Annotated in this window: 94 protein-coding genes, 1 tRNA gene and 1 pseudogene (1 of these 96 running past the window's edge); 32 read left to right on the plus strand and 64 right to left on the minus strand. The window is 49.4% G+C overall.

What is annotated here, in order from left to right; translation table 11 throughout:
* The first annotated feature begins 439 nt into the window (after positions 1–439).
* Positions 440–700, plus strand: a complete 261-nt coding sequence (locus PSI9734_RS09560; protein ID WP_173920924.1) for a DDE-type integrase/transposase/recombinase — start codon at positions 440–442, stop codon at positions 698–700.
* On the opposite strand, the pseudogene PSI9734_RS12150 reads toward PSI9734_RS09560, so the two are convergent.
* From PSI9734_RS12150 to PSI9734_RS09605, 9 genes and pseudogenes are all read right to left on the minus strand, one after another.
* Positions 677–847 (minus strand): annotated as a pseudogene (locus PSI9734_RS12150) (transposase domain-containing protein); the annotation flags it as partial. The gene PSI9734_RS09560 and the pseudogene PSI9734_RS12150 sit on opposite strands and share 24 nt — an antisense overlap.
* Before the next feature lie 132 nt (positions 848–979).
* The gene (phoU, locus tag PSI9734_RS09570) at positions 980–1,708 is read right to left on the minus strand and encodes a phosphate signaling complex protein PhoU (RefSeq protein WP_173920926.1); all 729 of its coding nucleotides are present in this window, start codon (positions 1,706–1,708) and stop codon (positions 980–982) included.
* Between the two features lie 12 nt (positions 1,709–1,720).
* Positions 1,721–2,539, minus strand: coding sequence for a phosphate ABC transporter ATP-binding protein PstB (gene pstB / locus PSI9734_RS09575; protein WP_173920927.1), 819 nt, complete (start codon positions 2,537–2,539; stop codon positions 1,721–1,723).
* A gap of 29 nt (positions 2,540–2,568) precedes the next feature.
* On the minus strand, positions 2,569–4,224 hold the full coding sequence (gene pstA, locus PSI9734_RS09580; protein WP_173920928.1) for a phosphate ABC transporter permease PstA: 1,656 nt from the start codon (positions 4,222–4,224) through the stop codon (positions 2,569–2,571).
* A gap of 14 nt (positions 4,225–4,238) precedes the next feature.
* Positions 4,239–6,482, minus strand: coding sequence for an ABC transporter permease subunit (locus tag PSI9734_RS09585; protein WP_173920929.1), 2,244 nt, complete (start codon positions 6,480–6,482; stop codon positions 4,239–4,241).
* Between the two features lie 190 nt (positions 6,483–6,672).
* Positions 6,673–7,644, minus strand: a complete 972-nt coding sequence (locus PSI9734_RS09590; protein WP_173920930.1) for a PstS family phosphate ABC transporter substrate-binding protein — start codon at positions 7,642–7,644, stop codon at positions 6,673–6,675.
* A gap of 125 nt (positions 7,645–7,769) precedes the next feature.
* A complete protein-coding gene (phoR, locus tag PSI9734_RS09595) occupies positions 7,770–9,077 on the minus strand; it encodes a phosphate regulon sensor histidine kinase PhoR (RefSeq protein ID WP_173920931.1) in 1,308 nt (435 codons plus the stop codon).
* A gap of 19 nt (positions 9,078–9,096) precedes the next feature.
* The gene (phoB, locus tag PSI9734_RS09600; protein ID WP_173920932.1) at positions 9,097–9,783 is read right to left on the minus strand and encodes a phosphate regulon transcriptional regulator PhoB; all 687 of its coding nucleotides are present in this window, start codon (positions 9,781–9,783) and stop codon (positions 9,097–9,099) included.
* An 87-nt stretch (positions 9,784–9,870) separates the two neighbouring features.
* Positions 9,871–11,004, minus strand: a complete 1,134-nt coding sequence (locus PSI9734_RS09605; protein ID WP_246194885.1) for an endonuclease/exonuclease/phosphatase family protein — start codon at positions 11,002–11,004, stop codon at positions 9,871–9,873.
* A 273-nt stretch (positions 11,005–11,277) separates the two neighbouring features.
* Here PSI9734_RS09605 and PSI9734_RS09610 point away from each other — a divergent pair, with 273 nt between their 5' ends.
* The 3 genes from PSI9734_RS09610 to PSI9734_RS09620 all read left to right on the plus strand — a co-directional run bounded on the left by PSI9734_RS09610 (position 11,278) and on the right by PSI9734_RS09620 (position 18,409).
* The gene (locus PSI9734_RS09610; RefSeq protein ID WP_173920934.1) at positions 11,278–14,529 is read left to right on the plus strand and encodes a TonB-dependent receptor; all 3,252 of its coding nucleotides are present in this window, start codon (positions 11,278–11,280) and stop codon (positions 14,527–14,529) included.
* 106 nt (positions 14,530–14,635) lie between these two features.
* Positions 14,636–15,124, plus strand: a complete 489-nt coding sequence (gene tadA, locus PSI9734_RS09615) for a tRNA adenosine(34) deaminase TadA (RefSeq protein ID WP_173920935.1) — start codon at positions 14,636–14,638, stop codon at positions 15,122–15,124.
* A gap of 102 nt (positions 15,125–15,226) precedes the next feature.
* Positions 15,227–18,409, plus strand: coding sequence for a TonB-dependent receptor (locus PSI9734_RS09620; RefSeq protein ID WP_173920936.1), 3,183 nt, complete (start codon positions 15,227–15,229; stop codon positions 18,407–18,409).
* 89 nt (positions 18,410–18,498) lie between these two features.
* Here the strand turns inward: PSI9734_RS09620 and purL are convergent, their stop codons facing one another.
* The 4 genes from purL to guaB all read right to left on the minus strand — a co-directional run bounded on the left by purL (position 18,499) and on the right by guaB (position 27,070).
* Positions 18,499–22,395, minus strand: a complete 3,897-nt coding sequence (purL, locus tag PSI9734_RS09625) for a phosphoribosylformylglycinamidine synthase (protein ID WP_173920937.1) — start codon at positions 22,393–22,395, stop codon at positions 18,499–18,501.
* Between the two features lie 218 nt (positions 22,396–22,613).
* Positions 22,614–24,014, minus strand: a complete 1,401-nt coding sequence (gene mltF, locus PSI9734_RS09630; RefSeq protein WP_173920938.1) for a membrane-bound lytic murein transglycosylase MltF — start codon at positions 24,012–24,014, stop codon at positions 22,614–22,616.
* A 5-nt stretch (positions 24,015–24,019) separates the two neighbouring features.
* The gene (guaA, locus tag PSI9734_RS09635; protein ID WP_173920939.1) at positions 24,020–25,594 is read right to left on the minus strand and encodes a glutamine-hydrolyzing GMP synthase; all 1,575 of its coding nucleotides are present in this window, start codon (positions 25,592–25,594) and stop codon (positions 24,020–24,022) included.
* A gap of 6 nt (positions 25,595–25,600) precedes the next feature.
* The gene (gene guaB / locus PSI9734_RS09640) at positions 25,601–27,070 is read right to left on the minus strand and encodes an IMP dehydrogenase (protein ID WP_173920940.1); all 1,470 of its coding nucleotides are present in this window, start codon (positions 27,068–27,070) and stop codon (positions 25,601–25,603) included.
* A gap of 98 nt (positions 27,071–27,168) precedes the next feature.
* Here guaB and xseA point away from each other — a divergent pair, with 98 nt between their 5' ends.
* Positions 27,169–28,509, plus strand: coding sequence for an exodeoxyribonuclease VII large subunit (gene xseA / locus PSI9734_RS09645; protein WP_173920941.1), 1,341 nt, complete (start codon positions 27,169–27,171; stop codon positions 28,507–28,509).
* Here the strand turns inward: xseA and PSI9734_RS09650 are convergent.
* The 3 genes from PSI9734_RS09650 to PSI9734_RS09660 form a co-directional block, all read right to left on the minus strand.
* The gene (locus PSI9734_RS09650; RefSeq protein ID WP_173920942.1) at positions 28,478–29,410 is read right to left on the minus strand and encodes an AEC family transporter; all 933 of its coding nucleotides are present in this window, start codon (positions 29,408–29,410) and stop codon (positions 28,478–28,480) included. The genes xseA and PSI9734_RS09650 overlap by 32 nt on opposite strands.
* Positions 29,410–30,357 (minus strand): porin, encoded by a 948-nt coding sequence (locus PSI9734_RS09655; RefSeq protein WP_173920943.1) that lies wholly within the window; start codon positions 30,355–30,357, stop codon positions 29,410–29,412. Before PSI9734_RS09655 ends, PSI9734_RS09650 begins: the two co-directional genes overlap by 1 nt.
* Positions 30,358–30,464: 107 nt before the next feature.
* Positions 30,465–31,799 (minus strand): mechanosensitive ion channel family protein, encoded by a 1,335-nt coding sequence (locus PSI9734_RS09660; RefSeq protein ID WP_246194888.1) that lies wholly within the window; start codon positions 31,797–31,799, stop codon positions 30,465–30,467.
* Between the two features lie 84 nt (positions 31,800–31,883).
* Here PSI9734_RS09660 and PSI9734_RS09665 point away from each other — a divergent pair, with 84 nt between their 5' ends.
* The 4 genes from PSI9734_RS09665 (at position 31,884) to srmB (ending at position 37,760) form a co-directional block, all read left to right on the plus strand.
* Entirely contained in the window at positions 31,884–33,710 is a 1,827-nt protein-coding gene (locus PSI9734_RS09665) for a sensor histidine kinase (RefSeq protein WP_246194890.1), read from the plus strand.
* Between the two features lie 34 nt (positions 33,711–33,744).
* On the plus strand, positions 33,745–34,653 hold the full coding sequence (gene rdgC, locus PSI9734_RS09670; RefSeq protein ID WP_173920944.1) for a recombination-associated protein RdgC: 909 nt from the start codon (positions 33,745–33,747) through the stop codon (positions 34,651–34,653).
* A gap of 39 nt (positions 34,654–34,692) precedes the next feature.
* Entirely contained in the window at positions 34,693–36,369 is a 1,677-nt protein-coding gene (locus PSI9734_RS09675; RefSeq protein WP_173920945.1) for a dipeptidyl-peptidase 3 family protein, read from the plus strand.
* 167 nt (positions 36,370–36,536) lie between these two features.
* A complete protein-coding gene (gene srmB / locus PSI9734_RS09680; RefSeq protein WP_173920946.1) occupies positions 36,537–37,760 on the plus strand; it encodes an ATP-dependent RNA helicase SrmB in 1,224 nt (407 codons plus the stop codon).
* Here the strand turns inward: srmB and PSI9734_RS09685 are convergent.
* Both PSI9734_RS09685 and thiI read right to left on the minus strand, forming a co-directional pair.
* Positions 37,735–38,112: a VanZ family protein gene (locus tag PSI9734_RS09685; protein ID WP_246194892.1), complete on the minus strand. Its 378-nt coding sequence runs from the start codon at positions 38,110–38,112 to the stop codon at positions 37,735–37,737. The two genes, srmB and PSI9734_RS09685, sit on opposite strands and share 26 nt — an antisense overlap.
* A 30-nt stretch (positions 38,113–38,142) precedes the next feature.
* Positions 38,143–39,636, minus strand: a complete 1,494-nt coding sequence (thiI, locus tag PSI9734_RS09690; protein WP_173920947.1) for a tRNA uracil 4-sulfurtransferase ThiI — start codon at positions 39,634–39,636, stop codon at positions 38,143–38,145.
* Positions 39,637–39,750: 114 nt separating this feature from the next.
* On the opposite strand from thiI, the gene PSI9734_RS09695 reads away from it, so the two are divergent.
* The 3 genes from PSI9734_RS09695 to dxs are packed head-to-tail and all read left to right on the plus strand — an operon-like array spanning position 39,751 to position 42,774.
* Positions 39,751–39,996 (plus strand): exodeoxyribonuclease VII small subunit, encoded by a 246-nt coding sequence (locus tag PSI9734_RS09695; RefSeq protein WP_173920948.1) that lies wholly within the window; start codon positions 39,751–39,753, stop codon positions 39,994–39,996.
* Entirely contained in the window at positions 39,993–40,880 is an 888-nt protein-coding gene (locus tag PSI9734_RS09700) for a farnesyl diphosphate synthase (RefSeq protein ID WP_246194894.1), read from the plus strand. The genes PSI9734_RS09695 and PSI9734_RS09700 overlap by 4 nt, the downstream gene beginning before the upstream one ends.
* 4 nt (positions 40,881–40,884) lie before the next feature.
* The gene (gene dxs / locus PSI9734_RS09705) at positions 40,885–42,774 is read left to right on the plus strand and encodes a 1-deoxy-D-xylulose-5-phosphate synthase (protein ID WP_173920949.1); all 1,890 of its coding nucleotides are present in this window, start codon (positions 40,885–40,887) and stop codon (positions 42,772–42,774) included.
* On the opposite strand, the gene PSI9734_RS09710 is transcribed toward dxs, so the two are convergent.
* From PSI9734_RS09710 to yajC, 10 genes are read right to left on the minus strand one after another with little or no spacing between them, the layout of a single operon-like run.
* Positions 42,736–43,251, minus strand: coding sequence for a phosphatidylglycerophosphatase A family protein (locus tag PSI9734_RS09710; protein ID WP_173920950.1), 516 nt, complete (start codon positions 43,249–43,251; stop codon positions 42,736–42,738). The genes dxs and PSI9734_RS09710 overlap by 39 nt on opposite strands.
* Positions 43,235–44,209 (minus strand): thiamine-phosphate kinase, encoded by a 975-nt coding sequence (gene thiL / locus PSI9734_RS09715; RefSeq protein WP_173920951.1) that lies wholly within the window; start codon positions 44,207–44,209, stop codon positions 43,235–43,237. Before thiL ends, PSI9734_RS09710 begins: the two co-directional genes overlap by 17 nt.
* 11 nt (positions 44,210–44,220) lie before the next feature.
* On the minus strand, positions 44,221–44,640 hold the full coding sequence (gene nusB, locus PSI9734_RS09720; RefSeq protein ID WP_173920952.1) for a transcription antitermination factor NusB: 420 nt from the start codon (positions 44,638–44,640) through the stop codon (positions 44,221–44,223).
* A 12-nt stretch (positions 44,641–44,652) separates the two neighbouring features.
* On the minus strand, positions 44,653–45,117 hold the full coding sequence (gene ribH, locus PSI9734_RS09725; protein ID WP_173920953.1) for a 6,7-dimethyl-8-ribityllumazine synthase: 465 nt from the start codon (positions 45,115–45,117) through the stop codon (positions 44,653–44,655).
* Between the two features lie 50 nt (positions 45,118–45,167).
* Positions 45,168–45,773 (minus strand): lysophospholipid acyltransferase family protein, encoded by a 606-nt coding sequence (locus PSI9734_RS09730; protein WP_173920954.1) that lies wholly within the window; start codon positions 45,771–45,773, stop codon positions 45,168–45,170.
* Positions 45,766–46,641: a DUF3014 domain-containing protein gene (locus PSI9734_RS09735; RefSeq protein ID WP_173920955.1), complete on the minus strand. Its 876-nt coding sequence runs from the start codon at positions 46,639–46,641 to the stop codon at positions 45,766–45,768. Before PSI9734_RS09735 ends, PSI9734_RS09730 begins: the two co-directional genes overlap by 8 nt.
* An 18-nt stretch (positions 46,642–46,659) precedes the next feature.
* Positions 46,660–47,439 carry a peroxide stress protein YaaA gene (gene yaaA / locus PSI9734_RS09740; RefSeq protein ID WP_173920956.1) on the minus strand — a complete coding sequence of 260 codons (780 nt, stop codon included), beginning with the start codon at positions 47,437–47,439 and terminating at the stop codon, positions 46,660–46,662.
* A gap of 38 nt (positions 47,440–47,477) precedes the next feature.
* On the minus strand, positions 47,478–48,425 hold the full coding sequence (secF, locus tag PSI9734_RS09745) for a protein translocase subunit SecF (RefSeq protein ID WP_173920957.1): 948 nt from the start codon (positions 48,423–48,425) through the stop codon (positions 47,478–47,480).
* Positions 48,426–48,433: 8 nt separating this feature from the next.
* Positions 48,434–50,281, minus strand: coding sequence for a protein translocase subunit SecD (secD, locus tag PSI9734_RS09750; protein WP_173920958.1), 1,848 nt, complete (start codon positions 50,279–50,281; stop codon positions 48,434–48,436).
* A gap of 18 nt (positions 50,282–50,299) precedes the next feature.
* Entirely contained in the window at positions 50,300–50,635 is a 336-nt protein-coding gene (gene yajC, locus PSI9734_RS09755; RefSeq protein ID WP_173920959.1) for a preprotein translocase subunit YajC, read from the minus strand.
* 212 nt (positions 50,636–50,847) lie between these two features.
* Between yajC and PSI9734_RS09760 the strand changes: the two genes are divergently transcribed.
* Both PSI9734_RS09760 and PSI9734_RS09765 read left to right on the plus strand, forming a co-directional pair.
* Entirely contained in the window at positions 50,848–51,474 is a 627-nt protein-coding gene (locus PSI9734_RS09760) for a trimeric intracellular cation channel family protein (RefSeq protein WP_173920960.1), read from the plus strand.
* Positions 51,475–51,476: 2 nt separating this feature from the next.
* Positions 51,477–54,854: a hybrid sensor histidine kinase/response regulator gene (locus PSI9734_RS09765; protein ID WP_173920961.1), complete on the plus strand. Its 3,378-nt coding sequence runs from the start codon at positions 51,477–51,479 to the stop codon at positions 54,852–54,854.
* Here the strand turns inward: PSI9734_RS09765 and PSI9734_RS09770 are convergent.
* Both PSI9734_RS09770 and PSI9734_RS09775 read right to left on the minus strand, forming a co-directional pair.
* On the minus strand, positions 54,832–55,530 hold the full coding sequence (locus PSI9734_RS09770; protein WP_246194896.1) for a response regulator: 699 nt from the start codon (positions 55,528–55,530) through the stop codon (positions 54,832–54,834). The two genes, PSI9734_RS09765 and PSI9734_RS09770, sit on opposite strands and share 23 nt — an antisense overlap.
* Before the next feature lie 69 nt (positions 55,531–55,599).
* Positions 55,600–57,867 (minus strand): TonB-dependent receptor, encoded by a 2,268-nt coding sequence (locus PSI9734_RS09775; RefSeq protein ID WP_173920962.1) that lies wholly within the window; start codon positions 57,865–57,867, stop codon positions 55,600–55,602.
* A gap of 214 nt (positions 57,868–58,081) precedes the next feature.
* Between PSI9734_RS09775 and PSI9734_RS09780 the strand changes: the two genes are divergently transcribed.
* Genes PSI9734_RS09780 through PSI9734_RS09790 form a run of 3 tightly spaced genes read left to right on the plus strand, consistent with a single transcriptional unit; the run spans position 58,082 to position 62,269 of the window.
* Complete coding sequence (locus tag PSI9734_RS09780) at positions 58,082–59,377, plus strand: GntP family permease (protein ID WP_173920963.1); 1,296 nt, start codon at positions 58,082–58,084, stop codon at positions 59,375–59,377.
* A 15-nt stretch (positions 59,378–59,392) separates the two neighbouring features.
* Complete coding sequence (locus PSI9734_RS09785) at positions 59,393–61,066, plus strand: long-chain fatty acid--CoA ligase (RefSeq protein WP_246194898.1); 1,674 nt, start codon at positions 59,393–59,395, stop codon at positions 61,064–61,066.
* Positions 61,067–61,078: 12 nt separating this feature from the next.
* The gene (locus tag PSI9734_RS09790; RefSeq protein WP_173920964.1) at positions 61,079–62,269 is read left to right on the plus strand and encodes an E22 family MetX-like putative esterase; all 1,191 of its coding nucleotides are present in this window, start codon (positions 61,079–61,081) and stop codon (positions 62,267–62,269) included.
* Positions 62,270–62,290: 21 nt separating this feature from the next.
* Here the strand turns inward: PSI9734_RS09790 and PSI9734_RS09795 are convergent, their stop codons facing one another.
* Positions 62,291–64,066, minus strand: a complete 1,776-nt coding sequence (locus tag PSI9734_RS09795) for a TIGR03545 family protein (protein WP_173920965.1) — start codon at positions 64,064–64,066, stop codon at positions 62,291–62,293.
* A gap of 4 nt (positions 64,067–64,070) precedes the next feature.
* The gene (locus PSI9734_RS09800) at positions 64,071–64,577 is read right to left on the minus strand and encodes a TIGR03546 family protein (protein WP_173920966.1); all 507 of its coding nucleotides are present in this window, start codon (positions 64,575–64,577) and stop codon (positions 64,071–64,073) included.
* A gap of 161 nt (positions 64,578–64,738) precedes the next feature.
* On the opposite strand from PSI9734_RS09800, the gene PSI9734_RS09805 reads away from it, so the two are divergent.
* Both PSI9734_RS09805 and PSI9734_RS09810 read left to right on the plus strand, forming a co-directional pair.
* Positions 64,739–66,205 (plus strand): RimK family protein, encoded by a 1,467-nt coding sequence (locus PSI9734_RS09805; RefSeq protein ID WP_173920967.1) that lies wholly within the window; start codon positions 64,739–64,741, stop codon positions 66,203–66,205.
* Positions 66,205–66,663, plus strand: a complete 459-nt coding sequence (locus PSI9734_RS09810) for a GNAT family N-acetyltransferase (RefSeq protein WP_173920968.1) — start codon at positions 66,205–66,207, stop codon at positions 66,661–66,663. Before PSI9734_RS09805 ends, PSI9734_RS09810 begins: the two co-directional genes overlap by 1 nt.
* Here PSI9734_RS09810 and PSI9734_RS09815 read toward each other — a convergent pair.
* Together PSI9734_RS09815 and rcsF are read right to left on the minus strand one after the other, a co-directional pair.
* The gene (locus tag PSI9734_RS09815; RefSeq protein ID WP_173920969.1) at positions 66,656–67,699 is read right to left on the minus strand and encodes a cysteine synthase A; all 1,044 of its coding nucleotides are present in this window, start codon (positions 67,697–67,699) and stop codon (positions 66,656–66,658) included. The genes PSI9734_RS09810 and PSI9734_RS09815 overlap by 8 nt on opposite strands.
* Positions 67,700–67,718: 19 nt before the next feature.
* Positions 67,719–68,099: an Rcs stress response system protein RcsF gene (gene rcsF, locus PSI9734_RS09820; RefSeq protein ID WP_173920970.1), complete on the minus strand. Its 381-nt coding sequence runs from the start codon at positions 68,097–68,099 to the stop codon at positions 67,719–67,721.
* A gap of 150 nt (positions 68,100–68,249) precedes the next feature.
* Here rcsF and cfa point away from each other — a divergent pair, with 150 nt between their 5' ends.
* Complete coding sequence (cfa, locus tag PSI9734_RS09825) at positions 68,250–69,365, plus strand: cyclopropane fatty acyl phospholipid synthase (RefSeq protein ID WP_173920971.1); 1,116 nt, start codon at positions 68,250–68,252, stop codon at positions 69,363–69,365.
* Between the two features lie 12 nt (positions 69,366–69,377).
* Here the strand turns inward: cfa and PSI9734_RS09830 are convergent, their stop codons facing one another.
* Positions 69,378–70,427: an AI-2E family transporter gene (locus PSI9734_RS09830; RefSeq protein WP_173920972.1), complete on the minus strand. Its 1,050-nt coding sequence runs from the start codon at positions 70,425–70,427 to the stop codon at positions 69,378–69,380.
* A gap of 82 nt (positions 70,428–70,509) precedes the next feature.
* On the opposite strand from PSI9734_RS09830, the gene PSI9734_RS09835 reads away from it, so the two are divergent.
* Genes PSI9734_RS09835 through kynU form a run of 3 tightly spaced genes read left to right on the plus strand, consistent with a single transcriptional unit; the run spans position 70,510 to position 73,150 of the window.
* Positions 70,510–71,001, plus strand: coding sequence for an Mpo1 family 2-hydroxy fatty acid dioxygenase (locus PSI9734_RS09835; protein ID WP_173920973.1), 492 nt, complete (start codon positions 70,510–70,512; stop codon positions 70,999–71,001).
* 21 nt (positions 71,002–71,022) lie between these two features.
* Positions 71,023–71,886: an alpha/beta hydrolase family protein gene (locus PSI9734_RS09840; protein WP_173920974.1), complete on the plus strand. Its 864-nt coding sequence runs from the start codon at positions 71,023–71,025 to the stop codon at positions 71,884–71,886.
* On the plus strand, positions 71,882–73,150 hold the full coding sequence (gene kynU, locus PSI9734_RS09845; RefSeq protein ID WP_173921052.1) for a kynureninase: 1,269 nt from the start codon (positions 71,882–71,884) through the stop codon (positions 73,148–73,150). Before PSI9734_RS09840 ends, kynU begins: the two co-directional genes overlap by 5 nt.
* A gap of 4 nt (positions 73,151–73,154) precedes the next feature.
* On the opposite strand, the gene PSI9734_RS09850 is transcribed toward kynU, so the two are convergent.
* From PSI9734_RS09850 to PSI9734_RS09865, 4 genes are all read right to left on the minus strand, one after another.
* On the minus strand, positions 73,155–74,006 hold the full coding sequence (locus tag PSI9734_RS09850) for a universal stress protein (protein WP_173920975.1): 852 nt from the start codon (positions 74,004–74,006) through the stop codon (positions 73,155–73,157).
* 15 nt (positions 74,007–74,021) lie between these two features.
* Positions 74,022–75,512: a SulP family inorganic anion transporter gene (locus tag PSI9734_RS09855; RefSeq protein ID WP_173920976.1), complete on the minus strand. Its 1,491-nt coding sequence runs from the start codon at positions 75,510–75,512 to the stop codon at positions 74,022–74,024.
* A 187-nt stretch (positions 75,513–75,699) separates the two neighbouring features.
* Positions 75,700–76,599 (minus strand): tetratricopeptide repeat protein, encoded by a 900-nt coding sequence (locus PSI9734_RS09860; protein ID WP_173920977.1) that lies wholly within the window; start codon positions 76,597–76,599, stop codon positions 75,700–75,702.
* Between the two features lie 169 nt (positions 76,600–76,768).
* Entirely contained in the window at positions 76,769–78,220 is a 1,452-nt protein-coding gene (locus PSI9734_RS09865) for a YdgA family protein (protein ID WP_173920978.1), read from the minus strand.
* 288 nt (positions 78,221–78,508) lie between these two features.
* Between PSI9734_RS09865 and PSI9734_RS09870 the strand changes: the two genes are divergently transcribed.
* Both PSI9734_RS09870 and PSI9734_RS09875 read left to right on the plus strand, forming a co-directional pair.
* The gene (locus tag PSI9734_RS09870) at positions 78,509–79,162 is read left to right on the plus strand and encodes a LiaF domain-containing protein (protein ID WP_173920979.1); all 654 of its coding nucleotides are present in this window, start codon (positions 78,509–78,511) and stop codon (positions 79,160–79,162) included.
* 54 nt (positions 79,163–79,216) lie between these two features.
* Positions 79,217–81,403: an OsmC domain/YcaO domain-containing protein gene (locus tag PSI9734_RS09875; protein ID WP_173920980.1), complete on the plus strand. Its 2,187-nt coding sequence runs from the start codon at positions 79,217–79,219 to the stop codon at positions 81,401–81,403.
* On the opposite strand, the gene PSI9734_RS09880 is transcribed toward PSI9734_RS09875, so the two are convergent.
* The 9 genes from PSI9734_RS09880 to rpsU all read right to left on the minus strand — a co-directional run bounded on the left by PSI9734_RS09880 (position 81,389) and on the right by rpsU (position 91,080).
* The gene (locus PSI9734_RS09880) at positions 81,389–82,633 is read right to left on the minus strand and encodes a sensor domain-containing phosphodiesterase (protein WP_173920981.1); all 1,245 of its coding nucleotides are present in this window, start codon (positions 82,631–82,633) and stop codon (positions 81,389–81,391) included. The genes PSI9734_RS09875 and PSI9734_RS09880 overlap by 15 nt on opposite strands.
* 96 nt (positions 82,634–82,729) lie before the next feature.
* Positions 82,730–83,578, minus strand: coding sequence for a patatin-like phospholipase family protein (locus tag PSI9734_RS09885; RefSeq protein WP_173920982.1), 849 nt, complete (start codon positions 83,576–83,578; stop codon positions 82,730–82,732).
* A gap of 61 nt (positions 83,579–83,639) precedes the next feature.
* Entirely contained in the window at positions 83,640–85,172 is a 1,533-nt protein-coding gene (locus PSI9734_RS09890) for a S10 family peptidase (RefSeq protein WP_173920983.1), read from the minus strand.
* 73 nt (positions 85,173–85,245) lie between these two features.
* A tRNA-Ile gene (locus PSI9734_RS09895) sits at positions 85,246–85,322 on the minus strand.
* A 77-nt stretch (positions 85,323–85,399) separates the two neighbouring features.
* Positions 85,400–86,194, minus strand: a complete 795-nt coding sequence (locus PSI9734_RS09900) for an amidohydrolase family protein (RefSeq protein ID WP_173920984.1) — start codon at positions 86,192–86,194, stop codon at positions 85,400–85,402.
* Between the two features lie 148 nt (positions 86,195–86,342).
* Positions 86,343–88,181: an RNA polymerase sigma factor RpoD gene (gene rpoD, locus PSI9734_RS09905; protein WP_173920985.1), complete on the minus strand. Its 1,839-nt coding sequence runs from the start codon at positions 88,179–88,181 to the stop codon at positions 86,343–86,345.
* Positions 88,182–88,295: 114 nt separating this feature from the next.
* On the minus strand, positions 88,296–88,685 hold the full coding sequence (locus PSI9734_RS09910; protein ID WP_173920986.1) for a DUF3192 domain-containing protein: 390 nt from the start codon (positions 88,683–88,685) through the stop codon (positions 88,296–88,298).
* A gap of 202 nt (positions 88,686–88,887) precedes the next feature.
* Positions 88,888–90,654, minus strand: coding sequence for a DNA primase (dnaG, locus tag PSI9734_RS09915; RefSeq protein ID WP_173920987.1), 1,767 nt, complete (start codon positions 90,652–90,654; stop codon positions 88,888–88,890).
* Positions 90,655–90,864: 210 nt separating this feature from the next.
* A complete protein-coding gene (gene rpsU, locus PSI9734_RS09920) occupies positions 90,865–91,080 on the minus strand; it encodes a 30S ribosomal protein S21 (protein WP_034733010.1) in 216 nt (71 codons plus the stop codon).
* 426 nt (positions 91,081–91,506) lie between these two features.
* Between rpsU and PSI9734_RS09925 the strand changes: the two genes are divergently transcribed.
* Positions 91,507–92,154: a MarC family protein gene (locus PSI9734_RS09925; protein ID WP_173920988.1), complete on the plus strand. Its 648-nt coding sequence runs from the start codon at positions 91,507–91,509 to the stop codon at positions 92,152–92,154.
* Between the two features lie 23 nt (positions 92,155–92,177).
* On the opposite strand, the gene tgt is transcribed toward PSI9734_RS09925, so the two are convergent.
* The 7 genes from tgt to PSI9734_RS09960 form a co-directional block, all read right to left on the minus strand.
* Positions 92,178–93,293, minus strand: a complete 1,116-nt coding sequence (gene tgt / locus PSI9734_RS09930; RefSeq protein WP_173920989.1) for a tRNA guanosine(34) transglycosylase Tgt — start codon at positions 93,291–93,293, stop codon at positions 92,178–92,180.
* Between the two features lie 54 nt (positions 93,294–93,347).
* A complete protein-coding gene (gene queA / locus PSI9734_RS09935) occupies positions 93,348–94,394 on the minus strand; it encodes a tRNA preQ1(34) S-adenosylmethionine ribosyltransferase-isomerase QueA (protein ID WP_173920990.1) in 1,047 nt (348 codons plus the stop codon).
* 108 nt (positions 94,395–94,502) lie between these two features.
* Positions 94,503–95,417, minus strand: coding sequence for a hypothetical protein (locus tag PSI9734_RS09940; RefSeq protein WP_173920991.1), 915 nt, complete (start codon positions 95,415–95,417; stop codon positions 94,503–94,505).
* Positions 95,418–95,421: 4 nt separating this feature from the next.
* Positions 95,422–95,997 carry a hypothetical protein gene (locus tag PSI9734_RS09945; protein WP_173920992.1) on the minus strand — a complete coding sequence of 192 codons (576 nt, stop codon included), beginning with the start codon at positions 95,995–95,997 and terminating at the stop codon, positions 95,422–95,424.
* Entirely contained in the window at positions 95,994–96,536 is a 543-nt protein-coding gene (locus PSI9734_RS09950) for an RNA polymerase sigma factor (RefSeq protein WP_173920993.1), read from the minus strand. Before PSI9734_RS09950 ends, PSI9734_RS09945 begins: the two co-directional genes overlap by 4 nt.
* A gap of 133 nt (positions 96,537–96,669) precedes the next feature.
* Positions 96,670–97,938, minus strand: a complete 1,269-nt coding sequence (locus PSI9734_RS09955) for an inorganic phosphate transporter (protein WP_173920994.1) — start codon at positions 97,936–97,938, stop codon at positions 96,670–96,672.
* Between the two features lie 14 nt (positions 97,939–97,952).
* On the minus strand, positions 97,953–98,633 hold the full coding sequence (locus PSI9734_RS09960) for a TIGR00153 family protein (RefSeq protein ID WP_173920995.1): 681 nt from the start codon (positions 98,631–98,633) through the stop codon (positions 97,953–97,955).
* Positions 98,634–98,801: 168 nt separating this feature from the next.
* Here PSI9734_RS09960 and PSI9734_RS09965 point away from each other — a divergent pair, with 168 nt between their 5' ends.
* Positions 98,802–99,566, plus strand: coding sequence for a TerC family protein (locus tag PSI9734_RS09965; RefSeq protein WP_173920996.1), 765 nt, complete (start codon positions 98,802–98,804; stop codon positions 99,564–99,566).
* 47 nt (positions 99,567–99,613) lie between these two features.
* Here the strand turns inward: PSI9734_RS09965 and PSI9734_RS09970 are convergent, their stop codons facing one another.
* From PSI9734_RS09970 to PSI9734_RS10005, 8 genes are all read right to left on the minus strand, one after another.
* Complete coding sequence (locus tag PSI9734_RS09970; protein ID WP_246194900.1) at positions 99,614–100,414, minus strand: DUF481 domain-containing protein; 801 nt, start codon at positions 100,412–100,414, stop codon at positions 99,614–99,616.
* Positions 100,415–100,494: 80 nt separating this feature from the next.
* The gene (gene fba, locus PSI9734_RS09975) at positions 100,495–101,559 is read right to left on the minus strand and encodes a class II fructose-bisphosphate aldolase (RefSeq protein WP_173920997.1); all 1,065 of its coding nucleotides are present in this window, start codon (positions 101,557–101,559) and stop codon (positions 100,495–100,497) included.
* Between the two features lie 37 nt (positions 101,560–101,596).
* On the minus strand, positions 101,597–102,781 hold the full coding sequence (locus PSI9734_RS09980) for a phosphoglycerate kinase (protein ID WP_173920998.1): 1,185 nt from the start codon (positions 102,779–102,781) through the stop codon (positions 101,597–101,599).
* Between the two features lie 24 nt (positions 102,782–102,805).
* Complete coding sequence (epd, locus tag PSI9734_RS09985; protein ID WP_173920999.1) at positions 102,806–103,843, minus strand: erythrose-4-phosphate dehydrogenase; 1,038 nt, start codon at positions 103,841–103,843, stop codon at positions 102,806–102,808.
* Complete coding sequence (gene tkt / locus PSI9734_RS09990; RefSeq protein ID WP_173921000.1) at positions 103,843–105,852, minus strand: transketolase; 2,010 nt, start codon at positions 105,850–105,852, stop codon at positions 103,843–103,845. Before tkt ends, epd begins: the two co-directional genes overlap by 1 nt.
* 81 nt (positions 105,853–105,933) lie before the next feature.
* Positions 105,934–107,082: a methionine adenosyltransferase gene (gene metK, locus PSI9734_RS09995; RefSeq protein ID WP_173921001.1), complete on the minus strand. Its 1,149-nt coding sequence runs from the start codon at positions 107,080–107,082 to the stop codon at positions 105,934–105,936.
* A 96-nt stretch (positions 107,083–107,178) separates the two neighbouring features.
* Positions 107,179–108,234 (minus strand): NAD(P)-dependent alcohol dehydrogenase, encoded by a 1,056-nt coding sequence (locus PSI9734_RS10000; RefSeq protein WP_173921002.1) that lies wholly within the window; start codon positions 108,232–108,234, stop codon positions 107,179–107,181.
* Positions 108,235–108,249: 15 nt separating this feature from the next.
* Entirely contained in the window at positions 108,250–110,100 is a 1,851-nt protein-coding gene (locus PSI9734_RS10005) for a M1 family metallopeptidase (RefSeq protein WP_173921003.1), read from the minus strand.
* 52 nt (positions 110,101–110,152) lie between these two features.
* Between PSI9734_RS10005 and PSI9734_RS10010 the strand changes: the two genes are divergently transcribed.
* Genes PSI9734_RS10010 through ruvX form a run of 4 tightly spaced genes read left to right on the plus strand, consistent with a single transcriptional unit; the run spans position 110,153 to position 112,867 of the window.
* Positions 110,153–110,935 carry a 16S rRNA (uracil(1498)-N(3))-methyltransferase gene (locus PSI9734_RS10010; RefSeq protein WP_173921004.1) on the plus strand — a complete coding sequence of 261 codons (783 nt, stop codon included), beginning with the start codon at positions 110,153–110,155 and terminating at the stop codon, positions 110,933–110,935.
* 4 nt (positions 110,936–110,939) lie between these two features.
* On the plus strand, positions 110,940–111,884 hold the full coding sequence (gene gshB / locus PSI9734_RS10015) for a glutathione synthase (RefSeq protein WP_173921005.1): 945 nt from the start codon (positions 110,940–110,942) through the stop codon (positions 111,882–111,884).
* A gap of 6 nt (positions 111,885–111,890) precedes the next feature.
* The gene (locus PSI9734_RS10020) at positions 111,891–112,457 is read left to right on the plus strand and encodes a YqgE/AlgH family protein (RefSeq protein WP_173921006.1); all 567 of its coding nucleotides are present in this window, start codon (positions 111,891–111,893) and stop codon (positions 112,455–112,457) included.
* The gene (gene ruvX, locus PSI9734_RS10025) at positions 112,454–112,867 is read left to right on the plus strand and encodes a Holliday junction resolvase RuvX (protein ID WP_173921007.1); all 414 of its coding nucleotides are present in this window, start codon (positions 112,454–112,456) and stop codon (positions 112,865–112,867) included. Before PSI9734_RS10020 ends, ruvX begins: the two co-directional genes overlap by 4 nt.
* 31 nt (positions 112,868–112,898) lie before the next feature.
* Here the strand turns inward: ruvX and PSI9734_RS10030 are convergent, their stop codons facing one another.
* Entirely contained in the window at positions 112,899–114,284 is a 1,386-nt protein-coding gene (locus tag PSI9734_RS10030) for a PhoH family protein (protein WP_173921008.1), read from the minus strand.
* Between the two features lie 169 nt (positions 114,285–114,453).
* On the opposite strand from PSI9734_RS10030, the gene PSI9734_RS10035 reads away from it, so the two are divergent.
* A protein-coding gene (locus tag PSI9734_RS10035) for an SNF2-related protein (RefSeq protein WP_173921009.1) crosses the window boundary here: on the plus strand, positions 114,454–115,343 show its 5' end (the start). Its footprint extends 1,783 nt past the window's final position; 890 of the gene's 2,673 nt are visible here — the first part of the coding sequence; it begins with the start codon at positions 114,454–114,456; its stop codon lies beyond the right edge, outside the window.

Genomic DNA, 115,343 nt, shown 5'->3' on the forward strand with positions numbered 1-115,343 from the left:
ACTAAATGACGATTGTGCATGCCTAACACTCCAATGTGATCTGTCAGGCACTCACAAAATGCAACCAACTAACAGCTCGATAATTATCCCAGACGAGCTGCTACCCGGCCAAAATCCCTTGACACAATTCAATAACATTTGAACCTGATAGTCAACAAGATCTATAACTATCAAACATCTTTCTTTTGGATTCGTTCGATTATTAAATCTATAGTCAAGTTGAATGGACTTGCCCTTTCCCCTGAAATAGCATCATATTTCCTGATGGTCCCGAATAAAAAGATCCATCTGGACGATGAATCTGAGAATGATAACGACCTGACGAGCGCCATGTAATGTTGACACGCGAGGGCATTCATGTGAATAAGACGCGCGTTCATCGCTTGTACTGTCTATAGGGGGCTTCAGCTAAGACCAAAACGCCCGCGACGTAACGTCAGTGGCGCATCAAAAACGTGATTATATCTCAAGCAAACATCCCAATGAGGCCTGGGCGTTGGACTTTATTGTCGACCAGCTTGCTACGGGCAACAAGTTTCGTATGTTAACCGTTGTTGATACGTACACGCGAGGATGTTTAGCCGCCGATGGCGGTGCTCGGTTACGCTCGGAAAATGTGGTCGCGACATTAACGCGACTCTGCCGTGAACGAGGAGTACCGAAACACATTCACTGTGATGCTCCAGAGCACCATATCTAAAGGTAAACGTCTTTTTCTGATCGTGCCCACGACGCATTGAAATGCTTCGTCGATCAAGTCTGGAGCGAGAATATCTGATAGCTTTCCAATATCCTGAGAGTTTGGTGCGTATCCGTTAGCTAGAGCTAATGCCGTAGTAAGTTGCATAAAAAAACCGTAGCTAGAATTAACTAACTACGGATTCTGATCCATTAGGAGGATCGGTCAACCGTTCGCTAAAATATTTCTTAACTGATCGGCATTAACCCAAAGGTCGGCTTATTCCGTCAGTAGTCAGGCTTATTCTGTGTCGGGGGCGGAGCGACCGACGGTACGCGCCATTGACTCTGGCGACACGTGACGTACGTCTTTTCCTTTCACGAAAAAGATAATGTACTCAGCGATGTTTTGACAGCGGTCGCCGATACGCTCAAGTGAACGTGCGGACCAAAGTACGTTCATCACCTTCGGAATTCCGCGCGGGTCTTCCATCATGTAGGTCATCAACTGACGCGTGAGACCTTCGTATTGACGGTCAGCCTGGGCATCCATCTGGTGGACTTCATAGGCGCTATCCAGGTCCATGCGTGCAAACGCGTCGAGCACATCATGCAACATCGCCAACACTTGTTGACCAAGGTTTTCAAGGCTGACTAAGAATTCTTGCTGATCGTTGTTAAAGCTTTCCAGCGCAACGCGCGCAATCCGCTCAACCTCATCGCCGATCCGTTCCAAATCAGCAATGGTTTTCAGAATTGCGATGACTAAGCGCAGATCGCTCGCCGCCGGTTGGCGCTTGGCAATAATCTGTACGCAGGCTTCATCGATTTGAACTTCCAACGCATTCACTTTGTAATCACGCTGCAAAACTTGTTCTGCTAGCTCGTGATCAGATTTTTCGATGGCAACCAGCGCATCCCGTAACTGCTGCTCGACCAAGCCGCCCATATTCATTACTTGGGTGCGCACTGCATCAAGTTCATCATTAAACTTACCGGAGATATGCCGGCTCATATTCAACTTGTCCATGCCTGACTCCTGTTAGCCGTAACGGCCGGTAATGTAATCTTCGGTTTGCTTCTGACTCGGGGTCGTAAATAAGGTATTGGTATCGGCATACTCAATAAGTTTGCCCATATACATAAATGCGGTTTGGTCAGAAACCCGCGCTGCTTGTTGCATGTTATGCGTAACAATCACCACGGTGTACTTTTCTTTCAGCTCAGTAATCAGCTCTTCAATGGTGAGCGTAGAAATTGGATCAAGTGCCGAGGTCGGCTCATCCAGCAGTAGCACTTCCGGCTCAATCGCAATAGCTCGGGCAATGACTAGCCGCTGTTGCTGACCACCAGAGAGACTAAATGCACTCGCATTCAGCCGATCTTTCACCTCTTCCCAAAGGGCGGCGCCTTTTAGTGAACGCTCCACCACTTCATCCAGCGTGCGACGGTCGTTGACCCCTTGCAGGCGCATGCCATAAACCACGTTCTCATAAATCGACTTCGGGAACGGATTCGGACGCTGAAATACCATGCCCACGTTGCGGCGCAACGCCGCAGCATCCACGTCTTTGTCATAGATGTTCTTCTCGTGCAGAAGAATTTCGCCATTTACTTTGCAGATCTCAACCAAGTCGTTCATGCGGTTGATGCACCGAAGTAATGTCGATTTACCACACCCGGACGGACCGATGAATGCGGTGACACGATTTTTGGGGATCGCCATGGAAATATCGTAAAGCGCCTGAGCATCGCCATAGTGCAGATTCAGATTGCGAATTTCCAAAGCGGTTTGTTCCGCTGATAAATTTTCCAAATCGAGGCGTTCTGCCTGATTGTCTGTCGGAGTTACCGAAATCATAGTAAGACCTTTCGCTTCTGCGTCGTTAATTAATGCTCAAGTGAGCGATATTTTTCACGTAAATGGTTACGCACACCAATCGCGGTCAAGTTCAGACCGATAATGACCGTAACCAATAAAAATGATGTTGCATAAACCAGTGGCCGTGCAGCTTCAACGTTTGGACTCTGGAAACCAACATCATAGATATGGAAACCCAGGTGCATAAATTTACGGTCCAAATGGAAGTACGGGAAGTTACCATCCACCGGTAACATCGGCGCAGACTTCACCACGCCCACCAACATCAATGGCGCAACTTCACCGGCCGCGCGGGCGACGGCCAAAATAAGACCTGTCATGATCGCTGGCGACGCCATCGGAATAATAATCCGCCACAAGGTTTCCGCTTTGGTTGCCCCTAGGGCCAAACTACCTTCTCGCAAGGTGCTTGGGATACGTGACAGGCCCTCTTCAGTGGATACGATCACCACCGGCAACGTCAGGATAGCAAGGGTAATCGCCGCCCACATCACGCCTGGCGTACCAAAGGTTGGGCTTGGCAAGGCTTCTGGATAGAAGATTTGGTCCAACGAGCCGCCCACCATGTAAACGAAGAACCCTAAGCCAAACACCCCGTAAACAATGGAAGGTACCCCTGCCAGGTTAATCACGGCGATACGAATCAAGCGGGTAATCGCATTTTTGCCAGCGTACTCATGTAAGTAGATGGCCGCGATAACGCCAAACGGGGTGACGATAATGGACATTAGGAGCACCATGAAGACCGTACCAAATATAGCCGGAAATACCCCGCCTTCGGTATTGGCTTCACGTGGATCTTCGCTAACAAATTTACCGATTTGCACAAAGAAGTGGCCAAGCTTAGCAAAGAAGCCCATGTCATTTGGAAAATGCACCGCTAACATGCGGTACATCGGCAAGGTTACGGTCTCGCCTCGCATATCGCGCACCAGCACCTGGTCTCGGCTGGATTGCTCACGTAAGGCAAACAGTTGCTCTTCGAGTACCTGGTAATCGGCGCGCAGCTGCTCTTCCGCGGCGGCAATCCGCTGCTCTTCTGCTGGCGTTAAATTACCTGCCAGTTCAAGTGCCCGGCGCTCTAAGCGCAGCTCGTTCAGCTGATAGTTAATGGCACCTATCTCGCCGTCCTGAAGATCACTCGCCTGATCGTTTAATTTTACCGTCCGCTCAATACGCTGTTGCAGTACCTCGCGAATATCATCCTGGTTGGCTACGGAAACGCCGTCTTCTAAAACACCAACCACGTAACCATAAAAGTTGCCATCTTTAGTGCGCTCAAATACCGCTAGATCCGGAGGCGTTTCATCACGCACAATCTGCGGTTGCAGTACCCAGGAAAAGTCCAAAGGTACATACTCGCGATTACCAACCTTAATCAACCAACGCTCGAGCGTGGGCTCGTTGAAGTCATCAAGAGCGACACCTGACTCGCGTAAGCGTTCGATAGGAATCGTTTCAGTCTCGTAGATTTCACCAATAATGGTCGAAATCGAACCATCATTGGCACGGATGTCCATCTCGTGGATTTGTGCCGGCCAGAAGAAAGATAAACCACGCCAGCCGATCAAGATCAACAGCCCGAGCACAGCAATCAAACTGATACTTACGGAACCTGCTGTTAGCCAAATCCAGGGTTTTCCTGACTTAAACCATTGCTTCATGGAAATTGTCTCGCTTACATCGAGCTGTATTTATCACGTAAACGTTGGCGCACAAGTTCGGCCACCGTATTAAACGCGAAAGTGAAAACAAAGAGTACAAATGCGGCCAGGAATAGAATTCGATAGTGTGAACTACCCACTTCTGACTCAGGCATCTCTACCGCGATATTCGCAGACAAGGTGCGCATTCCCTCAAATATATTCCAGTCCATAATCGGCGTATTACCCGTTGCCATCAGTACGATCATGGTTTCACCCACGGCCCGACCTAAGCCCATCATGACCGCCGAGAAAATACCCGGGCTTGCCGTTAACAGCACCACTTTGGTCAGGGTTTGCCAGGTGGTCGCACCAAGCGCCAGCGAGCCATTAGAAAGATGTTTCGGCACACTGAACACAGCGTCTTCGGCAATCGAGAATATGGTCGGAATCACGGCAAAGCCCATCGCGATACCCACCACTAGCGAGTTGCGCTGATCAAAGGTGATACCAAGTTCATTGGTCAAAAAGCGGCGCACATTACCATCAAACAGCCAGGCTTCGATAACCGGTGACATCTGGAACGAGAACCAACCAACCAAGGCAACGAGCGGCAGCAGGATGAGCGCAGCTCGACCATCGGTAAAGCTGTTCTTAAGGCGTTGCGGCAGTTGCGTTGTGAGAAACGCAAACATCACGATGGCCAGGGGTACCAGCAATATCACTGCGATAATCCCGGGTAGATAATGCTCAACAATAGGCGCCAGCCACAACCCGGCCAGGAAACCGAGAATCACCGTTGGTAGGGCTTCCATGATTTCAACCGTTGGCTTGACCACTTTACGTACGCTTGGTGACATAAAATAAGCGGTATAAACAGCTGCGGCCAGACCAATAGGCACCGCGAATAACATCGCGTATGCAGCCGCTTTGATGGTGCCAAATGAAATAGGAACTAAGCTGAACTTAGGCTCAAAATCATCTGAACCTGAGGTCGACTGCCAAACATAATCGGGTTCTGGATAGCCTTCGTACCAAACTTCTTGCCATATACCACTCCACGTCACCTCTGGGTGTTCGTTGATGAGGTCAAAGACATGCAACTGGTTATCATTCATGAGCAACAAGGTATTTGCGCGCGGGTCAATAACAACGCGGTCAGCCGCAACCTCATTGGCCTTGCCACGATAGAGTTCAGCTTCAGAAGTGGTATGAAAGACGCCCAATTCACCAGCAGCAGAAATGGTATAGAACGTACGTCGATAGTATTCGACAACAATATCGGTTATCGCGGTTTCAGCAGCTTGAAAATCCCGAATAAACTGATAACGACGCCCGTCATCACCGGAAACCTCAAACCACTGACTGACTTTGCCGTTGGCATGGCCAAATAGCACAGAGCTTGCACCGGCAAGAAGTTGCATACTGGTCACTTCGCCGAAACGAGGCGCATCCATAGTGATCAGCTGACGTTCTTTCACTGTTCCCGTGCGAGAAACATCATAGACCCAGAAACGATTGTTCTGGCGCACCAATACCTGGCGTAAATCAGGCGTAACGACCAGTTGGCTGATACTCCCGGTAATAGGTAATTCGGTAAACTTCGATTGCAACTCAACGGCGCCAGAAAGAAAGTTTCGTGACGCCTGAATGGAGTTCACGATAACCCGGTTGTCAGATGTTTGCGCGGCAAACAACATCGACTCGCCGTCATACTCGTAAGCCAGCTGAGTCAGGTTTTCACCCTGCGGGTCAACCTGAATCAACTCCCCCCCATTCACCTTGCCAACTTGCGGCGTGATAAACAGCTCACCGTCACGAAACTTGCTTGTGAACTTTGGCTCGACCAACCGCACCGTACCACCCTCGACAGCATAAGCGTAGCGGTTGTTCTGCGGTTGCGTCTGCGCGAACGCGGTCGGCTGAGACTCGGTAACCTGTTCACGTAGCAAGGTTTTGCCTGGCTCCCAGTCCGTTCCCTGCTTTGCTTGCAAAGCAAAAAAGACGAGTTCGCCACTGGCATTAAACTGGTAGCCAATTTCCGATTGTTCTTCGACACCCATCGCCACCACTTCACCACCCGCCGGGCTGGCAAAGCTGCGCTCGTGATTGACTTCGACACCACGGAAAATGGGCTCGATAACATACAGCAAATAAAAGAAAATCAACAATAACGCGACCAACACCATCACGCCGCCTAGGCTTACGCCCCAGCGTGCTGCGCGGTCTTTAAAGAGTCGATAATTGCTGGCTCCCAATGCGGGTTGTGTTGCCGCCATTATTACCTCGAGTCTGTGTGCAGGTTAAAATTTGATTGGCAGGAGTATAGCTAAGAAGTATGACAGTATTGTTACAGCGTTTTTCGTTGCTCGTTATTCGTACGTTCGCTGCGCTCACTGTTCGTCTAGTTTTAAACGAACAGCGCAGCGCACCAACAGCGAAGCGTACGAAAAACGAATCACGGTTGTATTAGTTCAGCCCTAGTTTTTCTAGTTCTTGCTCAACCACTGCTTTCGGTAATGGAATGTAGCCGTCTTTGTCGACGATTTCCTGACCGGTTTTCGACAGCACCATTTTCAGGAATTCTGCTGTGGCTGGATCGAGTGGCTTATTCGGGTGCTTGTTCACATACACTACCAGGAAGCGCGCAAGTGGGTACTTACCAGCTAAAGCACTCTCGGTCGTCGCGTCTACGTATTCTTCACCTTCAGCTAGCGCTAAAGGAACCGTTTTAACACCTGACGTCATGTAACCAATACCAGAATAACCGATGCCATTGAGCGAGGTTGATACCGACTGCACTACTGACGCAGAACCAGGCTGCTCATTGACATTAGCGCGGAAGTCACCGTCGCATAATGCGATGTCTTTAAAGTAACCGTAGGTACCAGAAACTGAATTACGTCCATACAGCTGCAAATCTCGACCGCTCCAGCTGCCTGCTAAACCAAGGTCACCCCAGCGCTGTACCTGACTGTTAGCTCCACACAAACGGGTTGAGCTGAACACCGCATCAACTTCTGCAATGGTCATACCCTTGATCGGGTTGTCTTTGTGTACAAATACCGCCAACGCATCAATAGCAACACGTACTGGGGTTGGTTTGTAGCCATGACGTTGTTCGAATGACTCGATTTCTTTGGACTTCATCGTGCGGCTCATCGGCCCAAAGTTCGAAGTGCCTTCTGTTAGTGCTGGCGGAGCAGTCGATGAACCCGCCGCTTGAATTTGCATGTTTACGTTCGGGTAAAGACGCTTAAACTCCTCGGCCCAAAACGTCATCATATTCGCCAAAGTATCTGAGCCTACCGACGACAAATTGCCTGATAAACCACTTTCTTTTTCATACTCTGGAAGGTTGTCGGTTGTTTTTTGAGCATGGGCAGAAGTAACAACGACACCAGCCAAACCTAACGCGAGAAGAACTGATTTAACTTTCATAGTGACTCCAGTTAGCAATAATGCTGCTTTGCAGCTTTTGTTCAAATGACAGTGATGATACTAGAGAGTCAATGTGACAACTTCATGACAAGTTCAATGAAAAGTAGATGTTTTTCGATGCGAGTTTAGTGTTGATCTTGAACAATAAGGTTATCTGGAACTCGCACGCTAAAGGTAGAGCCGCTATCGACTTCAGAACGAATCGATAGTTTGCAGTGATGACGCTCTAGCGCATGCTTTACAATGGCTAAGCCCAATCCAGATCCACCTTTGCGGCTGTTGCGATCTCGATCCACGCGGTAGAACCTTTCGGTCAGTCGCGGCAAATGATCGGCGGCAATACCTGGTCCATTATCGCTCACACTAAACTCCATCTGCTGCCCGACTGCGCGCCAGCTTACCTTTATGCGGCCACCGGCTGGTGTGTAATGAATCGCGTTGGAGAGTAAATTAGAAAAAGCACTACGTAACTCATTTTCATGGCCGTACATTTTCTGCGGGGCAATCTCAAAGGTGATGTTATGCCTTTTTTCACTATTCAATTGTTCGGCATCGTTTTGCAATCGATGTAACAACTCGGGTACATCCACCACTTTTTCAAAGATATCGATTCGTTGCGATTCAATGCGCGAGAGCGACAGAAGCTGCTCAACCAGGTTTCGCATACGGTCACTTTGACTGGACATTTCTTTGACCGCTTTTTCCTGTAACCCGCCGGCAATATTTTCGGGATCGCTCGCAAGTATTTCTAGATATCCCTGAATAACGGTTAGAGGCGTTCGGAGCTCATGGGAAACATTTGCGACAAAGTCTTTACGCATCTTTTCCAGCTTTCGAATTTGGGTGATATCACGAGCGATCAGTAAATATTGGTCGGCACTGTAGGGCATGATACGAACCTCTAACTCAATTTCTTCACGCGCCGGTGACGGTAAATAAAATTCGTGGCTAAAGTCGCCTTTTTTTAGATAGCGATTAAACTCTGGGTGACGGATCAAGTTAGCTAATCGAATTCCTGAATCTGCCGGCCATTTAAGACCAAACAGGAGTTGCCCTAGCTTATTACACCACACCAGCTCACCACCACGACGGAAGACAATAGCGGCATCGGGGATCGCCTCAGCTGCATCACGAAACCGTCGTAGAAGTTGCGCTAAATTACGCCGCCGTTGTTGAGCTTTTCGTTGAGTTCGGTAGATTCCATCATAAATGAAGCTCCAGCTTCCCCGAGCTCGCGGAGGTAGTAAGGTTCGACGATGCCAGAGCCAATCCAGTAGCTTAAACTGAAAATAATAGTGCCAAGCAAGCAATAGCGACAAACCAACGGTCACAGTTGGCCAAAATAAGTCCAACAGCCATCCCAACAATGCCCATGCACCGAGGTACCAAAGTACAACGTTTAAAACGGACTTAATTGAATAGCCAGGACTCATTTGCTGCTAACCTTCGAGTTTAGCGTGAAGAAAAACGATAGCCGACACCACGCACGGTTTGTATTAATTCATCATGGCCAAAGCCATGAATCACTTTACGTAAGCGCCGAATATGTACATCCACTGTGCGATCTTCAACATAGACATTGGTGCCCCATACTTGGTCTAACAATTGTTGGCGACTGTAGACGCGCTCTGGGTGACTCATAAAGAAATGCAGTAGCTTAAATTCGGTCGGGCCAATACTTAACGATTGGTTATTTACCGTTACGCGACGAGCGACCGGGTCAAGTCGTAAGCCTTTCACTTCAATTACGTCGTCCAGTGCTGTAGGGGCGACTCGACGCAATACCGCGCGCACTCGCGCCATCAATTCTTTCGGTGAAAAAGGCTTTGTTATATAGTCGTCAGCGCCCACTTCCAGGCCTCGAACTTTATCTTCCTCTTCGCTCCGAGCGGTTAGTAATATGATAGGAATACCACGTGTAAATTCGTCACTTTTAAGCTTTTTGGCGAGTTGAATTCCTGAACCGCCTGGCAACATCCAGTCTAAAAGAATAAGTTCGGGAAAAGGTTCAACAATTGCCGAGACCGCCTGAGGGTAATCTTCCGCTTCTATTACCTGATAGCCGTGTTGCTCCACAATCAGTCGTAACATGTCTCGAATCGGTGCTTCATCTTCAACAATAAGTATCTTTTTAGCCATTTCGCTTTCACCTAGTCGTTTTCAAGCAGTACCGATTATTACGCTTTTATATGACACTTTTATGACTTTAAGGCAGTTTTATGAAAATTAGTATAACTGCAAGTCAAGCCATACGAGGCGATGATCCGATGAACTTCCGCGGCTTTGCACCAAAGCTGACTTTTCTTCGCCCTGCACGGGCCAGAATACCCCTCCGTCGATGATCTTGATGCCAAATACCGATGGCAGTACATAGTCAGCACGTTTGCGCCAGCTTGCGGTATGCTCCGCAGCTAAAGGGTTATTTGGTGTATGTTCGGCGCCGCCGACGCTGGTGGGAATAAAGTCGCCTTGGATTAACGGGTCGTCTAGCAATTGCTCGATAGCGCCCGGCATATTGTCCGTACTCTCAATTGAGGCATTTAAGTCGCCCGCAATGACAAAACGTTGCGCTTCCCCCAGCCCTCCACGGCGGCCTTTATCGTCATAAATAAAATCGGTTGACGCTTTGCCTATATAGTCTTTCCAGAACCGAATTTCATCAAAGTTTCGGCGCCCATTGCGGTTCTCTTCACCGTCAAAAACTGGCGGCGTCGGATGGCTTACCAACAAGTGCAGATCAAATCCGTTCACTTGTGCAACAATATCCCAGTGTGACTTGGAACTTAACGGCATTTCGGCCCAAGCGGCAGGGCTGTACCAGGGCTCGTGTGAATTTGGCACCAGCGGTTGCAAAGCGCCGGGAAGGTCGCGCCAACGGAACAGCTGAAAACTGCGCGCTTGGTCTTGTTTCAGCGGATAACGTGACAGTATCGCCATACCATACTGGCCGGGGTAATTACCGTAGCCCCACGCGTCGCCTGCGGTGCCTGTTGCCTTGCCATCACGGTCTAAATCGAAAGGGCTTGGCCGGCCAGTGTTGACTGGCCCCCAGTAACGGTAGGAGTACTCAATTGGCGCTTCGCCGTTTTGGCTCACACCAAGAAAGTCTTTTTGAAACTGCGCCAACGCATCTGCGTCGGGCAAATAATCGAATTCATTTAGAATGAGAATATCAGGACGAGTGTGCTGAATGATTTCGGCAATTGCTTTAATTTGCGAGTGACCGTTTTTCAACGCCCTCGGCAGTGCCCATGCCCCTTCACTCGCCCACTTATCGGCGGGCAAGTAATTCGAAGCATCCATACTCACATTAAAAGTCGCAACACGCAGTGTTGTTGGATTTTGTTGTTTTTTCGGCATATCACATCCACTTAATAAACTTGCGAATAGAGCTACAACTCCGAGCATGACTGGCTTCATCAAATTGTTCATCCTTTTAACAAGTGCGCTGTGACAATTTCTTACCTTATTGGTTCCAGAAAATCGGTGCAATTCTAATCTATTTTGCGTAAAATGCTGACACAATTTTGACACAGTTAAGTGTTACAAACACCTGTTTCAATTATCGAGCGCAACATTAAGCGGTATTGCCTACAAGTTTTTTTTAAACCACAACCCAGGAAATTTAGAAAGATGACAACATCTCTGCGATTTTCCCGCACCGCAAGTGCTATCGCAATTGCTCTAGGCTTAGCCTCGACAACTGCAATAGCACAAGATACCTCGGCATCTTTGCGAGGCGAAATTTTAGGTCCACAAGGTAATGGCGCTGCCAATACCACAGTTGTGATTAAGCACATGCCTTCAGGTTCAACCACTGAAGTCACAACTGACAGTTCTGGTACCTTTATTGCAAGCGGTCTTCGAGTTGGCGGTCCATACCGCATTACGTTTGACTCTGATGTTTACCAAGATGCCCAGTATTCAGAAGTATTCCTGAAACTTGGTGAAACCTTCCGGTTAAATGCCCAATTGGAAGCGAATGATGTTGAACGTATTACCGTAACCGGCCAAGCGATCAACTATGCTCAACTGAACAACGGCTCAAGCAGCTCGTTCGGTGAAGAGCAAATTCAGTCGTTACCTACTTACAGCCGCGACTTGAAAGAAATTGTTCGCCTAAACCCGTTAGCGACCCAACTCGGCGACGGTGACCAACTTGTTGTTGCAGGTAACAACCCTCGTTACAACTCAATCACCGTTGACGGTATTGCGCAGAACGATGATTTTGGCTTGAACAGCAACGGTTACCCAACCCAAGGCTCGCCAATTTCTATCGACGCGATTGAGCAAATCACCGTTGATGTTGCGCCTTTTAACGCAAAAGATACCAACTTTACCGGCGCTAAAGTTAACGCTGTAACTAAGTCTGGTACCAACGAATTAAGCGGCTCAGTATTCTATCAATACACCAGTGACTCGCTTGCTGGCGATGCAGAAGCATCAAAGTATGATGAAGACGCTTTACCACCTAACGTCGATTACGAAGAGAAAACCTTAGGCTTGAGCCTTGGTGGTCCAATCATCAAAGACAAGTTGTTCTTCTACGTAAACTACGAAACCCAAGACGAAACCAATGCACCGTATCGCGGTCCTATTGGTTCTGATGCGGCCAACATTGCTAACATCACCAGCGAAGAACTCAACCAAGTTCTTACCATCGCACGTGACGTTTATGGCTTAACTGATCAGCAATTGGGTGGCTGGAATATTCCTGCCGAAGAAGAAGACAACAAACTATTGGTGAAGCTTGACTGGAACGTCAGCAATGAACATCGTGCTGCCTTTACCTATCAACGCACCGACGGTAACTCTATTCGTAACCAGTACGGCGGCGACGGTACGCTTACCTTGTCATCAAGCTGGTACAACAATGAACAGATCTTAGACGCATATGCCGTTCAAGTTTACTCTAACTGGAGCTCGAACTTCTCGAGTGACATTAAGCTTTCTTACAAAGATGTTGAGTCTATCCAAGATCCACTAGCGGGCCGCACCTTAGGTATGGTTACCGTTGAAGTGGGTGGCCGAAACGCTATTGAGTTTGGCCCAGATTACTCTCGTCACGCGAACGAAGGTGAGAACTCAACTTTAGAACTGCAATTAAACGGTGAATACCTGTTAGGCGACCACGCAATTGGCTTCGGCTATGCGTTCTCAGAAACTGACATCTATAACCTGTTTGTGCAAAACGCATTAGGTTCGTGGGAATTCGATAGCATCGAAGACTTTGAGAACCGTGAAGCTGGTAGCTTCTACTATGCAGGTAGCTTAACTGGCGACATCAACGATGCCGCGGCTAACTTTACGCAAGGTACGCAAGCGCTATACATTCAAGACACTTGGCAGCCAACGTGGGACCTAGAGCTTATGTTTGGTCTGCGTTACGAGCGTATGCATGCTGAAGACAAGCCAGCCTACAACGAAAAGTTTGCGGCTCGCTACGGCTTCGCAAATACTGAAAACCTCAACGGTAAAGATTTGTTCTTACCACGCGTAGGTTTCAAGTATCAATTAACGGACGATGTTCGTGTTCGCGGTGGATTTGGTCGTTATGCAGGTGGCCGACCTAATGTTTGGGTTTCTAATTCATACACCAACAACGGTACCACTTTCTCACAGTTCGACCGTTACTTGTCTGATGTTCCATGGTCAGTATTCATGGACAACGTTGACCCAACTGAAGTACCACAAGCGGTACAAGATGGCCTAATTGCCGACGGTTATGTCAACGCTATCGACCCTGATTTCGACTTACCATCAGACTGGCGTGGCAGCTTAGGTGTTGATTTCAACAGCTTTAGCATTCCTGCCTTAGGCGATGACTGGTTTGCAAGCGTCGAATACATCTACACCCGTCGTAAAGACGATGTGCAGTGGAAAGACCTTTCACGCGTACCATTGTTAGACCAAAACGGTGAACCACGTACCACTGTCGATGGTGGCCGTATTATCTACGTTGTTGATGACCCGCTTGACGATCACGAGCCACAAGGTGTGGGTGATCACGGTAACGTACAACGTTATGACCTATTGTTAACCAACGGTGACGGCGGTAAGAGTCAAATCTTCACCACTACCTTAGGTAAAGCATGGGACAACGGCTTTAGCATGCGTGCTAGCTACACCAACCAAGACATCGAAGAAGCGGTTGCCGGTAGCTCAAGCACTGCTATCTCGAACTACCGCTTCCCTGTTGCAATTGACCGTCAAAATGTCACCCCTGGCACAGCATCGTACCAGGTTGAGCATCGCTTCATGGCTGACCTAACCTACAAGACCGAAATCTTTAACGGTTACACGTCAACCTTTGGCCTGTTCTGGGAACGTTACTCTGGTCGTCCTTGGGGTTACGTCTATGACAGCTATGGCGACGTAAGCTTTGGTAACCAGCCGTTTGGTACTTTGGGTCAATCGTCAGTTTACCTGCCGTATATCCCAACCGGACCAAACGACGCGGCCGTTGCCTATGAAGATAACTTCAGCTATGAACAGTTCATGGAGTATATCGAACGTGCTGGTCTTGGTGGCTACGAAGGTGGTTACTTACCACGTAACACCGAGCGTGGTCCTTGGACAACGAACCTAGACTTCAAATATACCCAAGAATTACCTGGGTTTGCTGAAGGCCATAAAGGTGAGCTTTATATCAACGTTCGTAACCTGATCGCTATCTTCGATAAAGAAGCAGGCCAGAAGCACGTGTTGCCATATGGTGATAACGTACGCGAATTGGTTAGTGCATACATCAACGACGACGGCCAGTACGTCTATGGCGTGCCTTATAACAACCGTGCCTTTGATGTTGTTACCCAAGCACCAACGCGCTACTTACCTGAGCGTTCAACATGGCAAGCGAAGATCGGTATCCGTTATCGTTTCTAAGCAAACCCTGTTTGCATAATTAATGTGCAAAAATGTACAAAAAGCCCTCGCATTTGCGGGGGCTTTTTTTTACAATGCGCGCCATTGCTTTCCAACGAGATAGCGAATGGATCACCAACGCTTTATGCAGCGCACACTTGAACTTGCACGACAAGCTGAACAATTCGGCGAAGTGCCTGTCGGTGCGGTCGTGGTCCATGATAATCAAATTATTGGCGAGGGTTTTAATCAGGTCATTCACCTAAACGACCCCTCTGCTCATGCCGAAGCTCAGGCCATTCGTGCCGCCGGAAACCACCTCAACAATTACCGCCTAGTAAATACCACGCTTTATGTTTCTCTTGAGCCCTGTGCCATGTGTGCTGGGTTAATTACTCATGCTCGCATTCAGACATTGGTTTTTGCTGCTAGTGATCCGCGCACTGGCGCCACGGGATCCGCGATAAATGTTCTGAACCATAGCTCTATGAACCACAAAGTGCAGGTGATCGGTGGGGTGTTAGAAAACGAATCTGCCGCCCTGCTGCAAGGTTTTTTCCGGCAGCGCCGTAAACAAGCTGCGCTGGCTAAAAAGGTAAAGAATGATGCCAAATAGTTATTTCTTGACTACTATTTCATCAAGTTGTAATGCAAAACAATTAAGCTTTTCGCTGTCTATAAATCAATTTGTTCAAACCACAACCCAGGAAACAACATCATGTTGAATAATAAACCCAGTCGAATTGCCGCGGCAGTCGCCCTAGCGATAGGTCTGTCTGCCACAGCAACAGCGCAAGAAACCTCTTCGAGCGTTCGCGGTGTCATTATTAGTGAGCAAACCGGTGAAGCGCTCAGCAACGCCTCTATTGTACTTACCGATGAGCGTACGGGCGCGTCTCGCACCCTAACAGCGAATGAAAATGGCTTATTCTCAGCACGAGGGCTCGCGGTAGGTGGTCCTTACACCTTAACCGTGACCGACAACATGGGTAACGTTGAGCGCCGCGAAAACGTCTTCCTTACGTTGGGCGAAACGGAAAGCGTGAATATTGCTGTTGAACAACAGTCAGTCGAGCGTATTCAGGTAAGCGGCCGGGTATTGAACATGACCTCAGGTTCGAACAGCCCAAGTGCAACCTTTGGCTTGCGTGACCTAGAAGATGCGCCATCGGTCAACCGTGATATTAAAGACGTAGTGCGCATCGATCCGCGCATGTACATTGATGAAAGCTTCTCGCGCGGCATTCAATGTGCCGGTGCCAACCCACGCTTCAATAGCTTAACCGTTGATGGTGTTCGTACCAACGATAACTTTGGTCTGAACTCGAGTGGTTATCCTACCGAGCGTATGCCTTTCTCTTACGACGCGATCGAACAGGTTGCTGTAGAACTGGCGCCGTTTGATGTGCAGTATGGTGGTTTTACCGCATGTAATATCAACGCAGTCACGAAGTCAGGTGAAAACGAAGTCTTCGGTAGTGTGTTCTTTGATTACACCAATGACTCAATGCAAGGCGACACGCTCGAAGGCGATAACATCAACATCGGCGATTTCAGCGAGAAGCGCTACGGTTTCAACGCCGGTGGCGCTATTGTCGAAGACAAACTGTTCTGGTTTGCGGCCTATGAAAAACTTGAAGGCGCAAATACCTTTGACCGTGGCCCTGAAGGTACCAATGCTGCCACCATCATTGAAGGTGTCAGCCAGGCGGATGTTGAGCGAATCGCTGCCATTGCGCGCGACGTTTACGGTTTTGAGCCAGGTGGCTTCCCAGCGAGTCTCCCCGTTGAAGATGAAAAGTTCCTCGCCAAACTTGATTGGTACATCAATGATTCACATCGTGCATCGTTTACCTACAACTACAACGATGGCTACTCAATTGCACAGTCTGACGGTGATGCCACTGAGCTTGAATTCTCTAATCACTACTATGAGCGTGGTTCAGAGTTCACCTCTTATGTCGCACAACTTTACTCAGACTGGACCTACAACTTCTCGACCGAGTTACGGGTCGGCTACTCAGAGCTTGACGCTCGCGTACTGCCCTTAGGCGGCACTGAAGTCGGCGAAATTCAACTTGAATTAGGTCCGTCAGGGAATGCCGATGTTCCTACGGTTTACTTGGGTGCAGACGACTCTCGCCACTCGAATAAACTCAAATACGACACCACGTTCTTTAAACTAGCTGGTACCTACTTGCTGGACGACCATACCTTGTCGTTTGGTATCGAAAGTGAAACTTACGATGTCTACAACCTATTCGTGCAAGAAACTCAAGGCGAGTTTATTTTCCGCTCGATTGATGACTTCGAAAACGCGGTACCCTATGCCATTACGTATGAAAATGCCGCCGGCACAAACAACCCAATCGACGGCGCAGGTGAGTTTGCTTACACCATCAATACCGCGTATGCGCAAGACGAATACTACTTCATTAACTATGACCTGACCCTGACGTTCGGCTTACGTTATGACTGGTACACCACAGATGATGCGCCAGCCTATAACGCTGATTTCGCCAGCACCTATGGTTTTGGTAATGATGCCACCGTTGATGGTGAAGGCTTATTACAGCCACGCTTAGGTATGAACTGGGTGGTTGATGACAACCTCGAAGTTCGCGGTGGTATTGGCTTGTACTCAGGTGGTAACCCGAACGTATGGCTGTCGAACAACTACTCGAACAACGGTACCAAGTTGTACGAAGTGTACTGGCGTAACAGCAATGGCGAGTCGTTATTCGACATTCCACATGATGGCTCAGGTCGTCCACTATACGATATCCCGCAGGATATGGTTGACGAGGTTGCAGCAGCCAACGGTGGCGGTCCGATTAACGTGTTAGACCCAGACTTCGAACTACCAAACGAATGGAAATACGCCTTAGGTGCGACTTACACCTTTGATAACGGCTACGTAGTAATGGCTGATGTTCTGCATTCGAAGAAAAATGATGCGGCAATTATTAGTGATTTACGTCGCACCCCAGCAGGCGGCTACGGCCCAGAAGCAGTAGGTCCTGACGGTCGTCCAATCTATCCTAGCCTTCCACCTAGCTACCTTGGTGGCCCAGTTGATGCCTTTATGCTGACCAACGTTGACGGTGATTCAGGTAAGAGCACGAGTGTGTCACTGGCCTTAACCAAGCAACACGAATGGGGCTTGAACTGGACCTTAGGTTACGCCTACACCAAGTCTGAAGATGTTAACCCGATGACTAGCTCGGTGGCCTACTCAAACTACACTAGCGTGGCGGTCTCTGACTTCCAAAATCCAGGCGTAGCAACCTCAAACTATGAGATACCGCACCGTTTCACATTCAATGCCCAGTATCGCACTGAGTTCTTTGATGGTTACGAAACAACCTTTAGTTTGTTCGGTCAAGCTAACAAAGGTCGGCCTTATAGTTTCGTCATGTCAGGCCCATCGGGCGACATCACTGGCGGCCGCCAGTTGTTCTATATCCCAACGGGTGCCGACGATGAAAACTTTGTGGCTGGCCCAGGCTTTGATACCGCAGGGTTCTTCGATTACCTAGAAGAAACAGGTTTAGCAGAACACGCTGGTGGTATCTCGCCGCGCAACGAGTTCAACAGCGACTGGTGGCAAAAAGTCGACTTCCGTGTTGAGCAAGAGTTTGCCGGTTTCGTCGATGGCCATAAAGCCAGTGCGTTCTTTGTTATTGATAACCTAAGCAACCTCATTAACGATGACTGGGGCGTGCTCTATGAGCGCAGCTTCCCACGCATGGTTAATATCGGCAACGTTGAGTACATCGACGATGGCTCTGCCGATGGCGCTTACCAGTACAACTCGTTCCGTGCACCTGAAAATGTACAGTCGCGAGTAGGTAGCCCATCTCTATGGAGCATCCGCGTTGGTATCAGCTACGACTTCTAAGTCGTAGCTCTTTACCCGCTTAGTGAAATAAAAAACCCTCGCCTTAGCGAGGGTTTTCTTTTTGCTGTTGGCCTATCTGCTGTTACCGGTTAGCCGAGGTAAACTCGCGCATTTCGGAACATCCGCATCCATGGGCTATCTTCACCCCACTCGTCTGGGTGCCAACTATTTGCGACGGTTCTAAACACTCGCTCTGGGTGAGGCATCATAATAGATACGCGGCCATCAGCCGTAGTCAAACCGGTGATACCTTCAGGTGAACCGTTAGGGTTCGCTGGGTAGTCGGTGGCAATACCGCCCTTGTTATTAACGTAGCGAAGTGCGACCAGTCCTTGCTCTTTAACCGTGGCCAAGTTGTTACCTTTAAATTCGGCACGACCTTCACCATGCGACACAGCGATAGGCATTTTCGAGCCTTGCATACCGGCAAAGAACAACGATGGACTTTCCTGTACTTCGACCATGCTTACGCGAGCCTCAAAACGTTCTGAACGGTTGGTTACGAAGTGCGGCCAAGCTTCTGCGCCTGGAATAAGCTCACGTAAATTAGAAAGCATTTGGCAGCCATTACAGACCCCAAGCGCAAAGGTTTTTTCACGCTCAAAGAACGCTGCAAATTGGTCGCGCGCACGGTTGTTAAACAGCACTGACTTCGCCCACCCTTCGCCGGCGCCAAGTACGTCGCCGTACGAGAAGCCGCCGCAAGCCACTAAACCGTGGAAGTCGTCTAAGCTGACTCGACCCGCGAGAATATCACTCATATGCACATCAATGGCGGCAAAACCGGCACGATCGAACGCCGCGGCCATTTCAACGTGTGAGTTAACCCCTTGTTCTCGTAGTACCGCAACCACCGGATCACGGCCCGTATTAATATAAGGGGCAGCAATATCTTCACTGGTATCGAAGCTAAGGTCCGCAAACAGTCCAGTATCATCACTACGTTGCTTCGCCGCAAACTCTTCATCGGCACACGCAGGGTTATCTCGCAAACGCTGCATTTGGTGGGTTGTTTCCGCCCATACCTTGCGATAATGGCTACGCGCACCTGTTAAGACATCCGTTCCTGCGCGTGTAAAGATCAGCTCATCTGCAGCAGTAACGTCGCCAAGAACTTTAACCGCCTCAGCTAAACCGGCATCACTGTAGGCCGCCACTACCTCATCAACTTTGTCGTTGTGTACTTGCAGTACCGCACCCAGCTCTTCACTAAAGAGCGCAACCAAGTCGTCCGCGTGAACCTTATCAAGCGCCACTCGTGCGCCACAATGACCAGCAAAAGCCATTTCTGCGACAGTCACAAACAAACCACCGTCCGAGCGGTCATGGTACGCCAGTAATTTTTTGTCGCGGACCAGTCGTTGCGTCACCTCAAAAAACGCCTTTAAGGCCTTCGCATCGTCAACATCCGGGGTCGCATCACCTAGCTGGCGATAAACCTGCGCCAAGGCGGAACCACCAAGGCGTGTCTGACCATGCCCCAGGTCCACTAATAGCAACTGGCTTGGGCCTTTATCGGTACGTAATTGCGGCGTCACCGTACGGCGGACATCTTGTACTCGACCAAATGCTGTAATAACCAAGCTCAACGGCGCTGTAACCGCTTTGTCTTCACCATTTTGCTGCCATTGGGTTTTCATCGACATTGAGTCTTTACCGACCGGTATGGTGATTCCCAGTGCAGGGCAAAGCTCTTCCCCCACCGCTTTAACCGCTTCGTAAAGGCCAGCATCTTCGCCCGGGTGGCCTGCAGCGGCCATCCAGTTTGCCGAAAGTTTAATATGCTTCAAGTCGCCAATATCGGCCGCTGCTATATTGGTAAGTGCTTCACCTACCGCTATTCGAGCCGACGCACCATAATTTAACAGCGCTAATGGCGTACGCTCACCCATCGCCATGGCTTCGCCCGCGTAGGTGTCATAACTTGCTGCCGTCACCGCCACATCAGCAACGGGGATCTGCCATGGTCCCACCATTTGGTCGCGCGCCACCAAGCCGGTCACACTGCGGTCGCCAATAGTGATCAGGAAGGTCTTCTCGGCAATGGCTGGCAAACGCAATAACCGTTCTGCCGCTTCAGCCAAGTCGATACCTGAGGTATTTAAGGCTTTACCCGTCGCCTGTTGACTCGCCACGTCGCGATGCATTTTAGGCACTTTGCCAAGGAGTACATTCAACGGCAAGTCGATTGGGGTCGACTCAAAATGACTATCAGTTAAGCTCAAATGCTCTTCTTCAGTGGCCTCACCGATCACCGCAAATGGCGCTCGTTCACGTTCGCAAATATCCGTAAATACTTGCATGTGTTCAGTGGCGATGGCCATCACATAGCGTTCTTGAGACTCGTTACACCAGATAGCTAGGGGGGACATGCCCGGCTCATCATTTGGTATCTTACGTAACTCGAACTTGCCGCCACGACCACCATCGCTCACCAATTCAGGCATAGCGTTGGAAAGACCACCCGCACCTACGTCATGAATAAAAGCAATAGGGTTTTTCTCGCCAAGCTGCCAGCACCGATCGATAACTTCCTGGCAGCGGCGCTCCATTTCTGGGTTATCACGCTGCACCGAGGCAAAGTCTAAATCTTCGCTTGAGGTGCCTGAGGCCATCGAAGACGCAGCACCACCGCCTAAGCCGATATTCATCGCCGGGCCACCTAACACCACAAGTTTTGCACCGACCGGAATCTCGCCTTTTTCGACATGGTTTTCGCGGATGTTACCCATGCCACCGGCAATCATAATCGGCTTGTGGTAACCACGCACTTCGATGCCGTTATGGCTATCAACTTGTTCTTCATAGGTACGGAAGTACCCCGTTAACGCAGGGCGCCCGAACTCATTGTTAAACGCCGCGCCACCGAGCGGCCCTTCCAGCATAATTTCAAGCGCTGTTACAATACGGTCAGGTTTGCCGAAATCTTCTTCCCATGGCTGTTCAAAGCCAGGGATCCTTAAGTTTGAAACGCTAAAACCAACTAAACCCGCTTTAGGTTTCGAGCCTCGACCGGTAGCGCCTTCATCACGGATCTCACCGCCAGAACCTGTTGCGGCACCGGGGAAAGGAGAAATCGCAGTCGGGTGATTATGCGTTTCAACTTTCATTAAAATATGTACCGGCTCGTGGAAGTAGCTATACTCCCCTGCCGCCTGCGTTCCTGCAGGATAAGGATAAAAACGTCCAGCTTCGGAACCGACCATCACCGCAGCGTTATCTTTGTACGCCGACAATACGTGTTCTGGTGTCACTTCGAAGGTGTTTTTAATCATTTTAAACAGCGACTTCAGCTGTTCTTTGCCGTCAATGGTCCAGTCCGCGTTAAATATTTTATGACGACAGTGCTCTGAGTTTGCTTGTGCAAACATATAGAGTTCGATGTCGTTCGGGTTACGGCCTAAATGACTAAAGCTTTCAAATAAATAGTCGATTTCATCATCTGCAAGCGCTAAGCCCATCTCGATATTGGCGCTCTTTAATGCTTCACGGCCGCCCGCTAAAATATCAACCGAGCTCAGTGGTGCCGGCTCTGCGGTCGCAAATAAACGTTCAGCATGCTGCAAGTCTTCGATCACCATTTCGGTCATACGGTCATGCAAAATAGCTTGAGCATTCTGCACTTGCTGGTTATCAAGCTCACCATCAAGGTAATACGCAACGCCACGTTCTAACCGGCGAACCTTCTCTAGTCCGCAGTTATGTGCAATATCCGTGGCTTTCGACGACCAAGGCGAAATAGTGCCCGCGCGTGGCACCACTGCCAGCAACCGCCCTTCAGGCAAATGTTGCGCTAACGCCGGACCATAGGTAAGTAGTTTGTGTAAGACCTGCTGTTCGTCATTCGACAGTGCTGCTGTCGCATCCACGAAATGCATATACTCGGCATAGAGAGCTCGCACCGGAACGTCCGCTTGACGTAACCGCTGCATAAGTTTTTCAGTCCGAAATTCAGATAGGGCTGGGGCGCCGCGTACTATCTCCACAGATCATTCTCCAGGTTGGCAGTGGATGGTTTTCACCGACTTTTGAAGCCGCGTATTATAGTCTTTTTTTGTCTTCTTAACTACCGCACACAAAGCACGTCAATCTTCTTTTTCACAGAGCCGAAACCATTTCTGGCGGCGTTCGTTCATCAGGTGACGTTGCTTGCGATTCCACGCCCTACGGCGGGCGTGAGGCACTAGTCGTTTTCTTGTGCGCATTAATCTACCTCGTCTCCGCTACCTAACGGCAGCGAAATTTCTAGCGGTTGGGCAGGAATTCGTCCTCGTTCATCCAGCCAAACTAAGGTGTCGTAGTAGCGACGTATGTTTCCTACATATCGCACAGGTTCATCACCACGCGCAAAACCGTAACGCGTTTGTCGGTAATATTTCTTTTGCCTTAATAAAGGTAGTCGTTTTCTTACATCAATCCAGCGATCAGGGTCACCGCCCTGACGTTCAGTGAGCACACGCGCATCTTCCAAATGCCCGTAGCCTATATTGTAAGCAGCTAAGGCAAACCACGTGCGGTCGGGTTCGGGTATACGAGCCGGTATGGTATCGAGCATTCGTTCAAAGTAGCGGGCGCCGCCGCGAATGCTTTCTTCAGGGTTTAGCCGACTCGTTACGCCCATCGCCTCGGCAGTGGGTAGCGTGAGCATCATCAGGCCGCGCACACCGGTGGCCGACACTGCCCGCGGATCCCAATGACTCTCTTGATAAGAAATAGCCGCCAACAAGCGCCAGTCTAAACGGCCTGAATGCTCGACAAAAAAGTCACGGTATTTTGGTAAGGTGGTTTGCACAGCATCAATAAAAAAGCTGGTATCGACATAGTTAAACTGTGAGACATGACCAAAGTGTTGGTCAATTAAACGCTCAAGTTCGCCTGATTGCCTTAAAGTTCCGAAGAACTGAATGACTTCGGCGTAAAGTGACGCATCACGTTCGGCATCGAGCATCCAGCTTACATCTAGATTGTCGCGCACGGTGAAGGCGATACTAATATTGGGAAAGTAACGACGCTGCATATCTAGAATATTGCTATCGGCGATGGTGAACGCGATCTCACCATCAATCACCGCACGCAGCAGCTCTGCAGCATCATGTTCGTTGGTCGCCCGCCACTTGAGCTGTGGAAAGCTCTTGCTATTGCGTTGCAGCCAATCGTGATGGCTACTTCCCGCGACCACCACAACTTCGTCTTCTACTTGGCTCCAATCGCGCGGTCGATCGCGAGACCCTTGCCGATAAACTAGGCGCTGGGCAACTTCTTGATAAGGGGGGCCGAAGCGATAATTACGATCCCGTCGGGGGGTGCGGTCTAAACCTGCGGCCACAAGGTCAACTTGGCCGGTGTCGATGAGACGAAATAAATCATTGACGTTGTATCTGGAAACAATTTCAAGCTCAACATCGAGCTGTTCGGCAAAGGTTGCTGCTAGCGCATATTCCAGCCCACCTTCACTTTCAAATTCGTGATAGTAGGTGGTTGGGCCTAATAAGGTACCCACACGCAGCACACCGCGTTGTTGAATTTCAGTTAGGTGATCAGGCTGCGGTTGCGGCGCGCAGCCAGCAAGTAGCACCAAGGCTAACAAGCTAAGCCAACGCGCCACGTCAGCTACTCCCACTCGATAGTGGCGGGAGGTTTGCCTGAAATATCGTAGACAACACGAGAAATGCCATCGATTTCATTAATAATTCGGTTCGAGACCGTTTCGAGTAGCTCATAAGGTAAATGTGCCCAACGCGCGGTCATAAAGTCAATAGTTTCCACCGCTCGAATCGCAATCACCCAGTCATATTTACGGGCATCGCCCATGACACCTACCGAGCGAACCGGCAAGAACACTGCAAATGCTTGGCTCACTTCATGATATAAGCCGGCTTTACGTAGTTCCGTAATAAAAATATGGTCGGCACGACGCAAGAGCTCGCAATATTCTTTTTTCACCTCGGCCAACACCCGAACACCTAAGCCTGGCCCTGGGAATGGATGACGGTAGAGCATGTCGTACGGTAAGCCTAGCTCTAAGCCAATTTTGCGCACTTCATCTTTGAATAGTTCGCGTAGCGGCTCAACCAGATCCAATTTCATTTCTTCTGGTAATCCACCGACATTATGGTGTGATTTAATAACGTGAGCTTTCCCGGTTTTCGAGCCAGCAGACTCAATCACATCAGGGTAAATAGTGCCTTGCGCTAAATAAGAAACGTCGCGAATACTGGTCGCTTGCTCGTCAAAAATCTCAATAAAAACACGCCCAATGATCTTACGTTTCGCTTCAGGGTCGTGCTCACCTGCTAAGGCATCCAAAAAGCGATCTTCAGCGTCTACGTGCACAATGTTGAGACCATAATGGTCGCCAAACATCTCCATTACCTGTTCGGCTTCCTGCCAACGCAATAAGCCATTATCGACAAACACGCAGGTAAGCTGCTCACCTATGGCACGATGCAATAACATTGCGGTGACCGAGCTGTCGACCCCACCAGAAAGCCCTAATACGACTTTACCACTGCCGACTTGCTCACGAATTCGTGCCACCGCATCGTCGATAATGTGAGCCGCTGTCCAATTCGTTTCGCATTCACAAATCTCTACCACAAAGTGTTCCAGCATGCGCATACCCTGGCGGGTATGGGTGACTTCTGGGTGGAACTGCACACCATAGTAATCACGATCTTCGTCTGCCATCGCTGCAATTGGGCAGGTTGCCGTCTGCGCCACGGTTTGAAAACCAGGTGGTAATTCAATGACCTTGTCGCCATGGCTCATCCATACGTCAATTTCTGGATTACCATTGTCATGGACACTATCTTCAATATGATGAAATAACGAACAAGGAGCGGTGCGCTCGACACGAGCATAGCCAAATTCACGCTCTAGTGAACCTTGCACCTTACCACCGAGTTGTGCGGCCATGGTTTGCATGCCGTAGCAAACGCCAAACACCGGTACACCGGCTTCAAAAACATAGTCTGGCGCTCGTGGCGAGTCTTGTTCTGTAACCGACTCAGGACCACCCGATAAGATAATACCGTTGGGATTGAAGTTTTTGATGTCTTCGGCATCAACATCCCACGCCCATAATTCACAGTACACGCCAATTTCACGAATACGGCGTGCGATCAGCTGCGTATACTGTGAGCCAAAATCTAATATTAAAATTCGATGTGCATGAATATCTTGCATGTTGGTTTAACCCATTCGATAGTTTGGTGCTTCTTTGGTAATTTGCACATCGTGCACGTGAGACTCGCCCATACCAGCTGATGTTACACGGACAAATTGCGGTTTAGTGCGCATTTCTTTAATCGTTGCACTACCGGTGAGCCCCATAGCAGAGCGCAGCCCACCCATTTGCTGGTGAATAATCGTCGCCATTGGACCTTTATAAGCAACACGCCCTTCAATACCTTCCGGCACTAACTTTTCGGCTTCGTTGGTTGCTTGGAAGTAACGATCTGATGAGCCGTTACGCTGATCCATCGCACCTAAACTACCCATGCCACGGTAAGATTTATAGTAACGCCCTTGGTAAAGTTCCACTTCACCCGGTGATTCTTCAGTACCTGCCAACATGCTGCCGACCATCACACAGTCGGCACCAGCGGCAATGGCCTTCGCAATATCACCAGAAAAACGGATACCGCCATCGGCAATCACTGGTACCCCAGTACCTTTCAAGGCATCTACCGCATCACTAATAGCAGTGATCTGCGGTACACCACACCCGGTAACGATACGTGTCGTACAAATGGAGCCTGGGCCAATACCTACTTTGACTGCATCCACACCGGCATCCGCCAGTGCTTTAGCGCCAGCGCCCGTCGCGACATTGCCCGCGATTAGCTGTAAATTTGGGTATTCCTTGCGCACATAGGCAACGCGATCGATGACGCCTTGCGAATGACCGTGCGAGGTATCTATCAACAACACATCGACGCCAGCCTCAACCAGCGCGGCAATACGCTCTTCTGTGCCTGGACCAACGCCTACCGCAGCACCTACACGAAGACGACCTAACTCATCTTTACAGGCATTAGGTTTGTTTTCTGCTTTGGTGAAATCTTTTAAAGTGATCATGCCACGCAAATGAAAGCTATCGTCCACAACTAAGATTTTCTCAATTCGATGTTTGTGCATCAAACCAAGTATTTCTTCACTTTGCGCACTTTCTTTCACAGTAATTAAGCGTTCTTTCGGCGTCATGATGGTGCCGACGCGTTTGCTATTATCACTTTCAGCACGAGCATCGCGACCGGTAATAATACCGACTAACTCGCCGCTATTTTCAACCACGGGGAAGCCATGAAACCCATGTTCCACACTTAATGCTCGAATTTCACCAAGTGTTGTATCAGGAGTGACTGTGACAGGGTCGGAAACCATTCCACTTTCGTATTTTTTGACTTTACGAACATGGGCAGCTTGTTCACTAATCGTCATATTCTTATGAACAAAACCAAGTCCGCCTTCTTGCGCCAGCGCGATGGCCAATGCTGCTTCGGTTACCGTATCCATGGCGGCTGAAACCATTGGAATCTTCAGTTCGATTCCACGCGTAAGGCGCGTGCGCAGGTCAGCGTTATGAGGTAAAACAGTCGAGTGACCGGGGACGAGTAAAACATCGTCGAAGGTAAGAGCTTCTTGAGCGATTCGTAGCATGGCAACATCCCACTAGCTGAGTTAATGTTGCGGGCAGATTTTACTCGTAAAGCGCTTTTCAGTAAACTGATTTTTTTACTTACCATGAGTTTTCTAACATGAGCAAAGCCGCAATATTCACTGTAGCCCAACTAAATGCTGAAGTGCGTCAAGTACTTGAACGTGGCTTTGGCTCAATTTGGCTAGTTGGCGAAATTTCGAACTTTGCCGCCCCAGGCTCAGGACACTGGTACTTTACGTTAAAAGATGAGCGCGCACAGGTGAAAGGAGCCATGTTCCGTAACGCCAATCAGCGCGCTAAAGTGCGGCCACAAAGCGGTATGCAGGTGTTGGTGCGAGCCAAAATCACTCTCTACGAACCGCGCGGTGACTACCAGCTGATAGTAGAACATATGGAGGATGCCGGCGCTGGGCTATTACAGCAGCGTTATGAGCAACTCAAACACAAACTACAAGCACAAGGCTTATTTGCCGCAGAACACAAACAACCGCTCCCCACAGAAATTCGTCGGGTGGGTGTGATTACTTCGCCAACTGGTGCGGCTATCCGCGATGTTCTTGCGGTACTGCAGCGCCGCGACCCAAGTGTTGAAGTCATTATTTACCCCAGCGCCGTACAAGGGCAAAAAGCCGTCGACGACCTACTTTTCGCCTTGCAGCGTGCATGTGCTCGGAACGAGGTTGATGTGCTGCTGCTGACCCGCGGCGGCGGTTCGCTCGAAGACTTATGGTGCTTCAACGATGAGCACTTAGCACACGCACTGCACAGCTGCCCACTGCCAGTGATTAGTGCGGTTGGCCATGAAGTTGATTTTACCATTGCCGATTATGTGGCTGACGTGCGTGCACCAACACCTTCCGCTGCCGCTGAATTAGTAAGCCGTGATCAACGTGAGGTTTTGCAGCGCCTACGGCAACTAGACCATCGCTTAATTCAACATTGGCAACGGCAGCGTAGCTTTCTTCAGCAGACCTTGCAGCATTGGCACAATCGCTTGCAGCAGCAACATCCACAGCGGCGCTTGCAGCAGAATAGCCAACGGGTCGACGAGCTTTACGCTCGCGCATCGGCAGCGCTGCAACGCACGCAGCGCCAGACCCAACAACGCTTAACGCAAAGCCATCAACGCTTGCAGTCGGTGCACCCGCAGCGTCAACTGGTGCCGCTGGCACAACAACTCGAGCAGTTGCAAAAGCGCAATAGCCAGGCAATACGTCAAACATTAAAAATATGGCAACAGCGGCAAGCCTCGACGTTGCAAAACTTGCAAATTGTAAGCCCGCTACAAACCATTGCTCGAGGTTATGCGGTGGTGCAAAATCAACAAGGTGAGTTAATTCGTCAACCACAACAACTCGGCGCCGGCGAAGCTTTTTCGGTTAAAGTTGCAGAGGGCGAATTCTGGGCTACAAAACAGTCTGAAGAGACTGCAGAATAAAGTACCACAGCGGCAAAGTTAAAAAGCACAACAGTACGCCATAGCCAACCACTGCCGCCGACAGTGTCGGTGCTAACCCAGCCATGATCGCTAAGGCGCCCGCCGATATCATGGCTGGCATTGCGGCTTCCATAATGGTTACCTGCACCGCGAGTTGCTCTAATCCAAAGCCCATCAGTATCAGTAAAGCCAACAAAGGCATCACCCCTAGCTTGAGCCCCAATGCCCAACCAAGCGGACCACGATCTTCCTGAGGTAACCTAAAGCGCAACTGAAAACCAACGGCCACCATAATCACCGGCACCAGCGTAATAGCTAATGAGTCGATAAATTGCTGCAGTACCGCCGGGTAGCCGAAATCACGAACCATGAAAGCGATAACCAATGCCACAAAGGGCGGAAAACGAAGGATTTTCCAGGCGATGGTCCTCGCCGACGGGCGCTTGGCGGACTCACCCGGCTGGTGACTATAAATAGCCGCAATAATGGTGGCATAAATCGATAAAATGAAAAAAGAACCAAGCTGGTCATAAAGCAGTGCGTAAGGAATGCCTTCGGCGCCAAAAAAGGCTTCAACCATCGGAAAACCAACAAACGATGTGTTGCCAAGTGGAATCACTATTAGCATCGCCCCGGTTGTCGCTCGCGGCCAACCACGCCAGCGCGCCAGAGTCAGTACCATCGGCACCGTTAACAACAACAGTAACCAAGGGATTAAAGCGGGATATAGCAGTTCTTTGCCGAACGTCAGCAGCGGTATTTTTTGCAGTACAAGGGCTGGTAATGCTACATAAATAACGTAAGCATTGAGGATTTGTCCGGTATTCTGAGCAAATTGCTGACTACGCCGCAGCAGTAGGCCAATTATCACGTAGCCAGCAATAAAAACAAAGTTTGCCATTAGAACTTGTGCTCAATCCCTATCGCTACGTAGCGCTGCTTGGCTTCAATCGTCTGGCGATCTCGTCCGGTGTACCAAGTGTAGATTTTAGTGCTACTGGCCAACTTGTAATCAACGCCCAGCGAAAGTGCGTCGTCTTCACCGTTGCCAAAGTCTATCACTTGGTATTGCGCTTTAAGGCGGAATTGTCCTAACGGTTGTTGCACACTTGCGACAAAGCCATCTGCCTCGGCGGTGCCATCAACACGCTCTTGCTGCTGCCACATTAAACCAAACATGGTATCGCTCACTTTGGTATAACCCACCAGCCGTTCAATGTCATAGCCGTCGACCTCGCGATCCATAGCGGCACCAAAGTAGTAACCCGTGGCATCAAGCGCTTCGTCACCATAGCTCAACGCCATGGAGTATCCGTCATCCTGTGTATCACCTTCGCTAAGCACGATACTTCCGGCAACTTGAAAGTGATTAAAACTAGGAGAATAGTAGGAAATGGTATTACTGGTGCGATTCTCGCCTTCAAATAAGCCTTTTACGTCGGCCACATAATCGCTAAATTGATCAATATCGCCTTGCACGGTTTTCAGTACCGTATCACGTCGACCGACTGTCAGTTCGCCAAAGCTACCTCGTAGCCCGACAAACTGGTTACGTGATTTTAAATTGTCATCCCCACCGAGGTCGGCCAAATCGACTTGCCACTCCAGTTGATAAATAACTTCCAAATCATCGGTAATTTTGCGCCCACCCTTCACACCAATACGAGACGAATTACTCTCTAATTCAGTGTCGGTGCTTGCGCCGTCATCATTGCTTTGCAGCGAGACATTGGCTTTACCGTAAAAGTCGAACGTAATTTCCTCGTCATCGCTACTCTGCTGCGCCATAGCCGAAGCGCTTAACAATGCCAACGGAAGCATCATCACAGCTACATAGTTGAATGTCATAACAGTTACCTTTTGCAGTAATTTAAAAATCGACTCAATACCTCGTAAAACGAGCCTATAGTAAGGTCGGTTTATGACAGTTTGATGAACCCAAAACAATGATTCTTCTACGCGTCACTTTCACGCTTTTCTTGCTCTTCTGGTGCATCGTCTTCTGACTCTGATTGGTACTCTTCTTGGTCTTGTTGCCGCAACTCTCGCGTCATTTCGCGCATATCAATACCACTTGGGTGCTGGAATACACGTAAACCAAACTCAGGCAATATCGACAGTAGATGGTCAAAAATGTCAGATTGTATGCTTTCGTACTTGGTCCACTCAGTGGTATCAGTGAAGCAATAAATTTCAATCGGCAGTCCATCCGAGGTCGGGTTAAGTAGGCGCACCATGAGCGTCATTTCTTGGTGAATCTTGGGATGGTGCTTGAGGTACTCAAGAACATAGGCTCGAAACGTACCTATATTGGTGATTCGGCGCGTATTCACAGGATCTTTACCGGCATCTTCTAATTTTTGATTCCAGTCTTCGAGCTCTTGTTGTTTGTCTTTAAGATAGTCTTTGAGTAGTTGGAAACGACCGACCGTATCCTCTTCGTCGTCAGTCAAAAAATGTACGCTTTGCTGGTCGAGTAGCAAACTTCGTTTCACTCGACGCCCGCCAGACTCCACCATGCCTCGCCAGTTTTTGAACGAGTCGGAAATAAAACGGCGCGTTGGAATAAAGGTAATGGTTTTATCCCAGTTCTGCACTTTCACCTGATGCAGTGCAATATCAATCACATCACCGTCGGCATTAAGGTTCGGCATTTCAACCCAATCGCCGACGCGAATAATATCATTTGAAGTGATCTGGACACTGGCCACTAGGCTTAACAAGGTGTCTTGGAACACCAACATTAGTACCGCCGCCATCGCACCTAAACCAGATAATAAAATCACCGGTGACTTATCGATAAGTACCGCTACCATCAGAATACTGGCCACCGCATAGATGACAATTTTAACGATCTGAATATAACCTTTGATGGGCCGCTCATGAGCATCAGGCTGACGTTCGTAAAGCGTATTGACGATGGTTAGCGTACCGCTTATTGAACGCGCAATGGTGATCACAATAAAGGCATAGCAAACGTTCGTTATCACCGTCGTTAGCGCGTCTGGAAGGTTAGGAATCGAGCCGATACCAAAGGCAATCACCAGCGCTGGTACCACATTCGCTAGGCGCGAAATGATGTTTCGCTCGATGGCGCGTTTGTCCTTGCCTGCAGGGGTATAACTTAGGATGCGCAATAAGCCACCCAGCAGCACTTTTTTTACAATAAAGTTTGCCAACCAAGCACCGGCCAATAATAACGCTAGTTTCGCCAGTGTATCCATATCAGGGCGTTCAACTAGCCATTGCTGTGCTTGTTCAAGTTTTTCTTGCACATCTTGCATCAACATTCGTCACTCACTACTTATCGGTTGTTTAGGCGGACAGCGCCCTAATTTATAACAAAAATTGGCGCCATTAGCTCCCCTTTTTGCATGAACCTAGCATTCCTCTGGCTAACAGTTGCGATTCAGCTTGATTGGGATAAACTGACTGCATCTTATCAAATAGGTTATTCGATGTCGGGCACCACAAATATTTCTAAATCGCTGCTGACCAACGTGCTTTCAGTCTATTTCGTACTGACCCTGACCGTTACCTGTGTGCAAGTGATGGGAGAGTACTTCGATACGAAGAACCAGTTGGTGCAAGAGTTACAGAATCAACAGAGTACGTTTAGTAACTCCCTTGCCCGCTCGCTGTGGGAATACAACAACCCCCAAATTGAAGCCATCGCCGAAGGATTAATTAATATCCCAGCGATCGCAGGTATTGCGATACGCGATGAAACCGGTGACACCATAGTGAAGCTCGGGCTCACCGACAACGTCAATTCATTGAACCTACATGCTGACGTCGAAGACCGCATTATTGCAGAGCGTAATGGCCTGTTCGGTTACTACTCAGCAATTATTTTCGAATTTGCTGGCGACTCTATCCGCGTTGGTGATGTGACCTTGTTCTCAACCCGCGACATTGCACTTGATCGGATCAAATTCAGTCTGTACTTCATCTTTGGTAATGCCATCATCAAAAGTACCTTTTTGATTGTGTTATTTACCCTTGCCTTTCATCGCATGTTAAATCGTCCGATGAACCTGCTCACTCAGCAAATTCGTAATTTTCGGCTCGATGATCTAGAGCACTCTCGTATTAACCTCAAGAGTAATCGTCATACTGAGTTTAATATGGTTGAGCAAGCTTATAACCAGTTGTTGGATAACCTCGAAGATTATCAAGAAGACCTTGAGCGAACACAACAACAGTTGGTCCACGCTAACCGAAAATTAGATGAGCAAAACGCAGTATTGGAACAAGAAGTTGCTCGCAAGACGTCAAGTTTAAGCCAAGTACTCACCGATTTAGAGCGCCGCAAAGGTGAGTTGGAACGCCGACAAACTAAATTAGAACAAGAAATTCGCCAACGTAAAATTGTCGAAGACGATTTACGTGAAACCAACTCACAACTACAGTCATCGGTCACTGCTTTCGAACGCGTTCAGGATCAGTTACTTGAGGCTGAGAAACTAGCATCCCTTGGCCGTTTGGTCGGTGGCATCACCCACGATGTAAATACACCGTTAGGTATTGGCATTACCGCCGCAAGCCTGGTCAAAGATAAACTCGATAACATGCAGCAAGCGCTCGAAAATAAAGAGCTTACCGAGTCGCAATTACGCACTTTACTTGGCGCCAGTTTAGAGAGCGCGCAACTGCTTGAAAATAACTTGGGTCGCGCCTCTGAGTTGCTCGATAGTTTCAAACAAGTCGCTGTTGACCAGACCTCAACGGCAGTGCGTGAAATCAATCTGGCGAATTATGTAAGCCATGTTTTACTCGCATTACAGCCTCGTCTTAAAAGCACCTCTCATACGGTCAACATTGACTGTCCGCCAGATCTTAATGCGCGGTGTCATGCAGGTGCCTTAGCCCAAATTATCACCAACCTCGTGCTCAACTCACTGATTCATGCATTTGCGGAGGACCAGCAAGGCGAGATAACATTGGCGTTTAGTCGCCATGGCGACCGCTTAGTGATTGACTATAGAGATAACGGTAAAGGACTCACTGAAGAACAACAGCAGCACCTGTTCGAACCGTTTTTTACCACGCGACGCGACTACGGTGGCAGTGGTTTAGGTACTCATATTATCCGTAATCTAGTTGAGCAAACCTTTAATGGTACTGTTAGCGTGCAGTCGGCACCAGGTGAAGGCCTCGCTTATCACATCAAATTACCAATTCAATTTATCGATAGCTAAGCTAACTTAGCAGTAAACACCAAGGAAAGAAGTTATGTGGTTTCGCAATTTGCGTATATATACGTTAGCTGATGATTTTCAACTCTCCGAAGATTTAGCTCCAGCTCTTAACGAGCATCAATTTAAACCTTGTGGTCGCAGCGAATTGGCTAGCTTTGGCTGGTCGTCACCGTTTGGCCCACGCAGCGAAGAATTATTTCACAAAATAGGCAATGCCTATTTGTTTTGCGCGCGCAAAGAAGAAAAAGTATTACCCAGTAGTGTCGTCAACGCGCAGCTTGAAGAACAGATAGAAGCCATCGAAGCAGATCAAGGTCGCCGCGTGGTTGGCAAAGAAAAACAGTCGTTGAAAGAAGACCTTGTGCACCAGCTTTTACCCCAAGCATTTACTCGTTTTAAACTGACCTGGGGCATGCTCGATATGGAAAATCGTATCGTCGTCGTCGACGCTTCTGCAAGTAATCAAGCCGAAGACTTCTTAGGCTTGATGCGCAGCAGCCTCGGCTCGTTGCCAGTGAAGCCTTGGTTTAGTGAACAGCCGACCGAACTGTACTTTACGCAATGGTTGAAGCAAGGCCAGTTACCCGGCGACTTTAATTTTGGTGACGAAGCTGAACTGCGATCCAGCGACGAAGAAGGCGGTATTATTCGCTGTAAAAAGCATGAGCTCACCAGCCCTGAAATCACGGCCCACCTAGAGCATGGCAAACAAGTAACTAAGCTTGCCGTTGAATGGCAAGAACGTATCACTATGGTGCTCGAGCAAGACATGGCGATTAAACGCTTTAAAGCCACTGACGTTCTGCTAGACGACCAAGATAAGCTCGTTGATGCGACGCCTGAGCAAAAAATAGACGCCGATTTTGCACTGTTAAGTGGTGAGTTACATGCACTATTCCCAGCACTCGTGAGTTTATTTAACGACGAAATCAGCGTAGATTAATAGCGTTTATACCACCAAAATAAGAACCATAGGTGCACTATGAAAACATACAAAACTTTTACCCTAACCGCCTTAGCGCTGCTAACTCTAAGTGCATGTGGGCAACAACAACCAGCAACACAGCCGACCGATGAAACGGCCGCACCGCCCGCTCACGTATTAACGCAAGAAGCTGAGCAACGTTTAGATATTTATCAACCTGTCGACTTAACCGCAGACCTGAGCCATTTAAGCGCGGATCAAAAACGCATGCTTGGGTTATTGATTGATGCCTCAAAAATTATGGACGAGCTATTTTGGCAGCAAGCCTACACAGGCGAAAAGGAACAGTTACTCAGTCAACTCGACAATCAAGAAGTACGCAAGTTTGTCGAGATTAATTACGGCCCATGGGATCGCCTCGATAATAACCAAGCATTTCTCACTGGCTTTGGAGCTAAACCCGAAGGTGCTAACTTTTACCCGGCAGACATGACCAAAGCTGAGTTTGAGCAGGCTGACTTTGCCGGCAAAATCGATCTTTATACGTTAGTACGTCGCAATGATGCCGGTGAGCTGTACAGTATTCCGTATAACCAGGCCTATAAAGAGCAACTCACCGCAGCGGCGGATCTACTCAGAGACGCTGCAGAGCTAGCCAGCAGTGAAAGCTTCGCCAACTACCTTCAATTACGTGCCGATGCCTTTGAAAGCAATAGCTATCAGCAATCTGATTTCGCGTGGATGGAAATGACCGACAATGCGATTGATATTGTGATGGGTCCTATTGAAACCTATGAAGATCAGCTTTACGGCTATCGCGCAGGGTTTGAGTCGTATGTATTGCTTAAAGACTTAGCCTGGAGCGAGCGTCTCGAAAAATATGCCGCTTATTTGCCTGAACTGCAACGTGGCTTACCGGTTGCAGAAGAGTACAAAGCAGAAGTACCCGGCTCAGGCGCACAGCTCAATGCCTACGATGTCATCTATTATGCCGGACACTCGAATGCTGGCAGCAAAACCATTGCCATTAACTTACCGAACGACGAACAAGTTCAGTTAGAAAAAGGCACCCGTCGCTTACAATTGAAAAACGCCATGCGTGCGAAATTTGATGAAATTTTAGTGCCCATCGCCGACCAATTGATTGTGCCAGAACAGCGTCAACACATTACGTTCGATGCGTTTTTTGCCAACACCATGTTTCATGAAGTTGCACACGGCTTAGGAATAAAAAATACCATTGATGGCTCGAATACCGTTCGTCAAGCACTCAAAGAACATGCCTCGCCTTTAGAAGAAGGTAAAGCGGACATCCTCGGGCTTTATATGGTCACCCAGCTACTCGAAAAGGGGGTCATAGAGGAAGGTCAACTAGAGGACTATTACACGACCTTTTTAGCTGGAATCTTCCGTTCGGTGCGCTTCGGTGCCTCAAGTGCTCATGGCAAAGCCAATATGATCCGCTTCAATTATTTTGCTGAAGCCGGTGCCTTTACCCGTAACGAACAAGGTCAATACGCAGTGGATATGAGTGCCATGCGCGAGGCCATGACCAGTCTTTCAGATAAGATCCTGACCTTACAGGGTGATGGCGATTATCAAGGCGTTGGTGAACTGTTCGACACCATGGGCAATGTCGGTGACACCTTGCAAACAGATCTCGATCGTTTATCTGCCGCTAATATTCCGGTGGATATTACCTTCAACCAAGGTAAACAAACCCTCGGGCTCTAACTTTTAGCGCGGCGCTGTGCGCTCAAGTAGAGCGCCGCACTCTAGCAAACCAATCAACTTGACAGCTTTTGCTGACTTTCATCGCACAAATCCCTTCTTTGATATAAAATTGCAGTCATCATTACTAAACCTGACGAAAGTTATCGTTTGGCTTAAAGGAAAACATCATGACCCCCGATTGGGATCAACTAGAACTCGACGACGAATTAATTGACGTTTTGCTTGGCGCAGAACTTAACAAACCAGCTAAAGTGCAACAGGCCGTGATCCCTTTGGCACTGGCTGGCCAAGATTTGTTGGTCAACTCGCCAACCGGCACGGGTAAAACGCTTGCGTTTTTATTGCCAGCATTGCAGCACTTAATCGACTTTCCACGCCAACAACCTGGCGGTGCTCGGGTGCTTATCTTAGCGCCTACCCGTGAACTCGCACAGCAAATCGCCGAACAAGCAGACGCATTTGAAGAGACCACCGGCTTGCGCTCAGTGCTTATCACGGGTGGCGTCAACTACGGTAGTCAGCACCAGTTATTAGAAAATCCCCATGATATTTTGGTGGCGACGCCAGGTCGACTGCTCGACCTTTTGAATGCCGAACAATATGAACTCGAACATATTGAGTGGCTGATTATTGATGAAGCCGATCGCATGCTTGATATGGGCTTTTCCGAGTCAGTGAAAATGATTGCCCATTCGGCCTTGCAGCTAAAACAGTCGCTACTGTTTTCAGCCACCCTTGAAAGCCCAGGCGTGCTGCGCTTCTCGGCGGCCATTCAAAATGAGCCTGAACACATTGTGGTGCAGCCGCCTAAGCGCGAAAAAGGTAAAATTTTACAACGCTGGTATCAGGCAGACACCGCCGATCATAAACTAAAATTATTGCTACGCTTGCTGAACGATTATCCAGGGCGCCGCGTTATTTTTGTGCGCACCCGTGAAAAGGTAGAAGAACTTTCGGCAAAGCTTTGGAGTGCCGAAGTTAAAAACCTTACTCTGCGTGGCGATATGCCCCAAGATGAGCGCCAGAAAATAATCGCACGCATGGAAACCTTTGCCGATGCCACCTTGATAGCAACAGATATTGCCGCTCGAGGGTTAGACATTGAAGATATTGAGCTAGTTGTTAACTATGATTTACCCCGCCAAGCAGATATCTACCTGCACCGTATCGGACGTACCGCGCGAGCCGGTAAAAGTGGTGTTGCGGTAAACTTGGTCGAAGCCCACGACGCTGAATTGCTGGGTCGTATTGAACGCTATCAAGACACTAAAATTGAGCGGCGGGTCTTCGCTGAGCTTAAACCACAATATAAATTTCCTGACCCGAAAAAGCGCGCGAAAAAGAAAAAGCGCAAGAAAGCCGACGCTAAGAAGAAGACGAAGAAGTCTTAGATTGTTTCTTACGGTGGCGCATAAAGCGCCACCAGGCTATCAAATAAAAGCTCGCCGCACCTGCGCCATCTGCCAATAAGTCTCCCCAACTCGATGTACGATACGGCAATAACTGCTGAATATATTCAATCAGTACGCCATAACCTGTCAGCACTATGAGGGCCAACCAAATGGGGATCGGGAACGCGTGATGGAACGCCCAAGCAAGGACAAAAAATGCAGCAAAATGCACCACTTTATCAAGGTGTTCGAAGCGCGGTAGGTCGCCGCTCGATACCTGCATTAAGAATGATGCTGTAACCACCGCCAGCAACGCAATAAAGAGTGCACGCGCCCAATTCTTAGAACTCATCAAAGATCCTTGTCGGTTACCACTTCAACCCTAACGTGGGGGTTGATAAACGCCTACATTGTTATAGCCTTGCTCTTGTAAGTAAAGAGCCTGGAGCTTACTCATTACACCTTTTTCACAATAAAGTAGGTAATGCTGCTTTTTATCAAGCTCAGCAAAGGCTGTCGCAAGCTTAAAGAATGGAATACTGGTGACTTCTATACCTTCAGGGAGTTGCCCTAACGGACGTGCTTCTTGCTCATCGAGACTGCGGATATCGATGATGACCTCACCCGCTTGCACTGAATCAACGGTACTTACCGGCTGCACCAGCTCATCGGTTGCCTCGCCAATGTGTCGCACGTCTTCAACATTCGCCGCTCGAACAACTTTTTGCAGCAATTCAGGGTCGAGCTTCGCCTCAGCTTCAGCAACGGCATCGCGTTGCGCTTTCACGGTTGGCTTGATCGAAATCACTCCACAATATTCCGGCATACTGCGGGCTATATCGGCGGTGCCAATGTGCTCGGCAATATTAATGATCTCTTGCTTATCCATGGTGATGAGAGGCCGCAGTACTAAACCATCGATCGCCTCATCGATAACACTTAAGTTGCTTAAGGTCTGGCTTGAAACTTGGCCTAAAGCCTCGCCAGTAACCAGCGCACTGGCGTTAATACGGCGCGCCACAATTTGCGCTGTGCGTAACATTTGGCGCTTAAGCACCACCCCCATCAAGCCATTGTCGACCTCTGCCAAAATCTCTTCCACCACCGGCGCAAAATCAATGCTAATAAATTTCAGCGGATGGGAACTTGCAAAGGTGTTCCATAGGTAATAAGCCGTTTGGCGTACCCCAGTTTCATGACGGTCGCCACCTAGATTGAAAAAGCAAAAGTGAGTACGTGCACCACGACGGAGCAATTGAAAACTGGCAACACTTGAGTCAAAGCCACCTGACAATAAGCTCACCACGGTTTCTTGGGTGGGTAAGGGGAATCCGCCTAGGCCTTTTTGTTTGTCACCAAAAACCCGTACGGTATCGTTATCAACTTCAATGCGTACTTCAATAGTGGGTCGACGTAACTCCACTCGCGTACCTTCAACATTTTGCAATACGGCGCCACCGATATAGCGCTCTAGATCCATCGATCGAAACCCGTGCTTGCCTTTTCGATTGACCCGCACTGCAAAACTCTGCTGTTTTAACCGTTCACCCCAAGTCGCCAACACTTGCGCGGCAATAGGCGTAAAGTCGGCTTCCTCGGTCGAATTCAGCGTAAGCTCGTGCGAGCGGCTAAACCATGCAATACCCGGAATATTTCGTAATTCGTCGCTAATTTGTTCGGCTACTTGCTGATCTTGGCTGGCGACATTAACTTCAATACGATCCCAAAGCCACAATACCTTGATGGGTGCGGCGTCTTCGATCTCGACACGTTTAAGAATATTTTTTAGGTTGCTAACCAGTACCTTGCCGTAGCGTTTGCGAACACCTTTACTCTTAATGGTGATTTCGGCATGTAAGCGAATAACAAATTTCATCAGATGGCGACTTCTTTTACTTTAAAAACGCGCTAGTATACCTGATTTGACGGTCCATCGGAATCAGGGTAAGTTGTGCGCCACTGTGCGCCACATAGAATAATAGGTACTGCTATGAGTGATTTATCGCTAGAACAAGCTATTCAAGATTTAGAAAAAATTGTGGTTCAGCTCGAACAAGGCGAGTTGCCGCTCGAACAGGCTCTTGAACAGTTCGAAAAAGCGGTACGATTGTCGCGTTTAAGCCAACAAAAATTACAACAAGCTGAGCAGAAAGTAAGCCAATTATTGCAACAACAAAATGGTGAGGAACTGACGCCATTTGCTGCGACGCCAGAGCAAGATGAGGCCAGCTCGTGAAATTGACGGCCATGCTCGAGCAGCAGCGCGAGCGTATTAACTTGGTCCTTGGCCAACAGCTTGATGCACAAGCATCTGCAGCGGGTGAACTAAAAGCAGCGATGCGCCATGCGTTATTGCTAGGTGGCAAGCGGGTACGCCCCTTTCTCACCTACAGCGTAGGAACGCTCTGTTCAGCTCCTGCAGCAGCACTAGACAGCGCGGCGGCGGCCGTTGAATGCATCCATGCCTATTCATTGGTGCATGACGACTTGCCCGCCATGGACAACGACGACCTACGCCGTGGGCAACCCACCTGCCACCGGGCTTTTGACGAAGCGACCGCCATCTTGGCAGGTGATGCCTTACAAACCTTAGCCTTTGACTTGCTAAGTCAGCCACACAACGAGCTCGACAGTCAGCGACAGCTAGCCATGCTGCGCACGCTGGCAAGCGCCAGTGGCATGCAGGGTATGTGTGCCGGGCAAAGCCTTGATCTCGAAGCCACCGACGCACAACTGAGTGAAGCCGACTTAGAACAAGTTCATCGACTTAAAACTGGGGCGCTTATCACTGCCGCAGTGCAGCTGGGTGTTCTTGCCGGCAACGACGAAGCGCAGCAGTATTATGCCGACTTCAGTCAATTTGCCACTTGGTTAGGCCTTGCGTTTCAAGTTAAAGACGATATTTTGGATGTCACAAGTTCGACAGAAACTCTCGGTAAAACAAACGGTAAAGACGAAGCAGCCAATAAAAGTACGTACGTACAGTTGCTTGGCTTAGACGGCGCCCAGGTTAAGCTCTCGCAATTACACCAGAAAGCGCTTCAAGCGCTCCACAGAATCCCCTACAATACACAGCTACTAGAAGAATTTGCAGAACAGTTGTTAAATCGGGATCATTAATCGCATGACATCTTCGTCTCACGACACTTATCCGTTGCTCGACGGTATCGATAACCCAGCAGACTTGCGCACGTTACACGAGCGCCAGTTGCCACAACTTTGCGCGGAAGTTCGCGACTTCTTGCTGAACTCAGTCAGTCGCAGTAGTGGCCACTTAGCATCAGGGCTTGGCACCGTAGAACTTACCGTGGCCTTGCACTATGTGTACGCCACGCCACACGACCAACTGGTGTGGGATGTCGGCCATCAAGCGTACCCACATAAGATACTGACTGGACGCAAGCAACAACTGCACACGATTCGACAAAAAGACGGCTTGCACCCGTTTCCATGGCGGCCTGAAAGCGAATACGACACCTTAAGTGTCGGTCACTCTAGTACCTCCATCAGTGCAGCCTTAGGAATGGCCATCGCCGCCGAACGAGAGCGTTCTGAGCAACGTGTTGTCGCGATTATTGGCGATGGTGCAATGACGGCAGGTATGGCGTTCGAAGCACTCAACCATGCGGGTGATATTAAGCCCGACATGTTAGTTATCTTAAATGATAACGATATGTCGATTTCAGAGAATGTTGGCGGCCTCAACAATCATCTTGCGCGGGTATTATCGGGTAAATTTTATACCTCGATTCGCGAGGGTGGCAAAAAGCTTTTACAAGGCATGCCGGGCATTCAGCACCTTGCCAGTCGTGCTGAAGAACACATGAAAGGCATGGTTGCGCCAGGGACTATTTTTGAAGAGCTTGGCTTTAACTACATCGGTCCAATCGATGGTCATGATGTCGACTTGTTGGTGTCAACGCTGCGCAATATGCGCCATTTGAAAGGTCCGCAGTTCTTGCATATTGTCACGCGCAAAGGCAAAGGCTATGAGCCCGCAGAAAAAGATCCGATTGGCTATCATGGGGTGCCTAAGTTCGATCCAGCAACCACTTCATTGCCCACTAAGACACCAGCGACCCCTTCTTACTCAAAAGTCTTTGGTGACTGGTTGTGTGAAATGGCCGCAGCCGACCCGAAACTGATGGCGGTAACGCCCGCCATGCGCGAAGGCTCGGGCATGGTTGAGTTTTCACGGCGCTATCCGCAGCAATATTTTGATGTTGCCATCGCTGAACAGCATGCGGTGACGTTTGGCGCTGGGCTTGCGATTGGCGGTTATCACCCGGTCGTCGCGATCTACTCGACGTTCTTACAGCGTGGTTACGACCAGCTTATTCACGACGTTGCGTTACAAAACTTGCCGGTACTATTTGCGATTGACCGCGCTGGAATCGTAGGTGCCGATGGGCCAACCCATCAGGGCGCATTTGACCTCAGTTATCTGCGCTGTGTCCCTAACCTAGTGGTAATGACACCAAGTGATGAAAACGAGTGCCGTAATATGCTCTTCACCGGACACCGGTTACAACAGCCTGCCGCAGTGCGCTACCCGCGCGGTAACGGTATCGGCTGTAACATCGACGATCAGTTACAAGAATTAAGCATAGGTAAAGGTCGGTTAGTACGTGAAGCCTCAACGCCAGAATCAAGCACCACCGTTGCCATTTTAAGTTTTGGTACGGTGTTACACGATGTGCTACCAGCCGCCGAGGCGCTCGACGCTACCGTCGCCGACATGCGCTTTGTTAAACCACTCGATCAAGAGCTGATTCGTCAACTGGCGGAAGCCTACGATTTATTAGTCACGGTCGAAGATAACGTTGTTGCCGGAGGCGCTGGCAGCGCGGTAGGTGAATTCTTACACCAGCAGGGCTTAACCACGTCACTGCTGCAATTAGGTTTACCAGATACCTTTATTAAGCATGGTGATCAAACTGCCGTGCGCAACGAGCTTAAACTCGACGCCGCCGGCTTAGAACAAAGCATTCGTGAGCGCATAGCCCAGATGTAACAGTCCTGCGCTGACGATACCTGCTAAGATATCGTCAGCCATAATCCCTAAGCCACCGTGTAAATGCTTATCGCACCAGCCTATCGGGCCTGGTTTGACGATATCGAAAAAACGGAACAGCACAAAGGCCAAACTCAAATTAAGCAAGGTCGCCGGTAGCAAGCTCATTGCGAGTAAGTAACCGGCTATTTCATCTAACACGATTGCCGGGTGATCATGCACACCTAACGCGTCAGCAGTCATACGACATAAAACAATTCCCGCCCCGCTGACCAGCCCAGCAATAAGTAAATAAAGCCATGGCGAGACATCTTGCAGCAGTAACACAATAGGAATTGCGGCTAAGGTTCCAAAGGTTCCGGGCGCTTTCGGTGCTAAACCACTGCCAAACCCCAATGACAAGAAGTGCACCGGATGCAGTAACTGTTTAACTTTTACTTTGGTGGGCCGCGTCGTCGCTTTAGCTGAAGTGGTCATAGCCCTCACGCTCTCGTTGGCTGAACCAAGGCTCATCGTTTCGTAACAGCGTTAGTGTATTGGCCTCATTGGTAATTCGACCAATACAAATAGGTTTCGCTGGATGATGTGCAAGCACCGTATCGAAGACACCGCGGCGACTTTCTGGCACGGTAAAACAGAGTTCATAATCGTCGCCACTGCTCAAGGCATAATCAATAGCGGCGTCAGCCGCGACAGACTCGGTCATAGCTAAGCTTAATGGTAATTCGTCAACATCAACTCGAGCGCCGACATTAGAAGCCTTGAGAATATGCTTAAGATCAGCGACTAAACCATCGGAGATATCGATAGCACTGGACGCAATTTCTCGTAAGTTTTGCCCTAAGGCTACGCGCGGAGACGGAAAATAGAGCCGTTCAAGCACCCGTCGATAGTGCGCATCGGAAATCGTCGTCCGTTGTTGCTGTACGGCCAGCGCAAGACCCGCATCGCCAATGCAACCGCTAACAAACAGCCAATCGCCTGGCTTGGCACCATCGCGGCGCAACGCAGTGCCCGCTGGCACAAAGCCATGGGCGGTAACCGTTACAGTTAGGGGGCCTTTGGTAGTATCACCACCAATTAGTTGGCAACCATAATAGTCACAGATCTCTTTGAGTCCGTGGCTGAAGCCATTCAACCAATCTTGGTCGGCCTCGGGTAAGGTCAACGCTAAGGATAGCCATGCCGGCTCAGCGCCCATCGCCGCTAGATCACTTAGGTTCACCGCGGCGACCTTGTGCGCAATAGCGCGTGCAGGGGTTTGTTCGTCGAAATGGACACCACTGACCATAGTATCAGTGGCAACGACGAGTTCTGCGCCTTGAGGAAGCGCAAGCACAGCACCATCGTCGCCGACACCAAGCACCACATCGTCGCGTTGCGGCCAACGATGGGTGAAGTAGTTATCAATGAGATCGAACTCGCCAAAGGCCATAAACAGCCTTGCTATTTACGCGTTGGACGCAGGCTATCGATGGCTTTATCCAAAACGCCGTTGACGAATCGATGGCTTTCATCGGCGCCAAATGATTTGGCTAATTCAATCGCTTCATTAATCGCTACTTTATAAGGCACATCAAGACGCTCACGAAGTTCAAACGCCGCCAAGCGAAGGACGGCTCGTTCAACATGATCGAGTTCGTTGAGGGGGCGATCTAAAAACGGTGCAAGCGAATCATCAAGCGCTTTGACCTGACCTGCAACACCACGCACTAATGCCAAAAAGTAGTCGACATCGATTTTACTGGTGTCGTTATCAGTGAGGAACTGAGCCTCAATGTCGCTCATGCTATTCTCACTTAGTTGCCAAGAATAGATGGCTTGTACGGCAAGCTTGCGCGCTTTGCGACGTGCTGCTGGTTTCATAATCGTTCCCTCTTATAGCTGCTCAAGTACATTGACCATTTCAAGTGCGCTCAATGCAGCTTCAGCACCTTTGTTACCTGCTTTTGTGCCACTTCGTTCAATGGCTTGCTCGATAGTGTCAGTGGTAATCACCCCGTTCGCTACAGGAACACTGAACTCATGCATTACACGGCTTAAGCCGCTATTACATTCACCTGCAACGAAGTCAAAATGTGGTGTGCCACCACGAATCACGGCACCGATTGCGATAATCGCATCATAATCGCCAGTTGCAGCCAAACGACGGGCTACCAGCGGCAGTTCATAAGCACCTGGAGCTTTAACCACGGTAATATCATTATCAGCCACTTGGCCGTAATGCTTTAAGGCTGTTACCGCACCATCAACAAGGCTATCGACGACGAAATGGTTAAATCTCGAAACAACCAAAGCAAATTTTTTGCCTGGCGCAGCGATGCCTGCTTCAATTACGTTCATGATTGCATCCTTCTAAAGAAATCGGCGGGATAATACCACAGTTTTTCGTATCAGGCATGTTCAGGGTTTTTACCCACAGCATGCGACAACGCTTGCTTGACTCGCGCTAATTCACTGTCGATATCGCCGGTAATAAAAATCGGTGGGCAAATATCAACGGTTTTCTTGGCGAAGTCGAGTGCAACAGGTACCACGGGCACATGAGCCGCTTTAGCGATGTGCAAAAAGCCCCTCTTCCACTCTTTTACCTTGGTTCTAGTTCCTTCAGGTGACAACGCCAATATCAATTGCCCACGCTGCTGAAACTCACTCACCATTTGCCCCACCACACCCTGCGCTGAGCGACGATCAAGTGGAATTCCGCCGAGCCAGCGCAATAGCCCATTCACTGGAAAACGAAAAATCGTATGTTTGCCTAAGTAAGAAAGGTTGAGCCCTAACGCCAGCATTACGAAAACACCAACGAAAAAGTCCCAGTTAGAGGTGTGCGGAGCGACCGGAATAATGGCTTGGCGAGTGGCAGGCAACTGGCCTTGAACTTTCCAGCCACCGAGCACCCGCATACCGACGCGCCCGACCCAACGACTGAAGCGATTACCGCGCGTTGGGAAAGGTGCTCGTAAATGGGGTGGTATTAATTGATCAACATCATTCATCTTGCAACGCAGCTTGCAGTGCTTCGAGCTTAAGTTTTACGCGGCGCATATTGTCCGGGCCCAACCGTAGCATCTGCTTCTGCGCGTCAGAAAGCGCCTCTAAGGCCGGATCTGCATAGCGATACATGACACTGTCATCGTTCAGTTCAATTACGGTGCCGACCGATGGCGTGGCCATGAGCACTTCGATGGCGTCTAATACCACTCTATCGGCCTGCGCATCAGGGTAGCCGATTTCAGCCAAGGCTTCGTTAACTAATGGTTGATAGCGGTCGAGTAAGGTTGTCATCGTGTCCACGTCTAAGCTGACAAACCAATCGACCACCGTGTTGTAACGATCGTAGGAGCGCGGGTCGATATAAATTTTGTCGTCTTGTTCAAGCACCCGGAAACGACCTTTAGGACCACTCACGGGTGCTGCATCACGCACCACAACACCATTGCGAATGTTATCCAGAAAGACGACGGCATCGCGAATCAATTGTTCACTTTGCAAGGGCTCGACGGGCTGCTCGGCAGCAGCTAAGTCAGCAACCACTGCAGCGGTACTGTTTGAGAGGCTAGGTAACTCTGGTTCTGGTTCAACCGGCTCTGGCGGTTGCGGCTCGGTCTCAGTCGGCGTTTGCTCACCCAACTCAACGGTGTCGGCGGGGTCGGCGACCAGCTCTTGTTGCGGCTCTTCAGCCTCAGGAGCTGCTACCGGCGCTTCGACCACCTTAGGTGCTGGTGGGGTCGACGAGCTTGACTGCTGATCTGTTGCTAAATACCAAATCACCACAACTGCGAGTGCAATAACAACGAGTAAGGCTGCAATCAACTTGCCTTTGCCAGCTGGCTGAGGTGAGTTATTTGCGTCATGATCATTCATGTCAGCTCCTAAATACGGTTACTGGTCGCGCTCAGCACGCTGAAACACCAACTGTGAATCCGTTGATTGCTCTGCGTTAAAGCGATAGCCATTAAGATTAAACTTTTTCAGTTCGGCCACACTAGTGATGCCATTTTCCATAATGAAACGGGCCATTGCACCACGCGCCTTTTTCGCCCAAAAACTGATCACTTTAAACTGACCATTTTTTTCGTCTTTAAATACCGGCGTTATCACGTCAGCTTGTAAATTCTTAGTTTCGACACTAGAAAAATACTCATTTGACGCAAGGTTGACCAACACCTCACTGTTTGCGGCTTTCAAGTCTTCGTTCAGGGTGTCGGTAATGACATTGCCCCAGAACTCATAAAGATTCTTGCCGCGTGCGGTGTCTAGCTTGGTTCCCATTTCCAGACGATAGGGCTGCATCAGGTCCAGTGGCTTCAATACACCATATAGACCCGACAAGATGCGTAAATGTTCCTGAGCAAAGGTAATTGTTTCTTCGGACATTTTTTCCGCTTGCAGTCCGGTATACACATCGCCATCGAAGGCAAATAAGGCAGGACGTGAATTATCTGGTGTAAACGGCTGCTGCCAATCAGCGAATCGCGCAGCGTTTAAACCTGCCAACTTGTCGCTGATTTTCATCAGTGAGCCAAGCTCTTGGGGCGACAACGACTGACAACGATCAACCAGATCCTGAGCATATTCGAGTAGCCGCGGCTGGCTGTACTCGGCGGTTGGTAGCGGGCTCTCGTAGTCTAAGTTCTTTGCTGGTGATAACACGACTAACATTTAGCGTTCTCCTCTTCCCTAATAATCACCGATGCCGGTTAAGGCATCGGGTCTAGGTCTTCACCTTCTTTCTCAACTTCTGGCGGCATTAAGTCGTCACGGCTAACGCCTAAAGCAAGCGCCAACGAGCTGGCAATGTAAATCGATGAATAAGTACCGATAATCACGCCAAATAGCAATGCCGTAGCAAAGCCATGAATTAACGCACCGCCCAGGAAGAACAAGGCTAACAATACCAGAATTGTCGTTAAGGAGGTGATCACTGTCCGACTCATGGTGTTGGTCAGGGCACCATTGATAATCTCTTCTGGCGTTCCTTTACGGAATTTACGAAAGTTTTCACGGATCCGATCGCTCACCACTACGGTATCGTTAATCGAGTAACCAATCACTGCGAGTAACGCCGCCAAAACAGTAAGGTCAAATTCCAGCCCTAGCACTGAAAATAAGCCCAAGGTAAGAATCACATCATGCGCCAACGCGCCGACCGCACCTAGTGCTAAACGCCACTCAAAGCGAAACGCAATATACACCAAGATACAAATCAACGCCGTGAGCATGGCAAGACCACCCTGCTCGGTCAGTTGGTCGCCAACATTAGGCCCAACAAACTCGATACGGCGCATGGTTACATCTTCATCGGCCGCTGCACGTAACAGCGACAAAATAGACTCACCAACTTCTTGTGCTTTTACGCCTTCTTGCGGCTCAATGCGGATCAAGACGTCCTGCTGGGTGCCAAAATTCTGTACCACGGCGCCAGCAAAACCATTGGCATCAAGGGTGTCGCGGATCTCACTAAGATTCGCTTCACGCTCATAGCCGACCTCGATGACCGTACCACCGGTAAAGTCGAGGCCCCAGTTAAGCTGATTCACTGCCAGCGAGGCAATTGACGCCACCAATAAAATACCACTTAGAATCCACGACCCCATGCGCAACCGCATGAATGGTATAGCTTTATCCGTTTTAATTAACTCGTGCATGTGGCCTCCTAAACCGACAACTTCTCAATGCGTTTACCACCCCAGATGGCATTCACCACCGCACGGGTGCCGACAATTGCGGTAAACATTGAGGTCACAATACCGATTGCTAGGGTTACCGCGAAACCTTTAATCGGCCCGGTACCAATAGCAAACAAAATAATTGCAGCGATTAACGTGGTCACGTTGGCATCTGCAATGGTCGACAGAGCACTGTCGTAACCATGATGAATCGCTTGTTGCGGACTGCGCTTAGCTTTGAGCTCTTCACGGATCCGCTCAAATATCAGTACGTTGGCATCCACCGCCATACCGACCGTTAAGACAATACCCGCCATACCAGGAAGGGTAAGCGTTGCACCTGGAATCATCGACATCACGCCGACAATGAGAATCAGGTTACTACCAAGAGCCAAGTTGGCTACCATGCCGAACTTTTTGTAGTACATGACCATAAACGCCAACACCAACACAAAGCCCCAAATAATGGCTTGCATACCCATGTTGATATTTTCTTGGCCTAAACTTGGTCCGACGGTGCGCTCTTCGACAATTTGAATGGGGGCGATTAACGCACCCGCACGTAACAACAGCGCAAGATTTTGAGCTTCCTGCACAGAGTCGAGCCCGGTTATACGGAAGCTGCTGCCTAAACGCGATTGAATGGTGGCAACGTTGATCACTTCTTCTTTGCGTTCAAAGATAATGTTGTCTTCTTTGTCGCGCTCGCCCGTTGCTTTAAACTCAATGAACAAGGTTGCCATTGGGTTACCCACATTGTCGCGGGTTGCCAGTGACATTTTCTCACCGCCAGTGCCGTCTAAGCTAATGTTCACTTGAGGGCGTTGGTTTTCATCGAAGCCAGAGTTGGCATTCACAATATGATCGCCAGTCAGGATCACATCGTCAGTGAGGAGCACATTCCCACCGTTACGGTTAGGGTAGAGTTCTGAACCAAAAGGTACACGCCCCATTTCCGCTTCGCGGACACTATTTTCATTGTCCACCATACGGAACTCTAGGGTTGCCGTCGCACCAAGAATTTCTTTCGCTCGCGCGGTGTCTTGAACACCTGGTAATTGCACGACAATACGATCTGCGCCTTGACGTTGAACCAAAGGCTCAGCAACTCCGAGTTCGTTAACTCGGTTACGTAAAATAGTGACGTTCTGTGAAATTGCGTAATCTTGCGTCTCTAAAACTTTTGCGTCAGTCATGCGCAGGGTTAGTTCCCGCGCAGCTTCGTTCTCGAGCAGCACATACCCTTCATAAAGTCCGTCGAGATAGCTTTCCGCGGCTTGATAATCGTCGGCTGTGCGTAAGGTTACATTGATAGCGTTGCCGTCGCGTTCGACAGCGGTATAACGAATCCGCTCTTCTCGAAGTTCAGTACGAACGGTATCGCGCATTTGTCCTAAGATTTTACGCATGGCTTCGTTCATATCCACTTCCATCAAGAAGTGCACGCCACCACGTAAATCTAGCCCTAACTTCATTGGCGTTGCGCCCAGCGCAGCAAGCCAGTCCGGCGTTGCAGCTGCCAAGTTCAAAGCCACCACATAGTCGCTACCAAGCTCGCGTAAAATAGCTTCACGGGCACGAAGTTGCTCGCTATCGGTCGACAATCGAACCAACAGTTGATTGTCTTCCATCACGATCGACTTTGGCGCAATATCTAAATCAGCAAGCGTGTCTTCAACGCGACCCATCACTTGTGAGTCAACGGTTGTTGTACGCGTTGCTGAGACCTGAACCGCGAAGTCTTCGCCATATAAATTAGGTAGCGCGTAGACTGCGGCGACCACGAGAATCATGGCCACCATCAGGTTTTTCCAGAGCGGAAACTTGTTTAACACGTTATATCCTTATCTCGATTACAGAGATTTCATGGTTCCTTTTGGCAGAACCGCTGTTACCGCCGATTTTTGCACGGTCACTTCAACACTTTCTGCAAGCGCGATAACCATAAAGTCTTTTTCTTCGCTGATTTTGGAAATACGACCTACCATACCGCCGTTCATGAGCACTTCGTCGCCTTTACTGATTCCAGCAACCAATTCTTTATGCTGCTTGACGCGTTTTGCCTGCGGGCGATAAATCATGAAATAGAAAATCAAGCCAAACATGACCAACATGAAAATCAATTCCATACCGCCGCCTTGTGAGGCTGCGCCGTCTTGTGCGTGTGCTGTACCGATTAAAAAGTCCATAAAATCCTCTGTCGTATCGAGTTAGTTTTAATAGCATTGAGATGGGGGTTTTCTGACTACAAACAAGCCCCATCGGTATTTTTTTAGAAAATTGTTCCGCATTCTAACGAATTTATGCTCGAATGGGGAGTGATGATGCAGTACAGATCTCTAGGCATATGTAACAATCCATGCCAAACTAGATTTTTCAATCAAAAAAGCGCCATTTTACAATGACTCTTGAGACCTTTTTTTACTGGTTTGATCACCTTGGTGTCGCGGTCTTTGCCGTCTCTGGCACCCTGCTCGCCTTCCGTAAGAATATGGACGGCTTTGGTGTGGTGGTGCTCGCATCTGTGACGGCGATAGGTGGCGGTACCATTCGCGACCTGATTCTCGATCTGCCAGTATTTTGGGCCTACGATGCAACCTATATTTATACCATTTTAGTAGCGGCCTTTGCGACCATTGTCTGGCTTCGGTTTCGCGATTACATTCATAAGAAAACCTTACACATTGCCGATGCCGTAGGCTTGTCTTTCTTCACCGTCATGGGCGCGCAAAAAGCCCTTGAAGCCGGCTTCCCGGAGGTCGTTTGCGTGGTGATGGGTACCGTCACTGCTTGCTTTGGTGGCATGCTCCGCGACGTTTTAGCGCGCGATATTCCCATGGTTCTTAAAGGCGAGCTTTACGCCACCACGTGCCTCGTCGGTGCCAGTGTTTACGTGCTACTTGCTCAACATACAACATTAGTCGCGCTATTGGTCGGCGGCCTTGTCACTTTGTTGCTGCGCCTCGGCGCCATTCGCTGGCAGTGGTCTCTGATGGTATTCCAAGATCATAGCGATGGGCCCCGTTAACCGTGTTAAGTACTGGCGTCGCCATTTTATTAGCCATTGGCTATATTGCGATACTGTACAGCATCGCTTATCGCGGTGAGCGCAAGCCGCCCAATCAAATAAAGCCCTACCGGTACGCCCTGGCACAAGGTATTCACTGCACCACGTGGGCGTTTTACGGCACTATTACCCAAGCCGCTTTTTACGGTTGGTCGGTGGCACCGACCTATGTTGGTGCGATGCTGGTGTTCTTGTTCATGCACCGAATTCAGTTGCGCTTATTACACGTATGTAAGCAACAAAACTTAACCTCTATTGCTGATGTTATCAGCCACCGATACGGTAAATCACCAACCCTTGCGTTGAGCGTGGCGTTAATAGCTTTAATCGGTATTGTGCCCTACATCACGCTGCAACTACGCGCCGTTAGTGGCAGTTTCATTGCGGTAACGGGCTTGGCCGGCAAGCCCCTACCATGGTTTGGCGACATTGCGGCGCTCGTTGCTTTAGCGATGATGATGTTTGCCATTTTATTCGGCACGCGCCGCATGAGTTTAGCCGAGCAGCACTCAGGTTTAATGGACGCTGTGGCCTTCGAATCCGTTATCAAGTTACTTGCCTTCATGGGAGTCGGTATCTATGTTTCCTATGAGCTTTTCGATGGCGTTGCCGACGTCGTACTGCAGGCTGCGCAAGCACCACAGGTCAGTGCCATACTCGAAGGTCGTGAAGCCGGCGGTTTTGTCTACTTAACCCATATCTTGTTGGGTGCCATTTCGATGTTTTGCTTACCGCGCCAGTTTCATGTGAGTTATATCGAAAATACGGACCCCGAGGAATTACGTACCGCACGCTGGGCCTTCCCGCTGTATCTGTTCGCAATAAACCTGTTTATTTTACCTATTGCTCTGGCCGGTGTGTTGCTTGTTCCAGAAGCTGCGCAATCAGATACCTTCATGCTGACCATTTTATTGCAAGCCGACCAACCGTGGATCACGACAGTCGCCTTCATTGGCGGCCTCGCCTCAGCAACGAGTATGGTAATCATTGCGACCCTAGCGTTAAGCATTATGATGTCGAACGATGTTGTGATGCCCTTCTGGTTACGTGCCACCAAACGCAGGCTTCGCAACGTCACTTTTACGCCAAAGCGCATTTTACGCATTCGCCGCACCACTATTGCTGGCATCATGGCCCTTGCGTTTGGCTTTCATAAGCTGACCGAAACCAACCTGCCGCTGGTAAATGCCGGACTGCTGTCACTGGCGTTGTTAGCACAGTTAGCGCCCGCCTTGCTGGGTGGGCTTATTTGGCAACGCGGTAATAAAACCGGTGCCAGCCTCGGTATTATCGTAGGCACGACGCTGTGGCTATGGCTGTTATTTATCCCTTCGATACAGCTCAACCGCGGGCTTACGGATAGTGATCTTAGTGCTGGCGTATTGATCAGTTTAGGTTTGAATTTAGCCATTTACATTGTTGTCTCGTGGCTGACGCGGCCCAACGCCACCGAACAGCAACAACGCCGCCTTTTCACGGACCCAACCGGTGGTCACGCCGAACTTTATCAGCACCAACCCATTTCGTGGGGCCGCCTAAGACAACTATTAGCGCGATTTTTTGATTCCGTGGAACTCGAGCGCTTAAGTGACAAAGTAAAGCACGACCTCACAACGGCCCCAGCGGATGTGTTGGTTCCAGGCTCACTTTTGGCCCGAGTAGAACGCGAGCTGTCAGCCGTTATCGGTAGTGCGGCCAGCCGTATCTTGCTCGACACTTTGACGCAACAGCCGTCGGTACCGATATCACAAGTAGTGACATGGGCGACTGAAGCTTCACAGCTATACAAGTTTAACCGCGAGCTATTACAAGCCTCGGTAGAAAATATTCCGCAAGGCATTAGCGTGATCGATCAAGACTTACGCCTGGTGGCATGGAACCATCGCTATGTTGAAGTGTTTGGCTATCCGCCAGGCTTTTTGCAAGCCGGAATGCCAGTGGCCGACCTACTTAAGTACAACGCCGAGCGTGGCCTCATTCAAGCTGCGAGCGACAATGCCATTGAGGACGAAATTGATAAACGTCTAAACTATCTTCGCCACGGCAGTGCCTATCGCTATCAGCGTCAACAAGGGCAATTGGTGATTGAGCTACAAGGCGCCCCTATGCCGGGCGGAGGCTTTGTCACAACCTATACCGACATCACCGAGCTGGTTCAGGCCCAAAGAGCCCTCGAGCGTGTCAACGCTGAACTGGAGCAACGTGTTGCCGATCGCACCGCGCAGCTACTCGATGCCAAGCAAGCTGAGGAATTGGCACATCAAAGTAAAACTAGGTTTTTTGCCGCGGTCAGCCATGATCTGATGCAACCGTTCAATGCTGCGACACTGTTTTGCGATATGCTTAGCCAACGTTTGCACGGTGAAGAGTCTCGATTAGCGCAACAAATTCAGCAATCGCTGCATAATGCCGAAGAACTCCTCACCATGCTGCTAGAAATGACCCGGCTCGAAGCGGGTAACCTGCCGGTGAATAAGCAGGTAGTTGCGTTGCATGACATCATTCAGCCTATTGTCGCTAATCAGCAAATAATTGCCGCGGAAAAAGACGTCACCATTCGCTATGTTCCCAGCCGAGTGCAATTGACCACTGACCGCAAGATGATTGGCCGTATTATCCAAAATTTACTCTCCAATGCGGTCCGTTATACCGATCAAGGTACGGTGTTAATCGGCATCCGGCGGCGACGTCACGGTGCCGAGCTACAAATACTCGATACCGGTCGCGGTATTCCACAAGACCAACGCGACAAAATTTTCCGCGAGTTTCATCAGGTTAGCCAAAGTGGCGACAACCCTGGTATAGGGCTCGGTTTAGCTATTGTTGATCGTATGTGCCGGCTGCTCGATATTCCCTTGTCACTTGCATCCGAGGTCGGCCGTGGCACCACATTTAGCTTGAGCTTCAGCGAGGTTCGCTGGCAACCTCAATTAAGCTTTGGCAAAACCACCGCGCATCGCGATCAAGAACAGTTTTTACAAGGCAAAAACGTGTGGCTGCTCGATAACGATCTCAGCGTGCTACAAGCCATGCAGCAGTTGTTTGTGAGTTGGGGGAGTCAGGTGGTCACAGCGACCCAAAGGCAACAGCTACCGGTTGACGCTGAGGCGCCCGATTTACTGGTATTTGACTACCACCTTGATGACGGTGATACGGGCATCGAAGTGCTGAAGACCGTTCGTCAGCACTTTGCTGGCACTGAACTTCCCGCGATCATTAATTCTGCCGACCCGGACGAGACCGTACGTGAGCAAGTGATTGCTGAGCAGGCGTTATTTGCCTCAAAACCTATTAAAGTTGCTGCGCTTAAGCGCTTGATCAAGCGTCTTCTGCAGCACTGACTTCTGCAGAATTAAGCATCTGTTTAAACACAATGCCGGCTTGTGTTCGGTTGGTCACGCTCAGCTTCCGCAAGATTGCTGATACATGTTGTTTTATGGTGGTTTCTTGCACATTGAGTTCATGGGCAATTTGCTTATTTAACAGGCCATCGGCGAGACACTCCAGTACCCGAAACTGTTGTGGCGTGAGTTGCTCAAGGCGCTGAGCAAAATCGACATGTTCCGCTGGTGTTTCAGCCTCAACCGCATCACGTAAATGTTCCGGCAACCAAGTATCCCCCGCAAGCACGGCATGCACCGCTTGCTGTAACTCAGCCAAAGGCATTGATTTAGGAATGTAGGCACTGGCACCAAACGCCATCGCTTGACGAATCGTCGCCAGTTGCTCGTTGGCAGAAACAATCACCACCAAGATATCAGGGTAACGGCTTCTCAGTGATGTTAAGCCCGTTAGGCCTCGGTTTCCTGGCATCGTTAAGTCGAGCAGTATCAATTCTACCTGGGGTTCACTGCGAATAAGCTCACTTAGTTGTTCGAATGAAGCGGCTTCAATGATCGGCGTATCAAGCGTTTCGGTTAACGCTTGTTTTAATGCGGCACGAAAAAGAGGGTGGTCATCTGCAATAATAGCACGCGCCATGTTTGAACCTGGTTGGCTTGAAACTGATGTGCTCATGCTAGCGTGTCCAAAAACAAAAGTCAGTGGTTACTCGCATAATTGCGAGTAACCACCACTTAATTGGGGTTAAAACTTATAACCCACACTCAGGGAGAAGGTACGAGGGTCGCCGTAATAGCCAACCACAGCATCGTCACCAAAGGTTGGTCCGAAGTTGTAGCCACCTACGCGATACTCTTCATCGGTGAGGTTCTTAGCATGTAAGCCAAGGTTCCACTGACCGCTGTTTGAGTACCAAACAACACTTGTGTTTAACAGGCCATAGCTTTCTTGGTCTAACGGCGATGGCGCTTCAAACATTTGCGTGTCATCACGGAACGCGTAGTTTGCCGACCAAACCACTTGCCCTGCTTCCATTTCAAAGGTCTGGTTGAAACCAAGGTTGTACGTCAGTTCAGGTGTGTTTTGGAACGACCATGCATCGGTCACATCTGTGGTTTCGCCTGTCGCAGGCTCTTCGTACACCACGGCATCGAATTCAGCATCGATGTAACCTAGCATTGCAGTAATATTCAGGCTGTCAGTGGCGGCAAATACCGTTTCGACTTCAAAGCCTTTCACTGTTGATTCACCGGCATTGAGCACCTGCGATGAAATTCCTGATTCAACAACACGCTGTACCGTCACCTGCATGTCTTGGTAGTCAGAGTAGAAAACGGCACTGTTCAAGCGCATGCGGCCATCTAATAGCTCAGACTTCATACCAAACTCGAAGGTGTCGACGATTTCTGGATCGTAAGGTTCATCAATCGTCGGGTTCAGTGACTTATCTGCGCGCATGTCAACGCCACCAGATTTGAAGCCATTACTGTAGCTACCATAAACCATGACATCATCAGAAAGGTCATAATTAAGCGCTACATGAGGAGAGAACCGGCTCCAGTCACCTTTAGAATCAAAGTTTGAGTTCACTGCAAACGGGGTGCCAAAGGTATCGATCACTTCTGCGGAGTCATACGGCACGTCTAAGCCAGCTCGGTTGATGTAATGAACACCTAAATAGGTATAGCGGAAAACGCCCGCTTCTTTTTCGTCTTTGGTGTAACGGCCACCCACTGTCAGGGTCATATCATCGCTGATACGGTAATTACCTTGACCGTAGAACGCTAGGCTTTCGGTTTGAACACAACCACCGTTATCCACTGTTACCCCACCTAGGGCCTCCAGATAAAGCGGTAGTACGGTGCCAAACACACCACAGGCTTCACCATCGTAATAATACACGCCACCGACGAAATCAAAGTTGTCGTTATTGGTGTAGCTTAGCTGAAACTCTTGCGTAAATTGCTCGTCTTCATAGATCGCTGGCACCATGAAAATAGGTTCGCCAGTCGCATTAAAGTCGATATTGGTATCGGTGTAGCCTTCGCGACTTGCAGTGACCGCTTTAAAGTCCCACTCTGAGTTGATGTCCCAGTTGAGGGTCATCGACACGCCTTCGGTTTCAACTAGGTTATCAACAGGCATCGCCGTGTTCGAGTCATAAACATCTTCATAAGGCTCCTGTCCAGTAATTGCACTGGTGAGCAAACGATGTGCGCCTTTTGAATTCGACTCGTCTTCAGTTTTGTCATACGAGAACTTAAGATCAAGGGTATCACTCACCAACCATTTAGCTGATAAACGATAGGTCAGCAGATCTTTATTGTAGTTCTCATCACCGGTATTCACGTACTCGCCAAATCCATCACGCTGCAGCGAGGCAATGGCACCACCAACAAAGAAATTGTCGGCTAAAGCGGTTTGGCCAGAGATTTTGAAGTCACGCTGGTTATAGCTACCGAAGGTACCTTGCAATGACAATTCATTGTAACCCGTGAGCTCTTTGGTCACATACTTGAGTGCACCACCGATGGTGTTTTTGCCGTATAGCGTGCCCTGCGGGCCTCGCAATACTTCAATACGTTCTAGGTCGAATACTTCCAACACCGCACCTTGTGGGCGAGCGACATACACATCATCAATATAAACACCCACGCCTGGCTCAAAACCCCACAACGGATCTTGTTGCCCGACACCACGAATATAGGCAGTCAGGGTCGAGTTAGTACCACGACTCACTTGAATAGTGGCATTTGGGATCCGTTGTTGAAGTTCAGTGATGTCTTCAACACCAATTTCTTCAAGATCGCCAGCACCAAATGACGACACTGACACAGGAACATCTTGTAAGCTTTCTGTTTTACGTCGCGCGGTCACTTCAATGCGTTCTAGGCCTTTAGTGCTTTCTGCTTGTTGTTCTTGCTCATCTTGCGCCTGTGCATAAGCTGGCAAACTCACAACTGATGCAATAGCTAAGGCTATTAATGAGTGACGAAACTTGGGTTGACTCATGATGTCATTCTCCCGGTTACTGTTATTGTTGTACTGTTATAAAAAGTGCGTGTAACGGCACGTTAATTGTTATGGCACAGTTACCCTAGCGCAAAGTGTAAGCTTTGTATTCTGTACGTTAGTACTATGTAATTTTGCCACCTAGTCACGCATGATAATGTCATCGTACGCCATAGTGAACATAGCCAGAATAATAATTACAACGAGGTAATGCATGTTAAGCATGATTGGATTAGTCGGCGGCTTAGTACTACTTATTGTATTAACGCTGCGTGGCATGAACTTATTTATTAGTGCGCCTTTGTGCGCTGTTGTGGTTGCTTTAACCAGTGGTGTGCCGCTGTTTCAAGGCGAGGTTAATTTTGTCAGCGCCTACATGGATGGGTTTGCTAGCTTCGTCGCAGCTTGGTTCTTTATGTTCTTACTTGGCTCCTTGTTCGGTAAGTTCATGGAAGACACCGGAGCCGCCGATAGCGTCGCCCATTGGATCATCGGTAAACTAGGAAAGAAACAAGCGGTACTCGCGGTCGTCCTTGCCTGTGGTATTTTAACCTATGGTGGCGTCAGCGTGTTCGTGGTGGCCTTTTCGGTGTATCCGATGGCGTTATCACTATTTAAAGATGCGAACCTTCCGCGTCGCTTTATTCCCGCAGCACTTGCCTTTGGCTCTGTTACGTTCACCATGACCTCGGCTGGCTCACCGGAAATTCAGAACTGGATTCCCATTCAGTACTTGGGTACCTCGCCTTACGCCGCGTGGGAAGTCTCACTGGTGGTCGCGGTGATTATGTTTATCATTGGCTACTGGTGGTTAACCCGAATGATTAAAGCTGCCACATCGCGTGGTGAAAGCTTTGAGCAACGGGAAAGCGACCCTCAGTTGGTCGAACGCAAACTGCCATCACCTTTTAGTGGTCTGGTGCCGTTGATTGTGGTTTTAAGCTTAAGCTTTTTGTTCCATGAAGACCTTAAGCAGAACGCCTTAATTATTGCCTTAAGCGGCGGCGTACTTGCTATTGCCATCATCAATTTTAAGTATTTCCAAAATATGTCAAAAGCCATTGGCGAAGCTTCTACTGGCGCACTTATTGCGATCGGTAACACCTCAGCTGTTGTGGGTTTTGGCAGCATCGCCAAAGTGACCCCCGCATTCGCCGACGCCGTAACCTTTATGACCAGTCTGCCTGGCAATGAACTGGTCGGCGCAGCGGTGGCGGTGAGTGTGATCGCCGGTCTTACCGGCTCAGCTTCAGGCGGTCAGGCCATTGCCCTGCCTGAAATAGGCCCACACTATATCGACCAAGGCGTTAACCCAGATCAACTACACCGTATCGTGGCTATTTCATCAGGTGCTTTAGATTCCTTGCCACACAACGGCTATGTCGTAACCACCATTCGCGCAATTTGTAATGAAACACACCAGGCCGCCTACTGGCCTGTTGCTGCGGTCACTGTTGTGGTTCCATTTATTGGTTTAAGTATTGCTATCGCACTCTTTAACCTGTTTTAAGCAAGGGCTGTAAACATGTTTGAAACGTCATCATCTTCAGCGCCAGCATTTGCTGGCGCCATGCAATCGAGCCAGTTGCTCATTATCGATCTACTTCGCCATAGTGTCCGCCGACACCCTCAGCAAGAAATTGTCAGCCGGCGCATCGAAGGCGATATTCACCGATATACTTACGCCGAGTGCTATCAACGCTCGTGTCAGCTGGCCCACTGTTTAACAGAGTTTGGCGTTCAGCCAGGGGAACGCGTGGCAACGTTAGCCTGGAACACCTATCGCCACCTCGAGCTTTACTATGCCGTAAGCGGCATGGGCGCAATACTGCATACCGTGAACCCGCGACTCATTGCGGAGCAAATTGAGTGGATTCTCAATGATGCCAACGCAACTTGGCTATTTGTTGATGCTTGTTTTAGCGAGTTAGCGGCACAGGTCGTCAACAAAGTCCCCCAATTAAAAGGCGTTATCGTATTAGCTGACGACTGCCAGCAACCCGAGTTAAAGGAATGCAAACCGCCACTCCATGCCTACGAACAATTACTCGACGGCCAAGCAACAGATTTCAACTGGCCCGCTTTGCACGAAGACAGCGCCGCACTTCTTTGCTATACCTCAGGTACCACGGGAAACCCTAAGGGGGTTTTAAGTTCGCACCGGGCGATGGTGCTCCATGCGCAAGCGACGGTAAGTGCTGAGCTACTGGACCTACGCGCCACCACGGTATTGATGCCTATGGTTGCTATGTATCATGCCGGAGCTTGGGGAGCGCCTTACGCAGCGCCTTTAGCCGGTTGTAAGCTCGTTTTACCGGGTAACGGTATGAGTGGTGAGGCCATGCACCAACTGATTGAAGCAGAGCAGGTAACTGTTGGCCTAGGCGTTCCTACCATTTGGCTAACCTTACATAATTACTTAGCCGAGCATGCCACGCGTTTGCCAACGTTAGAGCGCGTTTGTGTCGGTGGTGCCGCATCGCCGCTGGGGCTGGTAAAGACCTTTGACCAAGATTACGATGTATATTGGCAGCCCATATGGGGCATGACCGAGACCGGCCCATTAGCCAGTTCAGCACCACCAGAACCAAGCCTTATGGCACTTCCACTTGAACAGCGGTATGAAATTCAGACAACTGCCGGGCGGGCATGCTTTGGCGTTGAAATGCAAATTGTTGACGCCGATGGCGCCGCGCTACCCCATGATGGTGAAACCAGCGGCGAATTAAGAGTTCGCGGGCCGTGGATAGCAAGTAGCTATTTTCAGCGCGACGACCCTGATACCTTTGCCGATGGCTGGTTAGCAACCGGCGACATCGCAGTTATCGACCCGCAGGGGTATATGAAAGTCGTCGACCGCAAAAAGGATGTTATTAAAAGCGGCGGCGAATGGATAAGCTCGTTAGATATCGAAAATATCTGTAGCCAACATCCAGCCGTTAATGAAAGTTGTGTGTTTGGTGTAAAACACCCCAAGTGGGACGAGCGCCCACTGTTGCTTGTCGTCGTCAATAAAGGTGAGCAAGTAGATAAAGCAACACTCTATCAATTTTTACAAGGCAAAATTGCCAAGTGGTGGATGCCTGATGACATTTTATTTGTCTCGGAGTTGCCACACACGGGTACCGGTAAATTAGTAAAAAACCAATTACGCAAGCAGTACCAGAATTATCTGCTAGAGCAAACAACTGACGCATAACGGGAGTCGGCGATGCAACGTTCAATCATTTTTCTTTTAAGTTTAGCGGTTCTGGTGGTTAGCTACGGTTGCCAAGCGCAGCCCGCAGCTGCGCCGATGATGGTGGAAAAGCAATCGTTTAGTTTTGAAAATTTCACCACTGTCAGTGGCGAAGTAATACCCGAAGTGACGGTGGGTTGGGAAAGCTACGGCGAGCTTAATGCCGCCAAAGACAATGTGATCTTAATAACCCACTTCTTCTCGGGCAATAGCCATGCAGCAGGCAAATATAGTCCGGATGACCCACTTCCGGGCTATTGGGACTCAATTATTGGGCCTGGCAAAGCCATTGATACCAATAAATACTTTGTCATCAGCTCCGATACCTTAGTTAATGCCTTTCCAAATGATCCTAATGTGATCACCACGGGCCCGGCATCTATCAACCCAGAAACCGGTAAGCCTTATGGCCTCGACTTTCCAGTGGTAACCATTCGCGACTTCGTGGAGGTTCAACACGAGCTCCTAACAAGTCTTGGCATTCATAAGTTGCACGCAGTGGTAGGTGCCTCGATGGGCTCTTTGCAAGCACTTGAGTGGTCGGTGGCATACCCTGACATGGTTGAGCGTATGATCTCGGTTATCGGTGCTGGAGCCATGGACGCTTGGACAATTATGGCGTTAGAGCATTGGGCGCGGCCGATTCGCCATGACCCCAACTGGAACAACGGCGACTACTACGATGCCGAACCTCCGCTTACCGGGGTGACCAGTACGCTGGCCATGATCACCCAACAGGCCATGCACCCAGTGATTATGAACATGCGCGCACCTAAGCCTGAAGTCATGTCAGAACAGGCGCTTGCCAGCGTTACCAACAGTACCCCTGTATTAGATTATTTATTTGCCAATAGCCGTGTTCGCGCGCCTTTAGCTGATGGTAACCACTTACTTTATTTGGTTCGGGCAAATCAATTATTTGTGGCGGGACATGAAGGTGATTTAGCGACTGGCCTTGCGAAAGTTAAAGCCAAAACCTTATTCCTACCCGCCACCAACGATCTGTTGCTGCAACCGTACTTGGCGAAGCGTGCTGTCGCCGAGCTAGAAAAGCAAGGCAAACAGCCTGCCTACGCAGAAATTGAGGGGATTTGGGGGCACTTAGACGGGCTCTTTAGTATCCCCAGCCAAGCCGATACTATCGAAGACTTTCTTGCTCACTAGAACGTAGCAACCCTTGGGGAACTAGTTGTTCCCCAAGATCCCTTTCAGCTTGTCTTTTAGTTTGTCTTCAAGCTTGTCTTGCAACTTAGTCTCTAACATTTCTTGCAATCGAGCTTCACGGTTTTCGGCGTCGGTCAACAAGCTTGAAAGTTCAGTAAGCTCACTTTGATACTCACCCACAAAACCATCAGACTGCGACGTTAAACGTTGTTTCAACTCGCTAAGCTCACCATCCGCAGCAGACATCGCAGCGCCTTTGAGTGCTTCGCCGAGTTGCTTATCTAGATCTGAAGAGAGGCTAAAATCGGGGTCCATCAAGGCGCCTTTAATATCGGCATTGATATCCAACCGTTGTAAGCTTTCTAAAGCTTGTGCAATAACTGCTGCCCACTGATTTTCAGCTGATGCTTCCACCACCATATCGGCAAGTCGTAAGGTTGCATTGCCATCGAATTCACTATCCCGCAAGGCAATATTACCTTCACTATCGAGTAACGCTGAAAGAATGGTCGCAGCCAGCTCACTGCGTTCACTTAACGCTGTACGAGCCAAATTAACCCCTTGAACCCGCCATTGCTGCCGCGCATCAAAGCCGGCAGCGGTGAGCGCCATCTCGCCATTCAATTGTAGTGACGACCACAGGTCATTGTTTTCACCGCGCGCACGGAAGGTGGTGGGCTGCCCTAACTGCTCATGTTGATGGGTGATGTTTTCCCAGTTCACATCGAGCACCGTAGGCCCAATGGCAAACTCTGTGCGGGCTTTTTTGATAAGAAAGTCTGGCGGAGCATCGCTGTTAGTGAACGCAAACCAAATACCTTCCCCGCGAGGCGGTTGCACCGCTGTCTCGTCGGCTGAACGCTTTAACATTGGCGCTAATTGCTCATAGGCCAGCAGCATATAATCGGCCCATTGACGCGCTTGTTCACCAAAAAGAACCGTGGTGATTTCCGTTAACCCGTCACTGTTCAATTGCATCAACTCACCGACACGATCTAAATCGTGTTGGGGAGCCTGTTTAACTCGCTGCATTTGTGTTTTCAGTTCAGCCACCGCATCGCCGGCAACCTCTTTGAACTCTTTCAAGGCTTCACGATCAGCGCTGAACTTTTCTTTCAGCTGTGCAAAAGCTTCTTGCTTAGCCTTCAGCTGGGCCGGTGTCTCAACGTCACCTTCGGTTATTTCCTGCAACTGCGTTTGATAGCTTTCCAATTGTTCTTTAGTCGGTAACTTACTTAGAACAGCTTCAATACGTGCTTTTTGCTCGGTATAGCTAGCCTTAGCTTCAGCAATCGCTGTCGGGGTTTGCAAATCGACACGGCCCATCACTTCGTCCACAGAAGGCATCGACAAATTAATGGTTTCCATGCCCTCGCCGAGCCATCCTCCAACTTGCTCTTTACTTGGCAACTGGTAAACATCACCGGCTGATTCTCGAGGCGTTTGTACACGAATTCCGGTGCTTACCACCTCTTCAAAGTGAAACCGCCCTAACAACAGTTGTTCCCAGTTCAAAGCACCATTAATTTTCTCTACCGCAACCCGGTTAAAATTGGGTTGCCGTGGGTCAGTCATTTGTACACCGGTAATATCAATCGTCAGCGGCATCCACTGGTGTTCAACCTTTTCAATATTCACTTCGGCGCCATTCATGGTGCCGAGTGTTCGTTCCAAAGACCACTTCAAAATAGTATCTAATAGGAGCCACGAAAATGCCGCTATCAGCGCAATAATAACCACAAAGGCAAAGAGGCCAGGCCAACGAAATGCACTTTTGCGGACTGTATGCTGTTCCATGCTTTTACCCTCTCAAATTCGAATAAATAGCCCAAAAGCGATTGGCTTTCAGTGCCTGGACAATCCGTAGTCGATTAAACCAAGCTTGAATTCGACGTCGATATTGACTCACTAGCCAATAGCTTATGACGGCCAAGACCGGCGCAAAAGCCAAGCTGATGATCAAACTGCCTAAGGTAATCGTGTGATGAAATTGCACCACGCGCCAGAATGCTGAATCGTACATGGCCTGCCCCACTGGCTGCCAACCCTCAGCCGAGAGCACGGCAAAACCAACAGAATGAAATAGGGGGTCGAGCAGAAACGCGAACGCCGAACAAATCACAAAGCTCAAAATAAAGCCGGACAGGTTCACTCGGAATAATAACGCGACCAGCAAAATCACCAAGTTATGAACACGCCACAATGGAGTAAATCCCATAATCATGCCTAGCACAAAGGCAATGGCTAACGCCCAGGCACCAGACTCTGAATTTAAAGCACGCAACAGGCGCGCCAATAACGTGAGCATGTAGACTCTCCTCAAAAATCTGTTCATCGCATTTAGTTGATTTAAGGATAGCGTACTTACCTTGATGTGCTACCCTTTTTTCTTCGGCTTTAACGAAAATTTTGCTTGTGTTTTCGTAAATTTAGCCGTAAATATGCGCGCATCCTTAGTGCGGAGTTTTTATGCAAAACACAGCCTTACTTATCGTTGATTCTATTGCCGACTGGCAGCCCTATTATCCCAGCCAATCGGTTTGTTCTGCCAGTGATTATTTACTGCAACAGAACCATCAAGCACGTGCACAGTTACTTAATTTGTGCGGCGACTTAAGCTATTTGTCGACGGGCTATTATGTCAGTCTGCTCGCCGAGGCGCGAGGCCAGCGAATTTTACCGTCGGTATCGACCATCAATGACATGGCAAACTTTTCTCACTACCAGTTACTGCTACCCGCCAATACCGACAAGCAAATCAGTAAGTACTTGGGGCAGCAAAGCAACCAGCAGAACCACGGCGTGCTCGTTTGTTTTGGCCAGGCGCAAGACCCGCGTCTGCAAAGCTTCGCCCGCCAGCTTTTTGAGCGTTACCCATGTCCGATCCTTTGGGTTGAGTTTAGCTATGAAGGCCGCTGGTTTATTTCTAACTTGCGCGCGGGGCGGCTGAATGAGCTCAGTGATGAGCAACAAAGCTTTTTCGGTGAGAGCCTAGACAGCTTTAGCAAGCGTGTCTGGCGCAAAGCTCGCACGCCGAAAGAGTATCGCTACGACTTAGCAATACTTCACGACCCTGAAGAGCCTATCCCAACCAGTGATAAGCGAGCGTTGCAGAAGTTTATTAAAGCGGCACGAGAAGCCGATATAGATGCGGAACTGATTACCGTTGACGACTACAACCGGTTACTAGAGTTTGATGCGCTGTTTATTCGGGAAACCACTCGCATTAGCCACCATACCTACCATTTTGCCAAAAAGGCCGAAGCCAACGGCATGGTGGTTATTGATGACCCGCACTCAATTCTAAAGTGTGCCAATAAAGTGTTCTTAAAAGAATTATTGGACAAGCACCGAATTCCGACACCACGTACGGAGTTACTTTTGAGCCAGCAGGAAATTGACTATCAGGGCATCGGTGAACGATTAGGCTACCCCGTGGTACTGAAGATCCCTGATGGTTCATTCTCCATCGGTGTCGAAAAAGCAGAGAACCTCGACGAACTTAAATCGATTGCGACAGACTTATTTGGCACATCGACAATTTTGCTTGCCCAAGAGTTTGTGCGAACGGAGTTTGATTGGCGTATTGGTATTCTCAATCATCGCGCAATTTATGCGTGTAAGTATTATATGGCGCGCAATCACTGGCAAATTTACAACCATGCCAGTGCCACCAGTCGAAGCAAGTCTGGAGGCTTTGAGACGGTGGGTGTTCATCAGGTGCCGAAGGATATTGTAAAAACCGCGCTGCAGGCCACTCGGTTAATTGGCGATGGCTTATATGGCGTCGATATGAAGCTTACTGACCGCGGCGCTGTCGTGATCGAGATCAACGATAACCCCTCGATTGATGCAGGCGTCGAAGACTTACTGCTGGGTGACGAGCTGTATCATATTATTATGCGTGACTTTGCGAGGCGTTTAGACGAAAAGTAATGTCCAATTTGATTCGTTTAGCTACCCTTGATGATGTTGCCCAACTGGTCACACTAGAAGCCGCAACCTTTGACTACAGCCAACTGGGAAAGCGCAGCTTTTCGCGCTTATTAAAAAGCACTTCAGCGCATATGTTCGTCGTACCGTCAGACAAAAATGACACGGTTCTAAAAGGCTATAGTTTGCTACTTACGCGCAAAAACAGTGCCATTTGGCGCCTTTACTCTATAGCCGTCGCCACCGACGCACGAGGGCAAGGGGTCGGCCGCCAGTTACTGGAGCACGCCCTGACTTACGCCAAAGCCCATGGTGCCAAAGCGTTATCGTTGGAAGTGAAAGTGGACAATCAAGCGGCGATTGAACTCTATCGCCGCTACGACTTTGAGGTGGTAGATGTGTTACCCGACTACTACCCTGGTTATGCCGATGGCTACCGTATGCGGCTAAGCTTTACTTAGCCGCCCGCCATACTCGCTCGCCGTTTTCTCGATAGCGAGCCACAAGCTCCTTCGCTGGCTCAGCTGCGAGTTCGATGCCGCGCTCGCGAAGGTAAGTTTCATTATACAATTTACTGGCTGAACGCTCGCCAAGGTCGCAGGCAAAAGTGACAATGGTTTTACCCGGGCCGTGCACTGCCGCTGCTTGTAATGCCCCAGCAAGGTTAAGTGCAGAGCTACTACCAAGCACGATACCATCGTGATCGCGCACATAACGGGAAAGTGCATAGAGGTCTTGATCAGGTAAATTTACCGCGGCATCAATACGTGCCTGTTTAAAGTTTTCGACCAAACGCATAATTCCAATGCCTTCGGTAAACGAGCCACCGTTTGCAACGTAGTCGCCGGTCTGCAAATAGCTATAAATGCCTGAGCCATCTGGGTCCGTCAGCCAAACCTGCACGTCGTCATTACGCTCTTTTAAATACATTGAGGTGCCGGCAATGGTGCCGCCAGTGCCAGCCACCGAGACTAGAATATCGACTGCACCTTCGGTTTGCTGCCAGATTTCCGGCCCTGTACCTAAATAATGCGCACGTGCGTTGCTGGTATTTTCGAATTGGTTGGCCCACCAAAAGTCATCACGACCTTCTGCAAGTCGTTGCGCCGTGTGGTAAAAATGGTTTTCGTTGCGAAAAGGTACCGGATCAACGGTTTGACACTTCGCACCATGCAAGCGAATCATTCGCTCTTTTTCTGGTGATTGATCATTAGGCATCACGGCCAGCATGTTCAGCCCGAACGAGCGTGCAACAAGTGCCAAGCCGATTCCGGTATTTCCCGCAGTCCCTTCGACCACCGTCATGCCCGGCTCTAATTCACCACTGTCGAGTGCATCTTTGATGATTTGATAGGCGGCTCGGTCTTTAATAGAGCCCCCTGGGTTCTGCGACTCTAACTTCAACCAAATATCGCAGCCCGTTAACTCAGACAACGAGCGAACGCGAATCATGTCTGTTTGCCCAATCAAATCCGTGGGGCGTTGTGCGTTTCGCATAACCTACTCCTGTTATTTGTTACTGCAACGGCTGAGCTTGATAGGCATCACCTTCACAAAGCCAGCGCTTGCTGCAGCCAGCATTATCATCTTGCCGGCACTGTTTGAGTACCACGCGGTTCGCTTGGCGTTCAGCGGCAGCAAGTTTCATTTCCATCAACGCTTGCTCTTGTGATGCATTGTCTGCCAACAAATGGCTGGCACACGATTGACCTTGAACTGGCCCAACACTTATAAATTCGACATCGGTACGTGAGAGTTCATAAGGTCGCACAAACTCTACCTCGCTCGCACGAGCTAACTGTTCCGCAGTCATGCCTTGGGGCGCTGTTGCGCACCCCTGTAGACCCAGCACTATGAACCCAAGGGCAACGCACGTCATTGCTGTCTTTTTGTACATAAGGTGTCTCATCGTTATGTTTGTTGAAACCATACGTTTTGCTTCAGGCAAAGTCTAGACCGATTCGTTCTATGCTAAAACCTATACTGCGTTAGTCGGCATTTTTCATTCGTTTAGCTACACTTATTGGCAACTAATAAAGGAGCAGTTATGCAGACCAAACGTTATCTTGCAGAGTTGCTGGAAAGTGCGGGTATTAGCATTAATGGTTCACGCCCATGGGATATGCAACTACACCAAGAACAGCTACTTAACGATGTGTTGACGCGCGGTAATTTAGCGCTTGGCGAAGGCTATATGCGAGGCGACTGGGACAGCGAACGCTTAGACGAGTTTTTTTACCGCGTGCTGCGCGCTGATCTTGGCTCTCATATTAAGCCCGCTCGTTTCTTTTGGCACCATTTAAAAGCCCGCCTGCTCAACCTACAAAGCCGCGCACGGGCATTTCAAGTAGGGCAGCATCATTACGACCTCGGTAATCGACTCTACCAAGCGATGCTCGACGAGCGAATGGTTTATACCTGTGGCTATTGGCATAGAGCCGATAACTTAGCCGCTGCCCAGCGCGACAAACTCGAACTAATTTGTCGCAAATTACAGTTACGCCCTGGCATGAAAGTTCTCGATATCGGCTGTGGCTGGGGTAGCTTCATGAAATACGCGGCCGAACATTATGGTGTTCGCTGTGTCGGTATTACCGTATCTAAAGCACAAGTCGAGCTTGGTGAGAAACTGTGTACGGGGCTGCCCATTGAGTTCAGGCTGAAAGATTATCGGGAAATAAGCGAAACCTTTGATGCCGTGGTAAGCATTGGTATGTTTGAGCACGTAGGGCAGAAAAACTATGCCGAATTTATGCAGGTGGCGGCCCGTAGCCTAAAAGAGGATGGCCTATTTCTGTTGCACACCATCGGGCGTAACCGCGACGTGCGTGGCACCGACCCTTGGATCAATCGTTATATTTTCCCCAACGGTGAGCTGCCTTGCTTGGCTCATATTGACGCAGCTTCACGCAAACACTTTAGCGCCGAAGATGTGCACAATTTTGGTGCTGATTATGACCGAACATTAATGGCGTGGTACCACAACTTCGAGCGCAACTGGGAGAGCATTAGTGATGCCTATGACGACACCTTCAAGCGTATGTGGAGCTACTATTTGCAATCGTGCGCCGGCGCCTTTCGGGCGCGCGACTTACAGCTTTGGCAGTGGGTGTTTAGCAAAAATGGTGTCGAGGGCGGCTACCACCGCCCGCAGCTAGACTAAGTGCCTCGGTGGTTATTCATAGTCACCGTTAAAGTCCTTCATGAAAATTTGCCAGGTAGCCATAAATAATGCGGCAACAAGAGGCCCAATCACGAAGCCATTAATACCAAATAGTGAGATGCCGCCTATAGTTGAGAACAATACGATATAGTCAGGTAGCTTGGTATCACGACCGACTAAAATCGGTCGCAGCACATTGTCGGCCAAGCCTATCACCAGTGCGCCATAAAGCAGTAATACGGTACCGCTGACCCAATCGCCGGTGGCGTAAAGATACAAACATACTGGGAACCAAATAATCGCCGCACCGACCGCCGGTATGAGCGATAGAAACGCCATCACAACGCCCCATAACAGGGGCCCCGGCACATCTAACAACCAAAAAATAATACCACCAAGTGCGCCCTGAACAATCGCCACCACGAGGTTACCCTTTACCGTCGCTCGCGTGACTTCAGCAAATTTTTGAAACAGTGCTTCTTCACGCTCGTCGCCTAAAGGTAACGCTTTGACCACCAACTTGATGAGTTTGCTGCCATCGCGCAACAAAAAGAAAGTTAGGTACATCATCAGGGCAAGGCTCATTAGAAAGCCAAAGGTGTTCTGCCCTATGCTTAACGTTTCTTTTGCGAGAAACTGTGTCGCACTTACTAGGCTATTAGAAATGCGTTCGCGCAAGTTATTCGTATCGACACCAAACTCGACCAGAAGTTGATCAAGCCATGGAAATGCATCTCGCAACTGCTGCATGATTTGCCGTGGATCGATTTCTCCTGCCTCAACGCGTTGATAAAATTGTATGCCTTCTTTTACAAAGGCTGTACTTAGTAAAATAACCGGAATAACCACGATGGCCATACAAGTAAGTAAGGTTATGGCCGCGGCAGTATTCGGTTTTTGCCCAATTTTAGTTAGTACCCAGCGCTGCATCGGGGCGAAAATAACCGTCACTGCACATGCCCAAAAGATGGCGCCAAAAAACGGCTCAAGGATAAATCCAAAAGCCACACTTACCAGTACCAACAACAGCAAAAACGAGCGACGCTCCAATTTATCGCGCATGGACTTTCCTTTCAGTGAGTTTTCTATTTATAGTAGTCAGCAATCCGTCATACTGACAGCACATTAAACACAGGGCAAGATTATGAAAACAATAACAGAGCATTTAGCCGGATATGCTGCCTACCATCGTGACCGACGCAATGTTGCGACTCATTTAGTTGGCATCCCGCTGATTGTCATCGCCTTACAGATTTTGTTATCACGCCCTTACTGGGCTTTTGACGGCTGGTTTTTAACGCCTGCGGTGATTGTGTCAGTGGTAGCGTCATTGTTTTATTTGCGCCTAGACCGAGCGCTAGGAGCCCTCATGACAGTATTACTCGCACTTAGTGTGGTATTAGGCACTGAGATTGCGGCGCTATCGACAACTGCCTGGCTCAGCTGGGGCATTGGGCTATTTGTTGGTGGTTGGGTACTGCAGTTTATCGGCCATTATTTTGAAGGGCGTAAGCCGGCATTTGTTGACGATATTATGGGGTTAGCGGTGGGCCCATTATTTGTGGTCGCTGAAGTGGTCTTCATGCTGGGGCTTAAAAAAGACCTTCATCGCGCCATTGAAGAACGTTTTTCATAACCCCCATTTATTAGGACACCTATGCACCTTCACCGAACGCTCTTAACCACTACCTGTGCGGCGTTTTTATTTACTGTAGCTAGCGCAGCGACGCCCGCGGCGCTTGCTAAGGAAACGACAAGTGTAGCGCCAAACGTGCCCTACTCCGCTGTGACCGAACTTGACTTTGATGCCCCCCTCAAGCGACTCAGCTATGGCCCGGATGCTTTGCAGTTTATTGACCTATGGCCAAGACCTGATGAGGCCTCACCGCTGGTCATATTTATTCATGGGGGATGCTGGTTAAGTGCCTACGATATTAAACACTCCTACCCCGCAACGAGTGCGCTTTGGCATGCGGGCTTCACGGTGGCATCTATTGAATACCGCCGAACCGGTGATACCGGTGGCGGCTGGCCAGGCAGTTGGAACGACATACAAAACGCCATCGATAGCTTACGCCAACAAGCGCAGTTCAACGATCCCCAGCGTAAGGTGATACTTATGGGACACAGCGCTGGCGGTCACCTCGCATTACTCGCAGCTAACCAGTTTAGCGGTTTTGTTGATCATGTGGTTGGGCTTGCTGCTATCACCGACCTCGCCAGCTACATTAAGATGGACGGTAGCTGTCAGCGCGGTGGTAAACAGTTTATGCATAACGCCAGCGCGGCCGATTGGCAGGTAGCCGATCCAGCCCGTCAGCCGCCGACGAGCGCCGTTACGCTCCTGCAAGGTGAAGCGGATAGTATTGTTCCTGTCGCCCAAGCGACACGTTATGACCACAGCACTACAACTACGGTCATCACCTTGCCCAAGGCCGGTCATTTTGATTGGATACACCCTCAAACCGATGCCTGGAAACACCTTTTAGCAACCATGGAAACCATACATGAGTCGTATTGATTTCACTGCGCTTAAAGCGCTTGATCGCCAAGATCCACTGGCCCCCGTGCGCCAGCAGTTTGTGATCCCAGAAGACACTATTTACCTTGATGGAAACTCTCTAGGGTTGCTCACTCACGCAACCCAGCAACGTTTGGCTGAGGTAACGTCGCAACAGTGGGGGCAAGACGTGATCAGCAGTTGGAACCAGCACAACTGGGTTCACTTGCCAGCAACAGTGGGTGACAAAATTGGCCAATTAATTGGCGCCGAAGCTGGGCAAGTTATTTGTTGCGACTCTATTTCGGTTAATCTCTTTAAAGCCCTAAGTGCCGCTTTTAGCTTGCTTGATGCCCGCGGAGAGCCGCGTACCGAACGTCACCAAGTACTTTCAACCGCTGATAACTTTCCAACCGACCTTTACATGGTGCAAGGTTTACAACAGTTAGTGGGCAGTCAGCAATGCGAGCTGGTATTGGCGGATGAAGCTGAACTACTCAGTGATTTGTCGCAACACATTACTAAACAAACAGCGGTGGTGCTGCTTACTGAAGTCAACTTTCGCAGCGGCCGTCGGCTGCCGATGGCGGATATCATTGCCCATGCCCATGCGATGGGAGCGCTAGTGATTGTCGACCTAGCTCACAGTGCGGGTGCAGTTCCCGTTGAGCTTGACAGCTGGCGCGCCGACTTTGCCGTTGGTTGCACCTACAAATACCTTAATGGTGGGCCTGGTGCTCCAGCCTTCGTGTATGTCGCTAAGCGCCATTTAGCCGATATCACGCAGCCTCTATCGGGTTGGTTTGGTCACTCGCAGCCGTTTGCCTTTGACGCCAAATTCTCTGCCGCAGCTGGCATTGAAAAGATGCTCAGCGGTACCCCGTCGATTATTGCGATGAGTGCCGTTGATGCAGCACTTGAGGTGTTTGAGTCTGTTGATATGAACCAGCTTCGCACAAAGTCAGTGCAACTCAGCGAAGTCTTCTTAGAGTTACTCGAACAGGCGGAGTTAGCCGAACAATTTGACTGTATTTCTCCGGCAGAATCTGCGCAGCGAGGTAGTCAGCTATCGTTCGCTCATCCACAGGCGTACGCGATTTGTCAGGCGCTTATCGAACGCAACGTCATTGCGGACTTTCGCGCGCCCAACTACTTACGTATTGGTTTCACACCCTTGTATACGAGCTTTGAAGAATTAGGAAAGGCAGTTCAACAGTTACAGGACATTATGCAAACGCAGGCCTACCTCGACCCGCGTTTCCAAGCCCGACAAGCGGTCACTTAAGCCGTTAGCGTAACACCAGTACCGGTGTTGCGCTTTCTTGCAACACCCGCATGGTCGTACTGCCAACTAAAAACTGGCGGATGCGAGAGTGGCCAAAAGCGCCCATCACCATGAGATCAATCTCTTGCTCGGTCTGATACTGATGCAAGCACTCTTCCACGTTCCCTGCTAACAGTTTCGTTTTTACGTCATGACCACCGGCTCCCAGCTGCTCCGCTGCCCACTGTAAACGCTCTTTGTTGTCGGCGGTTTCCGCATCGACCATGACAATATGAATTGGCATTCCTTGGAACAAAGGGCTCTTCGCCAGCAGCTCGACGCCTTTCTTAGTGGTCGCGCTGCCATCATACGCTAGCATCGCGCTTTGTGGCTGACGGTAGCTATCGGTGGTTAACAATAGCGGCCGGTGCACAGTACGAATGACCGTTTCTAAATGGCTGCCAACTTTATGCAACTGGTTCACCGAGTCTTCACCATGCAGCCCTAGCACCGCTAAGCGCACATCTTGCTCCATTTCCACAAGCGTTGGCGCCAGTTCGCCGTGACGTTGGCGTTGGTGTATTTCGTCAACGCCACTTGAGCGCAATTTGTCTTCGGCTTGCTGTAAAAGTAGGTGGCCATGTTTTAAGGCTAATTTCGCCCGTTGCTCATCTAGCTCAACCAACTGTTCTAATAGATGTTCACGCGTACCAAGGCCGATATTACCGGTAATATCGGTGCTCGCTTCAAGGCTCGAATTCTCAAGCACGTGTAACAACATTAACGGCGCCTTGAGTTGCTTTGCCGCCCATGCGGAATATTCACACACGGCAGTGCTTGCAGTTGCGCCATCAATGCATCCAATTACATAAGACATTTCGTTCTCCTCGACCTAGTGGCCACCCATAATTTCGTCAGTAGCGCCAGGCTTGTCATGAACACCAAAACGGTCAACGATGGTCGCACTTGCTTCATTAAGGCCTATCACTTCAACATCAGCACCATCACGACGGAACTTCAGTACGACCTTGTCGAGAGCACCGACACCGGTGATATCCCAGAAGTGTGCGCGAGTCACATCAATCACTACTTTATCGACTGCTTCTTTGAAGTCAAAAGATGCGACGAATTTATCTGCCGAACTAAAGAAAACTTGCCCTATGACATGATACTGACGTTCGGTACCTTCCGCGTTAATGCTCGATCGAACATGCATGAAATGCCCGATTTTATTGGCAAAGAACATCGCCGCCAAGAGTACGCCAACCCCCACACCGAGAGCCAAGTTATGGGTCGCAACCACAACGGCGACGGTACTTAGCATCACAATATTGGTCGATAACGGATGTTTACGAAGATCACGGATCGACGCCCAGCTAAAGGTACCAATAGAAACCATAATCATCACCGCGACTAATGCCGCCATTGGTATTTGCTTGAGCCATTCATCCAGCACCAAAATCATCACCATTAAGAAGCTACCGGCAACAAAAGTCGATAGCCGTGTACGGCCGCCAGACTTGACGTTAATAACCGACTGTCCAATCATGGCACAACCTGCCATACCACCGAATAAGCCGGCACCAATATTGGCAATACCTTGACCTTTACATTCACGGTTTTTGTCACTTTCCGTGTCGGTTAGATCATCAACAATCGTCGCAGTCATCATTGATTCAAGTAAACCGACGACCGCAAGTGCGGCAGAGTAAGGGAACACGATCCATAAGGTTTCTAGGTTCAGCGGCACATCTGGCCATAAGAAAATTGGCAATGTATCTGGCAACTGCCCCATATCACCCACCGTGCGAATATCAATATTCCAGACGATAGCAACGATTGTCAGCGACACAATGCAAATCAATGGCGAAGGCAGCACACGGCCAATTACCGGGATATAAGGGAACAAATAGATAATTCCCAAGCCGGCGGCGGTCATCGCGTAAACATGCCAAGTCACGTTCGTTAGCTCCGGTAGCTGCGCCATAAAGATCAGTATCGCCAACGCATTCACAAAGCCGGTCACCACTGACCGTGAAACAAAACGCATTAAATCGCCAAGCTTTAAGTAACCTGCGACGATTTGCAGTACCCCTGTCAACAACGTTGCAATAAGCAGGTACTCTAACCCATGGTCTTTAACAAGGGTCACCATCAGCAGCGCCATGGCTCCGGTCGCAGCAGAGATCATCCCCGGCCGGCCGCCAGTGAAAGCAATCACCACCGCAATACAGAAACTCGCATAGAGCCCAACTTTAGGGTCGACACCGGCAATAATTGAAAAGGCAATGGCTTCTGGAATGAGCGCCAAAGCAACCACGATACCCGCCAACACATCGCCACGAATATTCGAGAACCATTGGTTTTGAATGGTCTTAAGCATAGTTGTCATCACTTGTTCAGTTGTTGATTTACGTATACGTATAGCGTCAATGACCACACTAGGCATCGACGAATTAAAGAAGGGACTACTGTTACGTACAGGGTAGCATCAGGTTAGAGACGCAGCCCTTTAAAGGCCGCGAATCATACAGAAATATCGGAAGTTGCGCAAATTTTAGCAGGTTAAGTTAGTTGCCGCCGCGGCTGCCACTAAGCACATCACCGAGGCTGCTTTGCCCCTTACTGGGACTTGATACCGCGCAAGGCGAGCCAGTGTCGGCACAACCCACACCGCGGATCCTAGAGCCAATAGAGCGATTGTCGAAGCTGCCGGACGCATCAAGTTGATTGACTAAACGGTCGAGCTGCGTGCGGTACAAACTTGCATCTGCGGTTACTGTAATACGCTCTACCGACTGCTCCGCCTGACGTAGTAGCTTGGCCTCGTCGGTTTTTGCGAATTGCGTGCCCTGTAGCTGTTGGTTGATACGTTGCAACTGTTGTCCGGCGTCTTTATGACCTGAACGCGCAAGACGAGCGAAGAGTTTGCCCGCGCCAGGCAGGTCTTGCTCCATCAAGGTGCCCGTTTGCTTCAATCGTGCTAGGGCATACATTGCCGTCAACAAACGCTGCTCGGCGGCACGTTCTAACAACGGAACCGCTTGTTGCTGTTCGGTTGCGGTGGAGGCTGCTAGCAATTGTGTCGCTTTTAAATACAACGCTGGTGCGTACCCAGCTTCTACCGAGCGGTCGAGCCATAACTGACTTTTTGCAACATCCTGTGGCAGTACGAACCCTCGTTGGTACCAGTCGGCAATAACATACATTGCCAACGGGTTTCGGCGCCGCGCACCTTGTTCAATAAAACGTTCGGCCTTGGCTTGATCTTGCGCAACGCCATCACCACTTGCGTACGCCAAGGCCACGACCGCAGCTGCGTCGCCACTACCTTTACGTGCCAGTTGCTCAAGCTGTGAAAGTTGTCGATCGCAATCGCCGCTTTCACAAATCGTAAGATCTTTACTGACTTGAGCCTGAGCCGGTTGCGCTACCAAAGAGCCAACTGCAAGAGCCAACGAACTAACCATTAAGGACAAACCGGATACCGAGAAAACTGACATGTGAGACCTTTTACGAACACGATTTTAGAAAACCAACGATAGAAACCAAGATAAACCACGCGTGCAACATAACACTACAGTGCGAGCGAACCTATTGCCGCGTGGTAAGTAATTGTAAGCAGCTTTTAACAGCTAACTACATGGCTCCTAGAGCCTGACCAAGCGGGCTCTCTTGTCCGTTCAGGGTAAGGGTGTCATCGGCCACACTGAAATTAAACTTATAGCTATCGCCAGCATCTTCAAGCAGGCCCTGCTGCACAAACGTTTGCGTCATAAGCGCCGCCTGTTGAGCTGCAAGTTGGGTCAGTTGCTCTTGGGTATAGTTTTGAGCTTGACCAGAACTCATTAAGCTCGTGTGTACGTAGCTTTGCATGGCCCATTGCATGAGGGGTTTGGCTACGGTGGCGTCGCTATGCATACGTATGTGTTCACGCCAGAAGGCGTCGTCTTCCATCGACGTTGGCATTGCGGTGACACCGTTGACTGATACGGCGGCGTTGGCGTTAAACGCGCCCTGCGGTAAGCTGCCGCTAAACTCTGTAATGGCGAATTCCGGATTTGCTTTTAAGAAGGCAAGGCCATGTTGCTCAAATAAAGTGGCCAGCGCCTCACCTATTTGCTCCGGTTCAGCATTCGCTGTATCTCTTAGTGTATCGAGGTAACGATCAATAAAGGCTTTGTCGAGATGGCTCATCATCGTATGCAGAGTTATGTCTTTGGCTTCGATAGCATTCACACGCAGCGTATCGGCGCCGAAGTTGATCACCATGCGGGCCAACTCGCTGACGCTCCCATCTGTCGCCTCAGCCTTTTGTTCAAGTGCAGTTAGGTAATCCATGGTCATGGCTTCAGCTACCAGAACCTCGCCAACGCGTGCATCGGTGACAGCCAATGACTCGGCAGCAACACGCCCTTCGCCGGCATAAAAGTCGCCCGCTAACACAGCTGCAAAGGAAGCTTCGGCCGCGCCCTCCACCTGAACATTGTCTACCGCAACCTGCATCGAGTCAGCTTGTAACCTAAAGTCGGCAACGCCGCCCTGATAGGTGAGCGTTTCACCATCATAAGTGCCGTGACCACGATATTCGGCGAGTTCAAATTGCAAGTCTTTAAGGCCTGCTGCGTTACGCAATGCAGCAAGCACATCTTGGTAATTAGCGTTACCTAGTAAGTTCACGCTGCCTTGTTGTAAATAAAGTAATTGATCTTTATTCCAATCGAGAACGTCAGCGAAGCCTGCACCGTCGTTACTTAACTGCCATGACAACAAACCTAGTGATAGCCCCTGATCGGTCAGCACCGGACCATGTTGAAGTGATAAATCAAGCTCGGTCGTCAACCATTGCAGCTCTGAGGTATCAACGCCAGCTAAGGCTTGCATGTCGACGCCAACCTCTATAACTGCGTTCGAACTAAGCCAGTTACGTTCATAACTCAGCACTTTTGCTTGATAAACAGGCTGTGATTGGTCGAAGTGAGCAACCTGCTTATAAATGTTTCCTTCCGTTTGGCTGCCTACGATATACGGCGTTGCTGTAAGCACACCCGCAATAACTACTGCACCAATAACTATCCCTTTTTTGCTCATCTCGACTTCTCTCATGCTTGAAATAATAAGTAACCGGAATATAACAAAGTTTTTGATTTGGCAGGAGACCCTATCTGATAAATGTTGTAACAAACTTCGTCCAAGTTACCGCCCCACACTGACACCTATGACGCGCCCCTCACAAACTAGCGAAAATTGACTATAGTTAGTGAAATTGCCTAATTCATTACTAACGTTGAATATAATAGTTGTGTTAAAACAGCTGCTTATGGTTTGGCCTTGTTTTTGCATGTTTTATTGGCACCTAAGCTTAATTGAGGAAAAACCATGTCTGTCAAACTATCCGATCGCCCTATCGAGCAAGTTCGCGAGGAAACCGTCGACAAGCTTATTGTTAATTACAGCCGTGCCATTATTTCAGCGGAAGCGTTTGAGCGCCGTCTTGACGAAGCCATGGCAACAGACGACCACCAACAATTAGTTGATCTTGTGACCGACCTTCCACTTGATGCTGACGTGCAATACGATCATAAAAAAGAACGCTCGTTCACCCCCAACTATGCCGCTACCGACGCAACAGAAGACGATAAAATGATCAGTATTCTGGGCTCAAATGTCCGTGAGGGACAATGGCAGGTTCCTAAAAAGATCATCGTGGTCGATGTCCTCGGTTCTGCAAAGCTTGATTTTACCGATGCCATTTTTCAACACCAGGCTATCGAGGTAAGGGTCACCAATGTACTGGGAAGCCTGGAGATTTTCGTTCCTGAAAACGTAAATGTGACCACTCGGGTATTCAATATTATTGGCTCGGCCGAGAACCATGCGCCATCAATGGCCGGTCGGCAAGCGCCGCAAATTACCATCACCGGTTGGTCGTTACTCGGCTCCATCGAAGTCTCGGTCAAACGCACCATGAAAGAGAAACTAGTGGCCTTTGCCAATAGCATGCGCGAAGCTTTCGGCATGGAAAAACAGTAGCAGATAAGCGATAATGGCGGCCAGACACATCCTATGAAACCTCGGTAGCCCGCCATGGAAATTAAAGTAAACTTTCTCGACAATTTACGCCTTGAGGCGAAATTTGATGACTTTACAGTGATCACCGATCAGCCGATTCGTTACAAAGGTGACGGGTCGGCACCGAGTCCGTTTGATTATTTCCTGGCGTCATCGGCTATGTGCGCGGCCTACTTTGTTAAAGTCTACTGCGTGGCACGTGATATTCCGACCGAGAATATTCGACTGTCGCAAAATAATATCGTCGACCCAGAGAACCGCTACAACCAAGTGTTTAAGATTCAGGTTGAGCTGCCTGACGACATTTCAGCTAAAGATCGACAAGGCATTTTGCGTTCCATCGACCGCTGTACGGTCAAGAAAGTCGTGCAAACGGGCCCCGACTTTCAAATTGAAGTCGTTGAGAACCTCGATGAAGATGCCCAGGCCTTGCTACTCGGCGACGTTAGCGACAACCAGCTGACCTATATCGAAGGTAAAGATCTACCACTTGAACAAACGATCGCCAACATGACGCAGCTTTTAGCCGACTTAGGCATGAAGATAGAGATCGCATCTTGGCGCAATATTGTTCCCCATGTTTGGTCGTTACATATTCGTGATGCCGCTTCACCTATGTGTTTCACCAATGGTAAAGGCGCCTCTAAAGAGGCCGCTTTGGCATCTGCTTTGGGCGAATTTATTGAACGACTAAGCTGTAACTTTTTCTACAATGACCATTACTTTGGTGAAGCGCTCGCCCATGCTGACTTTGTTCACTACCCAAATGAGAAGTGGTTCGCACTCACCGAAGACGACAGCCTGCCAAGTGGCATTTTGGATGAACGCACCCGATCTATCTATGATCCCGAGAACGAGCTTCGTGGCTCGCACTTAATTGATACCAACTCCGGCAATACCGAGCGCGGCATTTGTGCCTTGCCATTTAAGCGACATTCCGATGGTGAGACGGTCTATATTCCGTCCAATTTGATCGAAAACTTGTTCCTTAGTAACGGTATGAGCGCCGGCAATACCTTAGCTGAAGCGCAGGTCCAGTGCCTCTCAGAAATTTTTGAGCGGGCGGTCAAAAAGCACATCATCGAAAATGAAATGGCTTTGCCTGACGTGCCTCCAGCAGTGTTGGCGCAATACCCGCACATCGTAGAAGGTATTAAGGGGCTTGAAGAGCAAGGTTATCCGGTCTTGGTGAAGGACGCTTCGCTTGGCGGACAGTTTCCGGTCGCCTGCGTCACCCTGATGAACCCGCGCACCGGAGGCGTTTTTGCCTCGTTTGGAGCCCACCCAAGTATGGCAGTGGCTATCGAGCGCAGTCTCACGGAACTCTTGCAGGGTCGCAGCTTTGAAGGCCTCAATGATCTTCCACCACCCACCTTTAATAGTATGGAAGTGACCGAACCAAACAACTCAGTCGAGCACTTTATTGATTCCTCCGGTGTGGTGTCCTGGCGTTTCTTTAGCGCCAAAAGCGACATTGAGTTCTGCGAGTGGGATTTTTCCGGATCCAATGCGGAAGAAGCCGAAACCCTATTCGGTATTTTAGACCAGCTAGGCAAAGAGGCTTACATCGCTGTACATACAGATCTTGGCGCGCCAGTTTGCCGCATACTTGTGCCTGATTATTCTGAAGTTTACCCCGTAGACGATCTGATTTGGGATAATACCAACCAAGCTTTAGATTACCGAGAAGATATTCTTAACCTGCACCGCTTGGATCAACAACAGTTGGAAAGCCTTGTCGAGCGCCTCGAAGAGAGCCAGTTGGACAATTACTTAGATATTGGCACCTTGATTGGTATCGTTTTCGATGAAAACACAGAGTGGGGTCAACTGACGATTCTTGAGCTCAAGTTACTTATTTATCTTGCCCTACAACGTCACGATGAAGCGCTCGAGTTGGTGGAGGCGTTCTTGCAATACAACGATAACACCGTCACCCGCGTTCTGTTCTACCGTGCGATGCAAGCTGCGCTCGAAATCGAATTGGATGAAGAGCTGGATATGGCTGACTTCTTACATAGCCTGGAGCGCATGTACGGCGTTGAAACCATGACCTCTGTCGTCGGTTCGGTTGCAGGCACCAAAACCTTTGCGGGCCTCACCCCAACCAACATGCAGCTTGAGGGGCTAGACAAACATCAACGCCTACTAGAAAGCTATCAAAAACTGCATGCCGCACGAGCTCTTTTAGCCACCTCTTGAGGTGGCTTTCGCGCGCTCTATAATCGTACTGAATTCTTCGGGACGTGCAAAAAAGTACCCTTGAAAGTTACTAACGCCGAGGCCCTTTAACGTATCGAGTTCAGCTTGCGTTTCAACACCTTCGGCGACGGTTTGTATCTCTGAAGATTCCGCAAACGCAACTAACGCTGCGACCAACGCTTGACGCTTAGTGTCCCCCTCAATCGCTCGAATCAAATTCATATCTAACTTGATAATATCAGGCTCTAACTCGATGATATGCCGCAGACTCGCAAACCCAGAGCCAACGTCGTCAATAGCGATCTCGAGTCCTTTATCAACTAAAGGCTGAAGCTTTCGAGCAAACACGGAATAGTCATCAATTTCTGTGTGTTCGGTGATCTCTAAGACCAAGGCATTCGGGTCAATGCCTTCTAGCAGCGCAAACAAGTTACCATTCAACATCAAATTCGGTGAAACATTGAGCGATAGTTTTACCAGCAACTGGGACTCTTCCGCTAATGCCAGATGCTCTAGAGCCTTAAGTAGTATTAACGATTCAATATAGATACCCAGCCCAACAGATTCAGCCTCGTCTATCCATTCATTCGGAGGACGATACGGCGATGAGTTAAAGCGAGCTAAGGTTTCATAGAAGAGAACTTGCGAGTTGTCAGCGTCAACAACCGGCTGAAACCGTAACTGAAGGTTGTTTGTTTCAGCGACACTTTTAATTCGGTGCGTACTCTCCGCAATGCGCTCATCGCGCTCAACTTTTTTGCGCATCAGCTGCCCAATCGTGGCAGCGACGACGTGCAAAAAACCAAGATCTCGATCAGATAAATATTCCGCCGGCGAGCTATCGTAGCAGCATAAGGTACCGTAGACACGGTTATCCTTTAAATAGACCGGTACCCCCGCGTAAGAGCCAATCCCGAGCTCCTCGGTTACGGGCAAGCTAGCGGTAATCGCGTTCTCTTGGGTATCGCGAATAATCGGCGGTAGTACTCCGTCTAATATGCGTTTACAGTAAGTTTTTTCACATTCATCGCCATGCCCTCGAATGGGGATCTCTTGGCGGCCACTGTCTGCACTTACGTAACGAAAAATTCGCTTGCCATCGGTGATTTCAGACAGAAACGCGACTTCCATATTTAGGTGACGCCGAACAGACTCGAGCAATTCATCTAAATTGCTCTCACTTTCTTCGTCTGGCACCTTAAGTAGTTCTTCGAGAGGGTTTGCAGCCATCGTCGTTTCGCTCCATAAATCAATTTACAGCCGGCAAGCTGTAATCATACTATATGGACAAGGTTCTGCAAAAATTTTAACGACGAGCTACATAATTTAAACGTTACTATAGTTGTCTATGTGGTCGAACGCAGCTCTTAGGCCGGCGTTATAGCCAATATCTAACCGTTGTGGCTGCCGAGTGAATCGGCCCACCGGAAAGCCCTCTGGCGGGGCGATAACATGCACTTTGCAGTCGTCTGGCGGTGCATGAATGAAATCGATGGTCGCATTATAACGTTCAGCACGGGCCTCGATCGCATCGCAAAGCTTTGGGTACTGACTCAAAATACGGCGCGTTATTGCCATCGAGCGCCCAGCTTTTTTGCGATAACCCTGCGCACGCGATAACACCACGGTAATGTCACGTGCCCCCATTTCGTAGGCTTTTAACACCGGTATAGAATCCGCTACGCCGCCATCGGTCATAGCAATGCCATCGACTTCTGAAAAGTCGCGAAAGGCGATCGGAATTGCACACGACGCCGGAAAGAGTTGATGCAGGTTTTGCGCGTTTACCTCGATATAGCAAGGCGCTCCGTCGTCGACCCGGGTGGTCACCACATACAGCGGCACCCCACCCGATTGATAACGCTCAAAATGCAATTCGATAGTGTTATACGACGTCCGCCAAAGCCACTCGACATCGCAAAGGTGGCCGCCTAAAAGCCCTCGCATTGGGTCAATGAAGTCCTTTGACTGCGCTAGTTCAGTAAGGATCCGATAGCTGCGTTGGTAATCGTCGGTGAGGTACCCGATCAAGTTGGTGGAGCCTGACGACACCCCAAGCGCAAAGTCAAAAGGCTTAAACGACTCACGCATAAAGCCGTCGAGCACACCTGCCGCAAAAATCCCCCGCATGGCGCCGCCCTCAACAACAAGCGCCGAGGCTCTCCTTTCTTGCATGTCGCTTACTCCCTGCTTCGACCTTTGTGTAAACGCGGCACTTTATGTGCGCACAGCAGTATTACTCAACACCTCTGGATTGCGCTTTGATGAACGCTCGGGTGTCTTCTAGTAATGCCTGTCGGGCTGGCTCGTGCACATACATCATGTGGCCACCATGATAATAATGGTACTGAATATCTTCGCCAGCGATGCCATGCCGATTAAGGGTATACTCGGCGTCAAAAAACGGTGTGACCAGATCATAGTAACCTGATGCAACCATCACCTTCAGCGCTGGCGTACTGCGCAGCACATCAGCTAAGTCTGGTGTGGTATTCACATAATGAGGCTCCCAAGAACGACCCTCCGGCGCTAAACTCCAACGCCATTTTCCCGACAGTTCAGGGTCCGATGGATTCAAATAAGTACGTTGCCAATCGATTCCTAAATCATTACGCATATAGTGCATCAACGACGCTTTATAGGCTGGCGATATGGCGCGCGATGCATCTGAGCGGGGCCCGGCAGCGACATCATCACGCTCATCTTTAGTGTAACGACTATCAAGTCGACCCACCGCAATACCCTGGTCACGCATTAGCTCTTTAGCAAAACGAAAGGCATTAATACGTAGGTCAACTCGCTCGATATATTCTTTGCTTAGACCGGTGAAATGCTGCAACTTAGTGACCAACTCGGCACGTTCGTCGGCACTTAACAGATTCCCTTTAAACAGCCCAGGTAGTAGTTCTTCAGTAGCAAACTCTCGGCTCTCTTGAATGAAGCTCTCAAAATCGCCTGAGGTATCGACCTTACCGTGATACCAGGCTGTCGCAGCCATCGTTGGAACGTAAGTGATATAAGAAATGATATTGTCGTCGATATAGGGGCTCGAACCCTGATAATCGAGGGCCTGCGACACGAATACAATACCATTGACACCTATCACATGGTCATCAAGTAGCACCTTGGCCACCGCAGCTGCTCGAGTGGTACCAAAACTTTCACCAAGTAAAAACACCGGCGAGTTCCAACGATTGTTCTCGGTTAACCATTTAGCAATAAACGCCGCCATCGATTTGGCGTCCTGAGTTAGCCCCCAAAAGTCTTCTTTTTTACCTTCGCCGATGGCGCGCGAAAACCCCGTACCCACAGGATCCACAAACACCATGTCGGTCACATCCAGTATCGTTTCAGGGGCATCTTTGATGCTATAAGGTGCCGGACCCGGATGCGCTGCATCACTTGGCACGACAATACGTTTCGGCCCATAACCACCCATATGTAGCCAGTTCGACGACGACCCCGGGCCACCATTCCAGATAAAAGTTACCGGCCGGTTATCCTTGCTCTGAGCCACATAATCGAACGAGAAAATAGCTGCAGTTGGTTCGCCTTCGCTATTTCGCAAATAGGTTTCACCGGCGTCCACGGTGTAGCTCACGCGATCGCCATTAAAGGTACCTTTGTGTTTTGAAACAAAGCGCGTCGGTTCAGGCACGGCCTGCACGTCTTCGGCTTGCGCGCCAGCGATACCCGCGGCCATGCTAGTAGATGTCGGAGCCAACAGCGCAACTGAGAACAAGATCGAAGATAAAGTAGCTAATTTCATACTTTCATTCCCTAAACGATAGATGAAATCAGATTACCACAAATGAAGAAAATGTGGCCAGTTCGGAATAGAATGGTGGCCCCTCCCAGACTTGAACTGGGGACCTACCGATTATGAGTCGGGTGCTCTAACCAACTGAGCTAAGGGGCCATTACAGATAGGAATTGCAAAGCGGGCGCAAGTATATGAAATTTTGGCCCGCTTGTCATGACCCAGAGGGGCAATTTTTAGAGTTTTATGTCGTAGAATTTCGCTGCGTTACGCGCGAAAACTTTGTCGATGGCTTCGTCGCTATCGAGCGCACCGGCAACCATGCTGATGTCGGTCCGATTGAACGGACGTTCGGCGCGGTTCGACGGCAAGTCGGTACCAAACATAAGACAATCTGGGTTGGTTTCGTACAGTTTCTTCACCGCTTCGGCCACGTCCACTTCAGTACGACCAAAACCACTGGCTTTAATATGCACGCCGGCTTCTGCCAGTTTACGCACTTGTGATAGGCCTGAGCGGGCCATGCCAAGATGGTCCACCGACGCTTTAGGTAGCTTGATGAGCTTTGGAATAATTTCGTCAAGCTCACGGCTGTCGACGTACATTTCAAGGTGCCAACCGGCCAATTCCCAAATACGCATGCCGAAATCGACCAGGTTATCTAAGCCGCTGACAACGCCCCGCTTGAGGTTCACGCGAACACCACGCACGCCACTGTCACGTAGCGACAAGATCTTTTCATCTGACACGCTGCTCGGCAGGTTGGTGATCCCCACAAACTGCGAACCTAACCCATCAAGGGCAGGTTTCAAATATTTCTGATCAAAGCCCTGTGGTGATCCGGACACCACCACGCCACCTACTATCGGTAGATCACGCGTGCGGTGTTGATAGTCTTCCACCGAAAATGGTGGCGGCAAAAATCCCTGATTCTCGATCAGTGGATACGTATCATTATAAATATGCAGATGCGCATCAATGATTCGATGAGGTTGTGGTGCATCAGTGATTTTTTGATCCGTTGCTGTCATAACGTATCCTTTTCAGCGAAGTTAGCTTCACCTTAACAAATTTAGCGGCTGATTTCATCTCAGTCGCCGGAGACTGTCGTTACAAAAAAGCCCCTGAGCTTTTGGCGTCAAGGGCTTTCGAGTAAGAGGCGTTTATTTCTAAAAGCTCTTACTCGTCGAGAAACGACTTCAATTGCTCAGATCGGCTAGGGTGACGCAACTTGCGTAGCGCCTTCGCTTCGATCTGTCGAATGCGTTCCCGGGTAACATCGAACTGTTTACCCACCTCTTCCAACGTATGGTCCGTATTCATATCAATACCGAAGCGCATACGCAAGACTTTAGCTTCCCGTTGCGTTAGGCCACCAAGCACTTCGCGCACCGAGTTGCGTAAGCTTTCGGAGGTTGCCGAGTCGACCGGTAAATCGAGCGTGGTGTCTTCAATAAAATCGCCAAGATGCGAATCTTCATCGTCGCCAATCGGCGTTTCCATGGAGATAGGTTCTTTAGCTATTTTCAGCACCTTGCGAATTTTGTCTTCTGGCATCACCATGCGTTCTGCCAGTTCTTCAGGCAGCGGCTCACGGCCCATTTCTTGCAGCATTTGCCGCGAGATCCGGTTCAATTTATTGATCGTTTCGATCATGTGAACGGGGATCCGAATGGTACGTGCTTGGTCTGCAATCGAACGGGTAATCGCCTGACGAATCCACCAGGTTGCATAGGTCGAAAACTTATAACCACGACGGTATTCAAACTTATCAACCGCCTTCATCAAACCGATGTTACCTTCCTGAATTAAGTCGAGGAACTGTAAGCCACGGTTGGTATATTTTTTCGCAATTGAAATGACCAAGCGCAAGTTTGCTTCGACCATTTCTTTTTTCGCACGGCGCGCTTTCGCTTCGCCAATCGACATGCGACGGTTAATATCTTTGACCTTCGCAATGGTAAGCCCAGTTTCAACTTCAACCTCAGACAGTTTCACAATGCAGCGTTCTAACTCAGGCTGCAGTTCGGTCAAAGCTTGCGAGTAAGCTTCATCACTGGCGATGGCAAAATCTAACCATGCGGTGTTGTTTTCGTTGCCGGCAAAAGCTTTCATGAAGGTGCGTTTTGGCATTTGAGCCTGTTCCACACTCATTTTCATGATCAAGCGTTCTTGCACACGCACCCGATGCATCATGTCGCGCATGTCTTTAACAAGGCGGTCAAATTGCTTCGGCACTAGGCGGAACTGCTTGAACAAATCGCTTAGCGCTTCAATCTCGGTGCGAGCTTTCGCATGGTCGCGACCATGCTTGCTGATTGCTTTGCGGGTTTTTTCGTATTGCGCACGCAATTCGCCGAACTTCTGACGTGCGAACTCAGGGTCGATACCGCCCTCGTTTGCATCATCATCATCGTCGTCGTCATCTTCGTCGTCGTCTTCATCTTCCAGTTCTTCTTCTGAAAGTTCAGAGCCGATATGTGTGGCGGCGACGGGTGCTTCGTCAACTTCGTTTGGATCGATGAAGCCCGAGATGATATCCGTTAGGCGCATCTCTTCAGCTTCACACTGGTCCCATTGATCGAGTAAGAAGTTAATTGCTTCTGGATACTCGGCAACAGAACATTGGACTTGGTTAATGCCTTCTTCGATGCGCTTAGCAATGTCGATCTCGCCTTCACGAGTCAACAGCTCGACGGTTCCCATTTCCCGCATGTACATACGCACAGGATCGGTCGTACGACCAAGTTCGCCATCGACACTAGCGAGCGCTTGAGCTGCTGCTTCTGCGGCATCTTCATCGGCGGTGTCTTCACTCATCATCAAGTCATCGGCATCAGGGGCATTTTCAAACACCTTGATACCCATGTCGTTGATCATGGCTATAATATCTTCGATTTGATCGGAATCTACAATCTCAGAAGGTAAATGATCGTTAACCTCAGCAAAAGTCAGGTAACCCTGCTCTTTTCCTTTGGCAATAAGAATTCTGAGTTGTGATTGACGACTCTGCTGCATACAGATCTACCACCTGTGATTTCAAATGGATAAATAAAAACCGGTCTTAAACGGATAAATCAAATTCAAGACCGGAAATTGTAGCAGATTTTGCAGTTTTGAGCCAGAAATTAATCAGTAGCTTTGTGGGATTCGGTTCAGTGCAAGCTCGCCCGTACCAACCAGCATACCGTCTTTAAAAATCACCGGTGTGCACTCATCTTTGGTGGTATTGCCATCCGCTTCAACGCGATGCGTTCGATAATAAAGCACGTCGTAGCGTACGCCATCTACCGTTAGTCGGTTGGTAAAGTCTGGCGTACCCATGGTGGTGCGCACATCGCTAAGCGAACTCATGTCATCAAGGGTCGCGATCATACGACGGTTTTTGTCTTCGACCTTACGGTAGTCACTGCTTGAACTGCTATCACCGTGATCACCATCAGCGACGATAATACAGCCTTGCAGGCCCATGGTCGCGGCAATCATTAACGCAGCAGCGGCTGCACCTTTAAGTTTAGTCATTACATTTTCCTCGAAACAAGTAGTAAATAGTCAATGAAGCACGCGCCAAGGCGTACCTTTCACTGAAATTAATGCAATTAGAATGCCAAGTTACGACTTGGCGCATTTATCGAACAAAATCAGCTACATAACGCCTTTATTAGGTCAGCCCTAGCTCCGGCATCAAACCCAAATGGTCAAAATCAGCAGATGTTGGTTTATTTCACTCATCAGTTTCAGTCGGCTGGTGCTTTTTGGCACGATGTTTCATCAGTGCCATATACTCTTGTTTTTCGCTGCGCGTTAAAGGTGCTTCACGCTCCTTCGCCAACAACTCATCGGCGCGCTGATCAACGAATAAGTCGATAAAATACAGGAAGGTATCGAAGAATTCTTGGCTAATCTTATCTTGATCGAGGTGATGTTCCCAGGTCACTAGCTGGCGTAATAATTTTTCTTCTCGGGTATCACGCCAAAGCTCGAGCAACTGTGCCGAGGTAAGGTTCTGTTCACGTGCCTGCTTATGCAACTGCATAAACACCTTGATTCCTGGCAGTTTGAGCTGCCCAAGCGATTCATGTACGGGTACTTCTTGGGCCAGCTGAGGGTATTGCAGCAATAATGCAATGGCGCGACGAATTGGCGTGATCTTTAGTTCGTCTCGCGCATTCAAGTTCGTTTTCAGCTGTTGCACTTGCGCCGCAACCTGAGAGACTTCACGTCGCAGTAACCGCGCTAATTCACGTAACAGCTCTTCACGATAATAATCACTGGCAATACGCTCGATGAGTGGCTTCGCTTGGCTAAGTAGTGCGGCCCTGCCACTGTCTGAGGCCAAGTCTAATTGCTCAGCCAAATGCGTGAAGAAATAGCTGGTAAAGCTTTGCGCTTGCTGCAAGCGCGCTTCGAAGGCTTGCGCACCTTCTTGCTGGACAATACTGTCGGGATCTTCTCCATCGGGCAAGAACAAGAAGTTCAGCTCGAGCCCATCGGTTAGTAACGGCAAGGCATTTTCTAACGCACGCCATGCCGCATCACGCCCTGCTCGGTCGCCGTCGTAGCAACACACCACCTTACGAGTCGCGCGAAACAGCATTTGCAATTGATCGGTGGTGGTCGCGGTACCTAGTGACGCTACGGCATAATTAATACCGTATTGTGCCAACGCTACCACATCCATATAACCTTCAACGATCACCACTTGATCGATCTGTCGGTGCGCCTGCTTTACTTCATAAAATCCGTACAGCTCTCGACCTTTATGAAACACACGAGTTTCCGGTGAGTTAAGGTACTTAGGCCCATCGCCTTCTAGAATTCGACCACCGAAACCAACCACACGCCCACGACGATCGCGAATAGGGAACATTACCCGGTCGCGGAAGAAGTCATAATGGCGACCATTATCATTACGATTAACCAATTTGAGATCGACTAACTGATCACGCGATCGTTGATCTTTCGACAGTGATTTTAACAACTCGTCCCAGCCATCTGGGGCATAGCCGATTTGAAAGGCTTTCACCGTTTCGCCGTTTAAGCCTCGACCTTTTAAATACTCAACAACTTTGCTGGCATTCGCGTGATGGCGCAACTGATGAGCGAAAAATTTCGCCGCATGCTCCATTTGCTGATAGTCGTCCGCCGCTTGTTGGCGTTTGCGCGCTTCAGCTTGCGGGTTGACCGTTGTTTCACGTGGCACTTCCATGCCCATCATCGCAGCTAACTCTTCCACTGCATCTGGGAAGTCTAGACCGTCATAATTCATTAAAAAATCAATGGCGTTACCGTGCTCACCACACCCGAAACAATGAAAGAACTGCTTATCGGGAGCCACCGTAAAGCTTGGTGACTTTTCGTTATGAAAGGGGCAACAGGCTTGATAATTTCGGCCAGCTTTTTTTAACGGCACACGGCTATCCACCACCTCAACAACGTCGGCGCGTTCAAGAAGATCATGAATAAAGCTTTTCGGGATAAGGCCTGCCATGGTATTTGGATTCCGTTTATCAGTACTGGACACTGTGCAACTGTGAGGATTGTACTTCCTCTGTGAAACTTTCAAAAGCCCAAATGAAAAAGCCGGACCACGTTTCCGTGTTCCGGCCTTCGAAAAGTTACTGAACGTTCCAGTAACCAGTCGCGACGTAAAAGCTAGCGACTCTATTTATCTAAGCGATTACCTATGTTTGGTAATGACTTAGTATAAACGAGTGCGACGCGCGTTTTCGCGCGATAATTTCTTCGCGTGACGTTTTACGGCTGCAGCTTTCTTGCGCTTACGCTCTGAAGTTGGCTTTTCGTAGAATTCACGACGACGCACTTCTGAAAGTACACCGGCTTTTTCGCAAGAACGCTTGAAACGGCGCAGCGCTACGTCAAACGGTTCGTTTTCTTTTACTTTAACAACTGGCATTAAAATCTCACCTCAATGAAAACTATGTTGTTGGGTTATCAACATTGGCCGTTTTTTGGCCATGACGAATAAAAATGGTGCTGAATTGTAGCGAGTTCAGATCCTGATGTAAAGCCCGCGATCAATTTAATTCTAGCATCGGTGCCCTAATTCGAACGAAAGGATGGAAGCGGTGAAGCACGGTATCAGGCTGGTCAACGAGAGTCCCATGCTATACATCACCGCTTCCAAAACAGGGGGAAGATAGATTCTAAGACTAGCTTAAATCCAATGTTTTATTTTTGTGACATATAGTATGACATTTTATTGCGCCAAACCATGACGTAGCAACTTGTTTCGTCTCAAATTCTAATTTTTCGCACTATAATTTCTTAAAATTGCTACAATATTGGTACTTCGCCACTTCATCTGTTTGAGTCTGCTGCTATGTTGGATACCCTGCTTTTTCAATTTACGTCGTTATTTACCATGATCAACCCCATTGCGGCGATCCCAATTTATATTGCCTTAACCGAAGCCATGACACCTAAGGCGGCACGCTGGGTTGCGATGCGCGCCGCGGTTACCGCCTGTATCGCGCTGACGGTATTTGCCTTGGTCGGTGACGCTATTTTCAGCTTCTTTAACATTTCAGTGAATGGCTTACGTGTGGCAGGTGGAATTTTATTCTTCGTGATGGGCTTTGAAATGCTACGCGGCCGCACAGTGCCAAAACGCGTGGACGGTGAAAGCGATGGTGATTACGGTTCAGATGTTGCTGTAACCCCTATTGGCATTCCCATGATCGCCGGCCCTGGCGCCATCACCATGGTTATCTTGTTTATTCAGGAAGGTAAAGTATCCGCGGCAACCACGGCTTCAAGTATTAGCTTGTTTATCGCCATCGCCGCGGTTTGTGCCTTAACTGCGGTCATTTTAGCTAGCGGTCGGAAGATGCTTGCGAAGCTGGGTCGCAGTGGTAGCAAAATCTTGATGCGCTTAATGGGGCTTATTGTGATGCTGATTGCGGTCGAGTTTTTCTTCGCCGGCATCAAGCCCTACATTATCGATATTGCCCGCTCGATCCCTGCCTAAACGGCAGGGACCTCATGCCTTTTTTAGTCAAGTGCTGGCACATCGCTGCCACGCTTGGCATAAAACTCCGCAACATGCTGCTCCAGCCTGTCTTCGGCAATCGCTTCGCGTAGCTCGCGCATAACTTTCTGGTAAAAGTGTAAGTTATGAATGGTATTCAATCGCCCACCTAACATTTCGTTCGAGCGATCAAGGTGGTGCAAGTAAGCCCGCGAATAGTTTTTACAGGTATAACAGTCGCACTCAGGATCTAAAGGTCCGGTATCTGTGCGATGTACCGCGTTACGAATTTTCACCACGCCCGTACTCACGAACAAATGGCCGTTGCGCGCGTTACGCGTTGGCATTACGCAGTCAAACATATCGACACCGCGGCGCACTGCTTCAACTAAGTCTTCTGGTTTACCTACACCCATCAGGTAACGAGGCTTATCGATGGGCATTTGCGGTGCAATGTGATCTAACACACGCATCATATCTTCTTTAGGCTCGCCAACCGAAAGTCCACCGATGGCATAACCATCGAAGCCTATGTCCGTTAAGCCCTCAAGTGAGATGGTACGCAGCTCTTCGTACATACCGCCTTGAATGATGCCAAATAGTGCTGAAGGGTTATCACCATGCGCAACCTTTGAACGTTCCGCCCAGCGCAACGAAAGCTCCATTGAGCTACGCGCCTCGGCTTGGGTTGCCGGGTAAGGTGTGCATTCATCAAAAATCATGACGATATCTGAGCCTAAATCCGCTTGCACTTCCATCGACTTCTCAGGCGTCAACAATATCTTTTCACCGTTGATAGGTGAGCGGAAGGTGGCGCCTTCTTCGGTGATCTTGCGTAGCTCACCCAAGCTAAATACTTGAAAGCCACCGGAGTCGGTCAGAATTGGCTTGTCCCAATTCATAAAGTCATGCAGGTCACCATGTTGTTTAATGATCTGAGTGCCAGGCCGCAGCATTAAGTGGAAGGTATTGCCTAAACAAATTTGCGCGCCGGTCGCCTCAACTTCTTCAGGCGTCATTCCTTTGACTGTACCTGCTGTACCGACAGGCATAAACGCTGGAGTTTCGACCACACCGCGGTCAAATATCATACGCCCGCGGCGGGCTTTGCCGCAGGTAGAGAGTAATTCAAACTTCATTTCATCACCGCTAAGTTAAATCACGGAAAAACAGTCCGAGAGCTCAAGTATACCTTAGCTCGACTGACGGGTCACAAACATCGCATCGCCGTAGCTGAAAAACCGATAGTTGTGCTCAATGGCTTGCTGGTAGGCATGCATCACATGGTCTTGCCCTGCAAATGCTGACACCAGCATAATTAATGTTGATTCAGGTAAGTGAAAGTTGGTGAGCATGGCGTCAACCAACTGAAACTCATACCCTGGATAGATAAAGATATCGGTATCGGCAAAAAATGGCGCGAGTTCACGCTGCTCTTGCTTTGCCGCTTGGGCCGCAGATTCTAATGAGCGCACCGACGTTGTGCCCACCGCAACCACTCGCCCACCTCGTTGCTTGGTTGCGGTAATTGCAGCCACCGTTGCCGCAGGCACTTCTGCATATTCACTATGCATGTGGTGTTCTTCAATGTTGTCAACGCGCACGGGTTGAAAGGTGCCTGCGCCAACGTGCAGGGTTACATAGGCAAACTCAACCCCCTTGTTAGCTAGCTCGGCAAGTATGGCATCGTCGAAATGCAGTCCGGCGGTCGGTGCCGCAACAGCACCTGGCTTTTTATTGTAAACCGTTTGATAACGCTCTTTATCGCTCGCTTCATCGGGGCGGTCAATATAAGGCGGAAGTGGCATGTGTCCATGCTGCTCTAAAACCTCTAGAACGCTGTCTTCGGTCACAAATTGCAACTCAAACAGCGCATCGTTGCGCCCTATTACTTCCACTTCAACAGCATTTTCTAAACGCAACCGTTGCCCCGCCTTAGGCGCTCGGTTACTACGCACATGCGCCAACACACGGTTCTCATCGAGCATGCGCTCGACAAGTACTTCAACTTTACCGCCCGACAGCTTTTCACCTAACATTCGCGCGGGAATCACACGGGTATCATTGAAGACCAATAAGTCTCCGGGCTGCAGCTGCTCGGTGATGGCTTTGAACTGTTCATGGCCCACCTTGCCGCTGTTTCCATCAAGGGTCAGCAGGCGACTAGCGCTGCGTTCAGGTTGCGGATAGCGAGCTATCAATTCGTCGGGTAAATCGAAACTAAAATCTTTAACGTTCATAAGGCTTACTGCTGCTGTTTAGAGCGCGTACTTTACCCTTTTTAGCAGACAAAAAAAAGCACGCCAAGCGACGTGCTAAACAGAGATGACAACCGATCAATTGACCAGTTAAAAGCTATACGTTGTTGCCTGCTTTAAAAGATCACTGGCCGATGAACAATTTTCTAGCTGTTGTTTGCTAAATATAAATACTTTTGCCTTGCTTCCGCTTTCTGAACTCGCACCTTCAACAACGAAATTAACGTTTTCCGATGCTGGCAGCGCGCGTAACGTGCGGCCATAGTCACACAAGGTTGTTGCCATCGCTTGTTCCAGTGCAGCTAACTGTTTCGTTTTGCGTTCCTCTTGTTTCGCTTTACGGTCGGCCATCTTAGCCTTTAGTTTTTCTCTTGCTTGCTTGAGTTCAGCGCGAGCTAAAGAGATTTCCTGTTCACGCTCGGCTAATTCTTGTTTAGCTTGTTCCAATTCTCGTTCAATACTCTGGGCATCGCCCTCATTAGCATTTTTAGCCAGCTCGAGGTCGCGCACGCGACGACGCAGGTCACGAACTTCATGGGCATGGTCGCGCATTTCGCGAGAGACCTCACGCACCACTTCAATTCGCTCACCCTCAGAGTTTTCGTCTTCAATGATGATCTCAATATGTTCCAGCGCTTCGCCAGCTGCCGCTAACCCTTCAGCCACGGCGGTTTCAATTTCAATCGATTCAACGTCACTTAGGTGAGGCAAGTCGGGCATATTCGGCATAGGAGGCATTGGTACACCGCCATCAAAGAACATCATTCTGCCGCCCCCTATTTTAGCGCTATAAACAACGCCTTGTCCGGCAAGGTAGTTGTAGCTTAAACGGCTACGAAACTCACCTGAAGCTGCCTGCTCTTGCTGTTCTAATGTGGTGTTAAAAATGCCGTTCATAATTTCTAACTGCTTTCGTAATTCGCTGCGCTGTTGTTCGTTGGCAGTTGCCGTAGTACTGCTAACTAACGCCCAAGCAACAGCTGATATAACAATGAGGCTACGCATGGTCTTACTCCTGGTTTTGATAAGTTGGATAGTCGTTTACGTTGTCTTGCTCAAATAATTCGTCGGTTACTTGCGCCAGTTGATGGGCCAAGTACACCTGGTCATCTTCCCGTTGTGCGTTCACATAACGTATTAAGTCTTCCATATCTTGTTGGCGCTCGGTTCTATTAGTAGTTAGCACGTAGCTGACCAGCTGCTGGTTCGCTGCTGCGAGATCGGTGCTGAAGTCTTGGCGCAAATTCTCCGCATAATTGGCAAGCTGTAGCTGTTGCTTGGCTGTTAGAATCGCCATTTGCTCATCGACTGCGGCTTGCAGCTGTTGCTCATCAAGCCCACTGCCAAACCGAACATTAAAACCTTGTTCGGTAACCTGAACCTGCAACTGCGTGACTACCGCAATCACCGCGAGCATTGAGCAAGCGAATGAGACCAGCGGTAAAAAAGGTCGCTGCCACCACGCTAGCCTTGCCTCTCTCGAGGCTCGAAAAGTAGCCTCCCGAGGCCACTCGGGCACGTCTTCGGCTCGCGTTTCTGCTGCTGTTTTGCTAAGCCAAGCTTGAAATTCGTTGGTCTGACTCATACCGCCTCCAGTATTTCTTGTAACCTATCCACCGCTTTATAAAGCCGTGACTTAACGGTATTTAGTGGAACCTCAATTTGTTCACTAATTTCTTGCAGTTTTAGCTGCTGAAAGAACTTTAGCTCTACAACTAAACGCTGCTCGAGCGATAGCTGCTGCATTGCGGCCACCAGCCGCTGGGTGTCTTCCTGCCCAGAATAGACGGCTTCGGGGTCGTGCCACTCTGAGCCACTGGCCTGCTGATCAACGTCATAATCGTCAGCAAACTCTTTGCGCTTGCGAAAGTGTTCAATACAGCGATAGTAAGCGATACGCATCAACCAATTCTTAAAGGAACTGTCGCCACGCCAGCCTGCTAAATTGCGGAACAACGAAACGAATACTTCTTGCATCAAATCAAGCGCATCGTCTCGACTGCGGCTCATGCGCAGAGCATAGTTGAACACTAGCCCTTCATATCGTTGAACTAACTGCAGCCACGCTTGTTTATTATTCTCAAGGGCTCGTTTTACGAGCCGTTCGTCCGATGGTGCAAACACAAGTTCGATTCCTCTGCTTCTTTGCTACTAAAGTCGTAAGCAACAGCGATAAAGTTCTCATTTTTCGAAAAAAATTAGTTGGGCACAAAAAAAGGCGACCGAAGTCGCCTTTTTAACTAGCCTCAAGTGACGCCTACACGCCAAACGACGCTTTAATAATATAGAAGAAAATAATCGACATGATTGCACCCGCGGGCAAGGTGACGACCCAAGACACCACAATATTACGCACCACGCCAAGATTCAGCGCTGCAATACCACGTGCCATACCGACACCCAGCACAGCACCGACCAAGGTTTGCGTAGTTGAGATAGGTAGCCCTGTGCCTGAGGCAATGACAACGGTGGAAGCCGCCGCAAGCTCGGCCGCAAAACCCCGGCTTGGGGTAAGGTGGGTAATACCCTTGCCAATCGTTGCGATAACGCGCTTACCTAGCATCGCCAGGCCGAGTACGATACCGATAGCCCCTACCGGCAGAACCCACCAAGCAAGTTGCGCCTTGCTCGAGATCTCACCGCCACTTTGCACTATGCTAACGACCGCAGCGAGCGGACCTATCGCGTTAGCCACATCGTTTGAGCCATGGGCAAAGGCCATCGCACAAGCGGTCACAACCATCAATACCGCAAACACTTTCTCGACGTTGGTATAATGCATATCTTTATCTGCTGACGGATCAAGCTTCAACCGGCTGATCATCACTTTACCCAGCAAGAACACGACAATGCCAACACCGAATGCAAGTGCTAAGCCTTCAAAAAATGAAAAATTAATACCGACGTGCTTTAAGCCTTTTTTGATCGTCACTAGGGCAATTACAAAACCTGTCAGACCCATATAAAAAGGCACATAGCGCTTGGCCATATCTAACGGGTTTTCCCGATCAAAAATCAGTTTTTGAGCACTTATAAAAATAAAGTAGGCGAGTAGGCCCGCTATCATCGGTGTCACCACCCAACTGCCGACGATACCCAATACTTTGGACCACTCGACAGCGTCGGGGCTCACCCCTACTGCGGCAAAACCAACGATGGCACCAATAATTGAATGCGTGGTTGATACCGGCCAGCCCAAATAAGAGGCGATTAGCAGCCAAAAGCCAGCGGCTAATAGGGCCGCAATCATGCCAAAGACCAATAGCTCAGGCGCATCAACAAAATAAGCTGAGTCGATGATTCCTTTACGAATGGTTGAAGTGACTTCGCCACCGGCCAAATAGGCGCCGGCGAATTCGAAGATCATGGCAACAATAATAGCTTGTTTGATAGTTAACGCTTTTGAACCAACCGAGGTTCCCATAGCGTTTGCGACGTCATTTGCACCGATACCCCACGCCATAAAAAAAGCAAATGCTGATGCTAGTAAAATCAGCGTAAGGTTATAAGTAGAAATAATATCCATTGTTCGTCTCCGCTTTAGACCCGTGCCAGCATGAGTTCGAAACGAGCACCCACACGCTCAGCGAGGTCCGCGAGATCACCGACCCAATCCAGAATTTTATAAAGAAACATCGCATCCAACGGATTCATATCTTGCTCGAGGGTCCGTAACTGGCGACGTAGCTTTACTTGCAGCGCATCGGTATCTTGCTCGATGCTGTCGAGTTCTGAGATCAAACTATCAACAATGCGTCGTTCACGCCCTTTAAAGCCAACCTCAAGCAAGTCATCGAACTCACCGATGGTTTGCTTTGCTTTGTCGGTCGCATCGAGGCAGCGTTGTAGGTAGGCATCAAAGCCATCGACCATGGTTTTCGGAATTTGTAATTCGCGCCCGGTAATCAGGCCGGAGATGTCTTTCGCTTTATTGGCGATCCGGTCCTGCTGTGAAACAAGCTCAAGTAAATCGGTTCGCTCGACCGGCATGAAGAGTCCGCCAGGAAGGTTGAGACGAATTTGGCGCTTCATATCATCGGCAGCCTTTTCTTTCTTTACAATGGCCTTGCGATGTTCTTCAGCATCATCCCAGTTATCTGCGTAAACAGCTTGGAAGAAGGGTTTTAAAGTCATCGCACAGTCATGTACCAAACCAATGTGTTCAATCATTGGTTTAATTGGAGACTTCGCGAAGACGCCAAGAAACGAATTTGCAGACATAAAAGTTCGCCTTTGTTGCTGCTATTAAAGTCAGTTTTAGCCCCTTTTTTTGGGGTTGCGCGCATACTAGCTAAATCGTTGAAGACACGCAAAACTTATTCCATGTTGTTTTTGCACAACATGGTGTTTATTGTAATTCAATCATCACAGATTGTAAGAGAAACCTATATGTTTGAATGGATCTTTTTACCCGAAGCTTGGGTCGCCTTGGCCACATTAACCGCGTTAGAGATCGTGTTAGGCGTTGATAATATTATATTTATTTCGATTTTAGTGGGCCGACTTCCCGAGCAACAGCGTCAAAAAGCGCGTCAGGTGGGATTGTTACTGGCGATGGGAATGCGCATTGCACTACTACTCAGTATTGTTTGGGTGATGGGATTAACCGACCCCTTATTTTCAGTCTTTGAGTTTAGCTTTTCAGGGCGTGACCTTATTCTTTTCTTTGGCGGGCTGTTTTTGCTCGGCAAGAGTACATTAGAAATTCATCATAGCCTCGAGGGCGTTGAAGAGCAGAAAACCAGTGGCAAAGCAGCAACCTTTGGCGCAATTATTACGCAGATTGCGATTATTGATATCGTTTTCTCGTTAGATTCGGTGATTACTGCTGTCGGTCTTGTCGACTACGTGGCAGTGATGATTATTGCCGTTATCGCCGCAGTATTAGTGATGATGTTGGCGGCCAAAGCCATTGGTGAGTTCGTTGACAGTCACCCAACGATAAAAATGCTGGCGCTCAGCTTTCTTATTTTAATCGGCTTTACACTGATGGGCGAGGGATTGGGCTTCCATGTACCAAAAGGCTACGTGTATTTTGCCATGGCCTTCTCGTTGATCGTTGAATTGCTAAACATTAAAGTCCGCAAGCGTAATAAACCCGTGCATTTAAAAAAGCGGGTTGCCGAAACTCAGTCGACAACCCGCTCAGATTAGTAGCTCAATTTTAAATCACTCAATACTCTTTTGAATGACTCGATACTTTAGAAACTGTAGACCAAGGTCACTGCAGTTTCGGTGTCGAGTTTTTCTTTCGAACTATCTTCTAAGTATGAGTTGTGATTCGCTGCGACGGAGAATTTCAACGCCAACGAGCTATTTACGTTCGCTGAAATCGATAGCTCTGCACGTGATTTGGTGTTCTCTTCACCAATCTCGGTCGATGCTAGCGCATTGAATTTAGAGCTCTTGGTAATATCCCACACCAAGTTACCTGCTAAACGAAGGATGGCACTGGTTTCTTGCTCTTGCACTACGCCATTAACGATAGGCTTATTCACCGAGAAACCTGGACCAATCTCATAGTCTGCATACAGCGCTTCACTGTAACGATAGCGAGCACCATAACCTACAGCGACAGTACCTTGGTATTCGTAACCACTGAACTTGTCTTCTTCATAAGAACCAAACACAAAGACCGAAGAACGACTATCAGGCTCAAACTTGTAGTTCGACTGACCAGACAAGAATAGCTTGTCGCCGGTGACATAAGTCTCACCGGTACTTTGGTCTTCCTGTTTAGAGCGGTAGTAATCGATAATACCTTTGTGACGCCAATTTTCGTAGTCACGAGCCGCCGCTAACTTGGTTTTAAAGGTTTCGGTTTTAGTGTTACCTGAGGTGAACAACAAGCCAAGCTCGGCTGAGGCATCCCAGTCTTTTTTCTCGTCAGTGTTCAGGTCACTCGCATCGTCGTACATGAAGATTGACGCTTGCGCATGTACTGCGGAGCCGGCTGCTAAAAAACCGAGCACAGCCAATGCCGTTAATGTCTTTTTATACACCACTAAATACCTCTATTCTTCGTCCGTAGTCCCACGTTACCACTAGTATAACGTGGGTTTATGGCGAAAAAGAACCCCAATTAGTTCACTTTAGCGTCTAATTTTCCCGCTTCGTAGCGTTTAAACATTTCTTCAAGTGACACTGGCTTGATCTTATGGGCTTGTCCAGCACAACCAAAGGCTTCGAAACGCGCTTTACAAATATCGTGCATCGCATCGGTTGATGCTTTCAAGAATTTGCGTGGATCGAAGTTGCTGGTATTTTCAGCCAGATGACGGCGTACTGCGCCTGTCGAGGCTAAACGCAAGTCAGTATCGATGTTTACTTTACGCACACCATGTTTGATACCTTCCGCAATTTGCTCTACCGGCACCCCATAGGTTTCTGGGATTTCGCCACCGAACTTATTGATCACTTCTAACCATTCTTGCGGTACTGACGACGAGCCGTGCATAACCAAGTGCGTAGTAGGAATACGCTTGTGGATCTCTTTGATACGATCGATCGCTAAAATATCACCCGTTGGTGGACGGCTAAATTTATAGGCACCGTGAGAGGTTCCGCACGCAATTGCTAAAGCATCGACATTGGTTTGCTTAACGAAGTCGGCCGCTTCTTCTGGGTCGGTAAGCAACTGGTCATGGCTCAGTTTACCTTCGGCACCGACACCATCTTCTTCACCCGCTTCACCGGTTTCAAGTGAACCTAGCACACCCAGTTCACCCTCAACGGAAACACCGCACGCGTGCGCCATGGCTACCGCAGTTTGGGTTACTTTTACGTTGTAGTCGTAATCAGCCGGCGTTTTACCGTCTTCGCGCAACGAGCCGTCCATCATCACTGAGCTGAAACCCAGTTGGATTGAACGTTGGCACACTGCTGGCGAGGTACCATGATCTTGGTGCATTACTACTGGAATATGAGGCCACTCTTCGATCGCCGCTAAAATAAGGTGACGCAGAAAAGGGGCACCTGCGTACGAGCGAGCGCCAGCGGACGCTTGCACAATAACTGGGCTATCGGTCGCATCGGCTGCTTCCATGATAGCGCGCATTTGTTCGAGGTTGTTGACGTTAAATGCTGGCACGCCGTACCCGTTTTCGGCAGCGTGATCGAGCAACTGACGTAATGAAATTAAAGCCATATTTTATCTCCTGATTTCCTGTTCTGAGTGGCTAGGCTTAGCCATGTTCTGCGCGTTCTTCCAGAATCGCGACTGCGGGAAGCTTTTTACCTTCTAAGAATTCTAAGAAGGCTCCGCCGCCAGTTGAGATATAACTGATTTTATCAGCAATACCGTACTTATCAATTGCAGCCAGGGTGTCACCACCACCGGCGATAGAAAATGCCGAACTGTTTGCTATGGCCTGCGCTAAAGCTTCTGTTCCAGCACCAAACTGATCAAATTCAAACACACCGACCGGTCCATTCCAAACGATGGTACCGGCATTTTCCAGTACTTTTGCAAATGCGGTCGCGGTTTCAGGACCGATATCAAACACCATGTCATCGCTGGCGATGGAGTCCACTGGCTTGGTTGTTGCCTCAGCCTCTGCACTAAATTCCTTACCGGTCACCACATCGCTGGGTAACGGAATGTCTCCGCCTTTCGCCTGAGCTGCTGCGATCAGTCGTTGCGCTTCGGTGGTCAGGTCAGCTTCATACAACGACTTACCGACGTCGTGCCCGGCAGCCGCAATGAACGTATTGGCAATACCGCCACCCACAATTAATTGGTCGACCACACCCGAAAGCGACTCTAATACGGTGAGTTTGGTCGATACTTTAGAGCCACCAACAATTGCGACTAATGGACGCGCTGGGCTCGCCAGTGCTTTACCTAAGGCGTCAAGCTCAGCGGCCAACAACGGTCCGGCACAGGCAACATCAGCGAACTTTGCAACGCCATGAGTTGACGCTTGCGCACGGTGTGCAGTACCAAACGCATCCATGACAAAGACATCACACAGAGCTGCTAACTTTTTCGCCAGTGCTTCATCGTTGCTTTTCTCACCTTGATTGAAACGCACGTTTTCAAACACCACCAATTCACCCTCGGCAATGTCGATACCCTCAAGATAATCTTGCGCTAACCGAACGGGAGCGTCTAATGCGTCATTCAGATAGTCAACCACTGGCTGCAATGACAACTCAGCATCATAAACGCCTTCTTGTGGACGCCCTAAATGTGACATGACCATCACTTTAGCGCCTTCGGCTAAGGCCTGTTTCAAGGTCGGTAACGCAGCCTTAATACGCGCGTCAGAGCTCACTTTACCATTTTTAATGGGTACGTTGAGGTCTTCGCGGATCAATACTCGCAGTCCCGCTAAGTCTAAATCATTCATAGTGATGACGGCGGACATTGTTGTTTCCTCTTTCCTTTAAAGTTATAAATTCGGCGCTTTGGTTTGCAGCATTACTTGCGCAGTATCTAGCATCCGGTTCGCAAAACCCCACTCGTTGTCACACCAGCAAAGCACTTTAATCAAGTGCTTATCGGCAACTCGGGTTTGGGTGCCATCAACAACGCTTGAGCGCGGGTCATGGTTGAAGTCTATCGAAACGAGGGCTTCATCCGTATAGCCCAAAATACTTGCCATGCTACCTCGCGCCGCCTGCGCTAATACTTGGTTTACCTTGTCGATTGAAACCTCGGCGCGGACAGTTACGCTGAGGTCCATGGCGGTGACATTGGTGGTGGGCACCCGCACTTGAATGGCCTCAAATTTGCCTGCGAAATGCGGCATAATACGCTCGATACCACGCGCTAGCTTGGTATCAACTGGAATGATTGAACGACCTGCAGCACGGGCCAAACGTGGATCTTGATGGTAAGCATCAATCACTTGCTGATCGTTCATTGCCGCGTGAATGGTCGTAATTGCACCACTTTCCACGCCAAATGCTTGATCCAAAACTTGTAACACCGGCACACAACAGTTGGTGGTACATGAGCCATTCGAGACAATACGGTGAGCGCTCGACAACTCATCGGTATTCACGCCGTAGATAGCGGTAAAGTCGACATCAGGGGCTCCCGGATGGGAAAACAGTACCTGCTCAATACCTATCTCATGGTAATGGGCACCGTCTTCACGCGTTCCATGCACGCCCGTACAATCGAGAACCAAGTCCAGATCAAGTGCTTGCCAGTCAAGATTACTAATTTCTGATTCCGCTGACACTTGAATAAGATCATCACCGACGCGCAATTGATGCTCATCCGGTGTGGTCACTGCCTGCGCAAAGCGCCCATGACTGGTATCGTATTTGAGCAAATGAGCCATTGCCGAAACCGGCGCCAGCTCATTAATCGCGACAATTTCAACGGTATCACGAAAGTTGCCTTCATAGAGCGCACGTAACACGCTACGCCCTATGCGGCCAAAACCATTGAGTCCTAACCGCGCCCGTCGTTGCGCCATTACCCTAGCAACTCCTCTGCTGTTGCCACTAAGTTTTGCTCGGTAAAGCCAAAGTATTCAAATAAGTCTCCGGCTGGGGCCGACTCGCCGAAACTCATCATACCGATGATTTTGCCTTCCAGCCCTACATACTTATACCAGTAGTCGGCGATGCCGGCTTCAACCGCGATACGCTTCGTGACGGCACGCGGTAGCACCTGTTCACGATAATCAGCAGACTGTGCGTCGAACACATCCGTCGCTGGCATAGAAACTACGCGAACTTGGTGACCTTTGGCCTGTAAGGTTTTGGCAGCAGCAACACTTAACGCCACTTCAGAGCCAGTGGCGATAAAGATAACTTCAGGTTGCTGTTCACTATCGACCAACACATACCCACCACGCGCAACATTGGCAAGCTGCTCGGCATTACGTGGCTGCTGCGGTAAGCCTTGGCGACTAAAGATCAATGCCGTAGGGCCATCGTGGCGCTCTAGCGCTGACTTCCATGCCACGGCCGACTCAACCTGGTCACACGGGCGCCAAGTGCTCATGTTTGGTGTGGTACGCAAGCTCGCCAGTTGTTCAACCGGCTGGTGGGTAGGGCCGTCTTCGCCTAAGCCAATGGAGTCGTGGGTATAAACAAATACACTCCGCTGCTTCATCAACGCAGCCATACGCACCGCGTTGCGTGCATACTCCATAAACATCAAGAAGGTTGCACCATAAGGAACCAGGCCACCGTGCAAGGCGATACCGTTCATAATGGCCGACATACCAAACTCGCGCACACCGTAATAGACATAATTGCCAGCGGCATCGTTGGCCGTTACACCTTTGGCGCCATCCCATAAGGTTAGGTTTGAACCTGCTAGGTCCGCCGAGCCACCAAGTAATTCAGGCAACTTAGGTCCATAGGCATTAAGGGCATTTTGTGAAGCTTTACGACTGGCAATGTCTGCTGGCTCTGCCTGCAGCTTTTCGATGTACGCTTGCGCATGTTCAGCAAAGTCATCTGGCAACTGACCACTCAAACGGCGTTTCAGCTCTTGTGCCAGCTCCGGGAAGTCCTTCGCGTAGGCGGCAAACCGCTGGTTCCAATTTTGCTCATGCGTTGCGCCACTTTCTTTTGCTGACCATGCTTGGTACACGTCAGCTGGTATTTCAAAAGCAGCGTGTGGCCAGCCTAACTGTTGACGCGCGGCGGCGATTTCTTCTTCACCTAAAGGCGCGCCATGGCAGCTTTCTGAGCCTTGCTTGTTGGGCGCACCGAACCCAATAATTGTTTTACAAATAATTAAGGTCGGTCGTGCGGTTTCTGCGCGTGCCGCATCGATGGCTTGCTTAATCGCTGTAGCGTCATGGCCGTCGACATTTTCAATCACCTGCCAACCATAGGCTTCAAAGCGTTTGGCGGTATCGTCAGTGAACCAGCCGTCTACGTCGCCATCAATAGAGATACCGTTGTCGTCATAAAATGCAATCAACTTGCCAAGCCCAAGGGTACCCGCCAGTGAGCATACTTCGTGCGAAATGCCTTCCATCAAGCAGCCGTCACCTAAAAACGTGTAGGTGTAATGATCAACAATATCGTGACCACTTTGGTTGAACTGTGCAGCTAATACTTTTTCCGCGAGCGCCATACCGACAGCGTTTGAAACGCCTTGGCCCAGTGGTCCTGTGGTGGTTTCAACACCTGGCGCATAACCATATTCAGGATGCCCAGGGGTTTTTGAGTGCAGTTGACGGAAGTTTTTTAAGTCGTCGATACCGAGATCGTAGCCAGTTAGGTGCAGCAAAGAATAAATCAACATTGAGCCATGACCATTCGATAGCACAAAGCGATCACGGTCCGCCCAGTTTGGGTTTTCAGGGTTATGCTTGAGGTAGTCGCGCCAAAGTACTTCGGCGATATCAGCCATGCCCATAGGTGCGCCTGGATGGCCTGACTTTGCTTGTTGAACCGCATCCATGCTTAAAGCACGAATAGCGTTGGCGAGATGCTTACGCTCAGAAACTGCTGTCGTCATAACAATGAACCCCGAATTGCTGCGTTGAGAAAATGCTCACTAGGTGCGCGTATTCTCCACAATTCGGGGCTTGTAAGCAAATCAGATATCAGCGCGAAGGGCTTCGGCTCGATCTGTTTTCTCCCACGGAAACTCTTCACGACCAAAGTGACCATAGGCTGCTGTAGCCAGATACATCGGCCGTTCTAAATCTAGCATCTGAATCAAACCATAGGGACGTAAATCAAAGTGCTTGCGTACCAGAGCGATCAAGCGTTCGTGGCTGTACTTGCTGGTACCAAAAGTCTCAATGCTAATGGAGGTTGGCTCAGCAACGCCAATTGCGTAAGAAATTTGAATTTCACAACGCTCAGCAAGCCCTGCTGCCACAAGGTTTTTCGCAACATAGCGCGCAGCATAAGCTGCACTACGGTCAACTTTCGACGGATCTTTACCAGAGAAAGCACCACCGCCATGACGCGCCATGCCACCATAAGTGTCGACAATGATTTTACGTCCGGTGAGGCCACAATCACCCATAGGTCCACCAATCACGAATTTGCCCGTCGGATTGATGAAAATGCGTTCTTGATCGGCCGGGAACCATGCTTCTGGCAATACCGGTTTGATGATGGTTTCAATCACTGCTTCACGAAGGTCAGCTTGGCTAATACCTTCCGCATGTTGTGTTGATAGCACCACGGTATCAATGGCGACGGGTTTACCGTCTTCATACACGAACGTCAGTTGGCTTTTTGCATCCGGTCGTAACCAGGGCAACGTCCCATTTTTACGCACTTCAGCTTGGCGCTGAACTAACCGGTGCGCATAGGTAATAGGTGCCGGCATTAACACATCGGTTTCATTTGAAGCATAGCCGAACATCAATCCTTGGTCGCCTGCGCCCTGCTCTTCAAGTGATGCTCTATCGACCCCTTGATTGATATCGGGCGACTGCTTACCAATCGCATTCAAAACCGCACATGAGTCAGCATCGAAGCCCATATCTGAGTGTACGTAGCCTATTTCGCGCACCGTGTTACGGGTCAGTTCTTCGATATCCACCCACGCTTGAGTCGATACTTCACCGCCGACCAGTACCATGCCTGTTTTAACGTAGGTTTCACACGCCACCCGCGCACGTGGGTCTTGTTGCAAAATAGCATCAAGAACGGCGTCTGAAATTTGATCTGCAATTTTATCAGGATGTCCTTCTGAAACAGATTCAGAAGTAAAAAGGTGCTTCGCCATAGTGTGTCTATCTCTACTTTTTTCCAGACTTTTTAAAGTTGGACGTAGTTTAACCAAACCGCGCCCAACTTTCTACATTTAGACGTCTAAAAGTCTTTATCGCTGTTTCAAAGTAGCCATATCAATCACAAAACGATACTTCACGTCGCTTTTTAGCATCCGCTCATAAGCTTCGTTAATGTCGTCCATGGCAATAAGCTCAATATCTGAGGTGATATTATGCTCGGCGCAGAAGTCCAACATCTCTTGGGTTTCGGCGATACCGCCAATCAACGAACCGGCAAGGCTGCGGCGTTTTGCCACCAAATTGAACACCGCAGGTGATGGATGTGACTCGGCTGGAACCCCAACCAAACACATGGTGCCATTTAAGCGGAGTAACGCTAGATACGCATCTAGGTCATGGGGTGCGGCAACAGTATTAAGAATGAAATCAAGCGAATTCGTCCACGCTTTCATGGCGTCTTCATCTTTGGAAATCACAACATGGTCCGCACCTAAGCGTTTACCGTCGTCTACTTTGCTCGGCGAAGTGGTGAAAAGGACTACCTCGGCGCCCATAGCCTTGGCGATTTTAACCGCCATATGGCCTAAACCGCCTAAACCTACGACACCCACTTTGTGGCCCTTGGAGATTCCCCAGTGGCGTAGCGGTGAGTAGGTGGTAATGCCCGCGCAAAGCAACGGTGCGACGCCCGCCAAATCGGCATCGTCGGCCACGCGAAGTACGAAGTCTTCGGTGACGGTAATACGGTTCGAGTAGCCACCGAAGGTTACCCCACCAGAATGTTTGTCTTCACCATTGTAGGTACCGACAAAGCCATTCTCACAGTATTGTTCATGGCCTTCGCCACAGCTGTGACAGTGACCGCACGAGTCGACCATACAGCCCACACCTACAGCATCACCTACTTGGTATTTCGACACCTTAGCACCGACGCGTGTTACCCGGCCCACGATTTCGTGACCAGGAACACATGGAAAAACGGTGCCGCCCCATTCATTGCGGGCTTGATGCAAATCCGAGTGGCAAACGCCACAGTAGGCAATATCAATTTCAACGTCGAAGTCTGTCGGTTCGCGACGATCAAATTCGAAATATTCTAGCGCTTTATCTGCAGCATGGGCTGCATAACCAATAGCTAGTGGCATAGTAAACTCCTTCTCTTAACTTTCAGGGTAAAGCAAAGCTTCGTTAACGGTTTGCGTTAACGGGTGATACCCAGACTTCGCCTGTTCATAGACTTCGCGAGCCCACTTTAAATTGTCAGGTGTTTTCGCCAGCTCTCGATAGAGCGGACTCACCAGCTTATTACGACCAATTGTCAACAAGTAGCTACGCAAACGATCGCGTGCTGGTTCATATTTTTTAGTAATCGCTAACTTCAACCAGGCATGGGCAATTTCAGCATTACTGCTGGCGGTTAAATTATAGTCGCTATCGAGCCGTTGCATGTTGGTACTTGAAATATCCAGTGGCAAGTTATTGATGAAGTGCAACCACTCGTGCGTGGTCCATTCATCGGTTTTCAGCTTGCCGCCTTTGAGCCAGCGTTGCATTTGCTTTTCAACTGCCGTGAATGCGTTAGATTCAGGTCGTGGCGCATCTGCCGGTAGACCTGGCTGATGAATCCACTCGTTCACTTTATCCATGCTCACAACATTTGGATGTTCGGCCAGTAGGTTACGTTGCAAGTAGGTTTTAAATTGCGCGGTAGAAATACTTTGGAAGGCAAAATCATCAAAGTACTCACGCAAAAAGCTATCAAAGGTTTCACGGCCGAACTGGTTTTCTAAGTACACCAAGAACAACTGACCTTTGACGTAAGGTACATTTGAGAATACATCGTCCGGGTGGCGGGTACCAAGATCAATGTTAAGCACCGTATCAGCTGGTGCGAGACGCGCCATATCCGCCATGAGATCTTGATAGCCAAGCGCTAATTCCATTTGCGCCCGTCGCTCGCCAAACAGAGCCTCCATAATGCGATTTTCAACGTAGCTGGTGAAGCCTTCGTTGATCCATAAGTCGCGCCAGCTAGCGTTGGTTACAAGGTTGCCTGACCATGAATGCGCCAGCTCATGGGCAATTAAATTTATTAATGAGCGATCACCCGACACGACAGTCGGCGTAATAAACGACAAGCGTGGATTTTCCATGCCCCCGTATGGAAAGCTTGGCGGCAACACTAACAAATCGTAGCGGTCCCAACGATAGGGCCCGTACATGGCTTCGGTTGCCTCGATCATGGCCGGTGTATCCGCCCATTCCCAAGCGGCCTCTTCGACAATGTAAGACTCAGCAAATACCGCCACATTGTCGCTTATCGATTGCACCTCTAAATCGCCGACCGCAATCGCAATCAGGTAGGGTGGAATCGGCTGCGGCATACTAAAGCTGTACTGCCCATCACGGTTATCGCTTAGGCTATTATCGGCACTCATTACGCCGAGCAGGCCTTCCGGCGTCTGCAACTTGGCGTTATAGGTTAGGCGCAAGGCAGGCGTGTCTTGAATTGGAATCCAACTGCGCGCATGAATCGGTTGCGACTGGCTAAACATGAATGGCTGCTGTTTGCCGGCGGTCTGCTCCGGAGTTAACCACTGGAGGCCGCTGGCGGTAGGTGCTGTTGCATAGTGAATGCGCAGTTTTTCACTGCTAGAGCCAATGGAAACGCTAAGTTCTTGGCCGAGGGTTTCATGGGGTTCACCCAAGGTAAACGAGGTTTCTTGCCACTCACCGTCTTGCCAAATTTCGGTTTTATGAATACTTAATTCACGGGTATCTAAGTGGATTTGCTCTGCGTCAGTGCGACGTAGCAAGTCATAGGTGGCGGTCCCTTCAAGCTGTTTTTCAGCAAAGTCGACGGTCAGGTCGAGCTCTAAATGCGGTGTTGCCACTTGATCAAGCTTGGCATAACTATGCGCATCGTCTGCCCACGAGGGGGCTGAAACAGTGGCCGTTGCGACCAAGGTCGCTGCACCTGCCCATTGAATCAGTTGCTGCTGTATCGCCATAAAAGGTTTCCTTCTGGTAAGATGATGTCATAAATGAAACTAGGGTCATGTTATGCGAGTACCGCGAATTTATCATCCTTTAGCGGAAAATAGCCTCGACGAAAGTGTACAAATGTCACTTAGTTTAGGCCAACAGGTCGAGTTGTGCGCCGAAGCTGCCAATCATGTCGGCCGAGTTCTGCGTATGCAGCAGGGCCAAGCGCTAGTGCTATTCACCGGAGACGGTCACGACTATCAAGCGGAGATCGTTAGCGCGTCGAAGAAAAATGTTTGCGTGCAAATCACCGATGTGGCCGTCAACACAACGGAATCTCCCTTAAAAATTCACCTTGGCCAAGGTATCTCGCGCGGTGATCGTATGGACTTTGTGTTACAAAAGTCTGTCGAGCTGGGGGTTCATAGTATTACGCCGTTGTTTACTGAGCGCTGTGGTGTGAAGCTCAGCGGCGAGCGACTCATAAAAAAACAGCAGCAGTGGCAGAAGATCGTCATCGCCGCCTGCGAACAAAGCGGCCGTAGTGTGGTTCCCACCGTTGCGCAGCCGATCGCCTTACACGACTGGCTGCCACAGCTAGCACCCTCGTTACGCTTAACACTCGACCCATTGGCGCAAGTTGCGCTGCGTGAGCAAAAACTTAGTAACGAACACGTTCAGCTATTGATCGGCCCCGAAGGCGGGTTAACCGAAAGCGAAGTACAGGCCGCAGCCGCCGCCGATTTTCAGCCCGTACGCCTTGGTCCACGAGTTCTGCGTACCGAAACCGCCGCATTAAGTGCACTTAGTGCGGTGCAATACCAGTTTGGCGATTTAGCCAGCCCTTTAATTCAGGAGTAGTCGCATGAAATTAGCAATGATTATGGATCCCATTGCCAACGTTAAAACCTACAAAGACACTAGCTTCCGACTGCTACTCGAAGCACAAGCTCGCGGCTACGATTGTTACTATCTTGAAATGGACGACCTGTCACTTATTGCCGGTAAGCCCATGGCTCGCGCTCGAAAAGTCTCAGTCGTTGATCAAGAGAAAGACTTCTATCAATTAGCAACCGTCGAAGAGCAACCTTTGGCCGACTTTGATGTGATTATGATGCGCAAAGATCCGCCATTTGATACCGAATTTCTTTACGTAACCTATATGCTCGAATTAGCCGAGCAAGCCGGTTCGTTAGTGGTGAATAAACCCCAGAGCTTACGTGACTGTAACGAGAAGTTATTTACCGCTTGGTTTGCCGACCTAACGCCTCCGACCATCGTCACACGCAATGCGGAACAGATCCGCGCCTTCCATGAGCAGCATAAAGATATTATCTTGAAGCCACTGGACGGAATGGGCGGCGCTTCCATTTTCCGCGTGGGTAACGACGGCAGTAACTTAGGCGTGATCATCGAAACACTGACCGAGCATGGCGGTCGCTTTGCGATGGTGCAACGCTATCTGCCGGAAATCAAAGACGGTGACAAGCGTATTTTAATTATTGATGGCGAACCGATGCCGTATTCACTGGCACGTATTCCATCAGCCGGTGAAACGCGTGGCAACTTAGCTGCCGGCGGCAGTGGCCGCCCGCAACCGCTGAGTGACAGTGACTGGGCATTAGCCCGGCAAGTGGGCCCTGAGCTGAAACGACGCGGCTTATTTTTAGTGGGGCTCGATGTGATCGGTGATCGCATCACCGAAATAAATGTCACAAGCCCTACTTGTATGCGCGAAATTGAAGCCGCATATTCAATTAATATCGCCGGTAAATTATTTGACGCAATAGAGGCACGCCGCAAGGCCTAACAACTTATGGAAGCACTCACGAACTTACAAAATCACTTTTTGATTGCGATGCCCTCGATGGATGATCCCTTCTTTCAGCGGTCCGTCACCTATATTTGTGAACACAACGATGAAGGGGCGATGGGGCTCGTCATCAATCAACCCGTCGAGCTGAATGTCGCAAAAGTGCTCGAGCAACTTGAAATTGTAGTGCCTGAGCATTCTCGCATGTTCGACCGTCAAGTGTTTGCCGGCGGGCCTTTAGCTCGCGACCGAGGTTTTGTTTTGCACTCACCCGACGACGAGTGGCGCAGCTCGGCACGATTAAGTGACGACGTAATGATTACCACCTCAAAAGATATCCTTGAGGCGATGGGTCGCGGTGATGCGCCAGCAAGCTTTTTGCTCACACTCGGTTACGCTGGGTGGGAAGCGGGTCAACTCGAGCAGGAGCTGGCCGATAATAGTTGGCTAACGCTGCCCGCTGATCCTGAGATCTTATTCAATACGCCCATCAACGAGCGCTGGCAAAAAGCGACCGAAAAGCTTGGGTTTCAAGCATGGCAGCTTGGTCCCGGAGCAGGCCACGCATGAGTCAACTGATCGGTTTTGATTTTGGCACCCATAATATTGGTGTCGCTGTTGGTCAAACCATTACCGGAACAGCGTCGCCTTTAGCGGCGCTCAAAGCAAAAGACGGCCAACCCGACTGGCAAAAAGTGGCTAACTTGATCAAAGAGTGGCAACCGCAATGCTTAGTTGTCGGCTTGCCACTTAATATGGACGGCAGCGAACAACGTTTGACCGATTTGGCGCGTAAATTTGCCAACCGGCTACATGGTAGGTTTGGTTTACCCGTTGAGTTACAAGACGAGCGTTTAACCACCGTTGCCGCCAAAGAAGAGTTATTCGAACGGGGTGGTTACCGTCAGCTCAGTAAAGATAAAGTGGATAGCGCTGCCGCACAGCTTATTCTTGAAGACTATATGAGCCTATTAGGTTAGTACGGCAGTACCACGCAATCCTTTGCTTCGGTTATAAGTTCTCTTCCGCATACTGAGCTAAGTTACTTCTCACCACACCATTCAAGTTGATGGTTGCGCTACCTGGGTAGTCTTTAAAGCGTTCAACGATATAGGTGAGGCCAGAAGTGACTGCGGTAAGATAGTAGCTATCAATTTGCGCTAGATTTCCCGAGCAGATAATTTTGGTACCCGTGCCACAGCGGGTGATCAAGGTTTTCAGTTGTGAGGCGGTTAAATTCTGTGACTCGTCTAGCAACACGATGGCATTTTGAATACTGCGGCCCCGCATGAAATTTAATGATTTAAACTGAATATTAGCCTTATTCATAATGAAATTGAGGCTCGATTCCATACTTTCATCGTTTTTGTGTAGCACCTCTAACGAGTCGGTAATCGCGGCCAGCCACGGCGCCATCTTTTCCTCTTCGGTGCCCGGCAAGTAGCCAATCGACTCTGCGATTTCTGGAGTGTTGCGGGTCACTATAATTTTTTCATAGATGCCCTGCTCAATCACTAGCTCTAACGCTGAGGCCAGCGCCAGCAGCGTTTTACCGCTCCCAGCTGGGCCCGTCAGAATCACTAAATCAATGGTTGGGTCGAGCAATGCGTTCATCGCCATGGCCTGGTAGATGTTTTTCGGGTGAATTCCCCAGGCGTGGTAACTCATCATCCGCTCAAAACCTAGATCATGCAGGCGGACATGTTGGTCGTTATAACCGGAAACTTTGGCCGCAAACAGTTCTGTTTCGTCAATTAAGTACTGATTACGATAAACGGCAGGCAACACCTCACGTTCAACTTCATGAAAAGTTTCGCGGCCTTCTTGCACACTTGTGACTTCCCCCACTGACTGCCAAAAATCGCCCTCGAGCTCGACAAAACCCTTGGAAAGAAAACGAATATCGTCAATCAGTTGGTCAGTGCGATAGTCTTCCACATACTTCACCCCCGCACCTTTGGCTTTTAACCGCATATTGATGTCTTTGGTCACCAACACGATGATCGCATCTTGGTGCTTCTTCTGCAGCTCAATGGCCGCCTGAATGATGCGGTGGTCATTTTCTGATAAATTTAAAACAGACTCAGTTTGCTGTAACTGATAGTCAGGGAAAATAGCGAGGGTGCCTTCGGCATGATGTGCGCCTTCCATTTGGGCTAACGGTACGCCAGCCACAATTTGCTCGGGGCTGGCATCTTTTAGGGCATCCTCTAACGAGCGAATTGCCACCCGCGCTTCGCGGCTTACGTCTTTATGGCGGTCTTTGATATTGTCGAGCTCTTCTAGCACGACCATAGGAATAACGACGTTGTGTTCTTCAAAGTTTAGAAAGGCAAGGGGTTCGTGAAGCAGGATATTGGTGTCTAACAGGTAGTACTTCGATGTGGTTTTTGTCATGCGCGACCTCAAGCAGCTAAGAAGCTTAATGATAGTTTTGGCTTGCCATGCACTTTTAAGACTAGCGCAGTTTTGCGCAAAAGGGTGTGAACATTGAAAAAAATTTCGCTACCATGTGCGCCCTTTGATTTCACGCCTGCGGGCGTACTCTGTTGTAGAGGTTTTGGAAATGGCAAATGATAGCGTGCACACCTATGTGGCTGGTCAGCGTTGGCTGAGTGAAACGGAGTTGGAGCAAGGGCTGGGGTTACTTACACAAGCCGAGGGGCGAACCCTCACGGTGTTGTTCCCAGCTACCGATGAAGTTCGTCACTATGCCAGCCAACAAGCTCCTTTAGCTCGCTATCGCTTACTGCCTGATGATCGCGGACAACATGCTGAAGGTTGGTTTTTTCGGGTCACCGAGGTTGAAGATAAAGCGGGCGTATTGCATTACACCGGTCACCGTGAAGACACTAACGAAACCGTCTCATTACCGGAAACCCAATTAGCCGCCCAAGTCGCCACGCAGCACCCACTGACGCGCGTCTTAGCGGGTAAAACCGATCGGCTCGATATGTACCGCCTGCGCCAGCAAGCCCAGCGTCATTTGCAGCGTTGGCAACAATCTTCGGTGACGGGGTTGCTCGGGGCTCGAGCACAGTTGTTGCCACACCAGCTCTACATCGCCCATACACTAGCCGACCGTTACCAACCGCGCGTACTGCTGGCCGATGAAGTGGGCCTTGGCAAAACCATTGAAGCCGGTCTTATTTTACAGCGCCGGCTGCTGAGTGGCCGCAGCCAACGGGCGGCGATCGTGGTGCCCGATAGTCTTTGTCATCAGTGGTTGATTGAGCTCAAGCGACGCTTTGCACTGGCCTTTAGCCTGTTCGATCAAGAGCGCTGTGAGCAGACCGCAATCGACTTCGACAATGTTTTTAGTGCCGAGCAACTTGTGGTGGTACCCCAAAGCTTGCTCCAAAGTGAGCGCTGGCAAACCCAACTGAGTGAGGCTGCATTCGACCTCTTAATTGTTGATGAAGCGCACCGAATTGCACCAAAAACCGCACACTTTGC

It is taken from the genome of Pseudidiomarina piscicola (assembly GCF_902806985.1).
Lineage (GTDB): Bacteria > Pseudomonadota > Gammaproteobacteria > Enterobacterales > Alteromonadaceae > Pseudidiomarina > Pseudidiomarina piscicola.

What these genes read in the sequence shown, in the direction of transcription:
- phoU (WP_173920926.1), bottom strand. Translation starts at nt 1,708, where the DNA reads ATGGACAAGTTGAATATGAGCCGGCATATCTCCGGTAAGTTTAATGAT.
- pstB (WP_173920927.1), bottom strand. Translation starts at nt 2,539, where the DNA reads ATGATTTCGGTAACTCCGACAGACAATCAGGCAGAACGCCTCGATTTG.
- pstA (WP_173920928.1), bottom strand. Translation starts at nt 4,224, where the DNA reads ATGAAGCAATGGTTTAAGTCAGGAAAACCCTGGATTTGGCTAACAGCA.
- PSI9734_RS09585 (WP_173920929.1), bottom strand. Translation starts at nt 6,482, where the DNA reads ATGGCGGCAACACAACCCGCATTGGGAGCCAGCAATTATCGACTCTTT.
- PSI9734_RS09590 (WP_173920930.1), bottom strand. Translation starts at nt 7,644, where the DNA reads ATGAAAGTTAAATCAGTTCTTCTCGCGTTAGGTTTGGCTGGTGTCGTT.
- phoR (WP_173920931.1), bottom strand. Translation starts at nt 9,077, where the DNA reads ATGAGTCCTGGCTATTCAATTAAGTCCGTTTTAAACGTTGTACTTTGG.
- phoB (WP_173920932.1), bottom strand. Translation starts at nt 9,783, where the DNA reads ATGGCTAAAAAGATACTTATTGTTGAAGATGAAGCACCGATTCGAGAC.
- PSI9734_RS09605 (WP_246194885.1), bottom strand. Translation starts at nt 11,004, where the DNA reads ATGCCGAAAAAACAACAAAATCCAACAACACTGCGTGTTGCGACTTTT.
- PSI9734_RS09610 (WP_173920934.1), top strand. Translation starts at nt 11,278, where the DNA reads ATGACAACATCTCTGCGATTTTCCCGCACCGCAAGTGCTATCGCAATT.
- tadA (WP_173920935.1), top strand. Translation starts at nt 14,636, where the DNA reads ATGGATCACCAACGCTTTATGCAGCGCACACTTGAACTTGCACGACAA.
- PSI9734_RS09620 (WP_173920936.1), top strand. Translation starts at nt 15,227, where the DNA reads ATGTTGAATAATAAACCCAGTCGAATTGCCGCGGCAGTCGCCCTAGCG.
- guaA (WP_173920939.1), bottom strand. Translation starts at nt 25,594, where the DNA reads ATGCAAGATATTCATGCACATCGAATTTTAATATTAGATTTTGGCTCA.
- guaB (WP_173920940.1), bottom strand. Translation starts at nt 27,070, where the DNA reads ATGCTACGAATCGCTCAAGAAGCTCTTACCTTCGACGATGTTTTACTC.
- xseA (WP_173920941.1), top strand. Translation starts at nt 27,169, where the DNA reads ATGAGCAAAGCCGCAATATTCACTGTAGCCCAACTAAATGCTGAAGTG.
- PSI9734_RS09650 (WP_173920942.1), bottom strand. Translation starts at nt 29,410, where the DNA reads ATGGCAAACTTTGTTTTTATTGCTGGCTACGTGATAATTGGCCTACTG.
- PSI9734_RS09655 (WP_173920943.1), bottom strand. Translation starts at nt 30,357, where the DNA reads ATGACATTCAACTATGTAGCTGTGATGATGCTTCCGTTGGCATTGTTA.
- PSI9734_RS09660 (WP_246194888.1), bottom strand. Translation starts at nt 31,799, where the DNA reads ATGTTGATGCAAGATGTGCAAGAAAAACTTGAACAAGCACAGCAATGG.
- PSI9734_RS09665 (WP_246194890.1), top strand. Translation starts at nt 31,884, where the DNA reads ATGAACCTAGCATTCCTCTGGCTAACAGTTGCGATTCAGCTTGATTGG.
- rdgC (WP_173920944.1), top strand. Translation starts at nt 33,745, where the DNA reads ATGTGGTTTCGCAATTTGCGTATATATACGTTAGCTGATGATTTTCAA.
- PSI9734_RS09675 (WP_173920945.1), top strand. Translation starts at nt 34,693, where the DNA reads ATGAAAACATACAAAACTTTTACCCTAACCGCCTTAGCGCTGCTAACT.
- srmB (WP_173920946.1), top strand. Translation starts at nt 36,537, where the DNA reads ATGACCCCCGATTGGGATCAACTAGAACTCGACGACGAATTAATTGAC.
- PSI9734_RS09685 (WP_246194892.1), bottom strand. Translation starts at nt 38,112, where the DNA reads ATGAGTTCTAAGAATTGGGCGCGTGCACTCTTTATTGCGTTGCTGGCG.
- thiI (WP_173920947.1), bottom strand. Translation starts at nt 39,636, where the DNA reads ATGAAATTTGTTATTCGCTTACATGCCGAAATCACCATTAAGAGTAAA.
- PSI9734_RS09695 (WP_173920948.1), top strand. Translation starts at nt 39,751, where the DNA reads ATGAGTGATTTATCGCTAGAACAAGCTATTCAAGATTTAGAAAAAATT.
- dxs (WP_173920949.1), top strand. Translation starts at nt 40,885, where the DNA reads ATGACATCTTCGTCTCACGACACTTATCCGTTGCTCGACGGTATCGAT.
- PSI9734_RS09710 (WP_173920950.1), bottom strand. Translation starts at nt 43,251, where the DNA reads ATGACCACTTCAGCTAAAGCGACGACGCGGCCCACCAAAGTAAAAGTT.
- thiL (WP_173920951.1), bottom strand. Translation starts at nt 44,209, where the DNA reads ATGGCCTTTGGCGAGTTCGATCTCATTGATAACTACTTCACCCATCGT.
- nusB (WP_173920952.1), bottom strand. Translation starts at nt 44,640, where the DNA reads ATGAAACCAGCAGCACGTCGCAAAGCGCGCAAGCTTGCCGTACAAGCC.
- ribH (WP_173920953.1), bottom strand. Translation starts at nt 45,117, where the DNA reads ATGAACGTAATTGAAGCAGGCATCGCTGCGCCAGGCAAAAAATTTGCT.
- PSI9734_RS09730 (WP_173920954.1), bottom strand. Translation starts at nt 45,773, where the DNA reads ATGAATGATGTTGATCAATTAATACCACCCCATTTACGAGCACCTTTC.
- PSI9734_RS09735 (WP_173920955.1), bottom strand. Translation starts at nt 46,641, where the DNA reads ATGAATGATCATGACGCAAATAACTCACCTCAGCCAGCTGGCAAAGGC.
- yaaA (WP_173920956.1), bottom strand. Translation starts at nt 47,439, where the DNA reads ATGTTAGTCGTGTTATCACCAGCAAAGAACTTAGACTACGAGAGCCCG.
- secF (WP_173920957.1), bottom strand. Translation starts at nt 48,425, where the DNA reads ATGCACGAGTTAATTAAAACGGATAAAGCTATACCATTCATGCGGTTG.
- yajC (WP_173920959.1), bottom strand. Translation starts at nt 50,635, where the DNA reads ATGGACTTTTTAATCGGTACAGCACACGCACAAGACGGCGCAGCCTCA.
- PSI9734_RS09760 (WP_173920960.1), top strand. Translation starts at nt 50,848, where the DNA reads ATGACTCTTGAGACCTTTTTTTACTGGTTTGATCACCTTGGTGTCGCG.
- PSI9734_RS09770 (WP_246194896.1), bottom strand. Translation starts at nt 55,530, where the DNA reads ATGAGCACATCAGTTTCAAGCCAACCAGGTTCAAACATGGCGCGTGCT.
- PSI9734_RS09775 (WP_173920962.1), bottom strand. Translation starts at nt 57,867, where the DNA reads ATGAGTCAACCCAAGTTTCGTCACTCATTAATAGCCTTAGCTATTGCA.
- PSI9734_RS09780 (WP_173920963.1), top strand. Translation starts at nt 58,082, where the DNA reads ATGTTAAGCATGATTGGATTAGTCGGCGGCTTAGTACTACTTATTGTA.
- PSI9734_RS09785 (WP_246194898.1), top strand. Translation starts at nt 59,393, where the DNA reads ATGTTTGAAACGTCATCATCTTCAGCGCCAGCATTTGCTGGCGCCATG.
- PSI9734_RS09790 (WP_173920964.1), top strand. Translation starts at nt 61,079, where the DNA reads ATGCAACGTTCAATCATTTTTCTTTTAAGTTTAGCGGTTCTGGTGGTT.
- PSI9734_RS09795 (WP_173920965.1), bottom strand. Translation starts at nt 64,066, where the DNA reads ATGGAACAGCATACAGTCCGCAAAAGTGCATTTCGTTGGCCTGGCCTC.
- PSI9734_RS09800 (WP_173920966.1), bottom strand. Translation starts at nt 64,577, where the DNA reads ATGCTCACGTTATTGGCGCGCCTGTTGCGTGCTTTAAATTCAGAGTCT.
- PSI9734_RS09805 (WP_173920967.1), top strand. Translation starts at nt 64,739, where the DNA reads ATGCAAAACACAGCCTTACTTATCGTTGATTCTATTGCCGACTGGCAG.
- PSI9734_RS09810 (WP_173920968.1), top strand. Translation starts at nt 66,205, where the DNA reads ATGTCCAATTTGATTCGTTTAGCTACCCTTGATGATGTTGCCCAACTG.
- PSI9734_RS09815 (WP_173920969.1), bottom strand. Translation starts at nt 67,699, where the DNA reads ATGCGAAACGCACAACGCCCCACGGATTTGATTGGGCAAACAGACATG.
- rcsF (WP_173920970.1), bottom strand. Translation starts at nt 68,099, where the DNA reads ATGTACAAAAAGACAGCAATGACGTGCGTTGCCCTTGGGTTCATAGTG.
- cfa (WP_173920971.1), top strand. Translation starts at nt 68,250, where the DNA reads ATGCAGACCAAACGTTATCTTGCAGAGTTGCTGGAAAGTGCGGGTATT.
- PSI9734_RS09830 (WP_173920972.1), bottom strand. Translation starts at nt 70,427, where the DNA reads ATGCGCGATAAATTGGAGCGTCGCTCGTTTTTGCTGTTGTTGGTACTG.
- PSI9734_RS09835 (WP_173920973.1), top strand. Translation starts at nt 70,510, where the DNA reads ATGAAAACAATAACAGAGCATTTAGCCGGATATGCTGCCTACCATCGT.
- PSI9734_RS09840 (WP_173920974.1), top strand. Translation starts at nt 71,023, where the DNA reads ATGCACCTTCACCGAACGCTCTTAACCACTACCTGTGCGGCGTTTTTA.
- PSI9734_RS09850 (WP_173920975.1), bottom strand. Translation starts at nt 74,006, where the DNA reads ATGTCTTATGTAATTGGATGCATTGATGGCGCAACTGCAAGCACTGCC.
- PSI9734_RS09855 (WP_173920976.1), bottom strand. Translation starts at nt 75,512, where the DNA reads ATGCTTAAGACCATTCAAAACCAATGGTTCTCGAATATTCGTGGCGAT.
- PSI9734_RS09860 (WP_173920977.1), bottom strand. Translation starts at nt 76,599, where the DNA reads ATGGTTAGTTCGTTGGCTCTTGCAGTTGGCTCTTTGGTAGCGCAACCG.
- PSI9734_RS09865 (WP_173920978.1), bottom strand. Translation starts at nt 78,220, where the DNA reads ATGAGCAAAAAAGGGATAGTTATTGGTGCAGTAGTTATTGCGGGTGTG.
- PSI9734_RS09870 (WP_173920979.1), top strand. Translation starts at nt 78,509, where the DNA reads ATGTCTGTCAAACTATCCGATCGCCCTATCGAGCAAGTTCGCGAGGAA.
- PSI9734_RS09875 (WP_173920980.1), top strand. Translation starts at nt 79,217, where the DNA reads ATGGAAATTAAAGTAAACTTTCTCGACAATTTACGCCTTGAGGCGAAA.
- PSI9734_RS09880 (WP_173920981.1), bottom strand. Translation starts at nt 82,633, where the DNA reads ATGGCTGCAAACCCTCTCGAAGAACTACTTAAGGTGCCAGACGAAGAA.
- PSI9734_RS09885 (WP_173920982.1), bottom strand. Translation starts at nt 83,578, where the DNA reads ATGCAAGAAAGGAGAGCCTCGGCGCTTGTTGTTGAGGGCGGCGCCATG.
- PSI9734_RS09890 (WP_173920983.1), bottom strand. Translation starts at nt 85,172, where the DNA reads ATGAAATTAGCTACTTTATCTTCGATCTTGTTCTCAGTTGCGCTGTTG.
- PSI9734_RS09900 (WP_173920984.1), bottom strand. Translation starts at nt 86,194, where the DNA reads ATGACAGCAACGGATCAAAAAATCACTGATGCACCACAACCTCATCGA.
- rpoD (WP_173920985.1), bottom strand. Translation starts at nt 88,181, where the DNA reads ATGCAGCAGAGTCGTCAATCACAACTCAGAATTCTTATTGCCAAAGGA.
- PSI9734_RS09910 (WP_173920986.1), bottom strand. Translation starts at nt 88,685, where the DNA reads ATGACTAAACTTAAAGGTGCAGCCGCTGCTGCGTTAATGATTGCCGCG.
- dnaG (WP_173920987.1), bottom strand. Translation starts at nt 90,654, where the DNA reads ATGGCAGGCCTTATCCCGAAAAGCTTTATTCATGATCTTCTTGAACGC.
- rpsU (WP_034733010.1), bottom strand. Translation starts at nt 91,080, where the DNA reads ATGCCAGTTGTTAAAGTAAAAGAAAACGAACCGTTTGACGTAGCGCTG.
- PSI9734_RS09925 (WP_173920988.1), top strand. Translation starts at nt 91,507, where the DNA reads ATGTTGGATACCCTGCTTTTTCAATTTACGTCGTTATTTACCATGATC.
- tgt (WP_173920989.1), bottom strand. Translation starts at nt 93,293, where the DNA reads ATGAAGTTTGAATTACTCTCTACCTGCGGCAAAGCCCGCCGCGGGCGT.
- queA (WP_173920990.1), bottom strand. Translation starts at nt 94,394, where the DNA reads ATGAACGTTAAAGATTTTAGTTTCGATTTACCCGACGAATTGATAGCT.
- PSI9734_RS09940 (WP_173920991.1), bottom strand. Translation starts at nt 95,417, where the DNA reads ATGCGTAGCCTCATTGTTATATCAGCTGTTGCTTGGGCGTTAGTTAGC.
- PSI9734_RS09945 (WP_173920992.1), bottom strand. Translation starts at nt 95,997, where the DNA reads ATGAGTCAGACCAACGAATTTCAAGCTTGGCTTAGCAAAACAGCAGCA.
- PSI9734_RS09955 (WP_173920994.1), bottom strand. Translation starts at nt 97,938, where the DNA reads ATGGATATTATTTCTACTTATAACCTTACGCTGATTTTACTAGCATCA.
- PSI9734_RS09960 (WP_173920995.1), bottom strand. Translation starts at nt 98,633, where the DNA reads ATGTCTGCAAATTCGTTTCTTGGCGTCTTCGCGAAGTCTCCAATTAAA.
- PSI9734_RS09965 (WP_173920996.1), top strand. Translation starts at nt 98,802, where the DNA reads ATGTTTGAATGGATCTTTTTACCCGAAGCTTGGGTCGCCTTGGCCACA.
- fba (WP_173920997.1), bottom strand. Translation starts at nt 101,559, where the DNA reads ATGGCTTTAATTTCATTACGTCAGTTGCTCGATCACGCTGCCGAAAAC.
- PSI9734_RS09980 (WP_173920998.1), bottom strand. Translation starts at nt 102,781, where the DNA reads ATGTCCGCCGTCATCACTATGAATGATTTAGACTTAGCGGGACTGCGA.
- epd (WP_173920999.1), bottom strand. Translation starts at nt 103,843, where the DNA reads ATGGCGCAACGACGGGCGCGGTTAGGACTCAATGGTTTTGGCCGCATA.
- tkt (WP_173921000.1), bottom strand. Translation starts at nt 105,852, where the DNA reads ATGACGACAGCAGTTTCTGAGCGTAAGCATCTCGCCAACGCTATTCGT.
- metK (WP_173921001.1), bottom strand. Translation starts at nt 107,082, where the DNA reads ATGGCGAAGCACCTTTTTACTTCTGAATCTGTTTCAGAAGGACATCCT.
- PSI9734_RS10000 (WP_173921002.1), bottom strand. Translation starts at nt 108,234, where the DNA reads ATGCCACTAGCTATTGGTTATGCAGCCCATGCTGCAGATAAAGCGCTA.
- PSI9734_RS10005 (WP_173921003.1), bottom strand. Translation starts at nt 110,100, where the DNA reads ATGGCGATACAGCAGCAACTGATTCAATGGGCAGGTGCAGCGACCTTG.
- PSI9734_RS10010 (WP_173921004.1), top strand. Translation starts at nt 110,153, where the DNA reads ATGCGAGTACCGCGAATTTATCATCCTTTAGCGGAAAATAGCCTCGAC.
- gshB (WP_173921005.1), top strand. Translation starts at nt 110,940, where the DNA reads ATGAAATTAGCAATGATTATGGATCCCATTGCCAACGTTAAAACCTAC.
- PSI9734_RS10020 (WP_173921006.1), top strand. Translation starts at nt 111,891, where the DNA reads ATGGAAGCACTCACGAACTTACAAAATCACTTTTTGATTGCGATGCCC.
- ruvX (WP_173921007.1), top strand. Translation starts at nt 112,454, where the DNA reads ATGAGTCAACTGATCGGTTTTGATTTTGGCACCCATAATATTGGTGTC.
- PSI9734_RS10030 (WP_173921008.1), bottom strand. Translation starts at nt 114,284, where the DNA reads ATGACAAAAACCACATCGAAGTACTACCTGTTAGACACCAATATCCTG.